This is a genomic window from Mesorhizobium sp. CA12 (assembly GCF_020165255.1).
In the GTDB taxonomy this organism is placed as follows: Bacteria; Pseudomonadota; Alphaproteobacteria; order Rhizobiales; family Rhizobiaceae; genus Mesorhizobium.
This window is the reverse complement of the sequence record NZ_JAIUHT010000009.1, coordinates 1-109411: the sequence shown is the minus strand read 5'-3', so window position 1 is coordinate 109411 and position 109411 is coordinate 1. Positions and strand designations below refer to the sequence as shown.

General features: G+C 64.7%; 116 protein-coding genes, 1 tRNA gene and 3 pseudogenes (1 of these 120 cut by a window edge). 72 read left to right on the top strand and 48 right to left on the bottom strand.

Annotated features, from left to right (window positions below; all coding sequences use genetic code 11):
* Positions 1–741, top strand: the 3' portion of a protein-coding gene (locus tag LB520_RS16645; protein WP_224638197.1) for a LacI family DNA-binding transcriptional regulator. It extends 258 nt beyond the left edge of the window; 741 of the gene's 999 nt are visible here — the last part of the coding sequence; its start codon lies off the left edge, out of view; its stop codon occupies positions 739–741.
* Between the two features lie 531 nt (positions 742–1272).
* Here the strand turns inward: LB520_RS16645 and LB520_RS16640 are convergent.
* Complete coding sequence (locus LB520_RS16640; protein ID WP_224638196.1) at positions 1273–2331, bottom strand: ornithine cyclodeaminase; 1059 nt, start codon at positions 2329–2331, stop codon at positions 1273–1275.
* Positions 2332–2333: 2 nt separating this feature from the next.
* Positions 2334–3266, bottom strand: coding sequence for an arginase (gene rocF / locus LB520_RS16635; RefSeq protein WP_224638195.1), 933 nt, complete (start codon positions 3264–3266; stop codon positions 2334–2336).
* A gap of 127 nt (positions 3267–3393) precedes the next feature.
* Here rocF and LB520_RS16630 point away from each other — a divergent pair, with 127 nt between their 5' ends.
* Positions 3394–3834, top strand: a complete 441-nt coding sequence (locus LB520_RS16630) for an Lrp/AsnC family transcriptional regulator (RefSeq protein WP_095769871.1) — start codon at positions 3394–3396, stop codon at positions 3832–3834.
* Between the two features lie 185 nt (positions 3835–4019).
* Here LB520_RS16630 and LB520_RS16625 read toward each other — a convergent pair whose 3' ends face one another.
* From LB520_RS16625 to LB520_RS16615, 3 genes are all read right to left on the bottom strand, one after another.
* Positions 4020–4403: a hypothetical protein gene (locus tag LB520_RS16625; RefSeq protein WP_224638194.1), complete on the bottom strand. Its 384-nt coding sequence runs from the start codon at positions 4401–4403 to the stop codon at positions 4020–4022.
* A 236-nt stretch (positions 4404–4639) separates the two neighbouring features.
* On the bottom strand, positions 4640–4837 hold the full coding sequence (locus LB520_RS16620) for a hypothetical protein (RefSeq protein WP_095769841.1): 198 nt from the start codon (positions 4835–4837) through the stop codon (positions 4640–4642).
* Between the two features lie 724 nt (positions 4838–5561).
* Positions 5562–5636, bottom strand: a tRNA-Gly gene (locus LB520_RS16615).
* Positions 5637–5899: 263 nt separating this feature from the next.
* Here LB520_RS16615 and LB520_RS16610 point away from each other — a divergent pair.
* From LB520_RS16610 to LB520_RS16595, 4 genes are all read left to right on the top strand, one after another.
* Positions 5900–6394 (top strand): prolyl-tRNA synthetase associated domain-containing protein, encoded by a 495-nt coding sequence (locus tag LB520_RS16610; protein ID WP_140845995.1) that lies wholly within the window; start codon positions 5900–5902, stop codon positions 6392–6394.
* 137 nt (positions 6395–6531) lie between these two features.
* Positions 6532–7524 (top strand): thioredoxin, encoded by a 993-nt coding sequence (gene trxA / locus LB520_RS16605; RefSeq protein ID WP_224638193.1) that lies wholly within the window; start codon positions 6532–6534, stop codon positions 7522–7524.
* A 270-nt stretch (positions 7525–7794) separates the two neighbouring features.
* Positions 7795–8466: an LON peptidase substrate-binding domain-containing protein gene (locus LB520_RS16600; RefSeq protein ID WP_095769837.1), complete on the top strand. Its 672-nt coding sequence runs from the start codon at positions 7795–7797 to the stop codon at positions 8464–8466.
* A 23-nt stretch (positions 8467–8489) separates the two neighbouring features.
* Positions 8490–8732 carry a Trm112 family protein gene (locus LB520_RS16595; RefSeq protein ID WP_095769836.1) on the top strand — a complete coding sequence of 81 codons (243 nt, stop codon included), beginning with the start codon at positions 8490–8492 and terminating at the stop codon, positions 8730–8732.
* 272 nt (positions 8733–9004) lie between these two features.
* Here LB520_RS16595 and LB520_RS16590 read toward each other — a convergent pair whose 3' ends face one another.
* The 3 genes from LB520_RS16590 to LB520_RS16580 are packed head-to-tail and all read right to left on the bottom strand — an operon-like array spanning position 9005 to position 14836.
* A complete protein-coding gene (locus LB520_RS16590; RefSeq protein WP_224638192.1) occupies positions 9005–12337 on the bottom strand; it encodes an error-prone DNA polymerase in 3333 nt (1110 codons plus the stop codon).
* Entirely contained in the window at positions 12334–13824 is a 1491-nt protein-coding gene (locus tag LB520_RS16585; RefSeq protein WP_224638191.1) for a DUF6504 family protein, read from the bottom strand. The genes LB520_RS16590 and LB520_RS16585 overlap by 4 nt, the downstream gene beginning before the upstream one ends.
* Positions 13766–14836 (bottom strand): ImuA family protein, encoded by a 1071-nt coding sequence (locus LB520_RS16580; RefSeq protein WP_224638279.1) that lies wholly within the window; start codon positions 14834–14836, stop codon positions 13766–13768. Before LB520_RS16580 ends, LB520_RS16585 begins: the two co-directional genes overlap by 59 nt.
* Positions 14837–15019: 183 nt before the next feature.
* On the opposite strand from LB520_RS16580, the gene LB520_RS16575 reads away from it, so the two are divergent.
* Positions 15020–15457: a metallopeptidase family protein gene (locus tag LB520_RS16575; protein WP_095769832.1), complete on the top strand. Its 438-nt coding sequence runs from the start codon at positions 15020–15022 to the stop codon at positions 15455–15457.
* A gap of 174 nt (positions 15458–15631) precedes the next feature.
* Here the strand turns inward: LB520_RS16575 and LB520_RS16570 are convergent, their stop codons facing one another.
* Both LB520_RS16570 and LB520_RS16565 read right to left on the bottom strand, forming a co-directional pair.
* Complete coding sequence (locus tag LB520_RS16570; protein ID WP_224638190.1) at positions 15632–15838, bottom strand: DUF1737 domain-containing protein; 207 nt, start codon at positions 15836–15838, stop codon at positions 15632–15634.
* Between the two features lie 29 nt (positions 15839–15867).
* Entirely contained in the window at positions 15868–16749 is an 882-nt protein-coding gene (locus tag LB520_RS16565; protein WP_224638189.1) for an HpcH/HpaI aldolase/citrate lyase family protein, read from the bottom strand.
* A 573-nt stretch (positions 16750–17322) separates the two neighbouring features.
* Here LB520_RS16565 and LB520_RS16560 point away from each other — a divergent pair.
* From LB520_RS16560 to LB520_RS16550, 3 genes are read left to right on the top strand one after another with little or no spacing between them, the layout of a single operon-like run.
* Positions 17323–18021, top strand: coding sequence for a response regulator transcription factor (locus tag LB520_RS16560; RefSeq protein WP_224638188.1), 699 nt, complete (start codon positions 17323–17325; stop codon positions 18019–18021).
* A 59-nt stretch (positions 18022–18080) separates the two neighbouring features.
* Positions 18081–19583, top strand: a complete 1503-nt coding sequence (locus LB520_RS16555) for an ATP-binding protein (protein WP_411969899.1) — start codon at positions 18081–18083, stop codon at positions 19581–19583.
* Between the two features lie 52 nt (positions 19584–19635).
* The gene (locus tag LB520_RS16550) at positions 19636–20802 is read left to right on the top strand and encodes an NAD(P)/FAD-dependent oxidoreductase (protein ID WP_224638186.1); all 1167 of its coding nucleotides are present in this window, start codon (positions 19636–19638) and stop codon (positions 20800–20802) included.
* A gap of 157 nt (positions 20803–20959) precedes the next feature.
* On the opposite strand, the gene LB520_RS16545 is transcribed toward LB520_RS16550, so the two are convergent.
* From LB520_RS16545 to LB520_RS16530, 4 genes are all read right to left on the bottom strand, one after another.
* Positions 20960–21448: an SRPBCC domain-containing protein gene (locus LB520_RS16545; protein WP_224638185.1), complete on the bottom strand. Its 489-nt coding sequence runs from the start codon at positions 21446–21448 to the stop codon at positions 20960–20962.
* Between the two features lie 44 nt (positions 21449–21492).
* Positions 21493–21942 (bottom strand): SRPBCC family protein, encoded by a 450-nt coding sequence (locus LB520_RS16540; RefSeq protein ID WP_140845959.1) that lies wholly within the window; start codon positions 21940–21942, stop codon positions 21493–21495.
* Positions 21939–22259 (bottom strand): ArsR/SmtB family transcription factor, encoded by a 321-nt coding sequence (locus LB520_RS16535; RefSeq protein WP_095770025.1) that lies wholly within the window; start codon positions 22257–22259, stop codon positions 21939–21941. Before LB520_RS16535 ends, LB520_RS16540 begins: the two co-directional genes overlap by 4 nt.
* A gap of 337 nt (positions 22260–22596) precedes the next feature.
* A complete protein-coding gene (locus tag LB520_RS16530; protein ID WP_224638184.1) occupies positions 22597–23022 on the bottom strand; it encodes a GNAT family N-acetyltransferase in 426 nt (141 codons plus the stop codon).
* Between the two features lie 189 nt (positions 23023–23211).
* Here LB520_RS16530 and leuD point away from each other — a divergent pair, with 189 nt between their 5' ends.
* From leuD to leuB, 5 genes and pseudogenes are all read left to right on the top strand, one after another.
* Positions 23212–23817: a 3-isopropylmalate dehydratase small subunit gene (gene leuD, locus LB520_RS16525; protein ID WP_224532490.1), complete on the top strand. Its 606-nt coding sequence runs from the start codon at positions 23212–23214 to the stop codon at positions 23815–23817.
* A 219-nt stretch (positions 23818–24036) separates the two neighbouring features.
* On the top strand, positions 24037–24951 hold the full coding sequence (locus tag LB520_RS16520; RefSeq protein ID WP_224638183.1) for a hypothetical protein: 915 nt from the start codon (positions 24037–24039) through the stop codon (positions 24949–24951).
* A gap of 326 nt (positions 24952–25277) precedes the next feature.
* Positions 25278–25661, top strand: coding sequence for a RidA family protein (locus LB520_RS16515; protein ID WP_095770033.1), 384 nt, complete (start codon positions 25278–25280; stop codon positions 25659–25661).
* A 43-nt stretch (positions 25662–25704) separates the two neighbouring features.
* Positions 25705–26054 (top strand): annotated as a pseudogene (locus LB520_RS16510) (VOC family protein).
* Positions 26055–26276: 222 nt separating this feature from the next.
* Positions 26277–27380, top strand: coding sequence for a 3-isopropylmalate dehydrogenase (leuB, locus tag LB520_RS16505; RefSeq protein ID WP_224638182.1), 1104 nt, complete (start codon positions 26277–26279; stop codon positions 27378–27380).
* Between the two features lie 339 nt (positions 27381–27719).
* Here the strand turns inward: leuB and LB520_RS16500 are convergent, their stop codons facing one another.
* Complete coding sequence (locus tag LB520_RS16500; RefSeq protein ID WP_224638181.1) at positions 27720–29606, bottom strand: DEAD/DEAH box helicase; 1887 nt, start codon at positions 29604–29606, stop codon at positions 27720–27722.
* Between the two features lie 584 nt (positions 29607–30190).
* On the opposite strand from LB520_RS16500, the gene LB520_RS16495 reads away from it, so the two are divergent.
* Positions 30191–31225: an aspartate-semialdehyde dehydrogenase gene (locus LB520_RS16495; RefSeq protein ID WP_095770019.1), complete on the top strand. Its 1035-nt coding sequence runs from the start codon at positions 30191–30193 to the stop codon at positions 31223–31225.
* Between the two features lie 283 nt (positions 31226–31508).
* Entirely contained in the window at positions 31509–31967 is a 459-nt protein-coding gene (locus tag LB520_RS16490; protein WP_224638180.1) for a GNAT family N-acetyltransferase, read from the top strand.
* Here the strand turns inward: LB520_RS16490 and LB520_RS16485 are convergent.
* A complete protein-coding gene (locus LB520_RS16485) occupies positions 31957–32376 on the bottom strand; it encodes an ACT domain-containing protein (RefSeq protein WP_224532664.1) in 420 nt (139 codons plus the stop codon). The genes LB520_RS16490 and LB520_RS16485 overlap by 11 nt on opposite strands.
* A 138-nt stretch (positions 32377–32514) precedes the next feature.
* On the opposite strand from LB520_RS16485, the gene LB520_RS16480 reads away from it, so the two are divergent.
* From LB520_RS16480 to LB520_RS16470, 3 genes are all read left to right on the top strand, one after another.
* Entirely contained in the window at positions 32515–32925 is a 411-nt protein-coding gene (locus LB520_RS16480) for a DoxX family protein (protein WP_224532665.1), read from the top strand.
* Positions 32926–32938: 13 nt separating this feature from the next.
* On the top strand, positions 32939–33466 hold the full coding sequence (locus tag LB520_RS16475) for an SRPBCC family protein (RefSeq protein ID WP_224638179.1): 528 nt from the start codon (positions 32939–32941) through the stop codon (positions 33464–33466).
* Positions 33467–33613: 147 nt separating this feature from the next.
* The gene (locus tag LB520_RS16470) at positions 33614–33877 is read left to right on the top strand and encodes a YMGG-like glycine zipper-containing protein (RefSeq protein ID WP_095770014.1); all 264 of its coding nucleotides are present in this window, start codon (positions 33614–33616) and stop codon (positions 33875–33877) included.
* Between the two features lie 76 nt (positions 33878–33953).
* Here the strand turns inward: LB520_RS16470 and rpsP are convergent, their stop codons facing one another.
* The 5 genes from rpsP to LB520_RS16445 form a co-directional block, all read right to left on the bottom strand.
* The gene (gene rpsP, locus LB520_RS16465; protein WP_140845973.1) at positions 33954–34355 is read right to left on the bottom strand and encodes a 30S ribosomal protein S16; all 402 of its coding nucleotides are present in this window, start codon (positions 34353–34355) and stop codon (positions 33954–33956) included.
* A 50-nt stretch (positions 34356–34405) separates the two neighbouring features.
* A complete protein-coding gene (locus LB520_RS16460; RefSeq protein WP_095770012.1) occupies positions 34406–34732 on the bottom strand; it encodes a chorismate mutase in 327 nt (108 codons plus the stop codon).
* A 7-nt stretch (positions 34733–34739) separates the two neighbouring features.
* Positions 34740–36320, bottom strand: coding sequence for a signal recognition particle protein (gene ffh, locus LB520_RS16455; RefSeq protein WP_140634947.1), 1581 nt, complete (start codon positions 36318–36320; stop codon positions 34740–34742).
* 340 nt (positions 36321–36660) lie between these two features.
* Complete coding sequence (locus LB520_RS16450) at positions 36661–37608, bottom strand: CPBP family intramembrane glutamic endopeptidase (protein WP_224638178.1); 948 nt, start codon at positions 37606–37608, stop codon at positions 36661–36663.
* 362 nt (positions 37609–37970) lie between these two features.
* Positions 37971–38576 (bottom strand): DUF1236 domain-containing protein, encoded by a 606-nt coding sequence (locus LB520_RS16445; protein ID WP_224638177.1) that lies wholly within the window; start codon positions 38574–38576, stop codon positions 37971–37973.
* Between the two features lie 362 nt (positions 38577–38938).
* On the opposite strand from LB520_RS16445, the gene LB520_RS16440 reads away from it, so the two are divergent.
* Positions 38939–39742: a lytic transglycosylase domain-containing protein gene (locus LB520_RS16440; RefSeq protein ID WP_095770031.1), complete on the top strand. Its 804-nt coding sequence runs from the start codon at positions 38939–38941 to the stop codon at positions 39740–39742.
* 259 nt (positions 39743–40001) lie between these two features.
* Positions 40002–40289, top strand: a complete 288-nt coding sequence (locus LB520_RS16435; RefSeq protein WP_224638176.1) for a GIY-YIG nuclease family protein — start codon at positions 40002–40004, stop codon at positions 40287–40289.
* Between the two features lie 163 nt (positions 40290–40452).
* On the opposite strand, the gene LB520_RS16430 is transcribed toward LB520_RS16435, so the two are convergent.
* Positions 40453–41673, bottom strand: coding sequence for an argininosuccinate synthase (locus LB520_RS16430; protein ID WP_224638175.1), 1221 nt, complete (start codon positions 41671–41673; stop codon positions 40453–40455).
* 161 nt (positions 41674–41834) lie between these two features.
* Between LB520_RS16430 and LB520_RS16425 the strand changes: the two genes are divergently transcribed.
* Positions 41835–42476 (top strand): LysE family translocator, encoded by a 642-nt coding sequence (locus LB520_RS16425; protein WP_224532687.1) that lies wholly within the window; start codon positions 41835–41837, stop codon positions 42474–42476.
* A 3-nt stretch (positions 42477–42479) separates the two neighbouring features.
* On the opposite strand, the gene LB520_RS16420 is transcribed toward LB520_RS16425, so the two are convergent.
* Genes LB520_RS16420 through LB520_RS16410 form a run of 3 tightly spaced genes read right to left on the bottom strand, consistent with a single transcriptional unit; the run spans position 42480 to position 44358 of the window.
* Positions 42480–42947, bottom strand: a complete 468-nt coding sequence (locus tag LB520_RS16420; protein ID WP_224638174.1) for a hypothetical protein — start codon at positions 42945–42947, stop codon at positions 42480–42482.
* Positions 42944–44176: a 23S rRNA (adenine(2503)-C(2))-methyltransferase RlmN gene (gene rlmN, locus LB520_RS16415; protein WP_224532681.1), complete on the bottom strand. Its 1233-nt coding sequence runs from the start codon at positions 44174–44176 to the stop codon at positions 42944–42946. Before rlmN ends, LB520_RS16420 begins: the two co-directional genes overlap by 4 nt.
* On the bottom strand, positions 44173–44358 hold the full coding sequence (locus LB520_RS16410) for a hypothetical protein (protein ID WP_224638173.1): 186 nt from the start codon (positions 44356–44358) through the stop codon (positions 44173–44175). Before LB520_RS16410 ends, rlmN begins: the two co-directional genes overlap by 4 nt.
* A gap of 182 nt (positions 44359–44540) precedes the next feature.
* Between LB520_RS16410 and LB520_RS16405 the strand changes: the two genes are divergently transcribed.
* Positions 44541–44840 (top strand): hypothetical protein, encoded by a 300-nt coding sequence (locus LB520_RS16405; protein WP_140546497.1) that lies wholly within the window; start codon positions 44541–44543, stop codon positions 44838–44840.
* Positions 44841–45019: 179 nt separating this feature from the next.
* Complete coding sequence (locus LB520_RS16400) at positions 45020–46369, top strand: chloride channel protein (RefSeq protein ID WP_224638172.1); 1350 nt, start codon at positions 45020–45022, stop codon at positions 46367–46369.
* Between the two features lie 67 nt (positions 46370–46436).
* Here LB520_RS16400 and LB520_RS16395 read toward each other — a convergent pair whose 3' ends face one another.
* The 3 genes from LB520_RS16395 to LB520_RS16385 form a co-directional block, all read right to left on the bottom strand.
* Positions 46437–46940 carry an invasion associated locus B family protein gene (locus LB520_RS16395; RefSeq protein WP_224638171.1) on the bottom strand — a complete coding sequence of 168 codons (504 nt, stop codon included), beginning with the start codon at positions 46938–46940 and terminating at the stop codon, positions 46437–46439.
* A gap of 257 nt (positions 46941–47197) precedes the next feature.
* Positions 47198–47560 carry a YkvA family protein gene (locus tag LB520_RS16390; protein WP_224638170.1) on the bottom strand — a complete coding sequence of 121 codons (363 nt, stop codon included), beginning with the start codon at positions 47558–47560 and terminating at the stop codon, positions 47198–47200.
* Between the two features lie 612 nt (positions 47561–48172).
* Positions 48173–48466, bottom strand: coding sequence for a 4a-hydroxytetrahydrobiopterin dehydratase (locus tag LB520_RS16385; protein WP_224638169.1), 294 nt, complete (start codon positions 48464–48466; stop codon positions 48173–48175).
* Positions 48467–48515: 49 nt separating this feature from the next.
* Between LB520_RS16385 and LB520_RS16380 the strand changes: the two genes are divergently transcribed.
* A complete protein-coding gene (locus LB520_RS16380) occupies positions 48516–49031 on the top strand; it encodes a low molecular weight protein-tyrosine-phosphatase (protein ID WP_224549610.1) in 516 nt (171 codons plus the stop codon).
* On the opposite strand, the gene thpR is transcribed toward LB520_RS16380, so the two are convergent.
* Positions 48938–49531 (bottom strand): RNA 2',3'-cyclic phosphodiesterase, encoded by a 594-nt coding sequence (thpR, locus tag LB520_RS16375; protein WP_095769997.1) that lies wholly within the window; start codon positions 49529–49531, stop codon positions 48938–48940. The two genes, LB520_RS16380 and thpR, sit on opposite strands and share 94 nt — an antisense overlap.
* 118 nt (positions 49532–49649) lie before the next feature.
* Positions 49650–50294 (bottom strand): arylesterase, encoded by a 645-nt coding sequence (locus LB520_RS16370; protein WP_224638168.1) that lies wholly within the window; start codon positions 50292–50294, stop codon positions 49650–49652.
* Positions 50295–50376: 82 nt separating this feature from the next.
* On the opposite strand from LB520_RS16370, the gene LB520_RS16365 reads away from it, so the two are divergent.
* From LB520_RS16365 to LB520_RS16350, 4 genes are all read left to right on the top strand, one after another.
* Positions 50377–51072 carry an ABC transporter ATP-binding protein gene (locus tag LB520_RS16365; protein ID WP_224638167.1) on the top strand — a complete coding sequence of 232 codons (696 nt, stop codon included), beginning with the start codon at positions 50377–50379 and terminating at the stop codon, positions 51070–51072.
* Positions 51073–51076: 4 nt separating this feature from the next.
* The gene (locus LB520_RS16360; protein WP_224638166.1) at positions 51077–53632 is read left to right on the top strand and encodes an ABC transporter permease; all 2556 of its coding nucleotides are present in this window, start codon (positions 51077–51079) and stop codon (positions 53630–53632) included.
* 246 nt (positions 53633–53878) lie between these two features.
* Positions 53879–54619 (top strand): Bax inhibitor-1/YccA family protein, encoded by a 741-nt coding sequence (locus LB520_RS16355; protein ID WP_095769993.1) that lies wholly within the window; start codon positions 53879–53881, stop codon positions 54617–54619.
* 116 nt (positions 54620–54735) lie between these two features.
* A complete protein-coding gene (locus LB520_RS16350) occupies positions 54736–55317 on the top strand; it encodes a GNAT family N-acetyltransferase (protein ID WP_224638165.1) in 582 nt (193 codons plus the stop codon).
* 99 nt (positions 55318–55416) lie between these two features.
* Here LB520_RS16350 and LB520_RS16345 read toward each other — a convergent pair whose 3' ends face one another.
* From LB520_RS16345 to acnA, 3 genes are all read right to left on the bottom strand, one after another.
* On the bottom strand, positions 55417–55803 hold the full coding sequence (locus LB520_RS16345) for a DUF2794 domain-containing protein (RefSeq protein WP_095770029.1): 387 nt from the start codon (positions 55801–55803) through the stop codon (positions 55417–55419).
* A gap of 591 nt (positions 55804–56394) precedes the next feature.
* Positions 56395–57183, bottom strand: coding sequence for a DUF1223 domain-containing protein (locus LB520_RS16340; protein WP_095770028.1), 789 nt, complete (start codon positions 57181–57183; stop codon positions 56395–56397).
* Positions 57184–57612: 429 nt separating this feature from the next.
* Positions 57613–60303 carry an aconitate hydratase AcnA gene (acnA, locus tag LB520_RS16335; RefSeq protein ID WP_224638164.1) on the bottom strand — a complete coding sequence of 897 codons (2691 nt, stop codon included), beginning with the start codon at positions 60301–60303 and terminating at the stop codon, positions 57613–57615.
* A 283-nt stretch (positions 60304–60586) separates the two neighbouring features.
* Here acnA and ccmA point away from each other — a divergent pair, with 283 nt between their 5' ends.
* From ccmA to LB520_RS16315, 4 genes are all read left to right on the top strand, one after another.
* Positions 60587–61195 carry a heme ABC exporter ATP-binding protein CcmA gene (ccmA, locus tag LB520_RS16330; protein WP_095769990.1) on the top strand — a complete coding sequence of 203 codons (609 nt, stop codon included), beginning with the start codon at positions 60587–60589 and terminating at the stop codon, positions 61193–61195.
* A gap of 196 nt (positions 61196–61391) precedes the next feature.
* Positions 61392–62057, top strand: a complete 666-nt coding sequence (gene ccmB, locus LB520_RS16325) for a heme exporter protein CcmB (RefSeq protein ID WP_224638163.1) — start codon at positions 61392–61394, stop codon at positions 62055–62057.
* Positions 62058–62174: 117 nt separating this feature from the next.
* Positions 62175–62342: a heme exporter protein CcmD gene (gene ccmD, locus LB520_RS16320; protein ID WP_140700683.1), complete on the top strand. Its 168-nt coding sequence runs from the start codon at positions 62175–62177 to the stop codon at positions 62340–62342.
* Entirely contained in the window at positions 62339–62911 is a 573-nt protein-coding gene (locus tag LB520_RS16315; RefSeq protein WP_224638162.1) for a DsbE family thiol:disulfide interchange protein, read from the top strand. Before ccmD ends, LB520_RS16315 begins: the two co-directional genes overlap by 4 nt.
* A gap of 207 nt (positions 62912–63118) precedes the next feature.
* Here the strand turns inward: LB520_RS16315 and LB520_RS16310 are convergent, their stop codons facing one another.
* Entirely contained in the window at positions 63119–63283 is a 165-nt protein-coding gene (locus LB520_RS16310) for a hypothetical protein (protein ID WP_224532113.1), read from the bottom strand.
* Positions 63284–63580: 297 nt separating this feature from the next.
* On the opposite strand from LB520_RS16310, the gene LB520_RS16305 reads away from it, so the two are divergent.
* Complete coding sequence (locus LB520_RS16305) at positions 63581–64501, top strand: SMP-30/gluconolactonase/LRE family protein (protein WP_224601841.1); 921 nt, start codon at positions 63581–63583, stop codon at positions 64499–64501.
* Positions 64502–64529: 28 nt separating this feature from the next.
* Positions 64530–64736: a tautomerase family protein gene (locus tag LB520_RS16300; protein WP_140684309.1), complete on the top strand. Its 207-nt coding sequence runs from the start codon at positions 64530–64532 to the stop codon at positions 64734–64736.
* Positions 64737–64936: 200 nt separating this feature from the next.
* Here LB520_RS16300 and LB520_RS16295 read toward each other — a convergent pair.
* From LB520_RS16295 to LB520_RS16260, 8 genes and pseudogenes are all read right to left on the bottom strand, one after another.
* Positions 64937–65449: pseudogene (locus LB520_RS16295) on the bottom strand (NADPH-dependent FMN reductase); the annotation flags it as partial.
* Positions 65450–65504: 55 nt separating this feature from the next.
* Positions 65505–66124, bottom strand: a pseudogene (locus LB520_RS16290) (pyridoxamine 5'-phosphate oxidase family protein).
* An 86-nt stretch (positions 66125–66210) separates the two neighbouring features.
* Complete coding sequence (locus tag LB520_RS16285; RefSeq protein ID WP_224638160.1) at positions 66211–66867, bottom strand: septation protein A; 657 nt, start codon at positions 66865–66867, stop codon at positions 66211–66213.
* Between the two features lie 62 nt (positions 66868–66929).
* The gene (gene ftsY, locus LB520_RS16280) at positions 66930–68555 is read right to left on the bottom strand and encodes a signal recognition particle-docking protein FtsY (protein WP_224638159.1); all 1626 of its coding nucleotides are present in this window, start codon (positions 68553–68555) and stop codon (positions 66930–66932) included.
* Between the two features lie 14 nt (positions 68556–68569).
* Positions 68570–69898, bottom strand: coding sequence for a tRNA (N(6)-L-threonylcarbamoyladenosine(37)-C(2))-methylthiotransferase MtaB (gene mtaB, locus LB520_RS16275; protein ID WP_224630554.1), 1329 nt, complete (start codon positions 69896–69898; stop codon positions 68570–68572).
* Positions 69898–70782, bottom strand: coding sequence for a diaminopimelate epimerase (dapF, locus tag LB520_RS16270; RefSeq protein ID WP_224638158.1), 885 nt, complete (start codon positions 70780–70782; stop codon positions 69898–69900). Before dapF ends, mtaB begins: the two co-directional genes overlap by 1 nt.
* Positions 70783–70976: 194 nt before the next feature.
* Complete coding sequence (locus LB520_RS16265; protein ID WP_031195454.1) at positions 70977–71138, bottom strand: DUF1328 family protein; 162 nt, start codon at positions 71136–71138, stop codon at positions 70977–70979.
* A 30-nt stretch (positions 71139–71168) separates the two neighbouring features.
* Positions 71169–72206, bottom strand: a complete 1038-nt coding sequence (locus LB520_RS16260) for an MBL fold metallo-hydrolase (protein ID WP_224638157.1) — start codon at positions 72204–72206, stop codon at positions 71169–71171.
* Positions 72207–72332: 126 nt separating this feature from the next.
* On the opposite strand from LB520_RS16260, the gene LB520_RS16255 reads away from it, so the two are divergent.
* From LB520_RS16255 to lpdA, 16 genes are all read left to right on the top strand, one after another.
* The gene (locus LB520_RS16255) at positions 72333–72770 is read left to right on the top strand and encodes a VOC family protein (protein WP_224638156.1); all 438 of its coding nucleotides are present in this window, start codon (positions 72333–72335) and stop codon (positions 72768–72770) included.
* A 197-nt stretch (positions 72771–72967) separates the two neighbouring features.
* The gene (locus LB520_RS16250) at positions 72968–73507 is read left to right on the top strand and encodes a protease inhibitor Inh/omp19 family protein (protein WP_095769531.1); all 540 of its coding nucleotides are present in this window, start codon (positions 72968–72970) and stop codon (positions 73505–73507) included.
* 73 nt (positions 73508–73580) lie between these two features.
* The gene (gene zapE, locus LB520_RS16245; RefSeq protein ID WP_224638155.1) at positions 73581–74783 is read left to right on the top strand and encodes a cell division protein ZapE; all 1203 of its coding nucleotides are present in this window, start codon (positions 73581–73583) and stop codon (positions 74781–74783) included.
* A 287-nt stretch (positions 74784–75070) separates the two neighbouring features.
* Positions 75071–76039 (top strand): malate dehydrogenase, encoded by a 969-nt coding sequence (mdh, locus tag LB520_RS16240; RefSeq protein ID WP_224638154.1) that lies wholly within the window; start codon positions 75071–75073, stop codon positions 76037–76039.
* 26 nt (positions 76040–76065) lie between these two features.
* The gene (gene sucC / locus LB520_RS16235) at positions 76066–77259 is read left to right on the top strand and encodes an ADP-forming succinate--CoA ligase subunit beta (protein WP_140846348.1); all 1194 of its coding nucleotides are present in this window, start codon (positions 76066–76068) and stop codon (positions 77257–77259) included.
* A 4-nt stretch (positions 77260–77263) separates the two neighbouring features.
* Complete coding sequence (locus tag LB520_RS16230; RefSeq protein ID WP_224532124.1) at positions 77264–77635, top strand: cupin domain-containing protein; 372 nt, start codon at positions 77264–77266, stop codon at positions 77633–77635.
* A 3-nt stretch (positions 77636–77638) separates the two neighbouring features.
* Complete coding sequence (locus LB520_RS16225) at positions 77639–78136, top strand: DUF1579 family protein (RefSeq protein ID WP_224638153.1); 498 nt, start codon at positions 77639–77641, stop codon at positions 78134–78136.
* Positions 78137–78213: 77 nt separating this feature from the next.
* Positions 78214–78510, top strand: coding sequence for a hypothetical protein (locus LB520_RS16220; RefSeq protein ID WP_224601866.1), 297 nt, complete (start codon positions 78214–78216; stop codon positions 78508–78510).
* Positions 78437–78853 (top strand): PIN domain-containing protein, encoded by a 417-nt coding sequence (locus LB520_RS16215; RefSeq protein WP_224601868.1) that lies wholly within the window; start codon positions 78437–78439, stop codon positions 78851–78853. Before LB520_RS16220 ends, LB520_RS16215 begins: the two co-directional genes overlap by 74 nt.
* Before the next feature lie 27 nt (positions 78854–78880).
* The gene (sucD, locus tag LB520_RS16210; RefSeq protein WP_126080453.1) at positions 78881–79783 is read left to right on the top strand and encodes a succinate--CoA ligase subunit alpha; all 903 of its coding nucleotides are present in this window, start codon (positions 78881–78883) and stop codon (positions 79781–79783) included.
* Positions 79784–79919: 136 nt separating this feature from the next.
* A complete protein-coding gene (locus tag LB520_RS16205; protein ID WP_224611372.1) occupies positions 79920–82907 on the top strand; it encodes a 2-oxoglutarate dehydrogenase E1 component in 2988 nt (995 codons plus the stop codon).
* Positions 82908–82966: 59 nt separating this feature from the next.
* The gene (gene odhB / locus LB520_RS16200; RefSeq protein WP_224638152.1) at positions 82967–84253 is read left to right on the top strand and encodes a 2-oxoglutarate dehydrogenase complex dihydrolipoyllysine-residue succinyltransferase; all 1287 of its coding nucleotides are present in this window, start codon (positions 82967–82969) and stop codon (positions 84251–84253) included.
* A gap of 16 nt (positions 84254–84269) precedes the next feature.
* On the top strand, positions 84270–84974 hold the full coding sequence (locus LB520_RS16195; protein WP_224638151.1) for a DUF4241 domain-containing protein: 705 nt from the start codon (positions 84270–84272) through the stop codon (positions 84972–84974).
* A 29-nt stretch (positions 84975–85003) separates the two neighbouring features.
* A complete protein-coding gene (locus LB520_RS16190; RefSeq protein WP_411969895.1) occupies positions 85004–85480 on the top strand; it encodes a hypothetical protein in 477 nt (158 codons plus the stop codon).
* Complete coding sequence (locus LB520_RS16185; protein ID WP_224638149.1) at positions 85477–86232, top strand: SDR family oxidoreductase; 756 nt, start codon at positions 85477–85479, stop codon at positions 86230–86232. The genes LB520_RS16190 and LB520_RS16185 overlap by 4 nt, the downstream gene beginning before the upstream one ends.
* A 23-nt stretch (positions 86233–86255) precedes the next feature.
* Positions 86256–87662, top strand: a complete 1407-nt coding sequence (gene lpdA / locus LB520_RS16180; protein ID WP_224638148.1) for a dihydrolipoyl dehydrogenase — start codon at positions 86256–86258, stop codon at positions 87660–87662.
* A gap of 622 nt (positions 87663–88284) precedes the next feature.
* Here the strand turns inward: lpdA and LB520_RS16175 are convergent.
* Both LB520_RS16175 and LB520_RS16170 read right to left on the bottom strand, forming a co-directional pair.
* Positions 88285–89349 (bottom strand): TraB/GumN family protein, encoded by a 1065-nt coding sequence (locus tag LB520_RS16175; RefSeq protein ID WP_224638147.1) that lies wholly within the window; start codon positions 89347–89349, stop codon positions 88285–88287.
* Positions 89350–89718: 369 nt separating this feature from the next.
* Positions 89719–90657 (bottom strand): tyrosine recombinase XerC, encoded by a 939-nt coding sequence (locus LB520_RS16170; RefSeq protein WP_224638146.1) that lies wholly within the window; start codon positions 90655–90657, stop codon positions 89719–89721.
* Positions 90658–90769: 112 nt separating this feature from the next.
* On the opposite strand from LB520_RS16170, the gene rimM reads away from it, so the two are divergent.
* Together rimM and trmD are read left to right on the top strand one after the other, a co-directional pair.
* Complete coding sequence (rimM, locus tag LB520_RS16165; RefSeq protein ID WP_224638145.1) at positions 90770–91369, top strand: ribosome maturation factor RimM; 600 nt, start codon at positions 90770–90772, stop codon at positions 91367–91369.
* Complete coding sequence (gene trmD, locus LB520_RS16160) at positions 91366–92064, top strand: tRNA (guanosine(37)-N1)-methyltransferase TrmD (protein ID WP_224532134.1); 699 nt, start codon at positions 91366–91368, stop codon at positions 92062–92064. The genes rimM and trmD overlap by 4 nt, the downstream gene beginning before the upstream one ends.
* Here the strand turns inward: trmD and LB520_RS16155 are convergent.
* Positions 92046–92798, bottom strand: a complete 753-nt coding sequence (locus LB520_RS16155) for a sulfite exporter TauE/SafE family protein (protein WP_224532135.1) — start codon at positions 92796–92798, stop codon at positions 92046–92048. The two genes, trmD and LB520_RS16155, sit on opposite strands and share 19 nt — an antisense overlap.
* 342 nt (positions 92799–93140) lie before the next feature.
* Between LB520_RS16155 and rplS the strand changes: the two genes are divergently transcribed.
* The 6 genes from rplS (at position 93141) to leuC (ending at position 98235) form a co-directional block, all read left to right on the top strand.
* On the top strand, positions 93141–93662 hold the full coding sequence (rplS, locus tag LB520_RS16150; protein ID WP_095769549.1) for a 50S ribosomal protein L19: 522 nt from the start codon (positions 93141–93143) through the stop codon (positions 93660–93662).
* A gap of 250 nt (positions 93663–93912) precedes the next feature.
* Entirely contained in the window at positions 93913–94710 is a 798-nt protein-coding gene (locus LB520_RS16145) for a basic amino acid ABC transporter substrate-binding protein (RefSeq protein ID WP_224549879.1), read from the top strand.
* A 261-nt stretch (positions 94711–94971) separates the two neighbouring features.
* On the top strand, positions 94972–95778 hold the full coding sequence (locus tag LB520_RS16140; protein ID WP_224638144.1) for an amino acid ABC transporter permease: 807 nt from the start codon (positions 94972–94974) through the stop codon (positions 95776–95778).
* Between the two features lie 121 nt (positions 95779–95899).
* Positions 95900–96550 carry a class I SAM-dependent DNA methyltransferase gene (locus LB520_RS16135; protein ID WP_224638143.1) on the top strand — a complete coding sequence of 217 codons (651 nt, stop codon included), beginning with the start codon at positions 95900–95902 and terminating at the stop codon, positions 96548–96550.
* 49 nt (positions 96551–96599) lie between these two features.
* On the top strand, positions 96600–96752 hold the full coding sequence (locus LB520_RS16130) for a hypothetical protein (RefSeq protein ID WP_181174941.1): 153 nt from the start codon (positions 96600–96602) through the stop codon (positions 96750–96752).
* A 73-nt stretch (positions 96753–96825) separates the two neighbouring features.
* Complete coding sequence (gene leuC, locus LB520_RS16125; RefSeq protein ID WP_224638142.1) at positions 96826–98235, top strand: 3-isopropylmalate dehydratase large subunit; 1410 nt, start codon at positions 96826–96828, stop codon at positions 98233–98235.
* 63 nt (positions 98236–98298) lie between these two features.
* Here leuC and LB520_RS16120 read toward each other — a convergent pair whose 3' ends face one another.
* Complete coding sequence (locus LB520_RS16120) at positions 98299–98604, bottom strand: hypothetical protein (protein WP_095769553.1); 306 nt, start codon at positions 98602–98604, stop codon at positions 98299–98301.
* A 160-nt stretch (positions 98605–98764) separates the two neighbouring features.
* Here LB520_RS16120 and LB520_RS16115 point away from each other — a divergent pair, with 160 nt between their 5' ends.
* Positions 98765–99961 carry a sensor domain-containing diguanylate cyclase gene (locus tag LB520_RS16115; protein ID WP_224638141.1) on the top strand — a complete coding sequence of 399 codons (1197 nt, stop codon included), beginning with the start codon at positions 98765–98767 and terminating at the stop codon, positions 99959–99961.
* Between the two features lie 162 nt (positions 99962–100123).
* Here the strand turns inward: LB520_RS16115 and LB520_RS16110 are convergent, their stop codons facing one another.
* Positions 100124–100471: a hypothetical protein gene (locus tag LB520_RS16110; RefSeq protein ID WP_095769555.1), complete on the bottom strand. Its 348-nt coding sequence runs from the start codon at positions 100469–100471 to the stop codon at positions 100124–100126.
* A gap of 344 nt (positions 100472–100815) precedes the next feature.
* On the opposite strand from LB520_RS16110, the gene LB520_RS16105 reads away from it, so the two are divergent.
* The 8 genes from LB520_RS16105 (at position 100816) to LB520_RS16070 (ending at position 106979) form a co-directional block, all read left to right on the top strand.
* Entirely contained in the window at positions 100816–101367 is a 552-nt protein-coding gene (locus LB520_RS16105; RefSeq protein ID WP_224638140.1) for a hypothetical protein, read from the top strand.
* Positions 101368–101659: 292 nt separating this feature from the next.
* Positions 101660–102082: a succinate dehydrogenase, cytochrome b556 subunit gene (gene sdhC / locus LB520_RS16100; RefSeq protein WP_224638139.1), complete on the top strand. Its 423-nt coding sequence runs from the start codon at positions 101660–101662 to the stop codon at positions 102080–102082.
* Positions 102082–102477 (top strand): succinate dehydrogenase, hydrophobic membrane anchor protein, encoded by a 396-nt coding sequence (sdhD, locus tag LB520_RS16095; protein ID WP_224638138.1) that lies wholly within the window; start codon positions 102082–102084, stop codon positions 102475–102477. The genes sdhC and sdhD overlap by 1 nt, the downstream gene beginning before the upstream one ends.
* 4 nt (positions 102478–102481) lie before the next feature.
* On the top strand, positions 102482–104317 hold the full coding sequence (gene sdhA / locus LB520_RS16090; RefSeq protein WP_224638137.1) for a succinate dehydrogenase flavoprotein subunit: 1836 nt from the start codon (positions 102482–102484) through the stop codon (positions 104315–104317).
* Between the two features lie 2 nt (positions 104318–104319).
* Entirely contained in the window at positions 104320–104754 is a 435-nt protein-coding gene (locus LB520_RS16085; protein WP_095769560.1) for a DUF3052 family protein, read from the top strand.
* Positions 104754–105533 carry a succinate dehydrogenase iron-sulfur subunit gene (locus LB520_RS16080; protein ID WP_095769561.1) on the top strand — a complete coding sequence of 260 codons (780 nt, stop codon included), beginning with the start codon at positions 104754–104756 and terminating at the stop codon, positions 105531–105533. Before LB520_RS16085 ends, LB520_RS16080 begins: the two co-directional genes overlap by 1 nt.
* Positions 105534–105540: 7 nt before the next feature.
* Positions 105541–106350, top strand: a complete 810-nt coding sequence (locus LB520_RS16075) for a DNA polymerase beta superfamily protein (protein WP_224547086.1) — start codon at positions 105541–105543, stop codon at positions 106348–106350.
* Positions 106347–106979, top strand: coding sequence for a YceH family protein (locus LB520_RS16070; RefSeq protein ID WP_224638136.1), 633 nt, complete (start codon positions 106347–106349; stop codon positions 106977–106979). The genes LB520_RS16075 and LB520_RS16070 overlap by 4 nt, the downstream gene beginning before the upstream one ends.
* A gap of 216 nt (positions 106980–107195) precedes the next feature.
* Here the strand turns inward: LB520_RS16070 and LB520_RS16065 are convergent, their stop codons facing one another.
* Positions 107196–107621 carry an OsmC family protein gene (locus LB520_RS16065; RefSeq protein WP_224638135.1) on the bottom strand — a complete coding sequence of 142 codons (426 nt, stop codon included), beginning with the start codon at positions 107619–107621 and terminating at the stop codon, positions 107196–107198.
* Positions 107622–107726: 105 nt separating this feature from the next.
* On the opposite strand from LB520_RS16065, the gene LB520_RS16060 reads away from it, so the two are divergent.
* The 3 genes from LB520_RS16060 (at position 107727) to LB520_RS16050 (ending at position 109081) form a co-directional block, all read left to right on the top strand.
* Positions 107727–108053, top strand: a complete 327-nt coding sequence (locus LB520_RS16060; protein ID WP_224638134.1) for a hypothetical protein — start codon at positions 107727–107729, stop codon at positions 108051–108053.
* Positions 108050–108406, top strand: coding sequence for a YciI family protein (locus LB520_RS16055; protein ID WP_095769565.1), 357 nt, complete (start codon positions 108050–108052; stop codon positions 108404–108406). The genes LB520_RS16060 and LB520_RS16055 overlap by 4 nt, the downstream gene beginning before the upstream one ends.
* A gap of 144 nt (positions 108407–108550) precedes the next feature.
* Positions 108551–109081, top strand: a complete 531-nt coding sequence (locus LB520_RS16050) for a hypothetical protein (protein ID WP_224638133.1) — start codon at positions 108551–108553, stop codon at positions 109079–109081.
* Positions 109082–109411: the final 330 nt, after the last annotated feature.

Below are 109411 nucleotides of genomic sequence, written 5' to 3'. Positions count from 1 at the left end.
GTTTCCGGCTACACGGTGATCCTGTGCAACTCCGACGGCAATGCCGAGAAGGAGGAGCGCTATCTCTCGGTGCTGATGGCCAAGCAGATCGACGGGCTGATCTTCGCCGGCTCGTCCGACCACGCGCGGGTGTTCGCCCGCCTCCTGCCCAGCGTGCCGGCGGTGCTGCTCGACCGCGAGATCCAGTCGGTCAATGTCGATTCGGTGCTGGTCGACCACGACCATGGCGGCTATCTCGCCGGCAAATACCTGGCCGGGCTCGGCCACAGGAAGATCGGCGTCATCGGCGGTCCGCGCGATTCGAGCTCCAGCCCGGCCCGCCTGCGCGGTTTTGTCCGCGCGCTTGGCGAAGCAGGCGTTGAGCTGCCGGCGTCGTCAATCGTCGATTCCGACTATCATTTCGCCGGCGGCCGCCTGGCGATGGATCAACTTATGGTACAGGCGCCCGGCATCACCGCAGTGTTCGCCTGCAACGACCTGATGGCGATGGGCGCGGTCACCGCGCTGCGCTCGCGGGGCATGCACGTTCCCGACGACATGTCGATGATCGGCTTCGACGACATCCCCTATGCCGTCACCACCTGGCCGCCGCTGACGACGATCGCGCAGCCGGTGGAAAAGATCGGCACGCTGGCGGTGAGCCTGCTGCTCGAGAGGCTGGGCGAGCCGGAAGCGCCGTCAAGGCGCGAGGTGCTGGCGCCGGTTCTGGTGGAGAGGGAAAGCTGCGCGGCGCGGCAGTAGTCTTGCAATCGTCGACGCGGGCGCTGCCCCCGCTCCGTCTCGGCGCTGCGCGCCGATCCACCTCTCCGCCATTTCATCTATGGCATGCACACCTTTCAAAGCGGCCGGCCTTTGGCGATAGCGTGCATGGCAGCGCGCTGGTCGACCCCACTCCGTCTCGGCTTCGCCGAGCCACCTCTCCCCCGATCGACGGGGTAGAGGAAAGGCGCCAAGCTTTTTGCCGTCAATGCTGGTCCAGCAACGCTCCCTTCCTTTCCCTCCGGAGGGGGAAAGGTGGCGCTGCGAAGCAGCGACGGATTGGGGGAACCACCTGGCAATCAAGCCTCGGCCTGATCAGGCGCGCCAGTCACAGAAGATGTGCATAGAGTAGCCCATTTCATGAGGCGCTAATCGCCGAGGGCGCGGCCTTTACAAGCTTGGGTTCCTCGCACCCGCCAGAGGCGGGGAGAGGTCGCTCGGCGAAGCCGAGACGGAGAGGGGGAGCGCCCTGTGCGATTATCCCGCCGTATGAAATCGCCTCAGCGAACCCCCTCAAGCCGCCGGCTGCATGGCGGCCCTGAGCAGCATGCCGAACAGGTCGCGCGGCTCGTCGGGGTCGGCGAGCAGGTCGAGCTCCTCATAGAGGCCGGTGGCCTGGAGCTGGTCGCGGACGTAGCGCAGCGCGGAAAAATCTTCCGTGGCGAAGCCGACGGAATCGAACAGCGTGATCTGCTCGGGCGACTTGCGGCCCTCGGCCTTCCCGGTCATCACCTGCCACAGCTCGGTCACCGGATGATCGGCGTCGAGCTGCTGGATCTCGCCCTCGATGCGGGTCTGCGGCGGGAACTCGACGAAGATGTCGGAGCGCAAGAGGATGTCGCGGTGCAGCTCGGTCTTGCCGGGGCAGTCGCCGCCGACCGCGTTGATGTGGACGCCGGCGCCGACCATGTTGTCGGTAAGGATCGTGGCATACTGCTTGTCGGCGGTAACCGTGGTGATGATGTCGACGCCTTCCACGGCATCCTGCCCGGTCGAGCAGATGGTGATATCGAACCCCTTGCCGGCGAGGTTGCGGGCGCATTTTTCCGAGGCCGAGCGGTCGATGTCGTAGAGCCGCAGCCGGTCGATGCCGACGAGCGCCTTGAAGGCGATGGCCTGGAATTCGGACTGGGCGCCATTGCCGATGATGGCCATGGCTTGGCTGTTCTTCGGCGCCAGGTATTTTGCCGCTACCGCCGAGGTGGCGGCGGTGCGCAGCGCCGTCAGGATGGTCATCTCGGTCAACAGCATCGGATAGCCGGAGCCGACATCGGCGAGCACGCCGAAAGCGGTGACGGTCTGGCGTCCTTCGCGCATGTTCTTCGGATGGCCGTTGACATATTTGAAGCCGTACATCTTGCCGTCGCTGGTCGGCATCAGCTCGATGACGCCGTCATGGCTGTGCGAGGCGATGCGCGGCGTCTTGTCGAACAGCTCCCAGCGGCGGAAATCCTCCTCGATATAGGCAGCGAGCTCGGTGAGGAAGCGCTCGACGCCGATGGCGAGCACCAGCTTCATCATGCGATCGACGCTGACAAAGGGAACGATGGCAAGGCGCGAAGGCTGGGTCATGATCAGAGGTTTCCGGAATGGCTGCGGGTCGGGCGATCCATGATGCGGCGGCCCATCAGGCTGGCAGTGAGGTCGACCATCAGGGTGGCGGTACGGCCGCGCTCGTCGAGGAAGGGGTTCAGTTCGACCAGGTCGAGGCTTGAGACGAGGCCTGAGTCGGACAGCATCTCCATCACCAGATGCGCCTCGCGGAAGGTGGCGCCGCCGGGCACGGTGGTGCCGACGGCCGGCGCGATCGAAGGGTCGAGGAAATCGACGTCGAGGCTGACATGCAAGAGCCCGTTCTCCTCCTCGACGCGGGCCAGGAAGGCGCGCAGCAGCGGGGCGATGCCGTGCTCGTCGATGGCGCGCATGTCGTGCACGGTGACGCCGGCTTCAGTAAGCGCGCGGCGCTCGGCCGGATCGACGCTGCGCAGGCCGATGGCGCAGATGCGGGCCGGGTCGACGGCTTGCGGCAGATCCGGGAAATAGCCCTGAAAACCGGCCTGGCCGCTGGCATAGGCGAGCGGCACGCCGTGCAGATTGCCGCTGGTGGTGGTGTCGAGCGTGTGGAAATCGGGATGCGCGTCGAGCCACAGCACGAAGAGCGGCCGTCCGCGCTCGGCCGCGCGGCGCGCCACGCCCGACATAGTGCCGGCGGAGATCGAATGGTCGCCGCCGAGGAAGATCGGCATGGCGTCCCGCGAAGCCGCGTAGGCGGTCTCGGCGATCGCCGCCGTCCAGGCGGAGATCTCCGGCAGCGCCTTCAGCGCGAGATTGCCGTGCGCCACGGGCCGCGCCGCGGCTTTCTCGACCGCGCCCCAGTCCTCGACCTGGTGGCCGAGCTCGGCCAGCACCGAGACCAGCCCTGCTGTGCGCAGCGCGCTCGGCCCCATCTCGCATCCCATCCTGCCCGCGCCGTCCTGCACCGGCGCGCCGACGATCCTGCAGCGCATCTTTTCTCACCTTGCGATTGATCGAAGGAGTGAACCATCAGCCGCTGGCGGCTTGAACAGTGAAAATTGGCATTTCGAGAAGACTAATCTATCATAATGGTCGGACGATTTGATCGAAATGGGAGCCATGGACGCGCTGGACGAGAAACTGGTGACGCTGCTGAGGCACGATGCGCGGCGCAGTGTATCCGACCTCGCCATCGATCTCGGCGTGTCGCGCGCCACGGTCAGGTCGCGCATGGAACGGCTGGAAAAGTCCGGCGAGATCATCGGCTACACGGTGGTGCTGCGCGCCGACGCGGTCGATCAGAAGATACGCGGCGTGATGACGATCGAGATCGAAGGCCATGCCGCCGACCGCGTCGTCAAGGCGCTCGGCGGCCTCGCCGAGGTCTCGACCATCCACACCACCAACGGCCGCTGGGACCTGGTGGTCGAGCTCGGCACCGCCACGCTGACGGACTTTGACGCGGTGCTGCGGCGCATCCGGCTGATCCCCGGCATTACGGGGAGCGAGACAAGCCTGCTGCTGGCGACGCCGAGGACGACACGGGCGCGGCTGGCGTAGCGGCAGGATCGGTGACGGCAGCGCCAAGGCGTGAAGCGGTTCGGCGATCTTGCGAAACGCCGGGCCGCTTCAGGTTCTTATTTCGTGCGCGGGCCGAAAGCGACGGCGCCGGGCCGGAGCGCGATCCGGCTTTCCCGGAATTGCTCCAGGACTGCCGCATCGCACCGCTCAGCTAATTCAGGGGGTCAGCCGTTCGGATAATAGCCGCCGTCCGAGCCGTCGCCCATATAGATTCCCTGGCCGGTAGCGTTTCGGAGCCGCTGATCCAGCTCATTGATCCGCCCGATCGCAGAACGGCCGCCGGCGGGCTGGATGCTATCGGCCTGCCGCATCAGGTCGCGAGCCTGTTCCTGCGTGATCTTGCCGGCCTGCCTGGCCGCACGGATGCCTTGCTTCACGCCAAGCAGCTGCTGCGTCACGGCTCTCGCTTCGGGCTCCGCCGGCGCTGACGCCGTGGTCATTGTGTCGACCTGCGCCCTATGGTGGCGGTGCACGGCATAGGCGCTCGAAAGCGGTATGGCCGCGAAGATCGAGGCGGCCGCGATGAGTTTTGGGGTGAAAGAACGCATGATGACATCTCCTCGTGATGGAGGAAGCGGCAAGACCGCTTTTTCCGAAAACGGGCCGTCCGGTCGCGTCGTGTCGCGGTGCTGGCCATTCGCCGCCGGCGGATCTCGGCCCAGGGAGGAGATATAGAAACCGCCGCGGCGTTGAAATGGAGCAGCACGCAAACGTTATCCGATGTGATCTGGGGTTGAATCGCCGATGCGCCGTCGGCGAGGCGGGTTCCCAAGGCCGGCCGTCTTCAGGCGACGCTGGCTAGCGGGATCGGCCAATCGATGGCTTGCTCGATTGGCCCGGCATTGGCCTGGTCGGCAAGTTGCTCGGCTTCGCGTTGCGTCAACCCGATCAGCAGCCTGCCTGCTATCTCCGCCGGGAGATCGGAAACCAGATCGCAGACAAGCCAGTCGTCGCAAGGATCCTGTATTGCTGCGAACCTCATAGGCGCTCCTTGTTTTAGCGCAAGCTAAAGTTCCGATGATGCCCAATCGTTCCATTGCGGGGCGATCAAATATCGAGAAAGAGGCACGGCCGAGCGCGGCACCGAGAGGAATTCATTTGCCTGGCCCGCGAGCTGCTCCGCCTCCTCACGAGTCGGGCCAAGCAGCAACATGTGCGGCATTCGCGCCGGGAAACCGGACCGCAAATCGAACACCATCCGTTGGCCGCACGGATCCTGTAAGGCTGTGAACCTCATGGCCGACGTTCTATGTTTGCTTTGACGCAACTCCGAACGGAAGACTACGGCGAAGTCGCCGAGGATAACCGCTCATACTTTCCTGGAATTGCTCCAGCTATGCCCCAACGTAACGACTTGCGGGAATGCCTCCCGCGAGACTGCCCGGCCGGATTATTCCAGCACTTTCACACAACATATAGTTGTCGGGCGCCCGGCAAAAGAGGCTCTACAGTCCCTTCGGCATGCGACTCAAGTCTGATGGGCAGCGGATACTTTCCGGATAGCGGACGTGGCTGTTTGAAGGAAAAATATCGCTTGAACCATCTGCGAGATATTTCACGGGAGATCCGTGGGGATGCGGCAATGCGCGTTGCCAACGGTCCAGACGTAACTCCGGCGCGGTGCCGGGCGGGTTTCCCCCAGGCCACAAACGCGAAAAAGCCGCGGAGACCGCGGCTTTTCGTTTGCTTGATCCCTTGAAGGAAACTGGAGCGGGTGAGGCGATTCGAACGCCCGACCCCAACCTTGGCAAGGTTGTGCTCTACCCCTGAGCTACACCCGCTCGCGCGGCCTTGGGCCGCAAGCCGCGCCTATATGGCCGAAGAGCGCGGCGATTGCAACAGGGAAATGACGGTCTTTTTTGGCGTGAATTCTCCCCACGGCGACGTTCGCTTCAAAAGCATCGAAGCGGCGGCGAAACCGGACTGCTCGCAAATCCGCAGGCAAGCCGCCGCCCGCTTTGCCCGCAATGGCTCCGGCGGCCTTGCCCCGATGGCACCGTTGGCCGTAAACGGCATGAGCCCTTTTTTGACCGCGCGAGGACCGATGCCGAAGACCGAAGCCGAGCTCAACGAATTTCTTGCCGATCTCGGCATTTCCGTCTCGACGGTCAGGCACCCGCCGCTGTTCACGGTCGCCGATTCGCAAGGCCTGCGCGGCGAGATTCCCGGCGGCCACACTAAGAACCTGTTCCTCAAGGACAAGAAGGACAATTATTTCCTCGTCACCGTCGGCGAGGACGCCGTGGTCGACCTGAAGCAGATCCACCACCTGATCGGCGCCGCCAGCCGGGTGTCATTCGGCAAGCCGGAAATGCTGATGGAGCTGCTCGGCGTCATCCCCGGCGCGGTCACCGTTTTCGGCCTGATCAACGACACGGAAGGCAAGGTCAAGGTCGTGCTCGACGAGGCGTTGATGAGCCACGACGTCATCAACGGCCATCCGCTGACCAATGAGGCGACGACCTCGATCGCCGCCGCCGACCTGATCAGATTCGTCGAGGCAACCGGCCATGATCCTGTTATCCTGAAAGTCTCATGACCTTGAAAGTGCCCTTGCCTTGAAGGCCTTATTGCCTTGAAACTCGGGGGCTGATCGCCACATGGAAGGCGGTTGCGAAATCCGACAATGACGCGCCGGGCGCCGACGCCTGAGAGCGTGACCGAAAGGGCGACAAGATGAGTGACAACAATCCGTATAGCGGCGCGTTTGGCGGCAATGGCGGCCAGTATGCCCAGACGGTGCAATATGGCGGCGGCGACCGCGCCAAGGTTTCGCTCGGCGACGGGCCGGCGGCGGCCGACCTGATCAAGGACACCACAACCGCGACTTTCGCCGCCGACGTCATCCAGGAATCGCGCCGCCAGCCGGTGCTGGTCGACTTCTGGGCGCCATGGTGCGGGCCTTGCAAGCAGCTGACGCCGCAGCTCGAAAAGGCGGTGAAGAACGCCGGCGGCAAGGTCAAGCTGGCCAAGATGAACATCGACGATCATCCCTCGATCGCCGGCCAGCTCGGCATCCAGTCGATTCCCGCGGTCATCGCCTTCAAGGACGGCCAGCCCGTCGACGGTTTCATGGGCGCGGTTCCGGAAAGCCAGGTCGCCCAATTCATCGAGAAGGTCGGCGGCAAGGGCGGCGGCGCGCCGCAGATCGCCGACGCGCTTGCGGCGGCGGCCGAGGCGCGCACGGCCGGCGACGTCCAGACCGCGGCCGATATCTACGACGCGGTCCTCGAGCAGGCGCCGGAGACGATCGAGGCGGTCGCAGGCCTGGGCGAGATCCTGTACGATGCCGGGGACGTGAAAGGCGCCGAGGCCGTGCTGGCGCGAGCGCCCGAGGACAAGAAGGACGCGCCCGCGCTGGCTGCGCTGCGCGCCAAGATGACGCTTGCCGCGGAAGCGGCCGCGCTCGGCAATCCGGACGAGCTCGAGCGCCGGCTCGCCGCCAACCCCGCCGACCATCAGGCGCGCTTCGATCTGGCGATGATCCAGAACGCGCGCGGCGAGCGCGACGCGGCCGCCGACAATCTGCTGGCGATCGTCAAGGCCGACCGGACCTGGAACGACGACGGCGCCAGGGCGCAGCTGTTGAAGCTATTCGAAGCCTGGGGAATGACCGACGAGGCGACGCTCGCGGCACGCCGCAAGCTCTCGTCGCTGCTGTTCTCGTAGGACGGTTTCGGCGATTCACAGAGCCGCCGAACCGCTTTAAGTTCGGTTTGCGCAATTCCAGACGGAAAGCTGCGGCGAATTTGCCGACCCCAACTGATACTTTCCCGGAATTGCCGTGAATTTTTTGCCGGCTGTCGCGGCCGGCAGGCTTGCGCAGTGGGACATCAGCGCCAGATAAGGGCGGGCCGGATGCCGATCGTGACGAATTTGCCGGTGCGAGAGGAGATTGCAGCTTGATACGCTTGCCGGCGTTGCTTTGGGAGGGTCGCGGTGCGCGTCGGTAACGCACTTTACAGGCTTGCCAAGGATCTGCCGGCGGCAATCCCGGTTTTCCCGCTCGCCGGCGCGCTGCTTCTGCCGGGCGGCCGCATGCCGCTCAACGTTTTCGAGCCGCGCTATCTGCAGATGATCGATCTGGCGATGGCCGGCTCGCGGCTGATCGGCATGATCCAGCCCAGCCTCGACGGCGCATTGCGGGACGACGGCGAGCCTGAACTGTGCAGCGTCGGCTGCGCCGGGCGCATCATCTCGCTCGCCGAGACGGGCGACGGGCGCTATTTGATCTCGCTGCAGGGCGTGTGCCGGTTTCGCATTGTGCAGGAGCTTACGGCAAAGGCGCCGTTCCGGCAGTGCAAGATCGCGCCGTTTCTCGCCGACCTCGAGGAAGACCCGGCCGGCGCCGACGTCGACCGGCCGGCGCTGCTCAAGGCTTTTCGTTCCTATCTGCAGGCCAACGACCTTGAGGCCGACTGGGAAAGCGTCAGCCGCGCCGAAAACGGCATGCTGGTCAACGCGCTGTCGATGATGGCGCCCTACGGGCCGGCCGAGAAGCAGGCGCTGCTGGAAGCGCCGGACCTGAAGACGCGCGCCGAAACGCTGATCGCCATCACCGAAATGACGCTGGCGCGCGAGGATGATGAGTTTGGCTCGAGTCTACAATAGCTTGCCGGCACGGGGATGAGTTCATGGCGGACGGACGGGACGGACGAAAAGCCACGGTCGACCCGAAGCTGCTGGAGCTGCTCGCCTGCCCGCTGACCAAAGGACCGCTAACCTGGGACCCCGAGCGCAACGAGCTGGTCTCGCGCGTGGCGAAGCTCGCCTATCCGGTGCGCGACGGCATCCCGATCATGCTGCCCTCGGAGGCGCGCACGATCTCGGCCGAGGACATGCTAACCCCACCGCCGCGGCTCGGCGGGGCTTCGTGAGTGGGCTGTGCTTGGTACAGTGACGTAGGTAGGCGATCCTTCGCGCCCCCCTCTGGCCTGCCGGCCATCTCCCCCTCTAGGGGGGAGATTGGCAGCTTGGGCCTCCCGTCCATTCTGCAGTGTAGGAGATTAGCGAAAAGCCGGCGTGACGTCTGATCTCCCCCCTTGAGGGGGAGATGTCCGGTAGGACAGAGGGGGGGCGCTGTCCCGCCGACATCAAAGTTGTGCATCGTGACGGCACACGCAGTCGGGCGTCAGCTTCCCGTATCGTTCTACTGAAAATTCCGCCCTTTCGGCATGACTTGTTGCGCGGCACCCGACAGGGCCTCGATCTCCTGATGGACAGGCCGGCCGCGGTTTGCGGCGGCTCCAACCGGCCGTTCGGCGGGATTATGCTCGATGACCGGTCGGTTGGCGGACTCCAGCAGCACGCCCAGCCAGGACGTCAAATCCTCCACCCGGTCGGCGACGATGTGGATGACGTCCGATTCATGCTGCAGCTTGCCGGTGACGCGGATGAAGCGCGCGCCCATGACCACCGGGCGGAAGCGGTCGAAGACGCGTGGCCAGATGATGACGTTGGCGATCGATTTTTCGTCTTCCAGCGTGAGGAAAATGGCATTGCCCTTGCCCGGACGCTGGCGCACCAGCACCAGCCCGGCGACGGAAACGCGGCGGCCGTCGCGCACAGACGGCAAACGGGCGTTGGGGGTGACGCCGGCGCGATCCAGCCGTTCGCGCAGGAAGGCGACGGGATGCTCCTTCAGCGACAGGCCGAGCGAGCGGTAGTCGTGCACGACATGCTCGCCGAGCGGCATTTTCGGCAGCTTCGTTTCCGGCTCCAGCTCGCGCAGGCCGAGCGACGGCCGATCGAACAGCGGCAGTTTCTCGGCGGCGCTCTTGCCGTCAAGGGCGCGGACTTCCCAGAGCGCGGCACGGCGGTCGAGGCCGATCGAGCGGAAGGCGTCCGCCTGCGCCAATCGTTCGATCTCGCCGACATCGAGGCCCGAGCGCAGCCAGACGTCCCTGACGGAACGATAGCCGTCGCCGCGGCGGGCGACGACTATATCCATGCGCTCTTCGGACAGGCCCTTGATCTGGCGGAAGCCGAGACGGACGGCGTGAGCCGTCTCGATGACGCCGCGCATCGAGGCGTGGCGCTCGAGGATGCGGGACGGATCGAAGGCGGCTTCCTCCAGCGTGCAGTCCCAGACGGAATGATTGATGTCGACCTCGCGCACCTCGACACCATGGTCGCACGCATCGCGCACGAGCTGGGCCGGCTGGTAAAAACCCATCGGCTGGGAATTCAGGATCGCGGCGCAGAACACGTCGGGATAAAAGGTCTTGAACCAGCAGGAGGCATAGACAAGCAGCGCGAAGGAGGCGGCGTGGCTTTCGGGAAAGCCATATTCGCCAAAACCTTCGATCTGCTTGAAGCAGCGCTCGGCGAACTCTCTGGGATAGCCCTTCTTGACCATCCCCTCGACCATTCGCGTTTCATAGTTTCCGATCGTGCCGGTGCGTTTGAAGGTCGCCATGGCGCGGCGCAACTCGTCTGCCTCACCCGGCTTGAAGCCGCCGGCGACAATGGCGATCTTCATCGCCTGCTCCTGGAACAAAGGCACTCCAAGGGTCTTGCCGAGAATCTCTTCCAACTCAGGCTTGGGGTATTCGGCCTTCTCTTTGCCTTGCCGCCGACGCAGATAGGGATGCACCATGTCGCCCTGGATCGGGCCGGGGCGCACGATCGCCACCTCGATGACAAGGTCGTAGAAATTTGCCGGCTTGAGGCGCGGCAGCATCGACATCTGCGCACGCGACTCGATCTGGAAGACGCCGAGCGTGTCGGCTCTTTGGATCATGGCGTAAACGCGCCTGTCCTCCTCGGGAAGGGTCGCGAGCACATAAGGCTGTCCAAACGGATCCCGCGCCCGCGGATAATGATCGGTGAGCAAGGTGAAGGCGCGCTTCAGGCAGGTCAGCATGCCGAGCGCCAGCACGTCCACCTTGAGGATCTTCACAGCATCGAGATCGTCCTTGTCCCACTCGACCATCTTGCGCTCCTCCATCGCCGTCTTGACGATGGGCACGACCTCGTCGAGCCGGTCGCGGGTGATGACGAAGCCGCCGACATGCTGGGAAAGATGGCGGGGAAAGCCCATGATCTCGTTGGCGCGCTCCAGCACCTGCCGCGACAGCGGATCGGTGCGGTCGAGGCCGCCGGCATTGGCTTCCCTTTCGCCGAGCTCGGAGGTCGACCAGCCCCAGATGGTGCTGGAGAGCGCGCTGCGGACATCCTCCGACAAGCCCATGGCCTTGGCCACCTCGCGCAGGGCCGAGCGGCCGCGATAGCTGATGACGGCGGCGGCCAAGGCGGTGCGCTTGGCGCTGTATTTCGTATAGATGTACTGAATGACCTCTTCGCGCCGCTCATGCTCGAAGTCGACGTCGATGTCGGGCGGCTCGTTGCGCTCCTCCGAGATGAAACGCTCGAACAAGGTGTCGATGCGCTCGGGTCCGACCTCGGTGATGCCGATGCAGAAGCAGATGATCGAATTGGCGGCCGAACCGCGGCCTTGGCAAAGGATGCCTTGGCTGCGGGCGAATTTGACGATGTCATGGACGGTGAGGAAATAGCGGGCATAGTTCAGGCGCTCGATCAAGACGAGCTCGCTGTCGATGCGTTTCAGCACATCCTCGGGAACGCCGGCCGGATAGCGAACGGCCGCGCCTTCCCGCGCCAACCGTTCGAGCTCGGCCTGCGGTCCAAGCCCGGATTCGGTCGGCTCGTCCGGATAATTGTATTCGAGGTCGCTGAGCGAGAAGGCGAGCTCGTCGGCGAAGCGCAGCGTCTCGGCCAACGCCTGCGGGTGACGGCGGAAAAGGCGCGCCATCTCCAGCGGCGGCTTCAGGTGGCGCTCGGCATTGGCCATCAGCTCCAGCCCGACCTCGGAAACCGGCGTGTTGAGGCGGATCGCGGTCAGCACGTCCTGCAGCGGACGGCGATCGGCGGCATGGTAGAGCACGTCGTTGGTCGCCATCAGCGGGACGCGGGCATGCTCGGCCATCGCGGAAGCCTGCTCGATGCGGAAACGGTCGTTGCCGGCATAATCCGGCGCCACGGCCAGCCGGAGCGCTGCGCCGAAGCGATCCTTAAACCGGCTAATGAATGCCAGGTTGTCTTGTGCGCCTGCCGACAGATCGGGCAGGATCGCCAGCGACATCCGATCGCCCCATTCGAGCAGGTCGCTCAACTGGAGCAGCGTCGCGCCCTTCTCGTTCTCGTCGCGCAGATTGGCTTGCGTGAGCATGCGGCAGAGATGCCCCCAGCCCTGGCGGTCGCGGGGATAGGCGAGGATGTCCGGCGTGCCGTCGCCAAACACCAGGCGGCAGCCGGGATGGTAGGCGAGCTTTTCCACCCTGGCCTGTTGCCAGGCGCGCACGACGCCGGCGACCGTGTTGCGGTCGGCAAGGCCGATCGAGGCAAAACCGTAGAACTTCGCCGTCACCACCAGCTCTTCGGGTTTCGAAGCGCCGCGCAGGAAGGAGAAATTCGAGCTTATGCCGAACTCGGCATAGGGGATGACGGTCAGCGCATTCATGCGAACACCCCATGCATGAACCAGCGCGGCGGCGCGGCCTGCGCGGCGCTGCTGTAGAGGCCCTGGCGGTAGAGCCAGTAGCGGCGTCCCTCGCTGTCCTCGATGCGGTAATAGTCGCGGGTCGGCGCCTCTTCCTCGCCGGGCAGCTGGCGCCACCATTCGGCGGCGATGCGCTCCGGCCCCTCGGCGCGGGCGACACGGTAGAGCGCGCGCCGCCAGCGGAAATTCATCGGCGGTCCCTCCGGGATCTCGGTCGCCGGCACCTCGATCGGCTCGGGCGAGCGGAACAGGCGCACCGGCCGCTCCGGCGGGTAAACGGTCATTGGTGGCGCTGTTCGGGGCGGCGGCGTCCGTCCGGCCGCCGGCGCGCGTCCTTGCGGCGCTTCGGCGAAAGGCACGGTTTTGACGGCGCGTTCCGGCAGATGGCTTTCGACGACCACCGGCTTCAGCACGGCGGCTTCGCCGAGACGTGCGCGGACGCGGTCGGCAAAGAGCGCGATGTCGGCGTCATCGTCGTCGGTCTCGCCGGTGAGGTCGCCCTGAACCAAGTCGAAGGCCGCGACCGACAGCACGGACAGCCGCACGAGATCGAAGCCGAAGCCGGCGTCGATGCTCTGCTCCAGCGCGGTGAGCCGCTCATGGAACAGTTTTTGGATCAGCCGCGGCTCGCGCATCGGGCGCGAGGTGCCGACGGCGATGCGGTTGACGGCGCCATCGACGCGGAAGAGAAGCAGCGCCAGCGTCCTTGCGCCCTCGCCGCGGCGTTCGAGGTCGGTCTTCAAGGCGATCGCCAGCCGGCTCACCAGCCGCTCGATGTCGTCGGTGAGCACGACCGGCTCGGCAAGATGGCGCTCGACCGAGAGCGGCGCGACGGGAAGGCGCGGCGACACGGCCTCGTCGAGGCGGCCGAGCGCCTGGTCGAGGCGCAGAAGCAAGGTGGCGCCGAAACGGCGGGCAAGCGGCGCGCGCGGTGCTGCCATCACCGCGCCGGCGGTGCGCAGGCCCACACTTTCCAGGCTGGCGCGGGTTTCCGGCGCGATGCGCAGCGCCGACAAGGGCAGCGGCGAAAGCAGCGCCTCCTCCTCGCCGCCGGCCACGATGCGATCGCCATGGAAGCGCGCCGCCGCCCAAGCGGCGCCCGGCGTCGAGGCCAGCCCGGCGCGGACATCGAAGCCCTGCTGGAAGAAGCGGGCGAGGATCTCGTCCTGCATGGCGCGCTCGCCGCCGAACAGATGCGTGCAGCCGGTGACGTCGAGGAACAGCCCGTCCTCGCCGTCGATCGCCACCAGCGGCGTGTAGCGGTCGCACCAGTCGGCAAGGCCTTCGAGCAGGCGGCGGTCGGCTTCCGGGTCTGCCTCGACCACATCGATCGAGGGATGCATGGCGCGCGCATCGGCGATGCCCATGCCGCGCTTCAATCTGAGCGCCTCAGCCCGCTCGTCGAGGGCTGCGATGCGCTGGGTGTTGTTGTCGCGATGGCTGATCACCAGCGGCGGCTGAGGCGACGGCAGGCGATGCGAGGGCCGGGAACGCCAGGACCGCCCCAGACGCTGGCGCAGGATCCGCTCCGCGGCCAGATGCGGGAACCACAGCGACAGAATTCTCTGTTCTTTCTGCAAAAGCGTGCTCATCGGGGTTCCACTCCAGTGTGAACTGTCCAGGCAGGGCCGTGCGGCTCTTGCCGATATCGACTTTGAAGGCGGGGCGGCCGATCGAGCCGGCGAGCGGCCCGGCGAGGGTCTCGCGGCTTGCCGCGGGCGCCGCCGAAACGATGAGGCGCACCGGAGCGGCGGTGGGATCGGCCTCGCCGGCCTGGCGCAGCAACAGCAGGGGGCGGCCGGCGCTCCGGGCCCGCGCATGCAGCCGGCGCGTGGCGGTGAGGTCGAGAAGCCGCTGACTGCCGCGGATCTCGAGGATGACCGCGGCAAAGGCCGTCATGCGGGCCGCCTCCTCGGCAATCCACAGCGCGTCGAGCAGCTTCGGCGCCTCGGAAAACAGCAATTGCCCAGGCTCGATGCCGAATAGGGCGTGAAGGCCCCTGGCATAGGGCATGCCGGCCTCGTGGAAGATTTCCGCCGTGCCGACCCAGAGGATCGGCAGACCCTGCTTCTCCCTGAGGACCAGGCTTACGAGCGAGAGCGCGAAGCCGGCAACGGCGCCGGCATCGCGGGTCTCCAGGCCATGGATTTCGCTGAGCGCCGCCTTGGGCAGGCCGCCGCCAAGCGCTGCATCGAGCCTATCGATGCCGGTGTGCAGGAAGGCATCCGCCGAAGCCACGGCAAGGCCGCGCCGGACAATCGTCATGTCCGGCCCGGCGGCATCGCTGGATGTTTGGTTTTGCGCCATTCCGGACGGAAAACTGCTTCGCACTTTTCCTGGAATTGCTTCGGGCGCGCACCCCGAGGGCGCCTGCAGGCGCTCGGGCAGCGTTCCCTCGATCTTCGCGATCTGGCGGCGCAGGGCAAAAACAGTGTCCCGCGCCACGGCGCTCATCGCCATGACGTTCACTTCCAGCAGCATTGTTCCCGTTATGTTCCTATAGATTCCAGAGGCGCCCGGAAGAGTCAAGCAGAGTCGCAAGGAATTTATTCCTTCGTCTTTTACCTTGAAAGCGAACACCCCAGCCGGTCCATTTGCCTCAATCGGCGTGAAAGCCTATATGCCGGGATTAAAGGACATTTCATGGCCCGCATCTACAAGACCCGCACCTGGCACGACCAGCTCTCGCCGTCGATGGACGAGATGGAGCTTCTGGCGCTGGAGGCCTATGCCCATCTGCCGGACGAGTTCCGCAAGCTCACCGGCGAGATCATCATCCAGATCGCCGAGTTCCCGACCGACGAGATCATGGACGATCTGTCGCTGGAGACGCCCTTCGACCTGCTCGGCCTGTTCGAGGGGCGCGGCATCGCCGAGCGCTGGAACCCGCAGACCGGCGAAGGTCCAAACCGCATCACGCTCTACCGCCGCGCCATCCTCGACTACTGGGCCGAGAATGAAGAGACGATGGGCGACATCGTCACCCATGTGCTGATCCATGAGATCGGCCACCATTTCGGCCTGTCGGACGACGACATGGAGCGGATCGAGGAGGCGGCGGAGCAGGCGGCGGCTGGGTGAGCACGCACTTCGTCATCCGCATCGTTCTTCGCAGCGACTCCCCCTCATCCGGCCGCTTCGCGGCCACCTTCTCCCCGCCGGGGAGAAGAGGTTGGCGCCGGCGCTGAAAGTCTCCTCTCCCCTCGGGGAGAGGTCAGCCGAGCGAAGCGGAGGCTGGGTGAGGGGGTGCCCTTCCTACCAGTCGCTGAGCTTGGTATCCGGCGTGTAGTCCTGGCCTTCGACGTCCTTCACCACGGCCTGGCCGCAGCGCATCGACTTCGTCTGCTGGTCAAAGGCATAGGTCGGCGAGCCGAACAGGTGCCAGCCCTTGTTCAGGGCTGCCGTCACCTTGTGGCAGAAAGTTGAATCGTCCGGACCGGACAGAAAGCGGTAGAGTTTCATTTATCGAGCCTATCTTGAAGACCGGCGCATCATGCGCCGATGATCGCGGCCTTCGCCAGAAGTTTCTCGGCTTCCGCCAGATGCAGCCGTTCGACCATGCGCCCGTCCATCGCAATCACGCCCTTGCCGGCATTCTCGGGCCGCGCGAACGCATCCTTGATCGCACGGGCCGCAGCCAGCCTCTCGGGCGACGGCGAAAAGGCGCGGTTCGCCGGCTCGATCTGGGCGGGATGGATCAGCGACTTGCCGTCGAAACCCATGGCGGCGGCTTCCGCGCATTCGCCGGCAAAAGCGTCGAGATCGCGAAAATCATTGGCAACGCCATCGATGACGTCGAGACCGCCGGCCCGCGCCGCAAGCACCAGCTGCATCAGCCACGGCATCAGATAGCGCCGGTCGGGCGTCGCCAGGATGCCGGTCGCCTTCACCAGGTCATTCGTTCCGGTCACGAAACAAGCCAGCCTCGAAGCCGGATCGCGGCCGAGTTCGGCGATGGCGCCGATGTTGAGCAGCGCCTTGGGCGTCTCGACCATCGCCCATAGTTTCACGCTGTCCGGCGCGAAATTGTCGTCGAGCAGGTCGCCGGCCTCGAGGATGTCGCGCGGCGTGGCGATCTTGGGCAGAAGAATGCCGTCGGGCTCGGCCTTGGCCACTGCCAAAAGGTCATGGGTGCCCCATTCGCTGGCCAAAGGATTGATGCGCACCACCATCTCGCAGCGCCGTTCGGGACGCGCAGCCAGGATGCCGGCAACCTTGTCGCGCGCGGCTTTCTTGTCGGCGGGCAGAACGGCATCCTCGAGATCGATGATGACCGCGTCGCAGGCCAAGGAGCCGATCTTGGCGAGCGCCTTGTCGTGCGAGGCGGGAATGTAGAGCACCGAGCGGCGCGGGCGGTAGGATTCTTGAGCCATCGCCGATCTATGCCGGGTGACGGCGGATGAGGCAAGGCGGAGGGGACAGGACAATCGCATATGGCGGCGCCAGCCCCCGCTCCGTCTCGGCGCTGCGCGCCGAGCCACCTCTCCCCCACTTTGTGGGGGCGAGGAAACGCTAATCGCCGAGGGCGCGCGACCTTCGCAGGCCTGGGTTCCTCGCCCCCGCCAGAGGCGGGGGAGAGGTGGCTCGGCGAAGCCGAGACGGAGAGGGGGAGCGCCCTACGCGATTATCCCGCCGAAAAGGCGACCTGCCTGCACTAAATCTGCAAATCCCTGCTGAAAAGCTCCAGGATTCCGCCGCGCACTTACCGCACCGGCCGGCGAAACCGGCATCATGCGAACACCTCACACATCCCGCTGGTCGCTGCCGCGCCGGCTCCGCAATGACGGCTGGTGGCTCGTCGAGCCGCAAAGACCATGCCATGGGACGGGTATCCTGCTTTTCGCCCCGAGGCCGCTCCACTCCGGACCGAAAACAATTTCGCACTTTTCCCTGGAATTGCTCTAATCCTGCCGTCATCCAAGCTTACGCGCCGGGCCGCTGATTTCATGCCGCACAACATCCTCGTCGCCGACGACGACCCGCATATCCGCGAGATCATCTGCTTCGCGCTGGAAAAGGCCGGCATGAAGACGGCCGCCGTCGCCGACGGCGCCGCCGCGCTCCAGGCGGTCGAGCGCCGCGCGCCCGATCTCATCGTGCTCGATATCGGCATGCCGGAGATGGACGGGCTGGAGGTCTGCCGCAGGCTGCGGCAAAAGTCCGACGTGCCGGTGCTGTTTTTGTCCGCGCGCGACGAGGAGATCGACCGGGTGCTCGGGCTGGAGATGGGCGGCGACGATTATGTGACGAAACCGTTCAGCCCGCGCGAGCTGGTCGCCCGTGTCAACGTCATCCTGCGGCGCGCGCGTCCGGCGCCGGTCGAAGAAGAAGCCGACGAGCGTCAATTCGCGCATGGCAAGCTCATGCTCGTCCCGGCAAGCCATGAGGCGAGCTTCGACGGCAAGCCGCTCATCTTGACGGCGATCGAGTTCGCGATCCTGAAGGGCTTCCTCGCCCGCCCGCAGCATGTGCTTGGCCGCGACGCGGTGATGGCCAATGCCTATGCCTCCAACATCCATGTCTCGGAGCGCACGGTCGACAGCCATATCCGCAATGTGCGGGCCAAGCTGGCGGCGGTCGGCTGTCTCGATGCGATCGCCACGGTGCATGGCGTTGGCTTCCGGCTCGGCCGATGCGGTGGTTGAGCAAGGAGAAGTGGCGGCCCAGGCTTGCCACCGTCGTCGTCGTCATCCTCATCCTGGTGATGGCGCTGCCGCTGGTCGGACTGTTCTTCTTCCGGCTCTACGAGAACCAGCTCATCCGCCAGACCGAAGGCGAGCTCATCGCGCAAGGCGCGGTCGCCGCCGCCGTCTATGCCCAGGAGGTGCGCGCTGCAGGCATTCCCCAGGAAAAACTCGGGTCGCCGATCTCGGCCGATCCGGCAAGGGACAACAACTATCCCTATGATCCGATCGAGCCGCGCCTCGACCTTGCCTCGGACGATGTCATGCCGACGCGCCCGGCGGCGCTTCCCGCCACCGCCGATCCGGCCTTCGCGGCAATAGGCGCGCGGCTCGACGGCATTCTCGACGAGACGCAGAAAACGACGCTTGCTGGCTTCCGCCTGCTCGACCCGCGCGGCGTGGTGATCGCCGGCGGCGACGAGGTCGGCCAGTCGCTTGGCGATGTCGAGGAGGTGCGGACCGCGCTTTCAGGCGCTTATGCCAGCGCGCTCAGGCTGCGCATTCCCGACCAGCCGCCGCCGCCGCTCTACTCGGTGAGCCGCGGCACCAGGGTGCGCGTCTTCGTCGCCCTGCCGGTCGAGCTCGACGGCCGGGTCGCGGGCGTGGTCTATCTGTCGCGAACGCCGAACAACATCGTCAAGCACCTCTATGGCGAGCGCGGCAAGGTGACGTTGGCGGCGATCGCCATCCTCGGCGGCACGCTGCTGATCGCGCTGGTGTTCATCCGTACTGTCAGCCGGCCGATCTACGCGCTGATCGAGCGGACGAAACGCATCGCCGCCGGCGACCGCGAGGCGATCAGGCCGCTCGCCCATCACGGCACGCGCGAGATGGCGGCGCTGTCGGCGGCGTTCCTCGACATGGCGCAAAAACTGCAGGCGCGCTCCGACAGCATCCAGACCTTCGCCACCCATGTCTCGCATGAGCTGAAATCGCCGCTGACGGCGATCCAGGGCGCGGCGGAGCTGCTGAGGGATTCCGGCGGCGCGATGGACGAGGCCGAGCGCCAGCGTTTCTCCAACAACATCGTCACCGACGCCGGGCGGCTCAATCTCCTGGTGCGCCGGCTGCTTGACCTGACGCGCGCTGAAAATCTGGAACCGAGCGGCGAAAGCACGACGCTTCATGCGGCGTTGGCATCCTTGCCGGTCGACACAAGGCTGGAAGCGCGGCTTGAAGGCGGCGGCGACATCAGGCTCGGCATCTCGGCCGAGAATCTCGGCATCGTGCTCGCCAATCTCATCGACAATTCGGCACGGCATGGCGCCCGGCAGGTGGCGATCCACGCTTCAGCCGATGGCGAGCGCGCGTCGGTCCGGATCGGCGACGACGGCGACGGCATCTCGGCCGCCAACCGCGCCAGGATCTTCGAGCCGTTCTTCACCACGCGGCGCGAGACCGGCGGCACCGGCATGGGGCTCGGCATCGTGCTGGCCCTCCTGAAAGCGCATGATGGCACGATCAGGCTGGTTGACTCCGAGCGCGGCACGCGCTTCGAGATCGATCTTCCTGCATTGATTTGAGCGTGCGAACCCGAGCGTCGGGATCATGCTCTGAAGTCGGAGAACCAAAAGCGTGCGCTACGACATCGTCATCATCGGCGGGGCCATCGTCGGGTCCTCGGTCGCCTATTATTTGCGCGAGGAGGGCTTTACTGGTTCCATCGCGCTGATCGAGCGCGATCCGCAATTCTCGCATGCGGCGACGACCTTGTCCTGCGCCTCGATCCGCCAGCAATTCTCGATCCCTGAAAACATCCGCCTGTCGCAGTTCACGCTGAAACTGTTCCGGCGGCTGAAGGAAACCTTCGGCGCCGATGCCGATATCGGCTTTCGCGAGGGCGGCTATCTCATCCTCGCCGGCGAGGCCGGGCTGCCGATCCTCAAGGCCAATCACGAGACGCAGGTCGCCGAGGGCGCCGACATTGTGCTGGAGGATGCCGGCCAGCTGACGCAGCGTTTCTCCTGGCTATCGGCCGAAGGCATTGCCGCCGGCGCCTATGGCCGCACCGGCGAAGGCTGGTTCGACGCGCATGCCATGCTGATGTTGTTCCGCAAGGCGCTGCGCGACAAGAAGATCGATCTCATCACCGCCTCCGTCACCGGCATCGCGCGGGACGGCAACCGCGTCACCAGCGTAAGCCTCGACAATGGCGAGACGCTGGAAGCCGGCATCGTCGTCAACGCGGCCGGGCCGAATGCCGGCAAGGTCGCCGCCTTGGCCGGGCTGGCGCTGCCGGTCGAGCCGCGCAAGCGCAACGTCTTCGTCTTTGAAGCGCGCGACAAATTCGCCGACATGCCGCTGCTGGTCGATCCGTCCGGCATCTATGTGCGGCCCGAAGGCTCGGTCTACATCACCGGCGGCGCCGAGCCGGAGGAAGGCGATCATGCGCCCGATCCAACGGATTTCGAGGTTAACTGGCCGCTGTTCGAAGAGGTGATCTGGCCGGTGCTCGCCACCCGCATCCCGGCCTTCGAGGCGATCAAGCCGACGCGCGCCTGGGTCGGGCATTACGACTACAACACGCTCGACCAGAATGCGGTGATAGGTCCGCATCCGGAGGTCGACAATTTCCTGTTCGCCAACGGCTTTTCCGGCCACGGCCTGCAACAGGCGCCGGCGGTGGGGAAGTCGATCGCCGAGCTCATCGTGCATGGCGGGTATCGGACGATCGACTGTACGGCATTTGGATATGAGCGTGTGGCAGAAGGACGGGCGTTCCGGGAGCTGAACGTGATTTGAGGGCTCCCCCTTCCCCCCTTGTGGGGGAAGGTGTCGCCGAAGGCGACGGATGAGGGGTGTTCCAGGGAAAGCCAACGTCTCACTCCGCTGGAACACCCCTCATCCGTCTCGGCGCTGCGCGCCGATCCACCTTCTCCCACAAGGGGAGAAGGTGGCGCTAAGCCGCCTGCCGTCCGTCACTAAAATATGTTTGCAGCCATCCAAGCACCCGCGCCCAGCCTTCGGCATGTTCCGCCGCGGCGTCCGGGAAACCTGCGAAGCCGCCATGGCAGATGGTGAGCCGCGTGCCGCCGGCGATCGGCTCCAGCAGATAGGCGAGGGTCGTTTCGCGCCGGCCGAGCGCCGGATGGTCCCAGTCGTAGCGCTGCGTCTGCACGATCCGGCGCGGCATTTCGATCTCGAGAAACTCTCCGCCGGCGGGCAGGCGCCTGCCGTCGGCGGTTCGCACCGTGACACGCCAGCTTCCGCCGACGCGCAGATCGGCGTTCCAGCCGGTCATGCGGTAAGTTTCGGGCGAACCCCACCAGCGCTCGACCTCGCTGGTTATCAGCGCCGCGCCAACTTCGTCCGGCGAGGCGGGAAGCTCGGCCGAGGCCATGACCGTGTCCGCATTCGCCATGGCTTGCGGCAAGGATAATTGAAGCATCGAATCCACCTCTGCCAACAATTGTCTCGCATCCGAAACGAACTTTACTCTTTTGACGGCGGGCGCTCGAAACCCTTGCCGGTCTCGAGCAGGCTCTTGAGGCTCGCCAGCACCAGCGGCCAGCCCTTGGCGACGTTCTGGATCAGCCTGTGCGGCCCGTCGGCCTCGTGGGTGACGGCGAGCTTCATCAATTCGCCGTCGGGCTCGATGGTGAAGGTGCAGCGGGTGTAGCCGTCCTCCTTCACCTCGGGCATCCATTCGTTGCGCCATTTGATCACCAGACGCCGCGGCGGGTCGATCTCGAGGATCTCGCCGGAATCGGCGATGCGGCCGTCGGGGAAGACCAGTTTCCAGCTCGAGCCGACCTTCCAGTCGCTCTCCTGGTAGGAGCTGAGGAAGAACCGCCGGTTGAATTCCGGGTCAGTCAGCGCCTGCCAGAGTTTTTCAGGCGTGGTGCGGATGTAGGTGACATAGACAAAACTGTTCTCGCTCACGGCTCTTCCCTTTCAAGGCGTTGCTTCAGGTCGCTGAGAGCGGCAAGCCGCCCCCGCTCGAACTTGCCGATCCAGCGCTCGGCGATCTCGTTGATCGGAACGGGGTTGAGGTAGTGCTCCTTCTCGCGGCCTCGGCGCATGGTGGTGACGAGGTTCGCCTCCTCGAGGATCGCCAAATGCTTGGTCACCGCCTGGCGCGTCATCTCCATATGCTCGCAGAGCGCGTTCAGCGTCTGCCCGTTCCGGGCATGGAGGCTATCCAGCAATTGCCGGCGGGTCGGGTCGGCCAAAGCGCGAAAGACTGCATCCATGCTCATGACTTTAATATGCAACCATTTGGTTGCATGTCAAGCGCTAGCGAAAATATTCTGCAGCCTGATTGCTGCTTGCCTGAGTTTTCTTGCTTGCCGGATTGTGCATGTCTTGAGGCGGCTTCGATTTTGAGCAGCGCCTTCCCCACTCCGTCGCTGCTTCGCAGCGCCACCTCTCCCCCCTCCGGAGGGAGAGGAAGGGAGCCAGGCTGAATGAAGTTCGCGTCCTTCCTCTCCCCCGTCGATCGGGGGAGAGGTGTCGAGCGAAGCTCGACGGAATGGGGGTCGATCTGGCTTGCCGGTTCCAGGCAGGAGTCAGCTTCGATATCGGTGGCGGTTCAGATCAGCGCTTGCGGGAGAACCAGAAGGCGTCGGTCATGCGCGTCATGCCGATGCGCTCGTAGAAGCCGACGGCATTGGGCATCGAGATCAGGCTGATGGCGACCGAAGGGCCAAGGTGGCGCTGTGCTTCGTCCATCAGGCCCTTGCCGACGCCGAGCCCTTGCGCCGAGGCGGATACGGCGAGCTCGGAGATGTAGCAGACCCACGAAAAATCAGTGACGCCGCGCGCGACGCCGATCAGCGGCTGGCCCTCGATGTCGAGCCGCGCCGTCAGCACCAGATTGGCGTTGCCGAGCATTGTCTCCAGGCGCGCTTCGTCGTCGACGGGCCGTGTTGCACCGAGGCCGGATTCCACCAGCACGCGGCGGAATTCGGCGACGTCGAGCGCGGGTTCGCTGGCGTAAAGGACTTTTGAAGGATCGGCCATGGCCGCAGATTGCACCAGCCGGCCAGGATTTCGAAGTCGTTTTTTGAGGTGTTCCAGCTCCGGCGCGCATGCCATGCTCGACATTGGCCCAAGGCCCGCGCACGAACAGTTGCCTTTCATTTGCCGCCGGCTTTGTGTAAACCGTCCGGCAAAATTCCCCGCAAGCCACGAAGAAGACGGGCAAGGACCATGGATAAATTCACCAAGCTCACCGGCGTCGCCGCGCCCATGCCGATCGTCAATGTCGACACCGACATGATCATCCCCAAGGATTATCTCAAGACGATCAAGCGCACCGGGCTCGGCACCGGGCTTTTCGCCGAGATGCGCTACAATGAGGACGGCTCGGAGAACCCGGATTTCGTGCTCAACAAGCCGGCCTACCGCAAGGCGCAGATCCTGGTCGCCGGCGACAATTTCGGCTGCGGCTCGAGCCGCGAGCATGCGCCCTGGGCGCTGCTCGATTTCGGCATACGCTGCGTGATCTCGACCTCGTTCGCCGACATCTTCTACAACAACTGCTTCAAGAACGGCATCCTGCCGATCACGGTCAGCCCGGAAGACCTCGACAAGCTGATGGACGACGCTTCGCGCGGCTCCAATGCGACGCTGTCGATCGACCTCGAGGCGAAGGAAATCCGCGGGCCAGATGGCGGCGTGGTCAAATTCGACCTCGACGACTTCAAGCGCCACTGCCTTTTGAACGGCCTTGACGACATCGGGCTGACCATGGAGAAGGCCGGCGCCATCGCGTCCTTCGAGAAGAAGAATGCCGAGCAGCGCCCCTGGGCCTGAGAGACCGTTTGGAAATTCTACTCCGACGGCCATCTGATGGCGGTTTCTGCGCTTCCGTTGCTCACGGACCAAAATGTCCGCTGCGCTACGGTTCTCGAAACCACCACCATATGACTCGCCAGAGCGAATTTCGAAACACTCTCTGGGCGATACGGCTTTAAATCGATAGGCTCCGGTCATCGCAGGCCGGGTTGGTGGCGGCTGAATGGAGGGACAGTCATGACACGCTTGCTTCTGGCCGGCGCTTGCGCATCGGCGGCAATCCTTCTCGCCACGGTCGGCGCCAATGCGCAGACCACCGTGCCCGCCACGCAGCCGGTGCCGGCCGCGTCCGACCAGGGATCGAGCAACGACCAGGCCGCGTCGGATGACGACAAGCAGGCGCCGATCCCCTTCGAGGGCGGGCAGCTCACCATCACGCAGCCGGAGCAGGACGGCGAGAAGGTGTTGTCCTATGACGGCAAGCAGTTGGCCAGCAATTACGACGTCTTCTTCGACAGGATCGTCAAGATCGGCGACGTCAACGTGGCGCTGGTCGATGTCGGCGACGGCGGCAACCAATGCGGGCCGGCCAAGGTCATCGTCTGGAAGCCGAAGGACGGCGAGATCCAGACCACCACTGTCGAGCAGGACGAATGCGGCGCGCCGCCGGCAGCAGTCTCCGACAGCGCCATCTATTTCGTGCCTTATCTGCTGCCGGGCGAGTCCAAGCCGGCGCTGCAATGGTCGCCCACGGAAGGGCTGACGACCTCCGGCACCCTGACCTACACGCCCGAACCCGGCACCGGCTGGAAGGATGTCGACCCGTCGAAATTGGACAACATCATCGATGCCTTCCACAATGAGGCCGTCTACAAGGCCGGACAGGCGTTGCTGGGCAACGACATGCCCGACATGGCGACCAGCCTTCTGGTCGGCGGCGGCACCGAAGAGACGGCGTCCGGCGCCTTCTACGCCACCGGCTGCGTGCCGCATGACTGCGGCGGCAATGACGGCTTCATGGCGCTCGACCCGGCCAAGCAGAAGGTCTATTTCGCCCGCCGCGGCGACAATGGCGAGCCGCAGGCCTGGCCGTCGATGAAGGATTGGCCGGACGACATCAAGAAGGCGTATGACGACGCGCAGGGGAACTAGGGATTCGGTTCAGCGCGGCTTCGTCATCCACGGGCGGAGCGACGCGAAGCGGAGCGCAGACCCGAGGATCCATGCCGTGACCGCTGCCGGAGAGCGCGAGGGTCCAGAATTCTGCACGGTTGCCAGCGCTTCGACGTCACGGCATGGATTCCAGGGTCTGCGCGCGTCGCTTCGCTCCTTGCTCCGCCCAGGAATGACGACCGGAGGGAGGCTTCGGCCAATCACCCATGTCGCGCTTACCTTTCCTGACAACGGTCCGCCCGGCTTGGCCCACGACCAGACCCGTCTTCCCCTGCTAGAGGGGGCGCAACCAACGCGAGGCTCCCATGCGCAAGCTCATCTCCACCGGTTCGCCCTTCGAGAAAACCGCCGGCTATTCGCGCGCGGTAGTGCAGGGCGACTGGTGCTTCGTCTCCGGCACGACGGGATACGATTATGCCACCATGACCATGCCCGACACGGTCGAGGCGCAGACGCGCAATTGCCTTGCCACCATCGCCAAGGCGCTCGCCGAGGGCGGGTTCGACATGGCCGACGTGGTGCGGGCGCATTACTACATCACCGACCAGACCTATGTTGACGTGGTCTTCCCGATCCTCGGCGAGGCATTCGGCGACATCCGCCCGGCGGCGACGATGATCGTGTGCCAGCTCAACAAGCCGGAGATGAAGATCGAGATCGAGGTGACGGCGCTGAGGCGCACGGCATAGGCTGCCGGCACTGGGAAGCGCGCAAAGCAGGGGTCAGCCTATGGTGAAAGTCGAGCGCATCGTCGCCAACATCGCCACATCCGACATTGCCGCGGCCAAGCGCGTTACCAGGACGTGCTCGGGCTTGATCTGCTCATGGATATGGGTTGGATCGCCACCTACGGGTCCGAGGAACGGATGCAGGTGCAGGTGAGCTTCATGGCGCAAGGCGGATCCGGCACGCCGGTGCCGGACCTGTCGATCGAGGTCGACGATGTGGACGCGGCGCTCGACGCAATGAAGGCCGCCGGCTTCGCCGTCGAATACGGCCCGGCCGACGAGCCCTGGGGCGTGCGGCGCTTCTATGTGCGCGATCCGTTCGGGCGGCTGGTGAATATTCTGTCGCATCGGTAGCTGGGGTTCCTCGCCCCACGAAGTGGGGAGAGGTGGCTCGGCGAAGCCGAGACGGAGAGGGGAGCGCCCTACGAAGGCCCCCTCTCCGTCCGCTTCGCGGACACCTCTCCCCCGCCTCTGGCGGGGGAGAGGACACCAAGCTTCGAGACATCCCCTTGCGCCGCAATCACTTGGCGTTTAGCAAGGCCGCGGTTTCACCAGATACTATTGGGACGGTTCTCCATGGCTTCGAAAAATCTCTTCCTGCTCGCCGGCGACGGCATCGGCCCCGAGGCCATGGCCGAGGTGAAGAAGCTGATCAAGGCCATGAACGACAGGCTGGGCAGCGGCTTTGTTACCGACGAAGGACTGGTCGGCGGCTGCGCCTACGATGCGCATGGCGCGGCGATCTCCGACGCCGACATGGCCAAGGCGATGGCGGCGGACGCCGTGCTGTTCGGCGCCGTCGGCGGGCCGAAATGGGATGCCGTGCCTTACGAGGTGCGCCCCGAGGCAGGGCTCTTGCGCCTGCGCAAGGACATGGAGCTGTTCGCCAATCTCAGACCGGCGATCTGCTACCCGGCTCTCGCCGCTTCCTCCTCGCTCAAGCAGGAGGTGGTCGAGGGCCTGGATATCCTTATCGTGCGCGAGTTGACCGGCGGCGTCTATTTCGGCGAGCCAAAGCAGATCATCGATCTCGGCAACGGCCAGAAGCGCGGCATCGACACCCAGGTCTACGACACGTTCGAGATCGAGCGCATTTCGGGCGTCGCCTTCGAGCTGGCGCGCACGCGCAAGAACCACGTCACCTCCATGGAAAAGCGCAACGTCATGAAGTCGGGCGTTTTGTGGAACGAGGTCGTCTCGCAGACCCACAAGGCGCGCTATTCCGACGTCAAGCTCGACCATATGCTGGCCGATGCCGGCGGCATGCAGCTGGTGCGTTGGCCAAAACAGTTCGACGTCATCGTCACCGACAATCTGTTCGGCGACATGCTCTCCGACATCGCCGCCATGCTCACCGGCTCGATCGGCATGCTGCCTTCGGCCTCGCTCGGCGCGCCGGATGCCAAGACCAAGAAGCGCAAGGCGCTCCACGAGCCGGTGCACGGCTCGGCGCCCGACATCGCCGGCAAAGGCATCGCCAACCCGATCGCGATGATCGCGTCCTTCGCCATGTGCCTGCGCTATTCCTTCGGCATGGTGGCCGAGGCCGACAAGCTCGAAGCGTCGATCGCCGCCGTGCTCGACGACGGCTTGCGCACCAAGGACATTCTTTCCCCAGGCATGAAGGAAGTCGGCACCACCGAGATGGGCGACGCCATCATCGCCAAGTTCCTGGGGTGATCGTATGACTGTCGACATTCGCTGGGCGAGGGTCGACATTGCGCACCCCACGCGTTCGTCATTCTATGGCGGAGCAAGGAGCGAAGCGACGCAGCGCAGACCATAGAATCCATTCCGTGACTTGTGAGCGTCGCAGCGGTTCAGAACGGCTCCCTGTTCTGCGTCGCCCCTATTCTTCGCGTGAGGTCACGGCATGGATCCTCGGGTCTGCGCGTCCGCTTCGCTCCCGCTCCGCCCGTGGATGACGAAGTTCGGACGCTTCGGCCAATCTCGAAGGTTGCGATTTGCCACCGAAAGAGAACGCCGGCGCTCGCCGTGGGTCGGCTTTCCGTCGCGATCCTACGCTGGCCGTTTCTTCTGCTTCTTTCGCTTTGCCGGCTGGTCGGATTTCGGCCCGTCGAACTTTGGCTTGTCGAATTTCGCCTTGCCGGGTTTCTTCGCCCAGGTGTCCGGTGCCCCAGCATGCTGTCGTTCGCCCGGCGCCCGCTTCTCGAATCCGGGCGCGCCCTGGTCGAAAGACCGCTTGCCGCGATGCGGCTTCTTCTCCGGCCTTGGCGGCTGGTAGCCGGCGCGTGACAGGTCCGGCGTGCCGTCGATCCGCCTGACCGCGATGTTGCCTTGCAGCTTGCGGTCGGGGCCGATCGCGGCGACGAACCGGTCGGCCCAGTCTGCGGCGATCTGCACGAAGGTTTCCTCCGGCTGCATCTTGATGGCGCCGATCTCGCGCTTGGACATGCCGGCGGTGCGGCACAGCATCGGGATCAGCCAGCGCGGCTCGGCATTCTGCCGGCGGCCAACCGAGAGCGAGAACCAGACGCTATCGCCGAAATCGTCGCGGCGGCCCGATGTTTCTTCCCCGCGGCCGGATGTCTCTTCCCGGCGTGCGAACTTCTCCTTTGATGGCGCGAAGGGCGCGACATCGATCAGGTCCTCAGGCGCCGAGCGGCTTGCACGGCAAAGCCGCACGAAGGCGGCGGCCACCAGCTCGGCGCCGTGCCGTTCCAGGAGCGCCGCGGCGAAGTCGCGCTCCTCGTCCTTCACCGGCTCGCCGAAGGAAGGATCGGCCAGGATGCGCTCGTCGTCGCGCCGCAGCACCTCGTCGGCTGAGGGAGGGCTCGCCCAGGCCGCGGTCAGGCCGGCATTGGCGAGCAGCCGCTCGGTGCGCCGGCGCGCATTGCCCGGCACGATCAGCGCGCTGACGCCCTTACGGCCGGCGCGTCCGGTGCGGCCGCTGCGATGCAGCAGCGTCTCCGGATTGCTCGGCAGGTCGGCGTGGATGACGAGATCGAGATTGGGCAGGTCGATGCCGCGCGCGGCGACGTCCGTGGCGATGCAGACCTTGGCGCGGCCGTCGCGCATTGCCTGCAGGGCGTGGCTGCGCTCGTTCTGGCTGAGCTCGCCGGAGAGCGCCACCACCGCAAAATTGCGGTTGTTGAAACGCGCTGTGAGATGGTTGACGGCGGCGCGGGTGTTGCAGAACACCATCGCATTGCCCGCCTCGTAATAGCGCAGCACGTTGATGATGGCGTTCTCGCGATCGGCGGGCGCGACCGAAAGCGCCCGGTACTCGATATCGAGATGCTGCTTTTCCCCGCCGCCGGCCGAGATGCGCACGGCGTCGCGCTGGTAACTCTTCGCCAGCGTGGCGATGGAGCGCGGCACGGTGGCGGAAAACATCAGCGTGCGGCGCCCGGCGGGCGCCGCATCGAGGATGAATTCGAGATCCTCGCGGAAGCCGAGGTCGAGCATCTCGTCGGCCTCGTCGAGCACCACCGCTTTCAGCGCCGACATGCCGAGCGCGCCGCGCGTGATGTGGTCGCGCAGCCGGCCCGGCGTGCCGACGACAATATGAGCGCCGCGTTCCAGCGCGCGGCGCTCGGTGCGCACGTCCATGCCGCCGACGCAGGAGGCGATCTCAGCGCCGGTCAGCTCGTAAAGCCATTCCAGCTCGCGCCGCACCTGCAGCGCCAGCTCGCGCGTCGGCGCCACGACCAGGCCGAGCGGCGCGCCGGCGTCGCCGAAGCGCTCGGCGCCACTGAGCAGGGTCGGCGCCACGGCAAGACCGAAGGCGACGGTCTTGCCGGAGCCGGTCTGCGCCGACACCAGCGCGTCGGCCTCGCCGAGCTCCGGCCCAAGCACCGCCTTCTGCACCGGCGTCAGCGCCGAATAACCGCGCTTTTCCAGCGCCTGAGCCAGCGCAGGAACAATCGTTTCGAAACTGGACATTTTCTTCTTTCGGAATTCGAGGTTCTGCGCTCGCCATTGGAGCACAAGGCCGGCACTGCGTCAGCCAAACGAAATTTAGGCCGTTCGTACTTGCTACAGCCGCCATTGTACAGAGCAGACGGCACCGCCTTTCCCTTCTCCCCTTGTGGGAGAAGGTGGCCGCGAAGCGGCCGGATGAGGGGTGTTCCAGGGAAAGCCAACGCCTCACTCCGCTGGAACACCCCTCATCCATCTCGGCGCTGCGCGCCGATCCACCTTCTCACAAAGGAGAAGGAGAGGCGCTACGCCAATTGACTCTTTTGCCAAACTGCGTAAAAGCCCGCGTCGAACGGGATGGTTTTCCGATGCGCGGCCTTTCGATGGCTCTTCTTGCATTCGACTCCCCCAGCCACAATGTAACGCATTGGGCTGGGCGCTTAGACGCGTCCATCCGTTCCAGCAAAACTACGGCCAAAACCACCACCAAAACGGTGTGATTCCCTTGGCCTAACCACCCTCTCCCGGGTCCGGCCCGGGGGGCGAAACCCGCATGAGGCCGGCGGGTTTTCTCCAACAACCAAGCGGAGAGGGACAGGAGATACCAGATGAGTTTCAAGGTTGCGGTAGTCGGCGCCACGGGCAATGTGGGCCGCGAAATGCTCAACATTCTGGACGAGCGCGGCTTCCCGGTGAGCGAGGTGGTGGCGCTGGCGTCGCGGCGCAGCCAGGGCACCGAAGTGTCCTTTGGCGACCGCACGCTGAAGGTCAAGGCGCTCGACCAGTATGATTTTTCCGACACCGACATCTGCGTCATGTCGGCGGGCGGCAATGTGTCGAAGGAATGGTCGCCGAAGATCGGCAAGCAGGGCTGCGTCGTTATCGATAATTCGTCGGCCTTCCGCTACGATCAGGACGTGCCGCTGATTGTGCCGGAAGTGAACCCGGACGCGATCTCGCTGTTCACGCGCAAGAACATCATCGCCAACCCGAACTGCTCGACGGCGCAGCTCGTCGTGGCGCTGAAGCCGCTGCATGACGTCGCCACCATCAAGCGCGTCGTCGTCGCCACCTACCAGTCGGTGTCCGGTGCCGGCAAGGAAGGCATGGACGAGCTCTTCACGCAGACCCGCGCGGTGTTCGTCGCCGATCAGGTCGACGTCAAGAAGTTCACCAAGCGCATCGCCTTCAACGTCATCCCGCATATCGACGTCTTCCTCGACGATGGTTTCACCAAGGAAGAGTGGAAGATGGTGGCCGAGACCAAGAAGATGCTCGACCCCAAGATCAAGCTGACGGCGACCTGTGTGCGCGTGCCGGTGTTCATCGGCCATTCGGAAGCGGTCAACATCGAGTTCGAGAAGCCGATCACGGCGGATGAGGCGCGCGAGATCCTGCGCGAGGCGCCCGGATGCCAAGTGCTGGATAAGCGCGAGAACGGCGGCTACATCACGCCGCTGGAATCGGCCGGCGAGGACGCCACCTTCATCTCGCGCATCCGCGAGGATTCGACCGTCGACAACGGCCTGTCGATGTGGGTGGTCTCTGACAATCTGCGCAAGGGTGCGGCGTTGAACGCCGTCCAGATCGCCGAGCTCCTGGTCGAGCGCGGCCTGATCCAGCCGAAGAAGAAGGCGGCCTGACGGCAGTTTGTTTTCGCTCACGGGCCGTATCGCCGCTGCCGCGGCTGGCCCTGCGCGGGCGCGCCGGACGACCGGCGGCCCGCAGTCGCAGGCTCGGCCTTCGGCCGCGGCGGTTCTTCCTTCTCCCCTTGTGGGAGAAGGTGTCGCCGAAGGCGACGGATGAGGGGTGTTCCAGGGAACGCTGACGTCTCACTCCGCTGGAACACCCCTCATCCGTCTCGGCGCTGTCGCGCCGATCCACCTTCTCCCACAAGGGGAGAAGGGGGAACCGCGCTAGGCCCTCATGATCGGTCCAGAGCCCTCAGATATCCTCCTGCGTCCGGCCTTCGCTTCCGACGCCCCCGCCATCGCGCAGCTGATGCGCGCGTCGCTCGATGCATTCGACTGGATGCCGGTGTTGCACACGCCGGAGGAGGACCTGTTCTTCATCCGCGATATCCTGCTGCCCAAGCAGCAAGTGACGGTCGCCGAGACCGCCGAATGCATCGTCGGCTTCATCGCCGCCAAGGGCGAATGGGTCGAGCAGCTCTATCTTGATCCGGCCTGGACTGGACAAGGCATCGGCAGCCGGCTGCTTGCTCAAGCCACCGCCGGCATACCTGTAGTCAAGCTTCATTGCTTCCAGGCCAATACCGGCGCGCGCCGCTTCTACGAACGCCACGGTTTTCGCGCCGAGGCCCTCGGCGACGGCTCGGCCAATGAGGAAAGCTTGCCGGATATTCTTTATGTCCTCAGGCGCTGAGCTCAGGCCCATTTTCGGCCGCCAGGCCGCGCAATATCGCCAGCGCTTCCTCCGCCCGCTCCGCCGGCACGAACAGATGGTCGTGATAGAAGGCCGACACCGGATTGACGCCCATGCCTGCCGCCGCGAGCCGCGTGGTGATGGCGGCGAGGAAGCCGACGGCTTCCAGCGAGGAGTGGATGTCGAGCGTGATCATCCGGCTGCGGAACGTGCCGGCAAGGCCGGCTGCTTTCGCTGCGTCTTCCGCGACGATCAGCGTCAAACCTTCGTGCTCGCGGAATTGCATGACGGGATCGAGCCCATCCGGCATGGCCGCGTCCGGCGCCAGCGTAGCGAAGACGTAGGTTCCGGCGAGCAGTTGCGGCGTCATCGAAGCCAACAGCCTGCCCAGGTCGGTCTCGCCGGTCATCGTGCCACCTTCCGTTCCACGCACTGAACCACGCTTTTGAAAAAAGCGCACCCCGACCCGTAGGATCGCCGCGTGGTTCTCCGTCCTTGGTTCGAAGCTGGCAGAAAGCCGGCCCTTGAACCATCAGGAGGAACACCCATGAGCATTTCCGAAGCCGTGCCTGTCTCGAACGGCGCCTTGTGGACCGGGCGCGTGCTAAGCGCCGTCGTCATCCTGTTCATGATTTTCGACGGCGTCATCAAGCTGCCGCCGCTGGATGTTGTCACCCGGACGATGACCGAACTCGGCTGGCCGGCCGACGCCAATGTCGCGCGCATGCTGGGTGTCATCGGGCTGATCTCGACTGCGCTCTACGCATGGCCACGTACATCGGTGCTCGGCGCCATCCTGCTCACCGCCTATATGGGCGGCGCGATTTCGACGCATGTGCGGATCGGCAACCCGCTGTTCTCGCATACCTTGTTCGGCGTCTATCTCGGCATAATCCTGTGGGGCGGGCTCTACCTGCGCGACCAAAGGGTGCGCGCGCTGATCCCGTTCTCGCGATAGAGGAGCAAAAGAAATGTTTGCCACCATCCTCATCATCCTGGTCGTCATCGTCGCCGCGGTGCTGATCTATGCCGCGACCCGGCCGAACGATTTCGTCGTCACGCGTTCGGCCAGCATCAAGGCGCCGGCCGAGACGATCTTCCCGCTGATCAACGATTTCCGGCGCTGGCCCGAATGGTCGCCCTTCGAAAAACTCGACCCCGGCATGAAGCGCACGCTGTCGGGCGCCGAAAGCGGCAAAGGCGCGGCCTATGCCTGGGAAGGCAACTCCAAGGCCGGCAAGGGCCGCATGGAGATCACAAATTCGGTGCCGTCATCGCTGGTGTCGCTCAAGCTCGACTTCGAAAAGCCGTTCAAGGCCAACAACAGCGTCGACTTCACGCTTTCGCCGTCCGGCGAGGGCACGACCGTCACCTGGGCGATGCGCGGGGCAAGGCCCTTCATCGCCAAGCTGATGAGCCTGTTCATGAATTTCGACACGCTCATCGGCAAGGATTTCGAGGCCGGGCTCGGCAATCTGAAGCGCCTTACGGAGCGCTGAAAAGCATGAAGTTTCAACGAGTTGGCGTTCAGTGCTGCAAATCCGGCCGGGGCCTAGCCGGCCAATCTTCATCATTGCCGGGATCAATTTAGCTGTTTGTGAGTTTAGGGCATGGCGGCGAGGACGGCGCTTGAGAGAGGAACAGCAATGAAGAAAGCAATTACCATCCTGGTGCTGACGGTGGCCCTTGGCGCCTGCTCGCAAACGGAAAAGGGTGCTGCGATCGGTGGCCTGGGCGGTGCGGCGGTCGGTGCCGCAGTGGCGGGCGACCCTGTGCAGGGCGCGGTCGTGGGCGGCGCGGTCGGCGCAGTGGCCGGCGCGCTGATCGGCCATGCCAGCGAAGCCGGCCAGTGCCGCTATCGCGACCGTTACGGGCGTGTCTATGTGGCGCGCTGCCCGTCCGGCTATTGAGATATCGGACCGAAATCGAACAAAGAAAAACGGCGGGCCGATACCCGCCGTTTTCATAAGCGACGAAGAACCGTGATTACTCGGCGCTGGCCGCCTCAGCCTCGGCCGGTGCGGCGCTCGCCGCGGCAGCCGCCGCAGCGGCGTCTTCCTGGGCCTTCTTCAGCAAGGCAGCGCGTTCCTGCGCCTTCTTGCCGGGCAGAGCCTTGTTCGGGTTCGAGCGGGCCTCGCGCTTGGCAATACCGGCCTCGTCGAGGAAGCGCAGCACGCGGTCGGTCGGCTGGGCGCCATGCGACAGCCAGTGCTTGACGCGGTCGGCGTCGACCTTGACGCGCTCGCCGTCCTTCGGCAGCAGCGGGTTCCACGAGCCGAGCGACTCGATGAAACGGCCGTCGCGCGGCGAACGGGCGTCGGCGACGACGACGTGGTAGTAAGGACGCTTCTTCGAGCCCGCACGGGCCAGTCTGATCTTCAGTGCCATTTCTTTGTCTCCTAAAAGCTCTGATTTCGTTGATGAGTTTTCGGCTGGGTTCAGCCGGTTTTCGTCACGCCGTTGGCAGCGGCGATCTGTTCGTGGTGCCGGATCACTTCGCGGACGACGAAGTTGAGGAATTTCTCCGCGAAATCCGGGTCGAGATGCGCATCCTTCGCCAGCTGGCGAAGGCGGGCGATCTGCTGCTGCTCGCGCGCGGGGTCGGCGGGCGGCAGGCCATGCTCGGCCTTCAGAACGCCGACCGCCTTGGTGCAGCGGAAGCGTTCGGCCAGCATATGGATTAGGGCGGCGTCGATGTTGTCGATCGAAGCGCGGTAGCCGGCCAGGATGGCGCGTGCATCGGCCATGTCTTTCTCCTCGTTCATCGCCCCTTCACTTCTTCTTGCCCAAACCGGGCAGCCCGCCGCCACCCAGGCCCGGCAGACCCGGAAGCTTCATGCCGCCGGGCAGGCCCGGCAGTCCGCCGCCACCGGGAAGCCCGCCCGGCAGGCCCTTGCCGAGGCCGGCGGCCTGCGCCTGCTTCTGCAGGGCCTCGAGCTGCTTGGGATCCATCTTAGACAGGTCGGGCATGCCGCCGCCGGGCATCATGCCGCCCAGGCCCATTTTCGAGGCGAGGCCGCCCATCATGCCGCGCATGAGGCCGCCGCCTTTGCCCTTGCCGCCCATCGCCTTCATCATGTCGGCCATGCCGCGATGCATCTTCAAGAGCTTGTTGATCTCGGCCGCGTCGGTGCCGGAGCCGGCGGCGATGCGCTTCTTGCGCGAGTGCTTGAGGATATCGGGATTGGCGCGCTCGGCCTTGGTCATCGAGGAGATGATGGCGAGCTGGCGGCCAAACATCTTGTCGTCGAGGCCGGCGGCGGCCAGCTGGTCCTTCATCTTGCCCATGCCGGGCATCATGCCCATGATGCCGCCCATGCCGCCCATCTTCGACATCTGCTGAAGCTGCTGGGCAAGGTCGTTCAGGTCGAACTTGCCCGACTGCATCTTTTTCGCCATCGCCGCCGCCTGCTCGGCGTCGATGGTTTCGGCGGCCTTCTCGACGAGCGAGACGATGTCGCCCATGCCGAGGATGCGGTCGGCGATGCGCTTGGGGTGGAATTCCTCCAGCCCGTCCATCTTTTCGCCGGTGCCGATGAGCTTGATCGGCTTGCCGGTGACGGCGCGCATCGACAGCGCCGCGCCGCCGCGGCCGTCGCCGTCCATGCGGGTCAGCACCAGGCCGGTGATGCCGACTCGCTCGTCGAAGCTTTTCGCCAGATTGACGGCGTCCTGGCCGGTGAGCGAGTCGGCGACCAGCAGGATCTCGTGCGGGCTCGACACCTTCTTGATGTCGGCCATCTCGACCATCAGCGGCTCGTCGATATGGGTGCGGCCGGCGGTGTCGAGGATGACGACATCATGGCCGCCGAGCCGGGCGGCCTGCACAGCGCGCTTGGCGATATCGACCGGGCTCTGGCCGGCGATGATCGGCAGCGTCGCGACCTTGGTCTGCTCGCCGAGTTGGCGCAGCTGCTCCTGCGCGGCGGGCCGCCGCGTGTCGAGCGAGGCCATCAGGACCTTCTTGTTCTGCCGCTCGGTCAGCCGCTTGGCGATCTTGGCCGAGGTCGTCGTCTTACCGGAACCCTGCAGGCCGACCATCATGACGACCACGGGCGCCGGCGCGTTGAGGTCGACGGCTACGCCCTCGGCGCCGAGCATCTCGACCAGCTCGTCATGGACGATCTTGACGACCATCTGTCCGGGCTTGATCGACTTCAGCACCGCGGCGCCGACCGCCTTCTCGCGCACCTTGTCGGTGAAGGAGCGAACCACTTCCAGCGCAACGTCGGCCTCGAGCAGCGCACGGCGCACCTCGCGCAAAGCCGCCGAGACATCCGCCTCGGACAGCGCGCCGCGGCCAGTCAGGCCGTTCAGGATGGAGCCAAGACGCTCCTGGAGGGATTCAAACATCTGCGGTCCTTGATCTCGGTGGGTTCGACCGAGAGGTAGTGCGTTCGCGCCGGGTCGCCAAGCAAAAGCGCAAAGCCAAAAAGCACCCGGGGGCGCATCGCGCTGCCGGGTGTTGGCCTCCAGGATCTCTTTACAGCACCCGCCTCAAAGAGGTTTCGGCGTCCTGGTCGGCTTTCGCGAAAGAAAACTCGTCGCGGAATTCAGCGGCTCTAGACAGGAAATCGGCCGCGGAGTCAAGGCCAACGCATGTCGCGCTAAAGTGCGCAGCGGTTTTGCGGCAACGACAAGTGTCAAGAAACTATGCAGGAATCTGGGCCCAAACGCCGCCATTTGGGGTGTCTCATAGCGGACTTTGCCGGGTCGCCCCGACTCTAAGCGGCGAGCGCCGGTGCAAAAGCAGCAGCATCGTCAGAAGCGTGCTGACGACGCCGATCGCGGCGATGAGAACGGCGTCCAGATTGGTCCAGCCGGGGCCTTCGAGAGGCTTGGCATTGAGCAGCGCAAAGGAATTGTAGGCCTCCTGGTGCGAGATCAGCAGGAAGCCGGTCAAGTTGTTGCCGAGATGGGCGCCGAAGCCGGCGCCGAGATTGCCGGTGACATAGACCAGGAGCGTGAGCAGCAGGGCGAATGTGCCGATCGAGATGAAGACACTGGCATTGATGGCCAGCGTCGAGGCCGTATTCCAGTGCAGCGACGTGAACAACAGGCCCGGCAGCACCGCCCAGACCAGAGGACTCCCGAAGCGACGAGCGAGGGCGCGCAGCAGATAGCCGCGAAACAGCATTTCCTCCGACGAGGTCTGCAGGAATGCGAGCAGCGCGATCGGCGCCAGGAAGAGCAGCCAGGACGAGAGGGTGATCGGTCCGCGCGCGATCTCCGGCTGCAGCCAATAGAGCAGCACCTCGGAGAACAGCGAGGTGATCAGCACCGCGACCAGGCCCTTGAGGAAATCGCCGCCAGCGATGCGGCGGGTGACGCCAAAGAGAGCCGACAGCGGCTCGCCATGCACCAAACGCATCGCCACCCACAGGCCGATCCAGATGCCGGCAAAGGAGCTTAGCGCGCTGAGGATGCCGACGGGCGATGCCAGGAAGTCCTGCATGTACTGCCCGGTCGAGGGGCCGGGCAGGCGCCAGACGATGTGACATAGGCCGGCAAACAGCACGACGGCCGTCGCCGCCATCCAGAAGGCAATGACGATCGCCGTGCCGAAGAACAGCCGCAGCAAATTGGTTTTTTCGTTCGGCGAGCGGCGATAGCGCTCGAAGGCGGCATTTTCGATCGTCACGCGGCTCCCCTGCCGAAGGCTTTCGGCTGTATTGTGTAGGAGGTCGGTGGTTACCGCGCGATTACCTTGCTTTGAGCCGGGACTGACTGGATCGCGTTGAGGGCACGAACATCGAATTCGTACCACGGAACACTAACGCGCGATCACGACGGTAGGAGATTAGCTGGAACGCCCATCTCGTCGTCATCCTCGGGTCTGCGCGTCCGCTTCGCTTCCGCTCCGCCCGTGGATGACGAAGTTCGGACGCTTCGGCCAATCCCAAACGTGTGCATTGAACGCAGGCAAGCCGGCTGAGCCGTCAGCACGGAAAAGAAACGGCCGCCATCGCCGGCGGCCGCTCGTTTGACGACGATCAAGCCCGATCAGCGCATCACATAGACGATGCGCCGCGTGCCGGGGTCGACCAGCGCCGGCTGGTTGTTCACATAGACATAGCGATACCGGTAATCGGGGATCTCGCGCAGCTCGACCGTGTCGGGCAGCGTGGCTCCGGTCACCACCTCGCCCTCGAGATAGACCGGATCGACCCGGTGCGTGGTGACATAGGTGCCGACCTCGGCCGGCGGTCTGCCGATCGATTCGATGGCATCGTCGCCGGGAACGATGGCGCCGGTGTAGCTGTCTGTGGTGTAGATGTTATCGGTCGGCGGCGACGCGACGGCGATGCCGGCATTGGCCGGCCGGCGTGTCAGCACGACGCGGCTGCCGCCGAAATCGCCCGTCACATAGTCGGAATAGACCCAGCCATTGCCGCCCGCTTCGGCGATCGTGCACCATTTGCTGTTCGCGATACAGCCGGTGAGCGTTGCCGACTGGCCGGCGGCCAGCACGCCAATCACGGGATATTGCGGGCCGGGGCCGGCGCGCACATTGAGATCGGCCACCGCCGAGACGGCGGTGTCGGCCAAGGCCGTGCCCGACATGGCGAACAGCGCGCCGGCAAGCGCCGGAAACAGTACGCGTTTCATGTTTTCACTCCGTTTTTCCACGCTCCCTCGCGGTCGGAAACGAAACCAAGGCTTATGCGTTCCGGCTAAAGCGCCTTTCGGCCGCTCACGAATTGTTCCATGATTTCTCGGGGTTGCGGTCAAAAGGGCGTGAGCGGGCGCAAGGCGCTTTTAGCGCGGCAAGTTCCGCCGGACCGACGCCAATGACCACGACGTCAATGTCTTTCATGAGGCAGGCCCGCCACACCTGATGGCCGATCGCAGGCAATTGCCCTTCTTTCGCCAGCGTCGGGTGTCATGTCCCCTGCGAGGACGGTGACAACCGGGCGTTTCGCTGGCAAATTCGCAGCCGGGACGTGATTCAAGGCAACCAGGAGAAGGACATGGCATTTTTTGCCAAAAGAAGGATTTTCGCGGTCGCCGCGGCGGTGGTGGCGATGCTGGGGTTGGCGACAGGCGCTGAAGCCGCGGCCAGCTGCGGCAAGAACGGCGCCGGATTCGACGCCTGGAAGCAGGACTTTGCCGCCGAGGCCAAGGCCAACGGCGTCGGCCAAAGGGGGCTTTCGGCGCTGGAGGGGGCGACCTACGCGACAAGGACGATTTCGGCCGATCGCGCCATCCACAAGGCTTTCAGCGGCTCGGTCGAGGCTTTCATGAAACGCCGCGGGGCGTCCGCGATCATCTCGAGAGGCCGCGCATTGAAGAAGGCCAACGCGGCGATGTTCGCCGATATCGAGCGGACCTATGGCGTGCCGCCGGGCGTGCTGCTCGCCATCTGGGGCATGGAAACCGGCTTCGGCGCCTCGATGGGCAATCAGAACACGGTGTCGGCCATTCTGACGCTCGCCTATGACTGCCGCCGCCCGGACTATTTCACCCCGCACGCCATCGCGGCGCTGAAGCTCGTCGATCGCGGCGCGCTGAGCGCTTCCTCGGTCGGCGCCATGCATGGCGAGATCGGCCACACCCAGTTCCTGCCCGGAAACGTGCTGAAATATGGCGTCGGCAGCGGCAACCTGCGCGACCGCAACACGGCGCTGGCTTCCACCGCCAACTATCTCAAGGCGCATGGCTGGCAGGCCGGCGCGAGCTACGAGGCCAATATGGGCGCGATCGCGGGCTGGAACTCGGCCAGCGTCTACCAGCAAGCCATCGCCCGTATCGCCGAGGCGATTGACGCGGATTAATCGAGGTCGTCATTCCACGGAAAAGCTCGGCCAAGAGCCGGGCTTTTTTGTTTGTGGAGATTGGCGAAAGCCGGGAAAATGGGGATCACTTCCCTCGGGGCGCCTTGGGGCCTCGCGGAGCGACCTGTGCTTCGTCATTCTAGGGCGGAGCAAGGAGCGGAGCGACGCGCGCAGACCCTAGAATCCATGCCATGGCATTGGCCGTAGAATGCTGCGGTCCAGAATAGGCGCCGATGGCTGCGCCAGCTAGGATCGCCAGATGACCGGCTATGTCTACATGACTGCTAGCCAGAAAGGGGGCACGATCTATATCGGTGTCACCAATGACCTTGCCCGCCGCATACCCGAGCACAAGAATGGCCAAGGTTCCAGCTTCGCCAGCCGTTACGGTGTGCAGCGTCTCGTCTGGTACGAGGAATATTTCGACATCGCTGATGCCATCCAGCGTGAGACGTCACTGAAACGCTGGCCACGGCGATGGAAGATTGAACTGATCGAAAAGAGCAATCCGGAATGGTTCGAGCTGTTTCGTGGAATTGGCTGGTGAGCGTTCTGCACCCTGGCGGCTCTCGACCGTCACGGCATGGATTCTAGGGTCTGCGCGCGTCGCTTCGCTCCTTGCTCCGCCCTAGAATGACGAAGGACAGGTCGGCGGGACAGCACCCCCTCTGCCCCACAGGACATCTCACCCGTAGGGGAGATCCGCAATTTCAGCGACGGTTCCTTGCCGCGAGCGTCCTGAGGCGCAGCCCGTTCAACCGGATGAAGCCCTCGGCGTCCTTCTGGTCGTAGGCGCCGCGGTCGTCCTCGAAGGTGACCAGCGCATCCGAGTAGAGCGTTTTCTTCGACTTGCGGCCGGTGACGATGACATTGCCCTTGTAGAGCTTCAGCCGCACCGTGCCTTCGACGTCTTCCTGGCTCTTGTCGATCATCGCCTGCAGCATCACGCGCTCGGGCGAGAACCAGAAGCCGTTATAGATGAGCTCGGCGTAGCGCGGCATGAACTCGTCCTTGAGGTGCGCGGCGCCGCGGTCGAGCGTGATCGATTCGATCGCGCGGTGGGCGGCGATCAGGATGGTGCCGCCGGGCGTCTCGTAGACGCCGCGCGACTTCATGCCGACGAAGCGGTTCTCGACCAGGTCGAGGCGGCCGATGCCGTTGTCGCGGCCGAGGTCGTTGAGCGCCGCCAGCATTGTGGCCGGCGACAGCTTCTTGCCGTTGAGCGCGACAGGATCGCCCTTGAGGAACTCGATCTCGATCTCGGTGACGACATCGGGCGCATCCATCGGCGAGACGGTGCGCTGATGCACGAATTCCGGCGGCTCGCTCCACGGATCCTCCAGCACCTTGCCCTCGGATGAGGAGTGCAGGAGGTTGGCGTCGACCGAGAACGGGGCGTCGCCGCGCTTGTCCTTCGGCACCGGGATTTGATGCTGCTCGGCGAAGTTGAGAAGGTCGGTGCGCGACTTGAACGACCAGTCGCGCCACGGCGCGATGACCTTGATGTCGGGGTTCAGAGCATAGGCCGAAAGCTCGAAGCGGACCTGGTCGTTGCCCTTGCCGGTGGCGCCATGGGCAATGGCGTCGGCGCCGGTTTCCTTGGCGATCTCGACCAGATGCTTGGAGATCAGCGGCCGGGCGATCGAGGTGCCGAGCAGGTAGGTGCCTTCATAGACGGCGTTGGCGCGGAACATCGGGAAGACGAAGTCGGCGACGAATTCCTCGCGCACGTCGACGATGCGGATGTCCTTGATGCCCATCATCTCGGCCTTGCGGCGCGCCGGCTCGAGCTCACCACCCTGGCCGAGATCGGCGGTGAAGGTGACGACTTCGGCGCCGAGCTCGGTCTGCAGCCATTTCAGGATGATGGAGGTGTCGAGGCCGCCGGAATAGGCGAGCACGACTTTCTTGACGTTCTTGGTCTTGGACATTTTTGGCGGTTCCGCGGGAAAATAGCTTCGCGGGCGAGGTATCACGGCCTTTCCGGGCGGCGCAAGAGACGAAGGTGAGCAGGAGAACCCCATCGCCGCGGCTGGCGCGACTGGGGCAGCCGCGTTATAAACTCGCAAACCATCACGACACCGGGCCTTCCATGTCCTTCATTCCCGACACTTCGACGCTCATCCAGTTCGCCATCGCCACCGTCATCCTGGCGATCACGCCTGGGCCGGACATGACGCTGTTCGTCTCGCGCACGCTGAGCCAGGGCCGCGCCACCGGCTTTGCCTCCATGGCCGGCGCGCTCTGCGGCACGCTGATCCACACCACGCTGGTGGTCGTCGGCATCTCGGCGCTGATCGTCGCCTCGCCGATGGCCTTCTTCGTCTTGAAGATTTTTGGCGCCGGCTATCTGGTGTTCCTGGCTTTTCAAGCGGTGACGAAAGGCTCGGCCTTTTCGCCGGAGAAGAGGACGGGACCGCAGGTTTCGCTGTTCCGCAGCTGGGCGGCCGGGCTCGGGGTCAACCTGCTCAACCCCAAGATCATCCTGTTCTTCATGACCTTCCTGCCGCAATTCGTCTCCGCGCACGATCCGAACGCGTCCGGAAAGCTGTTCTTCCTCGGCGTGATGTTCATCGTGCTGTCGATCCCGGTGACGGCGCCGATGGTGCTGGCGGCGGAGAAATTTTCGGCGGCGATGAAGGCAAGCCCGCGGGTGACGCGCGTTGTCGACTATCTGTTCGGCGGCGTGTTCTCGGCCTTCGCGCTCAAGATCCTGACCGCGCAGGCGAAGTAGGGCTCACGGCTCGGCATCAAGCAGCGCCTCGCGCCGCCAGCTTCGGGCCCAGCGGCCGGCGGAGAGCCAATAGAAGATGCCGCCGACCATGCCGGCGCCGATCACGGCCAGCCGGGCATTGGTTTCGGTGACATCGAAATTGGCGTCGCCCACATTATGCACGAAGCCGAGAAAGACGACGGCGATGATGGCGCCGCCCAGCGCGTAAAACAGCCAGTCGCGCCGGCCGAGCACTTCGGCGGTCAAAATGACGACCGCCGCCGGCATGAAGGCGAAATAGGCGACGAACAGCGCCACGAAAGGCACCGAGAAATAGAGCGAGGCGGTCGCCGCCGGCTCCGGATCGGCCGGGGTGTAGCCCAGATGCGCGAGGACCAGGATATTGAGAAAGGTGCTCGCCGCCAGCGAGCCGACGATATAGCCGACCAGAATGACGGCGAAGCGGACGAGATAGGCGATGATGCGCCTCACGCCTCGCCGTGCCCTGCGATCATCATGGCTTCGAGCGCCAGCCGGTCGACCTTGCGCATGCGCTCGGACTCCGACTTCAGCTGGCCGCAGGCGGCGAGGATATCGCGGCCGCGCGGGGTGCGGATCGGCGAAGCATAGCCGGCATTGTTTATATAGTCGGCAAACTTTTCGATCGTTTCCCAGTCCGAGCACTGGTAGTTGGTGCCCGGCCACGGGTTGAACGGGATCAGGTTGATCTTGGCCGGAATGCCCTTGAGCAGCTTGACCAGCGCCTTGGCGTCGTCGAGGGAATCGTTGACGTCCTTCAGCATCACATATTCGAAGGTGATGCGCTTGGCATTGGAGAGGCCGGGATAGGCCTTGCAGGCGGCAATCAGCTCCTTCAGCGGAAACTTCTTGTTGATCGGCACCAGCAGGTCGCGCAGGTCGTCATTGGTGGCGTGCAGCGAGATCGCCAGCATCACGCCGATCTCCTCGCCGGTGCGGAAGATTTCCGGCACCACGCCGGAGGTCGAAAGCGTGATGCGTCTTTTTGACAAGGAAAGCCCGTCGCCGTCGGAGGCGATCAGCAGCGCCTTCTTCACCGCCTCGAAATTATAGAGCGGCTCGCCCATGCCCATCATGACGATGTTGGATACCTTGCGGCCCTCGGCCGGCACGATGGCGCCGTCCGGCGTGTCGCGGTCGGGGAAGTCGCCGAGGCGGTCGCGCGCGGTGAGCAGCTGGGCAAGGATCTCCTCGGCTGTGAGGTTGCGCACCAGCTTCTGCGTGCCGGTGTGGCAGAAGGAGCAGGTCAGGGTGCAGCCGACCTGGGAGGAGATGCAGAGCGTGCCGCGGCCTTCCTCGGGAATGTAGACGGTCTCGATCTCAACGGGCCGGCCGGCGCCGCGCGGCGGAAAGCGGAACAGCCATTTGCGCGTGCCGTCGGCAGAGATCTGCTCCTCGACGATCTCGGGCCGGGCGACGGTGAAATGCTTGTCGAGCTCGGCGCGCAGGTCCTTGGAGATGTTGAACATATGCGCGAAGTCGGAAACGCCGCGCACATACATCCAGTGCCAGAGCTGCTGGGCGCGCATTTTTGCCTGGCGCTCGGGCACGATGCCGGCGCCGACAAGCGCCTCGCCGAGCTCGGCACGGGTCAGGCCGATCAGCGACGGCTTCTCGGCCGGTGCTGCGCGGCGCAAGGCATCACGTGCGCCTTCGGCGGTAAGATCAAGCGAAATGGTCATGGTGGCGCCAATATAAGCGATTTGCGGCCGATTTCAGCATCGGCCGCCAGGAAGCGCGGCGCATAGCACAGCTCGGCGCCGGAGTCATGGGTGGGCTTTCCTTCCCCCTTGCGGGAGAAGGTGGCCGAGCGAAGCTCGGTCGGATGAGGGGTGCTCCAGCGGAGTGAGGCGTTGGTGTTCACTGGAACACCCCTCATCCGTCTCGGCGCTGCGCGCCGATCCACCTTCTCCCACAGGGGGAGAAGGCCGCGACTGGCGATGGCCCTTGAAAACAGATCACATATTCGTGTTGGCGTAACCAATCGAAACGCATCCGCGAACCTGAAAGGGGCGACCATGCCCCTCAACAATGGGAGTTGTTCAAATGCACTCGATCAAGTTCGCACTCATTGCCGGCCTCGCCGGTCTTTGCGCCTCGCAGGCCCTTGCCGAGGACACGATGGGCGCCATGACGATGATGAAGGGCGGCCAGGTCACCGCTATCATGCCGGACGGCCACATGGGCACCATGATGCCGGACGCCAAGATGAGCGCCGAGATGATGAAGATGGCCAAGCCGATCAAGCATTGCATGATGATGATCACCGACGCCAAGGGCAAAGCCTACATGGTCGACACGTCGACCAAGAAGGCCCAGGCCGAATGTGAAAAAATGGCGATGTGACCTCGCCGATCCTGCGCGCCGACCTCCCCGCCGGCCGGTGCGCCGGCGGGTTATCCGCCATCCGGCAACGTCCCCTTGAGCACTGCTCCTCGACCTGACTGACATGGCGTCGGGCTCGCCCTCGCGGGTTGATCGACCCGGCGAGTGTGCTAGGGCGGGTAACCATCACGAGGACGGTCATGGCCGGCATATCCCGAAAATACCGCATGCTGCGGCGTTCCCACGCCATGTGGATGTCGCGGCGCGTCTGGCAGCCGCGCCTCGTCTTCTGGGCCGGCGCCATCTCGATCGGCCTGATCAGCATCCTGTTCGCCCTGCTCGCCGACCGGGCGCAGGCCCTGTTCCATCTCATGACGGGCAATGACGGCGGCTGGCGCTTCTATCTGCCGCTCGTCGTGACGCCGCTCGGTTCCGTCCTTTGCGCCTGGCTCGCGCATTCCTTCTTTCCGGGCTCGCAAGGCAGCGGCATTCCGCAGGCGATCGCGGCGCGGCATCTGCGCGACGAGGAAGACCGCAGCCGGATCCTGTCGCTGAGGCTGGTGGTGGGCAAGATCGCGCTGACCATCGTCGGCATCGCCTGCGGCGCCTCGATCGGGCGCGAAGGCCCGACAGTGCAGGTCGGCGCTTCGCTGATGCTGCAGGCGGCGCGCTGGGGCGGGATGGCGCAGGCGCGCGGCCTGATCCTGGCAGGCTCCGCCGCCGGCATCGCCGCTGCCTTCAACACGCCGCTTGCCGGCATCGTCTTCGCCATCGAGGAAATGGGCCGGGCCTACGAGGCGCGCACCAACGGGCTGGTGCTGACGGCGGTGATCCTGGCTGGCCTCGCCTCGCTCGGGCTGCTCGGCAACTACACCTATTTCGGCGTCGCCAGGGACACGGTCGCCTTCGCCACGGACTGGCCGCTGGTGCTCGCCTGCGGAATCATCGGCGGCGGTGTCGGCGCGCTGTTCTCGCTCTCGGCGCTGAAGGTCATGCGCCGCATCCGGCGCTGGAACACGCTGCAGCCGCTACCGCGCACGCTGGTCGTGGCGGCTGTCTGCGGCCTGGCCGTCGCCGCGATCGGCATCGCCTCCGGAGGATCGACCTTCGGGACCGGTTATGTGCAGGCGCGCGGCGCGATCGAAGGCACGCCGCTGCCGGCCTTCTTCTTCGTCGAGAAGTTCGCAGCCGGCCTCTTGTCGATGGTATCGGGCATTCCCGGCGGCCTCTTCGCGCCGTCGCTGGCGGTGGGCGCGGGGCTGGGCAGCACGCTCGGCCTGGTCTTCGGCACGGCCACCGGCACGGCGGCGCTGCTCGGCATGGCCGGCTATTTCGCCGGCGTCGTGCAGGCGCCGATGACGGCCTTCGTCATCATTCTCGAGATGACCGGCAACCACGACAATGTGATCGCGCTGATGTGCGCGTCGATGCTGGGCTACGGCACGGCGAGGCTGATCTCCAACGAACCGCTCTACCACGCGCTGTCGCGCGTCTTCATCGCCGAGGCGATCCGGCGGCGCAGGGCGCAGCCAGAGTCCGCGCAGGGGTGAGCGCCATCCCAAACAAAAGGCCGGGCATAATGTCCGGCCTTGCGTCAGGTTCGGATGCGGTTCCCGCCTATTTGCACTTGGCGATCGAGGCCAGCGCGGCCGAGATGCCTTTCAGCGAGAAGACGTAGGAGGTGGGATTGCCGCGGCCGGACTTGGCCTGAACCTTCATGTCGGAGCCGGTCTTCATGGCGGCGATCAGCACCGGCTCTTCCGCCGCGTTCTCGACCCAGGCCGACTTGCCGCGGGTGAACATCGAGAAGCTCTTCTTGTCGATGGTGACGGTGGCCTTCGAGCCTTCCTGGAAGTTGTAGCCCGCGATGAACTGCGGCTCGTAGGAGACTTGCTGTCCGGGACGCTGGCTGACGAAGAAGAACATGTCGCCATGGTCGAGCGACGGCGGCTGCTTGTCGGTGGGCACGGTCAGCACATAGCAGACCTTGCCGGCGGCCGACTGATAGCTGTAGGTGCCCCAGGCATTGTGCTGGCCGATCTTGGTCGCCTGCTGCGCCAACGCCGGCGCCGCCGAGGCCGCCAGGACCAGGCAGGAAACTATAGCAATCAATCCGCGCATCGTTCTTCCCGTATTCCAAATGGAGCGGAGGCGGGCCGCGTGGCGTCCTGCCGTCGCTTCATTTTGATTTAATCAGGGTTACCAAACGGTGAATTGTCCTTGAAGAAAAGGAACCCACCCCAGGAAACCGCCACCATCCGAGCCGCCATCGTGGATTGATGCCGGCGCGACGTCCCGGCGCGGAGTTGGATGCCACGAAAACGGCAAGAGTTTGTCTTTTCGTCCGCGCCGATTTGCGGGCCTGAAGCGAGCCGGGATCAGCTCTTGTCCGCCAGCGCGGCTTTGGCGGCCTGTCTGTGGGCAGGCGTGATATGCGCGCTGACGGCGGTGATCGCCGCGGTCAGCACGGCAAGGTCGTCGGTGAAGCCGAGGCCGACGACGAAATCGGGAATGAAATCGAACGGCAGGACGAAATAGCCGAGCGCGCCGAGCAGGGTGGCCTTGGCGCGCAACGGCGTGTCCCTGTCCATGGCGCAATAATAGGCGGCGACAACCTCGTCCATGAACGGAATCTGCCGCGCCGCCTTCTTGGCGGTGCGCCAGAATTTTTCGCGGACCTCGCCTTCGCCGGCGAGCTTGTCGCCGAAGCCGAAGAAATCGAAACCGGTACCTTGCGCCATCAATCGCTCCTTGGCGGTCGCGTGCATCGTTGCGGGCGGCTCGCCGCGGGAAAATGTGGTGAAAGCGGGAGGCGGCTACAAGAGTTTAGGAGGCGCGCCGACCTGAAAATCGAACTCGCAACAATAACCAGCGTGGCAATCGCCTCAGTGTGGTGGTTGGCCAAGGCATCCCTCCGATCGTCATCCACGGGCGGAGCAAGGAGCGAAGCGACGCGCGCAGACCCGAGGGTCCATTCCGTGACATACGAGCGCCGCTCACGGTGCAGAATTCTGCTCCGCTGCAATTCTCGGCAAAGGTCACGGAATGTCGCTTCGCTCCTTGCTCCGCCCTGGAATGACGAAGCCAGGCTGCTTACGGTGCAGAATCCTGCTTCGCTGCATTCCTCGGCCAAGATCACGGAATGGCCAAGGTCACGGAATGGATCCTCGGGTCTGCGCTCCGCTTCGCGTCGCTTCGCCCGTGGATGACGAGGTTGAGAGGCTTTGGCCAATCGCGAACGTTCGCCATGATCTGCACCGCCGCGACGCTCGTAGGTCACGGAATGGATTCCAGGGTCTACGCGCGTCGCTTCGCTCCTTGCTCCGCCCTGGAGTGACGAAGTCCGCTCGCTCTCAGCCGAAATACACGTTCATCCGCTTGGCGAGCTCGATATCGAGCGCCGTGACGCCGCCCGCGTCATGCGTGTTCAGCGTCACGTCGACGGTCTTGTAGACATTCGACCAGTCCGGGTGATGGTCCATCTTTTCGGCCGCCAGCGCCACGCGCGTCATGAAGGCAAAGGCCTCGGAGAAATTCTTGAAGACGAAGCTGCGCTTGATGGAGGCGCCGTCGGCGGCGAGCGACCAGCCCTTAAGCTCCGCAAGCGCGGCGACGATCGCTTCCTTATTGAGTTTTTCCCTGTTCATGTCCGGTCCCTGTGCTATTCGCAGATGATCCAACCATAGCGCCGGATCGATGAGCGCAAAGCCCATAAAATCCATTCTGTTCGTCTGCCTTGGCAACATCTGCCGCTCGCCGCTGGCCGAGGGCGTGTTCCGCGCCGTCCTGACCGAGCAAGGCAAAGACCAGGGTCTGGTGATCGATTCGGCCGGGACGGGCGGCTGGCATGCCGGCCAGGAGCCGGACCGGCGCTCGATCGCTGTGGCGGCAAGGCACGGCGTCGACATTTCAGGGCAGCGGGCGCGCAAGGTGCTGCCGGAGGATTTTTCGCGGTACGACCTGATTCTCGGCATGGACCGGGCGAATGTGCGCGACCTCAAGGCGCTGGCGCCGCAGGCCGCGCACGACCGCATCCATCTCTATCTGGATTTTGCCACGGGAAAGGCCGTGGACGTTCCCGATCCCTATTACGACGGCGCCGAGGCCTTCGCCTCGGTCTACCGCATGATCCGCGAGGCGTCGGATGCGCTGGCGAAGCGGCTTGGGGCCAGCGCTTCGCCGACCAGCGGCCAGGCTTCCTCGACGATGTAGGGGCCGCCGCCGACCGAATCGCGCGACGACATCAGGACGAAGCGGCCGACGCGGAAGGGCAATGCCGCGAAATTGCCGCGCGCCGAAAGATATTGCGCGACATCGAGCGGGCTCCCATTGCGCAGCCGCGCCAGCGTCACATGCGGCGAAAACTTGCGTGGGTCGGCCGGCAGGCCGAGCCGCTGGCAGATGCGGTCGATCTCGCCCTGCAGCGCCGTCAGGTCGGGCGAGGCCGACACGCCGGCCCACACCGCATGCGGCTTCTTGCCGCCGAAGGCGCCGACCCCGGAGAGCGTCATCTGGAAAGAGGGGCGGTCGACCCTGTCGAGGGCGTTGGCGATTTCGTCGGCGACATGGCCCTCGACATCACCGATGAAGCGCAGCGTCAGGTGGTAGTTTTCGACATCGATCCAGCGCGCTCCGGGCAGCCCGCCGCGGAGCAGGGACAAAGAGAGTGCGGCATCACGCGGAATTTCGAGGGCGGTGAAAAGACGTGGCATGTAAAGCCTCCTGTCCTCGAATCGAAACTCTCGTTCCTAGCGAATCATCGATATTGGCGCGGGGCAAGCGGTTTGTTGTCCACAAAGTTTCCCCAGCGGAAAGCGTGGCATTACGGACTCATGATGGCCCCCCATTGTCGGCGATCGCCTTTTCCACAACAGGCATGATGCGCTCAACCATGACATCGACCCCCTTGGGATTGGGGTGCAGGCCGTCTTCGAGCTGGCGGTCGGGATGGCCGGCGACGCCGTCGAGAAAGAACGGATAGAGCGGAACGCGGTATTTTTCGGCAAGCCGCGGATAGATGGCATCGAAGGCTTTCTGGTAATCGGCGCCGAGATTGGGCGCGGCGCGCATGCCGGCGAGAAGCGCCGGGATGTTGCGCTGCTTCAGCTTGCCCAGCATCGCGTCGAGGTTCTTTTCGGCGATCTCAGGCGAGACGCCGCGCAGCATGTCGTTGGCGCCGAGCTCGAGGATCACCAGCCTTGTGCCGTCCGGCACCGACCAGTCGAGCCGCGCCAGCCCGCCGCTCGATGTGTCGCCCGACACGCCGGCATTGGCGACGGCGACGTCGAGGCCCTTTGCCTTCAGAGCCGCTTGCAGCCTGTCGGTGAAACCCTGGCCGGGGCCAAGGCTAAAGCCAGCCATCAGGCTGTCGCCGAAGCCGACGATGGTGAAGGTGGCGGCGCGCGCCGGCGAAATGGCGCCGCAAAGGGCGAGGAAAAGGATGAGGGCTGCGGCAGAACGGTGTTTGAATGCCATGCGGCGAGCCCCATATGACCGAAACAACCCAACGAAGGAGACACAGACCGTCTCCTTTTTTCACATATAGGGCACTTTCATTGTGACAGAAGCCGTCATCGCGCTGAGGGACGTATCGCTGACGCTCGGCGAGGGCGCGTCCTCCGTCCATGTGCTGAAGGGTGTGAGCCTCGACGTGGCGGCCGGCGAAGCCACCGGCATTGTCGGTCCGTCGGGCTCCGGCAAGTCCACGCTGCTGATGGTCCTTGCCGGGCTGGAAAGAGTCGATTCGGGCACAGTCCGGATCGCCGGCGAGCTGATCAATGACAAAAGCGAGGACCGGATTGCTTCGTTTCGTGGGCGAAACATCGGTATCGTGTTCCAATCCTTCCATCTCATCCCCAACATGACGGCGCTGGAGAATGTCGCGGTGCCGCTCGAGCTTGCCGGCCATGCCGATCCGTTCGGGGTGGCCGCGCGGGAGCTCGCGGCGGTCGGCCTGAGCGACCGCGTGACGCATTATCCGGGAGAGCTTTCCGGCGGCGAGCAGCAGCGCGTGGCGATCGCGCGGGCGCTGGCGCCGTCGCCGCGCATCCTCATCGCCGACGAGCCGACCGGCAATCTCGACCAGGCGACGGGAAAGCAGATCGCCGACCTCCTGTTCGCCAAGGCGGCGGAACGCGGCATGACGCTGGTGCTGGTGACGCATGATCCGGCGCTGGCCGGGCGTTGTGCGCGCCAGGTCTCGATGCGTTCGGGGCGGATCGAGGATGCGCCTTTGCTCAAAGTGACGGCATAGAGGCATGGCGGCCGCCCGGCTTCGAACCCTGAAGCTCGCCATCCGCTTCTCGCTGCGCGAGATGCGCGGCGGCCTGTCCGGTTTCATGATCTTCCTAGCCTGCATCGCGCTGGGCGTCGCGGCAATTGGCGGCGTCAATTCGGTGGCGCAGGCGATCTCGGCCGGCGTCGCCAATCAGGGACAGACGCTGCTTGGCGGCGATTTGCGCTTCCAGGTCAACCAGCGCAGCGCTTCCGATGCGGAGCTCGGCTTCATCAAGGGCCTCGGCACGGTTTCGCTCAACTCCGGCATGCGCTCGATGGCGCGGCTGGAGGACGGCTCGGACCAGGCGCTGGTCGAGGCAAAGGCCGTCGACGACGCCTATCCGCTCTTCGGCGCTCTGGAAACTGATCCGGCGCTGCCGAAGGAGCAATTGTTCGGCGAAAGCTCCGGCGTGTTCGGCGCCGCCGCGCCCGACCTGTTGTTCGACCGGCTCAATCTTCACATCGGCGACAGGTTGAAACTCGGCAGCGCCATTTTCGAATTGCGGGTGAGGCTGGTCAGCGAGCCGGATGCGGTGTCGGACGGTTTCGGTTTCGCGCCGCGGCTGATGATTTCGCGCCAGGGCCTTGCCGCATCCGGCCTGGTGCAGCCCGGCAGCCTGGTCGAGAACGCCTATAAGGTGCGCCTGCCCGACGGCACGTCCGAGGCGCGGATCAAGGACATCCAGGCTCAAGCCGCGAAGGATTTCCCGCAGGCCGGCTGGTCGATCCGCACGCGCAGCAACGCCGCCCCCGCGCTCTCCGCCAATATCGAGCGCTTCTCGCAATTCCTGACGCTGGTCGGGCTGACGGCGCTGGTGGTCGGCGGCGTCGGCGTGGCGAACGCCGTGCGCGCCTATCTCGACGGCAAACGCGGCGTTATCGCCACCTTCAAGAGCCTCGGCGCCTCAGGCGGCTTCGTCTTCACCGTCTATCTGGTGCAGATCCTGTTGATTGCGGGCCTCGGCATCGTGCTCGGGCTTATCGTCGGCGCCGCGATGCCGTTCGTGGCGAGCGCGCTTCTGCAGTCGGTCATCCCCGTGCCGGCGCAAGGCGGCTTCTATCCCGGCGCGCTGGCTCTTGCCGCGCTGTTCGGCCTGCTGGTGACGCTGGCTTTCGCGCTTTTGCCGCTCGGCCGCGCCCGCGACGTGCCGGCAACCGCGCTGTTCCGCGAAATGGGCTTTGAAAGCCGGGGCCTGCCGCGCCTGCCCTATACGGGCGCGGCGCTCGCGATCGTGCTGGTGCTGGCGGCGTTGGCGATCCTTTCGGCCAACGACTACCGCATCGCCTCGATCTTCGTCGGCGCCACGGTCTTTGCCTTCCTGGTGCTGCGGCTGGTGGCGGCGCTGGTGCAGTGGGCGGCTAGGAAAAGTCCGCGCGTCCGTTTCGTGTCGCTTCGGCTGGCGCTCGGCAACATCCACCGTCCCGGCGCGCTGACGCCCTCGGTGGTGCTGTCGCTCGGCCTCGGGCTGACGCTTCTCGTCACCCTGGCGCTGATCGATGGGAATCTGCGGCGGCAGATCTCCGGCAGCCTGCCGGAGCGGGCACCGAACTTCTTCTTCGTCGACATCCAGAGCAGCGATGTCGACGCCTTCGCCGGCCTTGTCGGCAAGGAGTCGCCGCGGGGAACGCTGGTCAAGGTGCCGATGCTGCGCGGCCGCATCATGGCGCTCAACGGCGTCGACGTCGACAAGGTGAAGATCCCGGCCGACGGCGCCTGGGTGCTGCGCGGCGACCGCGGCCTGACCTATGATGCCAAGCAGCCGGAAAACGCAACGCTGACCGAAGGCGCATGGTGGCCGCAGGACTATTCCGGCGAGCCGCTGGTGTCGTTCTCGGCCGAGGAGGGCAAGGCGATCGGGCTGAAGCTCGGCGACACCGTCACTGTCAATGTGCTTGGACGCAACGTCACCGCGAGGATCGCCAATTTCCGCCAGGTCGAGTGGGAGACGATGGGCATCAACTTCGTCATGGTGTTTTCGCCCAACACCTTCGCCGGGGCGCCGCATGGCTGGCTGGCGACACTGACCGACAAACAAGCCACTGCGGCCGACGATGCAAGGCTACTCAACGCCGTCACCCGTGCCTTTCCGGCTGTGACGACGGTGCGCGTCAAGGACGCGCTCGACATTGTCAACCGGCTGGTGGCGCAATTGGGCGCCGCGATCCGCGCCGCCGCCGGCGTGGCGCTGATCGCCTCGGTGCTGGTGCTCTCCGGCGCTTTGGCCGCCGGCAACCGGGCGCGCATCCACGACGCTGTGGTGCTGAAGACGCTCGGCGCGACGCGACGAACGCTGATTACCGCCTTCTCGCTGGAATATGTGCTGATCGGCCTTGCGACCGCGCTGTTCGCGCTTGCCGCCGGCGGCATCGCCGCCTGGTTCGTGGTCGCGCATATCATGACGCTGCCGTCGCATTTTATGCCACAGGTCGCGGTGGCGACGATCCTGGTTTCGCTGGCGGTCACCGTCGGCATCGGCCTTGCCGGGACCTGGCGGGTGCTCGGCCACAAGGCGGCGCCGGTGCTGCGCAACCTCTGACGGAGGGGCCGAGAGCCGCCCGCTCGCTTAAACCTTTGTAAGCCCGGTTAAATTTTTGTAAGAAAGACGCCCGGAAGACCCGAAAACCGGCCTTTTGCTTTCTCACGAAGCGTTGCGCCTCGTTACCGTCTTGTTCTTGACGTCGAGAACGCTCATATTTTGCGCAGGCATGCTGGAGCCCCGCCAGCGGCGCCTGGTCTCGAATGACCTGTCACCGGACGGGGCAGAAGCAACAGAGGATTTCCAATGGCTGATCCCATTCGCAACTACCAGACGTCCGCCGCCCCCGGCGTGCGCGTCGATATCGATCAAGGCCTGCGCGCCTATATGATCAAAGTCTACAACCTCATGGGGCTTGGCCTTCTGATCACCGGCCTTGCCGCCTGGGGCGCCTTCCAACTCGCCATCACCGGCGACGGCCAGCTGACCGCTTTCGGCCAGCTCATCTATGCAAGCGCGTTCCGCTGGGTCGTCATCCTGGCGCCGCTCGCCGCCGTGATGTTCCTGTCGTTCCGCATCCAGTCGATGAGCGTGGGCGCGGCTCAGGCCACGTTCTGGGTCTATGCCGGCCTTGTCGGCCTGTCGCTGTCGACGATCTTTCTCGTCTACACCGGCACCAGCATCACCCAGACCTTCTTCGCCACGGCCGCGGCCTTTGGCGGCCTGTCGCTCTACGGCTACACGACCAGGCGCGACCTGTCGGCGTTCGGCTCGTTCCTGATCATGGGCGTGATCGGCTTGCTGATTGCGATGCTGATCAACATCTTCCTGCAGTCGTCGGCCCTCGCTTTCGCCATCTCGGCGATCGGCGTGCTGGTGTTCGCCGGCCTGACCGCCTACGACACGCAGAAGATCAAGGAGATGTATTTCGAAGGTGACGTCGCCGACGTCGCCGGCCGCAAGGCGATCATGGGCGCGCTGCGCCTCTATCTCGACTTCATCAACCTGTTCATGTTCCTGCTGCAGTTCATGGGCGACCGCCGCTAAGGCAGTTGCCCGGTCTCAGTGGACCATAGATTTTGCGAAGGGCGGCCCAACGGCCGCCCTTCCTTTTAATGCAGTCATCTGCTGTTATCGAGGCAGGAACGAGAACTGCACAAATTATGAGCAATACTGCGATCAGGGCCGCTACGGCGGCCGACCTCGACCGAATCACCGAAATCTATGCCGATGCGGTCGCGCACGGCACGGCGAGCTACGAGCTGGAGCCGCCGAGCCGCGCGGAAATGGGCAACCGATTCGACGCCCTAGCGGCGGGCGGCTTTCCTTATCTCGTGGCGGAGAAGGACGGCATCGTGCTCGGCTATGCCTATGCCGGGCCGTTCCGGCCGCGTCCCGCCTACCGATTCGTCATCGAGGATTCGGTCTATGTCGCGCCGGAGGCCAAGGGGCAGGGCGTGGGCTTGCTGCTGATGCGGGCGCTGATCGAGACGGCGCGCGCAGCGGGCTTCCGCCAGATCATCGCGGTGATCGGCGACGGCCATTCAGACAGCGCCTCGGTGCGGCTGCACGAGAAGCTCGGCTTCCGCCATTCCGGGCGACTGGAAGGATCCGGCTACAAGCACGGACGATGGCTGGACACGGTGTTCATGCAGCTTGCGCTGAATGGCGGCGCGGAATTGCCGCCGGATCCGGATTCGCTGCCCGAGCGAAGGTTCCGGATTCAAAAGGAATTGAAGAACTGAAGAATTGAGGAACTGAAGAAAAACGACTGCCGCACCGGCCGCCAAGCGCCCTTTTTCCTCAGTTCTTCAATTCTTCAGTTCATCAATTCCCCTTTCCCTTCACGCCTCGACGAGCTTCAGCTTGGCATCGAACACGCCGAGCACGCGGCCGAGCTCCTGGCCACGCTTGAGGATGCGGCCACCTGCGGCGATGACGGCGAAAGCGCCTTGCCGGCGCGCCAGCCTGGGGTCCTTGACGATCTGGAACAGCGGCACTTCGCTGGCCCGGCGGAAGACGGAAAAGACAGCGCGATCAGTGAGATGGTCGATCGCGTAGTCGCGCCATTCATTGGCCGCAACCATACGTCCGTAAAGCCTCAGGATCTGGTCGAGTTCGCGCCGGTCGAATCGCACCGGCTGGTCTAGGCGTGCGTTGCGCGCCTCGTGCAACGGGATCAATATTCCGGATGCTTCCCCATCCTCCGTCCCGCTGCTGTGATCGGTCATGCCTCGATCCTTCGATTGAATCATGCGCCGGCCAAGGTTCGCGCTTTCATAAGGGAATTGCAAGGGCACGATGGAAATGCGGGGCCGGCCGAACACGCGCGGGTCGCGCGGTTTCCCAAACGTCCAGTCACGTTTGCGAAACACATGTTGGAATTGGTGATGCTCCGCCACATTCTCGCCACAAATAATCCGCGCTCATGCCCCAATGTCCGACGAATTTACGGTCGTTGCCTGAGACGGTTCGGTCCGGCACCGGCTCGTAAACCCCAAGCCCCCCGCCCACGGGTCAGCGTCGGATCGAACCAACCTCGGTTTTTCCTTGGAAAAATCAGGTGCGACGATCCCAAAACCTGAATGACCGGCGTCAGAAGCAAGCTGACGCCGGTTTTTTATTTCCCAGCTCTCCTTCTCGCCTTGTCGGAGAAGGTGGCCGCGAAGCGGCCGGATGAGGGGTGCTGGAACGGAATGCGGCACTGATGATATGGCACGGTGCCGCGCCGGTCGCGAACGTCGTCGCCAAGCTGGAACACCCCTCATCCGTCTCGGCGCTATGCGCCGATCCACCTTCTCCCACAAGGGGAGAAGGGGAAGCTAAAGCCGGTCCGGTTTGCGAATAAATGCAGCGCCGAGGATCGGTCCCGGCATGCCGTCCTTGCCGACCGACTGCAGCAGCACCGCGCAGCCGCCCTTCTTGGCGATCTCGGTCATCGGCAGTTCGTAACGCTGCGCCTTGCCGTGCCACATGCCGGCGGTCTGGATGTCGGAAACGGCGTTCCAGTAGGTCAGGCTGCGGCCGCTGTTCTCGCCCTGGCCGATCTTCACCGTCTGCGGCGGATCGAAATAGACGATCACAACATGGGCGTCGCTCGGGCCGTTGCCGGCGTCGCCCGCGTCGATCATGACGCGGTCGCTGGTTCGGCTCACCTTGATGCCGACCCGCATGCCCTCGCCGGTCCGGTCCATCCGGGCCAAGGCGCCGTCGACATCCTTGCGGCTGGCGCCGTTGACGTGGCTGCGGCCGTTGATGACGGCTTGCGGCGTGTAGACCGAGCGGCTGCCGAAGGCGCGCATATAGTCATATTGGCGCTCGGTATTTTCCTTGGTGCTCAGCGTGTCCTGCCAGCCGAGATAGTCCCAGTAATTGACGTGGTAGGCGAGCGCGATGATGTCGTCCTTGCTGGCGAGCTCAGCAAAGAACTCGTCGGCCGGCGGACAGGAACTGCAGCCCTGGCTGGTGAACAATTCGATCACGCCCAAGGGCTTGTCGGTCTGAGGCTTGCTGGTCACGGCCTTGGCGGGCTCGGCTGCAAGGGCCGCGCCGCCCAACGCGGTGAGGGCCAGCGCCAGTGCCGCAAGCCGCAATCGTCCTTGAATTGCCATGACTTTCCAATTCCCGCCGGTGACGCCGGCCTTGTTCTGATTGCCAAAATATGTGGCAGAAGCGCCAGTCAACGGGAAGTCACGTTGCGGTGAAATTTTGATGTTGCAGCAGCAGGTAAGGGCGCAATAGCCGGGGTGATTGCATTTCACGGCGCGGTTCGATTCGGGAGCAGCGTCCTCGCCATGGGGCAAACTCTCCTGACCCCAGTCGATCTCTATTGCGAACGGTCGGGGCCTGGACTTTGGGCAGAGCCGGCCAATGCTTCGACCAACCTGACTTTCATTGCCGCGGGACTGCTGGCGGCGACGGCGAGGTTGGGAAGGCGAAGGCAGTAGGCAGTAGGCAGTAGGCAGTAGGCAGTAGGCAGTAGGCAGTAGGTGTCCTGTTTCCCTACTGCCTACTGCCTAAGCCCTACTCCCTTGCTGCTGTTAAGCAGCGAGATCCCGCAGCACGTACTGCAAGATGCCGCCATTCTTGAAGTAGTCGAGCTCGTCCAGCGTATCGATGCGGCAGACGATCGGCACGTTCTTCACCGTGCCGTCGCCGAAGGTCACCTTGGCGACCATCTTCTGGCGCGGCTTGATCGTGTCCAGGCCGTCGATCTCGACCAGCTCGTCGCCCTTCAAATTGAGCGAGGCCCATGAGGTGCCGTCCTCGAAGACAAAGGGGATGACGCCCATGCCGACCAGATTGGAGCGGTGGATGCGCTCGAAGGACTGGGCGATGACGGCGCGGACACCAAGGAGATTCGTTCCCTTGGCCGCCCAGTCGCGCGAGGAGCCGTTGCCGTATTCGACGCCGGCGAAGATCACCAGCGGCACGCCTTCCTGCTTGTATTTCATGGCGGCGTCGTAGATCGACATCTCCTCCTTCGAAGGATAGTGGATCGTGTAGCCGCCTTCGCGGCCGTTCTCGCCCAGCATGTGGTTGCGGATGCGGATGTTGGCGAAGGTGCCGCGCATCATCACCTCATGATTGCCGCGCCGCGTGCCGTACTGGTTGAAGTCGGCGACGCCGACGCCATGCTCGGTGAGATACTTGCCGGCCGGCGAAGCGGCCTTGATCGAACCGGCCGGCGAGATGTGGTCGGTGGTGATCTTGTCACCGAAGAGACCGAGCACCCGCGCGCCCTTGATGTCGCCGACCTTGCCGAAGGCGCGGCCCATGCCGGCGAAATAGGGCGGGTTCTGCACATAGGTCGAGTGATCGTCCCAAGCATAGGTCTGGCCTTCCGGCGCCTTGACCTTCTGCCAGTAGGCGTCGCCCTTGAAGACGTCGGCATATTTGCGGGCGAACAGCTCGCGGGTGACGTTCTTCTCGATGAACTCCTGGATCTCGGCCGAGGTCGGCCAGATGTCCTTGAGATAGACCGGCTTGCCGTCGCTGCCTTCGCCGAGCGGCTCGGTAGTGAGGTCCCTGGTCACCGTTCCGGCCAGCGCATGCGCCACCACCAGCGGCGGCGAGGCGAGGTAGTTCGCCTGCACGTCCGGAGAGACGCGGCCTTCGAAGTTGCGGTTGCCGGAAAGCACGGCCGCGGCGATCAGGCCCTTGTCGTTGATGGTCTTCGAGATCGGCGCCGGCAGCGGGCCGGAATTGCCGATGCAGGTGGTGCAGCCGAAGCCGACCAGGTTGAAGCCGATCTGGTCGAGCTCCCTCTGCAGGCCGGACTTTTCGAGATATTCGGCCACCACCTGGCTGCCGGGAGCGAGCGAGGTTTTCACCCACGGCTTCTGCTTCAGGCCGCGGCGGTTGGCGTTGCGGGCCAGCAGGCCGGCGCCGATCAGCACGCTCGGGTTCGAGGTGTTGGTGCAGGAGGTGATGGCGGCGATGACGACGTCGCCATGGCCAAGATCGTAGTCGGTGCCTTCGACGACGTAGCGCTTGGAAATCTCGGCGGCCTTCTTGTATTCGGTCTCCATCGCCTTGGCGAAGCCGGCGGGGATGTCCTGCAGGGCGACGCGGCCCTCCGGGCGTTTCGGGCCGGCCATCGACGGCACGACGTCGCCGAGATCGAGCTCGAGCAGGTCGGTGAAGACCGGATCGGCCGAGCCTGCATCGCGCCACATGCCTTGCGCCTTGGAATAGGCTTCGACCAGCGCGATGCGGTTCTCCTCGCGGCCGGACATGGTCAGATAGCGGATGGTTTCCGAATCGACCGGGAAGAAGCCGCAGGTGGCGCCATATTCCGGCGCCATGTTGCCGATGGTTGCCCGATCTGCCAGCGTCATGTTGGAAAGGCCGGGGCCGAAGAACTCGACGAACTTGCCGACGACACCCTTCTTGCGCAGCATCTGGGTGACGGTGAGCACCAGGTCGGTGGCGGTGACGCCTTCCTTGAGCCTGCCGGTGAGGCGGAAGCCGATGACCTCGGGCAAAAGCATGGAGACAGGCTGGCCGAGCATCGCGGCCTCGGCCTCGATGCCGCCGACGCCCCAGCCCAAAACGCCGAGGCCGTTGATCATGGTGGTGTGCGAATCGGTGCCGACGCAAGTGTCCGGATAGGCGGTTGTCTCGCCGTCTTCCGAATTGGTCCACACGACCTGGCCGAGATATTCGAGATTGACCTGGTGGCAGATGCCGGTGCCGGGCGGCACGACGCGGAAGTTGCGGAAGGCCTGCTGGCCCCATTTCAGGAACTTGTAGCGCTCTTCGTTGCGCTCATATTCAAGCTCGACATTGCGGGCGAAGGCCATCGGCGTGCCGAACTCGTCGACGATGACGGAGTGGTCGATGACGAGGTCGACCGGCACCAGCGGATTGATCTTTTCCGGGTCGCCGCCGAGCGCCTTGATGCCGTCGCGCATGGCGGCGAGGTCGACGACCGCCGGAACGCCGGTGAAATCCTGCATCAGCACGCGGGCCGGGCGATAGGCGATCTCGACGCCGGCGGTGCCCTTATCGGTCAGCCAGGCGGCGACCGCCTGGATCGATTCCCTGGTAACCGAGCGGCCATCCTCGTTGCGCAGCAGGTTCTCCAGCAGCACCTTCATCGAATAAGGCAGCCGGGCGATGCCGGTGAGGCCGTTCTTCTCGGCCTCAACGAGGTCGAAATAAACATAGTCCGCGCCACCTGCGGTCAGGGTGCGGCGGCAATTGAAACTGTCGAGGGATTTCGTCACGGCGATCCGTCCTTGTCTGTTCAGCCTGAAAGGGAACGGACGCCGTTGGCATGCAATCACGCGCAAAGGTGCGGGTACGGCCATTTCCGCTGTCCGCTCCCAAGCAACCCGAGCCGTTCAAGGCGGCGCGTGCGCTGGTTCGGCGCTAATTCTGATCCCGCGCCGACCGCTGGCACGGATGAACCGCATATAGAGAATTTCCCGGAATAGTTCTAGACAGTCGAAAGACGATTTTGCGTGAGCCGGGAACGGCCGCGGAACGGTGCTTTCGGGACGGGCAAAAATGCGGCTGATCGCCGAAAATCTGGGCGGTGAGCGCGGCGGTGAGACGGTCTTTTCCAACATCGGCTTCGCGCTGGAAAAGGGCGAGGCGCTTATCGTCACCGGGCCGAACGGCGCGGGCAAATCGACGCTGCTGAGAATCGTCGCCGGGCTGCTGCCGGCCGCCGGAGGCAAGGTGCTTGTCGAGGGCGGCGGCGAGGCTTTCCCGACAGTCGCCTCGGCTTCGCATTATCTCGGCCATCTCAACGCAATGAAGACGGCGCTCAGCGTCGAGGAGAATCTCGGCTTCTGGTGCGCCTTCCAGGGCGAGCCGGGGCTGGACGTCGAAGAGGCGCTGGAGACGGTGGCGCTCGGCGGTCTCGGGCATCTGCCCTTCGGCTATCTGTCGACGGGGCAAAGACGACGCGCGTCGATCGCCAAGCTTTTGGTCAGCCGCCGGCCGGTCTGGCTGCTCGACGAGCCGACGGCGGGGTTGGACAAGGCCTCGGAGGAGCGGTTCGCGGGGCTGATGCGGGGGCATCTCGACGATGGGGGGATCGTGGTTGCGGCGACGCATCTGCCGCTGGGGTTGGAGGGGGCGAAGGAATTGCAAATGAGGGTAGGTCATTGATGTCGGTGCTCTACGGCCCCCCCCTCTGCCCTGCCGGGCATCTCCCCCTCAAGGGGGGAGATCAGCAGCTCAGGCGCCCCATTTGCCTTGCTACGCTGGAGATTGGCGAAAGCCGAGGCGACATCCAATCTCCCCCCTTGAGGGGGAGATGGCCGGCAGGCCAGAGAGGGGGGCCTGGGCGCGGGCATCTCAAATCATGCTAGCCCTCTTCCTCCGCGACCTGCGCCTTTCCATCCGCGTCGGCGGCGGGGCGCTGATCGGCGTGATTTTTTTCCTCGCCGTGATCGTCACCATCCCGTTCGGCGTCGGTCCCGATCTCAACCTCCTGTCGCGCATCGGGCCGGCCATCCTGTGGATCGCTGCGCTGCTTGCCTGCCTGCTCGGGCTCGACCGGCTGTTCCAGGCCGACCGCGAGGACGGCTCGCTGGATCTTCTCGTGCTGAACAACGACCGCCACATGCTGGCGCTGACGGTGCTGACGAAATGCCTGGCGCACTGGACGGGCAGCGTGCTGCCGCTGGTGGTCGCGGCACCTCTGCTCGGCCTGTTCATGAATATGGCGCCGCTGGGCATCGGCGCCACGGCGCTCACGCTTCTCGTCGGTACGCCGGCCATCACCTTCATCGGCGCGGCAGGCGCCGCGGTGGCGGTGGCGCTGCCGCGCGGCGGATTGCTTATTTCGGTGCTGGTGCTGCCTTTGACCATTCCGGTGCTGATCTTCGGCGTTTCGGCAAGCTATGGCGCGGTGGCCGATCCGGCGCCGTTCCTGCAGCCTTTCCTCATTCTTGCCGCGCTGACGCTGTTTCTTGCGGTGCTCGGTCCACTGGCGGCAGCGCTGGCGTTGCGGCACGGGACGGATTGAGGCGACGAAGACGTTGCCTCACTGCGGCACCGCGGCAAATTGCGGACCGGCCGACGCGGGGTTATGGAAAGACATGATCGGAACGGTTGACATGGCTACGAGCAGGGAGCGGTCGCTATGAGCGCGCACGCCCTGTTCGTCACTGCCGCCTATGCCATCACCGCCGTTGTGCTGGCCGGACTGATCGGCTGGATCCTGCTCGACCAGCGGGCGCGCAGGCGTGAGCTTGCGGCGCTCGAAGCGGCCGGGGTGCGGCGGCGTTCCGACAAGGCCGTCAAGCCATGAGCCTCGAAACCGAAGCGCCGCGCCGCCGCCTGTTCGTGCTTCTGCCGCTCTTGGTGTTCCTGGGGTTGGCGGGGCTGTTCCTGTCGCAGCTTCTCTCGGGCCGCGACACCTCGGAAATCCCCTCGGCGCTGATCGGCCTGCCGGCGCCGCAGACCGACTTGCCGCCGCTCGAAGGGACGAGCCTGCCGGGGCTCGCGTCAAAAGACTTTACCGGCAAGGTGACGCTGGTCAACGTGTTCGCGTCCTGGTGCGCGCCGTGCCGCGAGGAGCATCCGGTGCTGCTCGGCCTGTCGCAGGACAAGCGCTTCACGCTTGCGGCGCTGAACTACAAGGATCAGCCGGAAAACGCCCGCCGCTTCCTTGGCGAGCTCGGCAATCCGTACCAAGCGATCGGCGTGGATCCGGCCGGACGCGCGGCGATCGACTGGGGCGTCTACGGCGTGCCGGAGACCTTCGTCATCGGCAAGGACGGCAAGATCGCCTACAAGCATGTCGGGCCACTGACGCCGGAGTCGGCGCGCGACCTGCTGCTGCCGCAGATCGAGAAAGCGCTGTCGGCGCCGGGCTGAGGCGCCTCCCGTCCGTCGTCATTCTAGGGCGAAGCAAGGAGCGAAGCGACGCAGCGCAGACCCTAGAATCCATTCCGTTACGTTGATCGTAGAACCCCGCGGTCAAGAACTGGCGCTTGTGGGCGCGCGTGCCTGCACCGCTGCGGCGCTCGAAGGTCACGGCATGGATCCTCGGGTCAAGCCCGAGGATGACGAAAGCGTCGAAGCTCAGCCGTAGATCTGCTTGTGGATCTGGTAGAGCATTTCCGAACGGTCGGCGCGCAGATCGGCGAGATCGCGGCTGGACAGGTTCTCGATTTCGGCGACGAGGCGGTTGTAGTGACGGCGCTTGGCGATGCTGGCGCGGGCGCGGGAGACAAGATTGTCGAACATGACAGGGTTCCTTTCATGCCGCATTGGCGCGGCCGGTTGTTCCTCCCTGACGATTGCCAGCATGACATAGGAATGGTGCGTTGCAAAAGAAAGATGTTGCAATGCACCATTGCAGCCAGCGCATAGCCGGTTAATTGTGCACTAACAGGCCCTGCGTTTGGCGCGCGGCCATGGAGGGTCGTGCGGCTTTACGCAGTTCTCATCCGTTTTTGTCATACAAATTGCTGGCGTGCCGTCTTGCCAGAACGGCTGCGGGCTGGCTTGATCCGCGCGTCACCTGATGCCGGGAGGAAATTGATGGCGGCCGCAGACTATTACGAAGTTCTCGATCCGCGCTTCGCGCGCCTGTTCAACGGCAACGCACAGGTGGAGAAGCTGTTCACCGGCTGCCGCTGGGCGGAAGGACCGGCCTGGTTCGCCGCCGGCCGCTATGTCGTCTGGTCCGACATCCCGAACAACCGCATGTTGCGCTATGACGAAACCGACGGCAGCGTCAGCGTGTTCCGCCAGCCGTCCGGCAATTCCAACGGCAACACGGTCGACCGGCAGGGCCGGCTGGTGACCTGCGAGCATTCCGGCCGCCGCGTCAGCCGGACGGAGTTCGACGGCTCGGTCACCACCATCGCCGACAAATGGAAAGGCAAGCGGCTGAACTCGCCCAACGACGTGGTGGTGCGCTCCGACGGCTCGATCTGGTTCACCGATCCGAGCTACGGCATCGACACCGACTATGAGGGCGATAAGGCCGAAAGCGAGATCGGCGCCTGCAATGTCTATCGCGTCGATCCCGAGACCGGCGATGTCGAGGCGGTCATCACCGACATGGTGCGGCCCAACGGGCTCGCCTTCTCGCTCGACGAAAGCCTGCTTTATGTCGTCGACACCGGCCGCACGCATGGCGAGAAGAATCCGGCGCATATGCGCGTCTTCAATGTCGGCAAGCACGGCAAGAAGGTTTCCGGCGGCAAGGTGTTCGCCGACTGCACCGCCGGCCTGTTCGACGGGTTCCGGCTCGATGCGGACGGCCGCATCTGGACAAGTGCCGCCGACGGCATCCATTGCTATGACCCCGACGGCACGCTGATCGGCAAGGTGAAGGTGCCGGAGGTGACCGCCAACTGCGTGTTCGGCGGCAACAAACTCAACTGCCTCTACATCGCCGGCACCACCTCGCTCTACATGGTGCGGCTCATGGTGAACGGGGCCAAGACGTACTGACAGCGAGGCATATCAGCGGGAGAGAAAAATGCCGTTCGTCAACATCCGCATCGTCAAGGAAGTGATCGCCGCCGATCCGGCCGGCAAGAAGGCTGACATCGCCAAGAAGGTGACTGCGGCCATCATGGATGCCACCGGGCTCGGCAACGACGACGTCTGGGTGGTGTTCGAGGAGGTCAACGCCCGTGACTGGTATGTCGGCAAGACCGATGTCGAGACGCGGAGGAAGGGGTAGGGCTCTCCCTTCTCCCCTTGTGGGAGAAGGTGGCCTCGCGAAGCGAGGTCGGATGAGGGGTGTTCCAGCTTGGCGACGCCGTTTGTCCAGCGATGAGGTCGCCGTCGTCTCACTCCGCTGGAACACCCCTCATCCGTCTCGGCGCTGCGCGCCGATCCACATTCTCCCACAAGGGGGAGAAGGTGAAGACGCGCCACTCATCATCCGCCAATAAACCCTACGAAAGCCTCGATCGCTCCACGCATCGCCCTTCGGTTCGCCGGGTCTGCCAAAATAGCCTCCACCTCGGCCGGCTTCTTGCCCAGCAGCGCGATCTCCAGCGTCCCCTCCTCGTACATCGCGAAGGACATCGTCCGCATGACCTCGGCAAGCGCTGCCCGCGCATAGAGCGAGCGGGGCGAGGCGTGGACCAGCATCGCCGGCTTGCCGACCGCGGCGTCGCGCGAGACCAGCCAGTCAAGCGCGTTCTTCATGCCGCCGGGCACGCCATGCGCGTATTCCGGACAGGAGACGATAACGCCGTCGGCGCGGGTGATCATCTCGATCAACTTAGCCGCTTCGGGCGGCGTGCGCTCGCCCTCGTCGTCGGGGTTGAAGATCGGCAGCCGGCCGAGGCCTTCATAGACCTGGACACGGCAGCCCGCGGGCGCGTTGGCGGCCAGCGCCGTGACCAGGGTCGAGTTGGTCGAGGCGGCGCGCAGGCTGCCCGATATGGCGATGATCTCGATCAAGGGAGAGCCGGACGAAGGGTTGAGTCGTCCGGCAAGCCTACCACATGGTCTGGCGGTAATCGTGGTCCAGCTCGCGGTCGATCTCGCCGGCGCTTTCGCTGAGCGCCAACTGGTCGCGGATGATCTGGCCGAGGGTTGGCAGGGTCGCGCGGTCGTACCAGGTCTCCGGCTTCCACAAATCGGAGCGCATGAAGGCCTTGGCGCAGTGCATATAGGCGCCTTGACCGTCACCAGGATCACGCTCTGCGGCTCCTTGCCGTCGACGGCCAGCCGTTCGCGCAAGGTCGGGTCGACAGTGATGCGGGCGTCGCCATTGACGCGTAGCGTCTCGTTCATGCCGGGAATGAGGAAGAGCAGTCCGACCGATGGGTTGCGGATGATGTTTTCCAGCGTGTCCAGCCGGTTGTTGCCTGGACGGTCGGGAATGGCGATGGTGGCGTTGTCGAGGATGGCGGTGAAGCCGGGCTTGTCGCCTTTCGGCGTCACGTCGGCATTGCCGGCGCCGTCGGAGGAGCCGATCAGCACGAAGGGGCTCTTGCCGATGAAGGATCGGCAATGGCCGTCGAGGACTTTGAGCTCCTTGCGGATAGAGCCGTCGGTCGGCCGGGGCGTCTTGTAGATCGTCCTCAGCTCGTCATGCGTGGTGAGGAATTCCATGCTGCCCCTCATTCTGGCGCAATTCCGGACGGAGACTACGGCGAAGTCGCCGAACCCGACCGGCAGCCGCTTTTCCTGGAATTGCTTTAATTCCCGGCCTTCTCTTCCTTGGCTTTTTCCTCCAGCGAGTGGCGCATGATCAGCGGCATCTGGCTGAAGGTGAACAGCAAAGTGATCGGGATCGTGCCCCAGACCTTAAAATAAAGCCAGGTCGCCTCGGAAAAGTTGCGCCACACAACCTCGTTGAGCACAGCGAGGAACAGGAAGAACAGCCCCCAGCGGAAGGTCAGCTTGCGCCAGCCCTCGGCATCGAGCTGGAAGGCGGAATCGAAGACGTAGCCGAGCAGCGAGCGGCCGAACAGCAGCCCGCCGAGCAGCGTGACGCCAAACAGCAAATTGATGATCGTCGGCTTCATGAAGGCGAAGGTCTTGTCCTGCAGGTAAAGCGCCAGCGCGCCGAAGACGAACACGACGATCGCCGAGACCAGGGGCATCAGCGGCAGGCTGCGCGTGAGCAGCCAGGAGACGCCGAGCGAGAGCGCCGTCGCGACCATGAAGAAGGCGGTGGCGATCAGGATCGGCTCGCCGAGATGGGCGAGCACCGGGAATTTCTCGGCCAGCCACTCGCCGCGAATGGTGGTGAAGAAGAACACCAGGCCAGGGCCAAGCTCGAGCAGGAACTTCAAGCCGGGGTTGACCGGCTTGCGGCGTGGATCGGACGGGTCGCGCTCGATGATGTTCATAAAAGTCCTTCTTACGCACGATCTGGCCGAAAAGCAGGCGGCCTTGCAGGATCGCGCCTTGTTCAAGCCACGCCGGCGATGGCTCTCGCGAACTCGCTGGCGGAAAACGGTTCAAGGTCGTCGACCTGCTCGCCGACGCCGATGAAATAGACCGGCAGCCGGTGCTTGGCGGCGATCGCCACCAGAATACCGCCGCGCGCCGTGCCGTCCAGCTTGGTCATCACCAGGCCGTTGACGCCGGCGACGTTGCGGAAGATCTCAACCTGGTTCAGCGCGTTCTGGCCGGTGGTGGCATCGACCGTCTGCAGCACCGTGTGCGGCGCTTCGGGATCGAGCTTGCCCAGCACGCGAACGATCTTCTCCAGCTCGGCCATCAGCTCGGTCTTGTTCTGCAGGCGCCCGGCCGTGTCGATGATCAGCACGTCGGAGCCGGCCTCCTTCGCCTTCTCGAAGGCGTCATAGGCGAGGCCCGCCGCATCGGCGCCGAGCTTGGAGGCGATGACCGGCGATTTCGTGCGCTCGCCCCAGATCTTGAGCTGCTCGATCGCGGCGGCGCGGAACGTGTCGCCGGCGGCCAGCATCACCTTGAGGCCGCCATCGGTGAGCTTGGCGGCCAGCTTGCCGATGGTGGTGGTCTTGCCGGTGCCGTTGACGCCGACGACCAGGACGACATGCGGCTTGTGGCTGAGGTCGAGCTCGAGCGGCCTGGCGACCGGCGCCAGCACCTTCTCCACCTCCGCCGCCATCACGGCGCGGACTTCGACGTCGGAGACGTCGCGGCCGTAGCGGCTGGAGGCAAGCGAATCGGTGACGCGCAGCGCGGTTTCCAAGCCAAGATCGGCGCGGATCAGCACGTCCTCCAGGTCCTGCAGCGTGTCCTCGTCCAATTTGCGCTTGGTGAAGACGCCGGCGATGTTGCCGGTGAGCTCGCGCGATGAGCGGGCAAGCCCTTCGCGCATGCGCTGGAACCAGGAGCGCCGCGGCGCCGGCTCGGGCGCCTTCACCGGCTCGGCCTTCTGCTCGACCTTTTTTGAGACCGTTACCTTGCCGGCAGAGGGCGCGGGTGTCGGCGGCGCCGGCAAAGCCTCCGGCTCCGGTGCGATCTCGGCATGGATCGGCTGCAGCTCGACGGGCGCGGGCTGTCGAATAGGAGGCGCGATTTCCGCTACGGCTTCGGCGGATGGTTCCACAGAGGGCGGCGCCGCTGGTGGCACCTCGATGGGCACTGGCGTTTCGACCGGGACTTCGGCAGGCGGCGTCGGCACTTCGACCGGTGGCTGCTCAGGCAGCGGTTCCGGACGCGAAGGCTCGATGTCAGGTTGCGTCGGCGCAGGTGCGGGCACTTCCTGCGGAGCAGGTTCGGGCGTGGGCGCAGGTAGAGGCTCGGGTTGTGCCGGCGGCACTTCCTCGGGAGCCGGCGGCTCCGGCTTCTCGGGCGCCGGCTGCGGCTCTTCTTCAGGCTCAGGCTGCGGCAGCGGTTCCGGCTCGGCGGGAATGGTGGGCTCTGGCACCGGCGGGATGGATGGAGCAGGCTCGGGCTTCGGCTCTTCGGGAACCGGTTGAGGCTCAGTCTCCGGCTTCAGCGCGTCCAGCGCGTCCCACTTGATCGGCGGCAGCGCTTCGTCGACGCGCTCCTCGACGACCTCTTTCCTGCCGAACGAAAATATCTTCTTGAAGAAACCAGCCATACGTCTCGCAGTTCTCAGGCGGCTTGCGCGGCAAGCGGGGCCGCAATCAGCCGGGCGCCGTCATGGCCGGCGACCATGGCATCGACGATCTCGCCGGGCGCGCCGGCGTCGATCGCGGCCAGCGTAAAACCTTCGGTGCGGCCGAGCCCGTCGCGCTCGACCAGGATCGATTGCCGTGTGCCGGAGAGCGACGACAAATGATGGCGATAGGCGGCCTCGCCGGCGGCGCGCAGCCTGGCGGCGCGCGCCTTCACCACCTCACGGCGGACCTGCGGCATGCGCGCGGCCGGCGTGCCTTCGCGTGGCGAGAACGGAAAGACGTGGAGATGCGTCAGCCCGCATTCCTCGACGATTTTCTCCGAATTCTCGAACATCGCCTCGGTCTCGGTCGGGAAGCCGGCGATGATGTCGGCGCCGAAGACAATGCCGGGACGCAGCTTGCGCACGTCCTCGCAGAAGCGGATCGACTGATCGCGCAAATGCCGGCGCTTCATGCGCTTCAGGATCATGTCGTCGCCCGATTGCAGCGACAGATGCAGATGCGGCATCAGCCTTTGCTCAGTGGCGATGGCATCCAGCAGGTCGTCGTCGGCCTCGATGGAATCGATGGAGGACAATCTCAGCCGCTTCACGTCGGGCACCTGGCGCAGGATCGTCTTCACCAGCTTTCCCAGCTTTGGCGCGCCCGGCAGGTCGGCGCCGAAGCTGGTCATGTCGACGCCGGTCAGCACGATCTCGGCATAGCCGTTGCCGGCGAGGCGCTTGACCTGCTCGACCACCGCGCCCATCGGCACGGAGCGCGAGTTGCCGCGGCCGTAAGGGATGATGCAGAAGGTGCAGCGATGGTCGCAGCCATTCTGCACCTGCACGAAGGCGCGCGCGCGGCCCTCGATGGCGTCGACCATGTGGCTTGCCGTCTCGCGCACCGAAAAAATGTCGTTGACACGCGCCTTCTCGGTGTCGTTGACGCCGAAATCGGGCAGCGCGCGGTAGGAGTTGGCCTTGAGCTTCTCCTCATTGCCGAGCACCAGGTCGACCTCGTCCATTGCCGCGAAATTCTGCGGCTCGGTCTGGGCCGCGCAGCCGGTGACGATGATGCGGGCTGAGGGGTTCTCGCGGCGGGCCTTGCGGATCGCCTGCTTGGCCTGGCGCACCGCTTCGGCGGTGACGGCGCAGGTGTTGAAGATGAAGGCGCCGCCATTGAGCTCGCCCAGACCGGCGCTTTCGGCCTCGCGGCGCATCACTTCCGATTCATAGGTGTTGAGGCGGCAGCCGAAGGTGACGACGTCGATACCTGTCGTGGTGGAGGCTTGGGATACCACGCCTTTTTGAAGGGCGGACATCAGGCGGCGCTTTCGGTGTCGCGGGCCCAGGCGCCGGTCGAGGGATCGAAGCTGCCAGAAAATTCCCATTCGGCGGCACCTGTCAGGATGACGTGATCGTCGTCGCGCCATTCGACATTGAGCTCGCCGCCGCCGGGCGCGAGCAGCGAGACGCTGCGGCCGGTGCGCCTGGTGCGGGCCGCCGCGACCGCGGCGGCGCAAGCCGCCGAGCCGCAGGCCTTGGTGAGGCCGGCGCCGCGCTCCCAGGTACGGATGATCATGGTTTCGGGCGAAGTCACCTGGGCAATGGTGATGTTGGCGCGCTCGGGGAAGATCGGATGATTCTCAAGCAGCGGGCCGAAGCGGTCCAGCTCATAAGACCAGACGTCGTTGTCGACCCAGAAGATCGCGTGCGGGTTGCCCATCGACACCGCCGAGGGCGAATGCAGCACCGGGGCGTCGATCGGCCCGATCTGCAGCTCGATCATGCGGGTGTCGCGGAATTCTTCCGCCAGCGGGATCTCCTGCCAGCCGAAACGCGGCTTGCCCATGTCGACCGAAATAAGACCGTCCGCATGCTCCTGCGCCTTCAAGACGCCGGCGCGGGTCTCGAAGGTGAAGCTCTTGTTGCCCGTCTCGGCGGCCAAAGCCTGCACGACGCAGCGCATGCCGTTGCCGCAGGCCTGCGCGCTGGTACCGTCGGAGTTCAGGATGTCGATATAATAGGCCGTGCCCGGCGTCTTCGCGTCGTGGATCGCCATGATCTGGTCGAACTTCGTCGCCGCGTCGCCATTGAGGGCGATCGCGGCCGCCGCCGTCACCTTGTCGGCGCGGCCGCGCATATCGGCAACGATGATCTCGTTGCCGATGCCGTTCATCTTGGCGAAGGGGGCGCTGCCTGCCATCTAACCGGTCGTTCCAATCCGTTGGCCAATCCGTTTGGGCGCTATATGGCGGAAACGGGCCGGAATTACCAGTCCGGCGTGGCTCTGGCGACGACGAAGAATAGGCCGCGCAGCGACCGGTCGTGCAGCGACGACCAAGTGGTCGCGCCAGCGACGACCTGGCGGTCGCGCCAGCGACGACCAAGTGGTCGCGCTTATGTTACCGCGAAGACGCCGAGCACGATCAGCAGGAAGATGATCAGCACGATGCCGATGAGGATGCGCGCGCCGGTAGCGGCCGCGCCTGCCAAAGCCGGCATGCCGAGCAGGCTCGCGGCGGCGGCGATGATGAGAAGGATGATGATCCACCTGATCATGGGGAAGCTCCAGCGGTTTGCGTCGTCCGATCAACGCGTTTGGTCGGTTTGGGTTCCTTTGTAGATGGCCGGCACGTCCCATAGCTCTCCCGGTCGCATGGCACGGAAACGCTCTGGCGGCAGGTCTTCGGCGGCCAAAGCCTCGGCCAGTTTCCGGGCCGGCTCATCGACCGGCTCGTCGGTGAGGTGGAAGGTGCCCCAGTGGCAGCCGGCGGCGAAGGCGGCGTTGCACAGCTTCATGCCCTGAACGGCCTCCTGCGGATTCTGGTGCTGCGGCGCCATGAACCAGCGCGGCTCATAGGCTCCGATCGGCAGGATGGCGAGGCGGAAGCCGCCATGCTTTTGCGCCATCAGCCGGTAGTTGATGCCGTCATGGAAGCCGGTGTCGCCGGCGAAATAGATATTGCCGGCCATCGTCTCGATGACGAAGCCCGCCCACAGCGCCATGCGGCGGTCGCGCCCGCCGCGCGCCGACCAGTGATGCGCCGGTTCGACATGGATGGCGGCCGTGCCGGCATCGAGCCTGTCGCCCCAATCATGCACGCTGAGCCGCATGCCGGGCGCCGCGCGGCCGATGATGGCGTCATTGCCGAGCGGCGCGATCACCAGCGGATCGTGTCTCTCCCTCAGCCGCTTCAGCGTGGCGAGGTCGAGATGGTCGTAGTGATTGTGGCTGATCAGGACCAGGTCGATCGGCGGCAGGTCGGCAAAGGCAATCCCCGGCGCATTGACCCTCTTCGGCCCGGCGAAGGCGAAAGGCGAGGCGCGCTCCGACCAGACCGGATCGGTCAGGATATTCAACCCCGCCGTCTGGATGAGAAGCGAAGCATGGCCGACCATGGTGAGTCTCAGCGCGCTGCCTTCCACCCGTATGTCCGGCTTCGCCGGGGGATACGGGCTCGGAACCGAAGCCGGCCATTTCGCCCGCCCGCCGCCGAATTGCCATTTGAGGAGATCGGTGAAGCTCCCGGGCGGCCTGCCGCCGGGATTGAAGAACAGGGCGCCGTCGAAATGATCGCTGGGCGGCCCGCTGTAGTAGCGGTTGGCGGTTCCTTTCCTCGCGGCCATTCTGTCTCCCGCCAGCTTGCGTCGTTTGCTGAGATAAGGACGCGCCGGCCTGGCGCAAGCATTTTGCCGCCGAATGCCAATGGCCGAAGCCGGGCTGGTCTAGGATCGGCAGACAGGGTGATCGTCATGGTAATGAAGCGAACCAAGAAACCGTGGATGAAGGCGGAGGATTTCGGCCGCTCACTGCCGCTTGGGGTCGGCATCAACCTGCTGGTTACCAACCTGACGGCGATGGAGGCTTTCTGCCGCGACGTGCTTGGCGCCCGGATCATCTATGGCGACGAGGATTTCGCGGCGATCGAGCTGCTGGGCTCGATCTTCATGCTGCACGCCGATCATTCCTATCTGGACAATCCGATCACCGGCGTCACCGCAGGCGCCGAGACTCGCGGGGCCGGTATCGAACTGCGCCTTTACGGCGCCGATCCGGACTCGGTCGAGAAAAAGGCGGCCGCGCTCGGCCACATCGTGCTGGCCGGCTCGATCGACAAGCCGCATGGCTTGCGCGAATGCTACATCGTCGGCCCGGATGGTTACGTCTTCGTGCCGAGCGCCAGGATTTAATATTGTTACTTCAATAGATTATAAGTTTTTCAGTGGCAGCTTCCCGACTGTGGCCCTCCGCTGCGATAAATTTGCAACAGCCATTTCGAAAACCCTATTTTAACCATATCGGGTTGAAATTCTGCCACCTTCGCCGTCTTGGTGAAGCGGAGATTACGCGGATGGCTCCCCCCGGCCAGATCCGACGGAGGTGGTAAATGCATTTTTCAAGGACTGGCCTTGTGGCCGTATCGCTGGCCGCGCTCGTTGCGAGCGGCTGCTCGACCTCGCGCTTCTCGTCGATGGACGACCAGCAGCCGGCACCGCTGACCCCGGCACCCTCCGGCACGGTGACGCAGAATCAGCTGCCGCCGCCGGCTTCCCCCGGCGCCGCCGATCCGTCGCAATTTCCGACCGCTCCGAAGAACACTCAGGTCGCGTCGCTGCCGCCGGACGGCACGGCGCCCGCCGGCGCCACCGATCTCACCGCGGCCAGCGTCGCCGGCGTCTGGAACGTCAATGTCTCCGGGCAGAGCTGCAAGGTGGCGACGCCGCAGACCAAGTTCGGCGCCGGCTACCGCGCCGGTCCGCTGCACTGCCCGGCGCCAATCGACGGCATCAAGTCGTGGAATGTCGCCGGCAAGCAGCTGACGCTTTACGACGAAAACGGTGGCACGCTGGCCAGGCTCTATTCCTCCGGCGGCGAAAAGTTCGACGGCCAGACTTCCAACGGGCAACCGATCTCGCTTACAAGATAACGCGAAACCGCCCCTGTTTACGCAATTCCGGATGGGAACCGTTTCCCCCGGATTGCTCTGGAATGACTTACCCATGCATCTGCGCGACGGTATCCAGACCCACGCGACCGTCAGGCAGCGCTACGAGCATCTCGTCCAAAGCGGGGCGGCCGAGCGCGACCCGGCGCAGGAGCGGATCGTCGCTGCGCTCGATCGGTTGATAGACGAGATCTCGGCCAAAAGGCTGGCGCATAAATCGAGCGCGCTGGGCTGGCTGTTCGCGGCCAAGCAGCAGCCGCGCGAGCCGGTCAAGGGCCTCTATATCCATGGTGGAGTCGGTCGCGGCAAGACCATGCTGATGGACATGTTCTTCGAGCTGTTGCCGGTCCGGCGCAAGCGCCGCGTGCATTTCAACGACTTCATGGCCGATGTGCAGGATCGTATCCAGAAGCACCGGCAGGCGCGCAAGAATGGCGACGTCAAGGAAGACGACCCGATCCCGCCGGTGGCGCGGGCGCTCGCCGATGAAGCCTGGGTGCTGTGCTTCGACGAATTCTCGGTCACCGACATCGCCGACGCGATGATCCTGTCGCGCCTGTTCTCGGCGCTGTTCGCCAACGGCGTGGTGCTGGTCGCCACCTCCAATGTAGCGCCGGAGAACCTTTATCGCGACGGGCTGAACCGCCAGCTCTTCCTGCCGTTCATCTCGCTGCTCGAGCGCAATGCACATGTGATGACGCTGAATGCCGAGAAGGATTACCGCCAGGAAAAGCTCAACCGCCAGCCGGTCTATGTCACGCCGGACGACACCGCAGCCGAGCGCGCGCTCGACGAGGCCTGGAAGGCGATGACGCATGGCCAGCCGATCGGCGAGGTGACGCTGACGCTGAAAGGCCGCCAGCTCGTCGTGCCGCGCGCCGCCGGCGACGCGGCGCGCTTTTCCTTTGCCGACCTCTGCGAAAACCCGCTCGGCGCGCGCGACTATCTGGCGATCGCCGGCCGCTTCTCGACCGTTTTCATCGACCATGTGCCGGTGCTGGGCGAAGGCAAGCGCAACGAGGCCAAGCGCTTCATCCTTTTGATCGACACGCTCTACGACCACCGCATGCGGCTGGTGATGAGCGCGGCGGCGCCGCCCGAACGGCTTTATACGGCCAAGCGCGGCACGGAAGTGTTCGAATTCGAGCGTACAGCCTCGCGCCTGGTCGAGATGCAGAGCCGCGACTGGCTGGACGGCTGGGCGGAAAGGCGAAAAAAGGAGGTGGCGGCTGCAGAGGTGAGGCAGGCGCAAGCCTGAATTTCGTTCAGCGGTGCCCTGCTTAAGTCACAACCGCGTCATCGCCCGGATGAAGCCTTCTGATTTCGACGTTCATTGTGTAAATTCTCCTCAGTCGGCTCATAAACTTTGACGTTTACGTAATTCCCAGTGCATCTAACCGATTGAAAACGTTAGGCTCAAAATAATCGTTTGAATTTCTTGCGCGCCGGAGTTATTCGGTGCGGCCAAATCTCGCGGTTTCCCGCATCCTTTCGGCCCCTCCGGCCCGTCACGACTTCGTCACAGACAAAGGAAAACATCCTCACATGGCACGCAACAAGATAGCGCTCATCGGCTCGGGCATGATCGGCGGCACGCTCGCCCATATGATCGGCCTCAAGGATCTCGGCGACGTGGTGCTGTTCGATATCGCCGAGGGCATTCCGCAGGGCAAGGGTCTCGACATCGCGCAGTCTTCGCCGGTCGACGGCTTCGATTCCCGGCTGACCGGCGTCAACGACTATGCCGGCATCGAGGGCGCGGATGTCTGCATCGTCACCGCCGGCGTGCCGCGCAAGCCCGGCATGAGCCGCGACGACCTTCTTGGCATCAACCTGAAGGTGATGGAACAGGTTGGCGCCGGCCTCAAGAAATATGCGCCGAAGGCCTTCGTCATCTGCATCACCAACCCGCTCGACGCCATGGTGTGGGCGCTGCAGAAGTTCTCCGGCCTGCCGACCAGCCATGTCGTCGGCATGGCCGGTGTGCTCGACAGCGCGCGTTTCCGCTATTTCCTGGCCGAAGAGTTCAAGGTCTCGGTCGAGGACGTCACCGCCTTTGTGCTCGGCGGCCACGGCGATTCCATGGTGCCGATGATCCGCTATTCGACCGTCTCGGGCATCCCGCTGCCCGACCTCGTCAAGATGGGCTGGACCTCAAAGGAGAAGCTCGACCAGATCGTGCAGCGCACCCGCGATGGCGGCGCCGAAATCGTCGGCCTGTTGAAGACCGGCTCGGCCTATTACGCGCCGGCGGCTTCCGCGATCGCGATGGCCAAATCCTATCTCAAGGACAAGAAGCGCGTGCTGCCCTGCGCCGCGCATCTCTCGGGCCAGTATGGCGTGAAGAATACCTATGTCGGCGTCCCGGTGGTGATCGGCGCCGGCGGCGTCGAGCGCGTCATCGAGATCGATCTCTCCAAGGCCGAGCAGAAGATGTTCGACAATTCGGTGGCGGCCGTGCAGGGCCTCACCGAGGCCTGCACCAAGATCGCCCCGCACCTCGCCGGCAAATAAAACGTCCTTCCCCGGAGACCACGCGCATGAACATCCATGAGTATCAGGCCAAGGCGCTGCTGAAGACGTTTGGCGCGCCGGTCGCAAGCGGCGTTCCGGTGTTCAAAGCCAGCGAGGCGGAAGCCGCGGCAGAAGCGCTGCCCGGCCCGCTCTATGTCGTGAAGAGCCAGATCCACGCCGGCGGCCGCGGCAAGGGCAAGTTCAAGGAGCTCGGCCCCGATGCCAAGGGCGGCGTGCGCCTGGCGAAGTCGGCGGCGGAAGTCGTCGCCAATGCCAACGAGATGCTCGGCCACACGCTGGTCACCAAGCAGACGGGACCTGCCGGCAAGCAGGTCAACCGCCTCTATATCGAGGACGGCGCCGACATCGAGCGCGAGCTCTATCTGTCGATCCTGGTCGACCGCTCGGTCGGCCGCATCGCCTTCGTCGTCTCGACCGAGGGCGGCATGGACATCGAGACGGTCGCGCACGACACGCCGGAAAAGATCGTCACCGTTGCCATCGATCCGGAAAAGGGCGTGAGCGCCGACGACGTGAAGAAGCTCAACGCCGCGCTGAAGCTCGACGGCGATGCGGCGAAGGATGGCGGCACGCTGTTCCCGATCCTCTACAAAGCCTTCGTCGAGAAGGACATGAGCCTGCTCGAGGTCAATCCGCTGATCGTCATGAAGGACGGCCATCTGCGCGTCTTGGACGCCAAAGTGTCGTTCGACAACAATGCGCTGTTCCGCCACCCGGACGTGATGGAATTGCGCGACACCTCCGAGGAGGACGAGAAGGAGATCGAGGCGTCGAAATACGACCTCGCCTATGTCGCGCTCGACGGCAATATCGGCTGCATGGTCAACGGCGCCGGCCTTGCAATGGCGACGATGGACATCATCAAGCTGTATGGTGCTGAGCCGGCTAACTTCCTCGACGTCGGCGGCGGCGCTTCCAAGGAAAAGGTCACGGCGGCGTTCAAGATCATCACCAAGGATCCGGCCGTCGAGGGTATCCTGATCAACATCTTCGGCGGCATCATGAAGTGCGACGTCATCGCCGAGGGCGTGATCGCCGCGGTCAAGGAGGTGGGCCTCAAGGTGCCGCTGGTGGTGCGGCTGGAAGGCACCAATGCCGAGCTCGGCAAGAAGATCATCAACGACAGCGGCCTCAATGTCGTGTCGGCCGACGATCTCGACGACGCAGCCAAGAAGATCGTGGCGGCGGTGAAGGGCTAAGCGGATGCCTCCGCGCAAGATAAACCTGGTCGAGGCGGCGGACGCGAAGATCGCCAAGGTCTTCGACCCGCATATCGCCGGCGACGTCAACGATGCCCAGGCCAAGGTCGCCAAGTTCGGCGAGGTTTTCGACTGGCACGCGCATGACAATGAGGACGAGGCCTTCCTGGTGCTGCGCGGCAGGATCGCCATCGATTTCCGCGACGGGCCGGTCGAGCTTGGCGAGGGCGATTTCATCGTCGTGCCGCGCGGCGTCGAGCACCGGCCGCGTTCGCTGACGAAGGAGCCGGTGGTGTTGATGTTCGAGCCGGCGACGACCTTGAACACCGGCAACGCCCGGAGTGACCTCACCGTCACCGACCTGAAGCGGCTCTGAGCCATGAACGCGTCACCCTTCTCTTCCCTCTCTGACGGTCACCAACGCCTGCAGGCGCTGGTCGGCGCGTGGCGCGGCGAGGAAGAGGTCGCGGCCACGCAATGGACCGATGCCGGCACGGCAACGTCAGAACTGCAGGCCGAGGCTGAGTTCGGCGGCTTGTTCGTGGTGCAGCGCTATCGCCAGCGCCGCGACGGCACCGTCTCGTTCGGCGCGCATAATGTGTTCGGCTTCGACCAGCAGAGCGGCCTCGTCACCATGCATCAGTTCGACTCGATGGGGTTCGTGCCGATGTCGCCGGCTACCGGCAGGTGGAACGGCAACGAGCTGATGCTGGAACGGTCGTCGCCGCGCGGCGCCGCGCGCATGGCGTACAGCTTTGACGGCGCTGACGCCTACCGCATGAAACTTCAGTTCAAGCCCGCCGGCAGCGATGCATCGCAAGACATGGTGAGCGGCCTCTACCGGCGCGTTCCGCCTTCCGAGATGAAGGAAGGCTGAGCGATGGAGATCAGGACGGTTGAAGGGCCACACATAATCACACATATTGTACCTGTGTATTTATGTGGAGACGGACAATGAAGAACGTCACCTTGGCCATTGACGAGGCCCTCCTTGAAAAGGCGCGCGGCCTCGCTGGGCGTCGCCAGACGACGCTCAATGCCCTTATTCGCACGCTGCTCGCGCATGAGGTCGAGCAAGAAGACCGGATCGCCTGGGCGCGGGAAGGCATGCGCAGGTTGATAAAAGAATCGCCGCTCGATCTAGGCCCTGCATACAAATGGAACCGGGACGAGATCTATGCCGAACGAGAGGATAGAATGCTTTCTCGACTCGAACGTCCTCCTGTACGCGGCTTCGGAGAGGACGAGTGATCCTCGCCGCCACGATATCGCGCAAGGCCTTGTCCTCGGGACCGTGTTCGGCGTCTCTGGCCAGACCTTGGCAGAGTTCGCCAACGTGGCAAGGCGGAAGTCGGTCTCGGCCGATGCTGTGGTCGACCAATGGCTGGTCTTTCTCGGCACGCTTCCTTTTGTCCCGGTCGATCAGGCCTATGTCATCGCGGGGCTTCATCTCGCGCGTCGCTATCAGCTCAAATATTACGACGCGGCGTTGCTTGCAGCCGCGGAACGGCTCGGCGCGCCGATTTTCTACACCGAAGATCTCAACCACAACCAGGTCTATGGCTCGGTCCGGGCCGTCAATCCTTTCTTGTAATCGCTGAATTCAGAGGCGTTCCCACCCATGTCCATTCTCGTCGACAAGAACACCAAGGTGCTGGTTCAGGGTCTGACCGGCAAGACCGGCACGTTCCACACCGAGCAGGCGCTGGCCTATCACGGCACCAAGATGGTGGGCGGCATCCACCCGAAGAAGGGCGGCGAAACCTGGACCGGTTCGAAAGGCGAAAGCCTGCCGATCTTTGCCACCGTCGCCGAGGGCAAGGCAAGGACCGGCGCCAACGCCTCCGTCATCTACGTGCCGCCTGCGGGAGCCGGTGAAGCCATCATCGAGGCGATCGAGGCCGAGATCCCGCTCATCGTCTGCATCACCGAAGGCATCCCTGTGATGGACATGGTCAAGGTCAAGGCGCGGCTCGACCGCTCCACCTCGCGGCTGATCGGCCCGAACTGCCCGGGCGTGCTGACGCCCGACGAATGCAAGATCGGCATCATGCCCGGCAACATCTTCCGCAAGGGCTCGGTCGGCGTTGTTTCGCGCTCGGGAACGCTTACCTATGAGGCAGTCTTCCAGACCACCAATGTCGGCCTCGGCCAGACCACAGCGGTGGGCATCGGCGGCGACCCGGTCAAGGGCACCGAATTCATCGACGTGCTGGAGATGTTCCTCGCCGACGACGAGACCAAGTCGATCATCATGATCGGCGAGATCGGCGGCTCGGCCGAGGAAGACGCCGCGCAGTTCCTCAAGGACGAAGCCAAGCGCGGCCGCAAGAAACCGATGGCGGGCTTCATCGCCGGGCGCACGGCGCCGGCCGGCCGCACCATGGGCCATGCGGGCGCGGTGATCTCCGGCGGCAAGGGCGGCGCGGAAGACAAGATCGCGGCGATGGAATCGGCCGGCATCAAGGTGTCACCGTCGCCGGCGCGGCTCGGCACGACGCTGGTCGAGGCGATCAAGGGTTAAGTGAGTAGCGAATAGTGAGTAGCGAATAGCGAATAGGAAAAACAGAGTAGCAGCGCGATCCGGGCAGTCCCTACTCGCTATTCGCTACTCACTATTCGCTCCAAAAAGGAGACGGAGCCAGGCTCCGCAGACGAAAATGGCAAGACAAGATCAGGCCAACGACCAATTCTCGCTCACCTCATTCCTCTATGGCGGCAATGCCGATTACATCGACGCGCTCTATGCGGCCTATGAGGACAATCCCGCCTCCGTCGATCCGGAGTGGCAGGATTTCTTCGCGGCGCTGAAGGATGACGCGGGCGATGTCCGCAAGAACGCCAAGGGCGCGTCCTGGGCGAAGCCTTCCTGGCCGCTGCAGGCCAATGGCGAGCTGGTCTCGGCGCTCGACGGCAATTGGGGTCTGGTCGAAAAGGCGATCGAAAAGAAGGTCAAGGAAAAAGCCGTCGTCAACGGCGCGGTGCTTTCCGACGCCGACGTGCACCAGGCGACGCGCGATTCCGTGCGCGCCATCATGATGATCCGCGCCTACCGCATGCGCGGCCACCTGCACGCCAATCTCGACCCGCTCGGCATCGCCAAGCCGCTCGAGGACTATAACGAGCTGTCGCCGGAGAATTACGGTTTCACCGAAGCCGATTACGACCGACCGATCTTCCTCGACAATGTGCTTGGGCTCGAATTCGGCACCATCCGGCAGATGCTGGACATCCTGACCCGCACCTATTGCTCTACGCTCGGCGTCGAGTTCATGCACATCTCCGACCCGGAAGAGAAGGCCTGGATACAGGCGCGCATCGAAGGCGCCGACAAGGAGATCACCTTCACCGCCACCGGCAAGAAGGCGATCCTGTCGAAGCTGGTCGAGGCCGAGGGCTTCGAGCAATATATCGACGTCAAGTACAAGGGCACCAAGCGTTTCGGCCTCGATGGCAGCGAGTCGCTGATCCCGGCGCTGGAACAGATCGTCAAGCGCGGCGGTCAGCTCGGCCTGAAGGAAATCGTGCTCGGCATGGCGCATCGCGGCCGCCTCAACGTGCTCTCCCAGGTAATGGCCAAGCCGCACCGCGCCATCTTCCACGAATTCAAGGGCGGCTCGGCGGCTCCCGACGAAGTCGAAGGCTCGGGCGACGTCAAGTATCACCTCGGCGCCTCGTCAGACCGCGAGTTCGACGGCAACAAGGTGCACCTGTCGCTGACGGCCAATCCCTCGCATCTGGAAATCGTCGACCCTGTCGTGATGGGCAAGGCGCGCGCCAAGCAGGATCAGTTGTCCGGCCGTGAGCGCGGCGAGATCGTGCCGCTGTCTGAGCGCGCCAAGGTCATGCCGCTGCTGCTGCACGGCGACGCCGCCTTTGCCGGCCAGGGCGTGATCGCGGAAATCCTCGGCCTGTCGGGCCTGCGCGGGCATCGCGTCGCCGGCACGTTGCATTTCATCATCAACAACCAGATCGGTTTCACCACCAATCCGCGCTTCTCGCGCTCCTCGCCCTATCCGTCGGATGTGGCCAAGATGATCGAGGCGCCGATCTTCCACGTCAACGGCGACGATCCGGAAGCGGTGGTGCATGCCGCGAAGGTTGCGACCGAATTCCGCATGAAGTTCCACAAGCCGGTGGTGGTGGACATGTTCTGCTACCGCCGCTTCGGCCACAATGAGGGCGACGAACCGTCCTTCACCCAGCCGATCATGTACCGCAACATCCGCAGCCATAAGACGGTGGTGCAGATCTATGCCGACCGGCTGATCGCCGAAGGCCACGTCACTCAGGCCGAAGTCGACAAGATGCGGGCCGACTGGCGCGCACATCTGGAAGCCGAATGGGAAGTCGGCCAGCACTACAAGCCCAACAAGGCCGACTGGCTGGACGGCGCGTGGTCGGGCCTTCGCACCGCCGACAACCAGGACGAACAGCGGCGCGGCAAGACCGCCGTGCCGGTGCGCACGCTGAAGGAGATCGGCAAGAAGCTGACCGAGGTGCCGAAGGATTTCGAGGCGCACAAGACCATCCTGCGCTTCCTCGAAAACCGCCGCCAGGCGATCGAGTCGGGCGAAGGCATCGACTGGTCGACGGCCGAGGCGCTGGCCTTCGGCGCCATCCTGCTCGACGGCAATCCGATCCGGCTTTCCGGCCAGGATTCGGAACGCGGCACCTTCTCGCAGCGCCATTCGGTGCTTTACGACCAGCGCGACGAGACCCGCTACATTCCGCTCAACAATCTCTCGGCGGCGCAGGCCGGCTACGAGGTCATCAACTCGATGCTTTCGGAAGAGGCGGTGCTCGGCTTCGAATACGGCTACAGCCTGGCCGAGCCCAAGGCGCTGACGCTCTGGGAAGCGCAGTTCGGCGACTTCGCCAACGGCGCCCAGGTCGTGTTCGACCAGTTCATCTCGTCGGGCGAGCGCAAGTGGCTCCGCATGTCGGGTCTCGTCTGCCTGCTGCCGCATGGCTATGAGGGCCAGGGGCCGGAGCACTCGTCGGCGCGGCTGGAGCGCTTCCTGCAGCTCTGCGCGGAAGACAATATGCAGGTCGCCAACGTCACCACGCCGGCCAACTATTTCCATATCTTGCGCCGACAGCTGAAGCGCGACTTCCGCAAGCCGCTGATCCTGATGACGCCTAAATCGCTGCTGCGCCACAAGCGCGCGGTGTCGACGCTGTCGGAGATGGCGGGCGAAAGCTCGTTCCACCGACTGCTTTGGGACGATGCGCAGCTCTTGGCCGACCAGCCTATCAAGCTGGTGAAGGACTCCAAGATACGCCGCGTCGTGCTGTGCTCGGGCAAGGTCTATTACGACCTCTATGAGGAGCGCGAGAAGCGCGGCATCAACGACATCTACCTGCTGCGCGTCGAACAGCTCTATCCGTTCCCGGCCAAGGCGCTGATCACCGAGCTGTCACGCTTCCGCAACGCCGAGATGGTGTGGTGCCAGGAAGAGCCCAAGAACATGGGCGCCTGGTCGTTCATCGATCCCTATCTCGAATGGGTGCTGGCGCATATCGACGCCAAGCATCAGCGGGTGCGCTACACTGGACGGCCGGCCTCGGCCTCGCCGGCGACAGGGTTGATGTCGAAGCATCTCAGCCAGCTTGCGGCGCTGCTCGACGACGCGCTCGGCGAATAGGGCCGGGCGCGTAAGCAGACCGGACGAAACAGACCTCAAGAAGACAACGGACAGGCACAATGGCTACCGAAATCCGCGTCCCCACTCTCGGCGAATCCGTCACCGAGGCGACTGTCGGCAAGTGGTTCAAGAAGGTCGGCGACGCGATCGCCGCCGACGAGCCCCTGGTCGAGCTCGAAACCGACAAGGTGACGGTGGAAGTGCCCGCCGCGGGCGCCGGAACGCTGGCCGAGATCGCGGTCAAGGAAGGCGAGACGGTCAATGTCGGGGCGCTGCTCGGCTCGATTTCGGCCGGCGGCGCGGCTGCAGCGCCCGCCACCAAGCCGCAGGCGGTGGCGCAGGCTTCCAGCCCGGACGCCGCGTCCACCACCAAGCAGGCGGCGGCCGAAACCGCCAAGATGGCCGGCGACGCCGGTCCGGTCGAGCCGCGCACCATGCCGCCGGCGCCGGCCGCGGCCAAACTGATCGCGGAACACAATCTCTCGGTCGACCAGCTGTCCGGTTCGGGTAAGCGCGGCCAAGTGCTGAAGGGCGATGTGCTCGACGCCATCGCCAAGGGCGCGCCGTCGCAGCCGGCCGAGACGCCGAAGGCAGCTCCGGCTCCGGCGCCCGTCGCGGCCCGCGCGCCGTCCACGGCCGAGGATGCGCCGCGCGAGGAGCGCGTGCGCATGACCAAGCTGCGCCAGACCATCGCGCGCCGCTTGAAGGAAGCGCAGTCCACCGCCGCCATGCTCACCACCTTCAACGAGGTGGATATGAGCGCGGTGATGGCGCTGAGGGCCAAATACAAGGACGTGTTCGAAAAGAAGCATGGCGTGAAGCTCGGCTTCATGGGCTTCTTCACCAAGGCGGTGACGCATGCGCTGAAGGAGATCCCGGCGGTCAATGCCGAGATCGACGGCACGGACATCATCTACAAGAACTTCGCCCATGTCGGCGTCGCCGTCGGCACCGACAAGGGCCTGGTGGTGCCGGTGGTGCGCGATGCCGACCAGATGTCCATCGCCGAGATCGAGAAGGAGATCGGCCGGCTGGGCCTCGCCGCGCGCGACGGCAAGCTGTCGGTGGCGGATATGCAGGGAGGCACCTTCACCATCTCCAATGGCGGCGTCTATGGCTCGCTGATGTCGACGCCGATCCTGAACGCGCCGCAGTCGGGCATTCTCGGCATGCACAAGATCCAGGAGCGGCCGGTGGTCGTCGGCGGGCAGATCGTCATCCGGCCGATGATGTATCTGGCGCTCAGCTACGATCACCGCATCGTCGACGGCAAGGAAGCGGTGACCTTCCTCGTGCGGGTCAAGGAAAGCCTGGAGGATCCCGAGCGGCTGGTGCTCGATCTGTGATCGGAGCCGATCCGCAATGAGTGGTTGGTCAGATGCCTTACGCCGATTCCTTCGGCGTGGACGCGTCTGGCTTTTCTCCGACTTGCCCGTGGTCGCTTCGCCCGCCGATTGGGAGGCCTCCGAGATCAGCAGCAACCTCGGCGTCTTCGCTCTCAGCTCTGCCGAGATGGCGGAACGGAAGATCACCGTCACCACGATCGGTGAGCTTGAATTGCCCACCGGCGAAATCGTTGCCTGCGACCCGCTCATCACCGGACTGGAACGGCCGCCATTTAGCCGCAAGGTAAAGCCGGGGCGCTACCCGGTCATATTGCTTCAGGTTCGGACCAAGATTGCCGTGGCGGCATTGCGTTTCGGCTCTGGCTTGCCGGTGCGCTGGGAATTGGCCACCTTTGCTCGAGACCGCCCATCGGGCTATGAGTTTGAATTTATCGTTGATGACGCGGTTGCGTCGTTTATGGACAAGTCGTTCCTGACGCTAATGTCTGACCAAGAGGAACTTGACGACTATCTCGCCGACGTCGCGTGCACTATCGACAGGTTTTGTATCGACAGTCCGATTGAAGGCAACCCGATCAATGTAGCCATGTTCGACACTGGCTATGGCGACGGCGCGTATCGGTCTTTCTGGGGGTTGGACGCATCCGGCGAACCACTGCTCCTGATGACCGACTTCGAAGTGCTCGAAAACGCCGATGGCCGTAACGAGGCCGATCGATGAGGATACTTGCCTCACCCATAATCCGGTGGATGGCTAGATCGGCGGTTTTATTGTCGGCTTCCAGCGCCCATGCCGCCTGCCCGATCCAGCTTGCCGTCTATGGCGAGGCGCAGAGCGGCGCCGAGATCGACTTCACGCCGGCCGGCAGTTCGGCGACGATCACCAACGCCTTCCGCATGATCCTCGACAACAATGTCGTGCTCGACGGCATTGCCATGTGGACCGAAGGCAGCGCCGCGCGGCCGCACGGCTCGCTGATGTACAAATGCCCGACGGGCGACGTCACCGGCGAGGAGCTTGCCGCCTGCACGGTCTGGGAAGGCGTCGTCTACAGCGCAGACGACAAGGGCACGATCGGCCTGCTGCCGGCCGAAGGCGCCGACGCACCGAAAAGCCTGATCTTTCCCGATCTCGGAGCGTCGCTGGAGATGTCGGCCGCCTATGGCCCGGCCGGCTTCTCCAAGGTGCCATGGGACATTTTCGTGCTGAAAGGCTGCCAGGAATGAGCGCGCACAGAAAGACGCTGCTGGTCACTGGCGGCAGCCGCGGCATCGGCGCCGCCATCTGCCGACAGGCGAGCCAGGCCGGCTACCGGGTGGCAATCAACTATGTCTCCAACCAGGCGGCGGCGGACACGCTGGTCGCCGAGCTGAAAGCCGGTGGCGGCGATGTTTTCGCGGTCAGAGGCGATGTCGGCAACGAGGCCGATGTCCTGGCGATGTTCGAAGCCGTCGACCGGGCCTTTGGCCAGCTCGACGCCTTCGTCAACAATGCCGGGATCGTCGATGTCAAAGCGCGGGTCGACGAGATGAGCATGGCGCGGCTGGAGCGCATGATGCGCATCAATGTCGTCGGCTCCTTTCTTTGCGCCCGCGAGGCGGTGAAGCGCATGTCGACGCGGCATGGCGGCAGGGGCGGCGCTATCGTCAACTTGTCCTCGGCGGCGGCCAGGCTGGGATCACCCGGCGAATATGTCGACTATGCTGCCTCCAAGGGCGCGATCGACACCATGACCATCGGGCTCGCGCGCGAAGTCGTGCTGGAGGGCATTCGCGTCAACGCGGTCAGCCCCGGCATCACCGAGACCGAAATCCACGCCTCGGGCGGCCAGCCCGACCGGGTGGCGCGGATGCAAGACGCGCTGCCGATGAAACGCGCGGGAACGGCCGACGAAGTCGCCAGCGCGGTTCTCTATCTAATGTCGGATGCGGCCTCCTATATAACGGGCGCGATCCTGAATGTGAGCGGCGGCCGCTAAGGGCCAGACCAGAAGGAACCATCATGGCTTATGACGTCGTAATCATCGGATCGGGACCGGGCGGCTATGTCTGCGCCATCAAGGCGGCGCAGCTCGGGCTGAAGACGGCGGTGGTCGAGAAGAACGCCACCTTCGGCGGCACCTGCCTCAATATCGGCTGCATTCCCTCGAAGGCATTGCTCTATGCTTCCGAGATGTTCGCCGAGGCCGGCCATGCTTTCGATACGCTCGGCATCGAGCTGCCGTCGCCGAAGCTCAATCTGAAGAAGATGATGGCGCATAAGGACGCGACGGTCGCGTCCAACGTCAACGGCGTTGCCTTTCTGTTCAAGAAGAACAAGATCGATTCCTTTCGCGGCACCGGCAAGGTGGTTTCCGCCGGCAAGGTTTCGGTGACCGGCGAGGACGGCAAGGTCGAGGAAATCGAGACCAAGAACATCGTCATCGCCACCGGTTCCGATGTCGCCGGCATTCCCGGCGTCAAGGTCGATTTCGACGAGAAGGTGATCGTCTCCTCCACCGGCGCGTTGTCGCTGGCCAAGGTGCCCGCCAGCCTCGTCGTCGTCGGCGGCGGCGTCATCGGGCTGGAGCTCGGCTCGGTGTGGGCCCGGCTCGGCGCCAAGGTCACGGTCATCGAGTTCCTCGACACTATCCTGGGCGGCATGGACGGCGAGGTGTCGAAGCAGTTCCAGCGGCTGCTCTCCAAGCAGGGTTTCGAGTTCAAGCTCGGCGCCAAGGTCACCGGCGTCTCCAAGGTCAAGAAGGGCGCCAGCGTCACCTTCGAGCCGGTCAAGGGCGGCGCGGCCGAAACTATCGAGGCGGACGTCGTGCTGGTTTCCACCGGGCGGCGGCCCTATGCCGACAGCCTGGGGCTGAAGGAAGCCGGCGTCGAGGTCGACGAGCGCGGCCGTGTCAAGACGGATGGGCATTTGAGGACCAATGTGTCCGGCATCTATGCCATCGGCGACGTCATCGCCGGGCCGATGCTGGCGCACAAGGCCGAGGACGAAGGCGTGGCGGTGGCCGAGACGATCGCCGGCCAAGCCGGCCATGTGAACTACGACGTCATCCCGAGCGTCGTCTACACCAGCCCGGAAATCGCTTCGGTCGGCAAGACCGAGGAAGAGCTGAAGAAGGCCGGCATCGACTACAAGGCCGGGAAATTCCCGTTCAGCGCCAATGGCCGCGCGCGCGCCATGCTGCACACCGACGGCTTCGTGAAGATCCTGGCCGACAAAGCGAGCGACCGCGTGCTCGGCGTCCATATCGTCGGCTTCGGCGCCGGCGAGATGATCCACGAGGCGGCGGTGCTGATGGAATTCGGCGGTTCGTCCGAAGACCTGGCGCGGACCTGCCACGCGCATCCGACGATGTCGGAGGCGGTCAAGGAAGCGGCGCTGGCGACGTTCTTCAAGCCGATTCATATCTGAAAGGTTCCGGTGCTCACGGACCTGAATGTCCACTGCGCTCCGGTTCTCGAAAGCCGCGCCAGCTGACTCACCGGAGCGAGTTTCTTAAGGGCCTTTCTCGCGCCTATCCTAACCAAAACGGCCCGCCTTTGGCGGGCCGTTTGTCGTCAAGCTGTAGCCGGATTACTGGGCCGGCGCAGGTGCCGGAGCCGGAGCCGGGGTCGGCGTAGGCGTAGGCGTAGGCGCCGGAGCTGGCGTGGGAGCCGGGGTGGGCGCCGGAGTTGGCTCAGGCGCCGGAGCGGGCGTTGCAGGCGCCGGGGCAGGCGTGCTGGCCGCCGGCGGCTCAGACGGGGCGGGCGCATGCTCGCCGCCGCTTCTGCCAAAGACATAATACGCAACAATGGCCAGGATAATGACAACAAGGGCGATCAGCCACCCGCTGCCGCCACCACCGCCACGCGTTGGGGGAGGCGTGCTCGAAGGGGTGTAGGGATCGTTAGGGTTCGCCATGAAACGTGTCCTCCTTGGATGAAAGTCATCAAAATAACAGCCATCAACGCGCTGAGCCCGCATCGGGTTTCACGCGAACGGACGGAAAGCGCTGAAAAACCGGCGTTTTCAGGCCCGCCAGCCGCCAGACGACTCAGTTGACGGCGGTAACACTATACCCTGCCTTGCGAAAATCCTCGACCAGTCCTTCCGGGCCGGGCAGATGCATGGCGCCGACGGCCATAAAGACGTTGCCCTTGGCCAGAATCGGCCCGGCATGCGCCGCCATCACCTTGTTGCGGCTGGTGATCATGGTCTGCTCGAAGGCGGCATAGCCGGCCTTGTCGTCCGCCGTCTCCGGCAGCACGGCGCGGAACAGCGGCCAGAACATGCCGACCTCGCCACGCTGGTAGAGCACGATCATCGTCTCGTTGACGTCGTTCACCTTGTCGCCGAGCTTCATCGTCTCGACCAGGCTCTTCATGTGGAATTCGATCGGCAGCGAAGCCATGGCGCGCAATTGATCGACGGCGGTTTCGAGCCCTTCGACATCCTTTCCCGAGGCCTTGGCGTCCGAGGCAAGCTTGACGTCCAGCACGGGTTCGCCGGCGCTCTGGCGCGCCACCTCGCAGGCCGGCAACGCCATCATCGCCGACAGGATCCACGGCTTCATCTTGGCGACCGTCGCCGGCGGGATGCCGCGCGCGTCGAGCCCCTTGTCCAGCGCCGCCGCATCGTCCCGCGACAAGAGCGACGACAGGGTGGTGTTGTCGGTGAACATCATCAGGCCGGGTTCGCTGGCCATCGCGGCCATCATCTTGGCCTTGTCCATTGCGTCGGTGGTTTCAATGACGATTGTGCCGGCGCCGTCATAGGCTTTCTGCGCGGCGGCCGGCAGCGTCGTGACGCGCGTATCGGTCATATGCATGGTGCCGAACAGATAGGACGGTTTTTCGCCGGGCTTCTCCAGCTTCCACAGCAGGCCCTTGCCGTTGGGTACGGCCGCGGCCTCGGTCTCGACCTTCTTGAAGGCGGCGGGATCGTTCTTCTCCAGCGCCGTCAACAGATCGGCGCCGGCGCAATTGGGCGCTGCGGCAAGCGCCCGGCCGGCAAGCAGCAGGACGGCCAGGAAAGACAAGAAGAACAGCAGGTTGAGCGCTGCAAGCAGCTTCAACGAGACCAGGGCCGCGCGGTCGGCGATGGCGATGACGCGTTTCATGAAGAAGCATCTTAGCGCCGAAAAGCGGCAAAACGGTTAATCGGATCGGGGAAATTGTCTTCGGTCGGTTCTGGTTTGCGGCGTAGACGTTCTGCGGGTTGGCGACGCGTATGGACATGGCGCGCCTTGGTGGTTAGCGGAAACGCCCATCACGTCGTCATCCACGGGCGAAGCAAGGAGCGAAGCGACGCGCGCAGACCCGAGGATCCATGCCGTGCCTTCAAAGCGCCGCTGCGGCCCAGAATTCTGCACCGTTGCACCCCACGGCCGAGTGCACGGCATGGATTCCAGGGTCTGCGCGCGTCGCTCCGCTCCTTGCTTCGCCCTAGAATGACGAGTTCGGAGGGCTCCGAATGGCCTCAGAAGCGATCACGCCCTTGGGTGCGCCTTCTCGTAGATGTCGAGCAGCCTCGCGGTGTCGACGCCGGTATAGATCTGGGTGGTCGACAGGCTGGCGTGGCCGAGCAGTTCCTGGATGGTGCGCAGGTCGCCGCCGCGGCCGAGCAGGTGGGTGGCGAAGGAATGCCGCAAGGTGTGCGGCGTCGCGGTGTCGGGCAGGTTGAGCGCCGAGCGCAGTTTCGCCATCTCGCGCTGGACGATGGCCGGGTTGAGGGGGCCCCCACGGGCGCCACGGAACAGCGGGCCGTCGGGACCAATGTGGAAAGGGCAGAGCCGGCGGTATTCGGCAACCGCCTTACGGGCCACCGGCAGCACCGGCACCAGCCGCGTCTTGCCGCCCTTGCCGGTGACGCGCAGCACACTGTCGGCTTCCGCTGCGAGATCGGCGCCGGTCAGGCCCAGCGCCTCGGAGATGCGCAGGCCGGAGCCGTAGAGCAGCGTCAGCACAGCGGCGTTGCGTGCGGCGATCCACGGCTCTTCCGCCAGTTGGCCCTCCATCGCCACGACCTGCCTGGCGTCGCTTGCCGTCAGCGGCTTGGGCAACGATTTCGGCTGGCGCGGCGCGCGCAGGGCTGCGGCGCCTGCCGCGTTGACCATCCCGCGTTTTTCGAGAAAGCGCAGCAGCGAGCGGATGCCGGCAAGGCCGCGCCCCAGCGTGCGGGCGCCGGCGCCTTCATTGCGCCGCGCAGCGAGGAAGCCGCGCAGATCGGCCGGCCGCAGCTCGGCAATGTCGGAGATGCCCGGCGCGCCGCCGCAATGGCCGGTCAAGAAATGCAGGAACTGGCGGGTGTCGCGCTCATAGGCCTCGACCGTCTCCGGCGACAGGCGGCGCTCATGCGCCAGCGTTTTCAGCCAGGTCTCGCGGGCCGCCTGAAGGTCGGGTTTTGCCGGGATGAGGAATTCCTGCATGGGCTTTTTCCGTTTTTGGCAGTTTCGGACGTGCGGGTTAGGAAGCGGTGAAGAGGCCGTCATTGAAATGACGGCTTGAGGGGATTAGAGCAGGGCAAAGGAAGCGCCGCCGATGCCGAAGCTCGAAAACCCCGTACAGATGGCCGTGATCGGTGCCGCGCACGGCATCAAGGGCGAATTGCGGGTGAAAACCTTCACCGGAGACCCGCTGGCGCTGGCCGATTACGGCCCGCTTTATGCCAGGGACGGCCGCGTCTTCCAGATCACCGATATCAGGCCGGCCGGGACTGTGGTGGTCGTGCGTTTCAAAGGCGTCGGTGACCGCAACGCCGCCGAGGCGCTGGCCGGCACCGAGCTTTTCGTCGACCGCTCGGTGTTGCCCGACGACGGCGAGGAGGACGAATTCTATCACGCCGATCTCATCGGCCTCGATGTCAGGGACGATACGGGCGTCATCGGCAGGGTCGTCGCCGTGCATAATTTCGGTGGCGGCGACATACTCGACGTCACGCTTGCCGGTCGCAAGGGCGTGCTGATACCGTTCACGCAGGCCGCGGTGCCGCATGTCTCGATCGCCGACGGATTCGTTGAGGTCAACCCTCAGGCGGCGGGGCTGGTCGAAGACGAAGAAGGCGACGAAGCGCCCAGGAATGCCGGCTTCGACCCGAAGGGTCGGCCGCGCGGACCGAAGGATGCCGGGGGCAACCGGTGAGCTTTGCCGCCTCGGTGCTGACGCTCTATCCGGAGATGTTTCCGGGCGCGCTCGGCCTGTCGCTGGCCGGCCGCGCGCTGGAGGCCGGAACTTGGTCGCTCGAAGCGATCCAGATCCGCGATTTCGCCACCGACAGGCATCGCACCGTCGACGACACGCCGGCCGGCGGCGGCGCCGGCATGGTGATGCGCGCCGATGTGCTGGCGAAGGCCATCGACCACGCCGCGCCTCCGGGTGATAAGCGCCCAAGGCTGCTGATGAGTCCGCGCGGCAAACCGCTGACGCAAGCGCGCGTGCGCGAGCTCGCCGCCGGCCCGGGCGCGGTCATCCTGTGCGGCCGCTTCGAAGGCGTCGACCAGCGGCTGATTGAGGCGCGGGGACTGGAGGAGGTCTCGGTCGGCGATTTCATCCTGTCGGGCGGCGAGCCGGCAGCACTTGTGCTGCTCGATGCCGTGGTGCGGCTGCTGCCGGGCGTCATGGGCAATGCCGTCTCGGGCGAGGAAGAAAGTTTCGAGAACGGGCTGCTCGAGCATCCGCATTACACGCGGCCGCAGGAATTCGAAGGCAGGCCGATACCCGACGTGCTGATTTCCGGCAACCACAAGAAGATTGCAGAATGGCGTCGCGCGGAGGCCGAGAAGCTGACGCGGGAACGGCGGCCTGACTTGCTGCGCGCTCAGCCCTTGGTGAAATAATAAAAGGCCAGGAACAGGCCAACGGCGACGACGAAGCCGCGCACGACGCCCTGCGGCACGCGCTTGGCGATCCAGACGCCGGCATAGCCGCCGAGCGCGCCGCCCGGGATCATGACGATCGCCTGCGGCCAGGCGACAACGCCGCCCGAAACGAAGACCAGGATGGCGATGGCTGCGATCACCACGGCCAGCATGTTCTTCAGCGCGTTGAGCCGGTGGTAGTCGCCGGCCTGCGTCAGGCCGAGCGTCGCCAGCATCATCACGCCCATGCCGGCGCCGAAAAAGCCGCCATAGACGGAGGTCGCGAACTGGGCGAGCGATCCGGCGAATGAGCCGACCTTGGCTTCGGCCCCAGGCTTGGGCGCCGGTTTCAGCCACGGCCCGGCGGCGAACAGCGCGGTGGCGGCGATCAGCAGCCAAGGCACCAGCGCGCGGAAGGACGGGTTGGAGAGCGCAAGCAGGATCAGCGAGCCGGCCAGCGCGCCGAGGGCGGAGATGACGCAGAGCAGCAGCGCCTGGCGCCAGAAATGCCTGATGTCGTCGAGATAGGCGAGCGTCGAGGTGATGTAGCCGGGAAATTGCGTCACCGAGGAGGTGGCATTGGCGACGATCGGCGGCAGGCCGACCAAGCTCATGGCCCCGAAGGTGACGAAGGTGCCGCCACCGGCGACGGCATTGACCGCGCCGGAGACAAAACCCGAGAGAAAGAGCAAGGCGGCATCGAAAAAAGTCATTTCCCCGCTTAGGAAGCTTGCAAGCCGCGCGCAACCCGGCACGACCGCAGCAAACATGGGGCCATGGACGCAAAATAGCCCCAAAGCGCTCGTTTCGGTGCATGTCGTCGTCCCGGAACCGCGCCCAGTTCCGGGTGACATGCATTAGGGCGTGACAAAGCGGCAAAATGGCTGTATGTGCCCGCCCGAACCGGAAGAACGATCTTCTGGACCCGTCAACAAGTGCGGTGTAGCCGTCCCTGCCCGATGTTTCGACAAAGGGCATAGCCGAGCGGTCATTGGAACTGCAAGGCGAGCGCAGGACGCTCTGACTGTCGGAAGAACAAGAAGTGGATATTTGAGATGGATCTCATCCGTCAGCTCGAGGCCGAACAGGCCGCCAAGATCGAAGCCAAGCGCAAGCTGCCCGAATTCCAGCCGGGCGACACCGTGCGCGTCCAGGTGCGCGTCACCGAAGGCACCCGCACCCGCGTCCAGGCCTATGAGGGCGTCGTCATCGCCCGCGCCGGCTCGGGCTTCCAGGAGAATTTCACCGTACGCAAGATTTCCTACGGCGAAGGCGTGGAGCGCGTTTTCCCGGTCTACTCGCCGATGGTCGAGGGCGTCGAGATCGTGCGCCGCGGCAAGGTTCGCCGCGCCAAGCTCTATTACCTGCGCGACCGTCGCGGCAAGTCGGCCCGCATTTCGGAAAACACCGGCGTACGCGCCCGCAAGCTGAACGACGAAGAGCGCGATGCGCTGAACGCCGAACGCGCCCGCATCGAGGCCGAAAAGGTCGCCGCCGCCCAGGCGCTGGCCGCCGAGACGGCCGCCAAGGAAGCCGCCGAGAAGAAGGCTGCCGCCGAGGCCGCTTCGGCCGAATAAGGTTTTGCGAGACAGGTTTCGGAAAGGCGGCTTCGGCCGCCTTTTTTCGTTGTGCAGCTCTCGCAAGCGTGCGGAATTTGATCGAAGCCTTCGCGTTTCGAAACCATCCTTGAAGAGCACTGGATTGCGCATTCACGCGCCGCGGCAGTGCGGAGCGGCTTGCAAGGCGCTTGCGGCAAGCTAAAGTCGGCGCCGGATTTTCTCTTGGCGCGTGAACATCGCGCGGCCAATCATCTTCGGGGAGTTTGTCATGACCAAGTCGAAACTGCTGCTGGCCGCCATGGTGGCCTGGCTTCTCGCGCCTGTCGCGGCGCTCGCCGACAATTTGCCGGACCTCGGCGGCAGGAAGGTCGTGGTGGTGACGGAAAACGCCTATCCGCCGCTGCAGTTCATCGACAAGAAGACCGGCAAGCAGATCGGCTGGGAATATGACGCGATGGACGAGATCGCCAAGCGGCTGAACTTCAAGGTCGAGTACCAGAACACCTCCTGGGACGCGATGATCCAGGCGGTTTCCGACAACCAGTACAACATCGGCATGACCGGCATCACCATCAAGGACGACCGCAAGGAGAAGGTCGACTTCTCCGATCCCTATATGCGCTCGGAGCAGTTCATGCTGGTGCGCGGCGACGAAAGCCGCTTCACCGACGCCAAGAGCTTCGGTGCCTTCAAGGACGGGCTGATCGGCGCCCAGCCGGGCACCACGCCCTTCTACACCGCCGTCTACAGCGTGCTCGACGGCAATGAGCAGAACCCGCGCATAAAGCTGTTCGAGACGTTCGGCGCGACCGTGCAGGCGCTGAAATCGGGCGACGTCGACGTTGTGCTCACTGACGGCACCGCCGGCCAGGGCTATGTCGATGCCTCCGAAGGCAAGCTCAAGCTGATTGGCGGACCGCTCGGCACCGAGGATTTTGGGTTCATCTTCCCGAAGGGCTCGGACCTGGTGAAGCCGGTCAATGCCGCCATCGCTTCGCTGAAGGCCGACGGCACGTTCGACAAGCTCAACAAGAAGTGGTTCCTCGATTACAAGATGGGGCAGTGAACTCGTCTTGTTGCGCGCAGTGAGTTTGCAGGAAATTGCGCTGACATTGCGCCCAGGCCCCCCTCTCTGCCCTGCCGGGCATCTCCCCCTCAAGGGGGGAGATTGGCAGCTCCGACCACGGCGCTCTTCATTCAACGTCGGTGATTGGCGAAAGCCCACGCAACGTTCGATCTCCCCCCTTGAGGGGGAGATGGCCGGCAGGCCAGAGAGGGGGGCCTGGGCGCTATCTTCTCGAGACGTCCGCTCCATCGGCACCGCCTGATGCCGACACCCACATCCAAGCCCGAATTCCCCTGGTGGCTGGCGGCTGCGGCCATCCTTGCCTTGGCCGCCGCTGTCGCCATCGCCTCCAGCGACCTCTATGCGCAAGTCTTCGCCACCGTCGCCAAGGGCATCGGCATCACCATCTTCGTCACTGCGGTCGCTTTCGCTTTAGCCTCCGCCTTCGGGCTCGGCATCGCGCTGATGGCGCTGTCGGGATCGCAGTGGCTGCGCCAGACCGCGCGCTTCTATGTCGAGATCATCCGCGGCGTGCCGATCCTGGTGCTGTTGTTCTGGATCGCCTTTGCCGGCGCGCCGGCCTTCGTCGCCGCCTGGAATGCGCTGACCGCGCCGCTGCAGGGCGCCGGCCTGATCGGCGAGCTGCTGGTGCGCGACGTCTCGCTGCTCTGGCGCGCCATCATGGCTTTGACCATCGGCTACTCGGCCTTCATCTCGGAAGTGTTCCGCGCCGGCATCCAGTCGGTCGAGAAGGGCCAGATCGAGGCGGCCAAGGCGCTCGGGCTCAGCCGAGTCCAGCGCTTCCGGCTGATCGTCTTCCCGCAGGCGATCCGCACCATCCTGCCGCCGCTCGGCAACGACTTCGTCGCCATGGTCAAGGACTCCTCGCTGGTCTCGGTGCTCGGCGTCGCCGACATCACCCAGATGGGCAAGGTCTATGCCGCGGGCTCCTTCCGCTTCTTCGAGACCTATTCGATCGTCGCCTATATCTACCTGATCCTCACCGTCGGCCTGTCGCTGGCGCTAAGGGCGCTGGAACAGCGGCTACGTCGCCAGCATCAGGAATAGCCGGCAGCAAAAGTCCGCGCTGCCTCTTTGTTTTTGACGCAATTCCGGACGGAAATCCGGTTCCCACTTTTCCTGGAATTGCTCTAGCTTGGGTCATGTGCATCCGGCGGAGGAGATACCCATGAATTTCGACAAGGCCAATGCGGCGCTGGACTCCGTCTATTCGGCCGACTCGCCGGAAGGCCTCGCCAAGGCCTATGCCGAATGGGCCGCAACCTATGACAGCGAGACCGCCTCGCTGGGCTACCTTCTGCCTTTCCTCATCACCGCCTGGGTGGCGCGGCACGTGCCGGCGAGCGAAGGTCCGCTGCTCGACGCCGGCTGCGGCACGGGCCTGTCGGGGCCGTCGCTGAAGGCTCTGGGCTATGGCGACATCGCCGGGCTCGACCTCTCCGACGACATGCTGAAGATCGCCGGCAGCCGCCAGGCTGATGGCAAGCCGGCCTATAGCGAGCTGAAGAAAGCGATGCTCGGCGGCCCGCTGCCCTGGCCCAACCGGCATTTCCGCGCCTTCTTCTCGACCGGCGTCTTCACCATCGGCCACGCGCCGGCTTCGGGATTGCATGAACTGGTGCGCATCACCAAAAGCGGCGGCCACGCCATCTTCACCGTGCGCGACCAGGTCTTCGAGAGCGGCGGTTTTCAGGCAGTGTTCGACCAGCTGGCGCAGGCGGGGAAATGGCGGCTGGTCGAGGAAAGTCCGTGGTTCCGCTGCTATGCCATCGGCGACCCGGAGGCGCTGGTGAAGACGTTTGTGTTCGAGGTGGTGTGAGCGCAGCCTTCCCCTTCTCCCACAGGGGGAGAAGGGGAAGTCGCGCTAATTGCCGAAAAGCCAAAACATTGCTATCTACCGCGCCATGGAAAAGCTTTTCAGCGATCCGGCCTATAAGGGTTTCGTGCTGCAGGACAGAAAGCGCCTGCCGTCGCGTTTCTCCGCGCGCGTCTGCGGCGCGCTCACCAGCCGACTTCGCTGAACCGACCGATCGCAGTCGTCGCGCCGGATTGCCGGCGTCCTTTTCCCATTCTCATATCGACGGATTTACGCACATGAGCGCACCGCGCACCCTCTACGACAAGATCTTCGACGACCACACGGTCGACCGCCAGGACGACGGCACCTGCCTGCTCTATATCGACCGCCACCTCGTGCACGAGGTCACCAGCCCGCAGGCCTTCGAAGGCCTGCGCATGAGCGGCAGAAAAGTCCGGCATCCGGAAAAGACGCTGGCCGTGGTCGACCACAACGTGCCGACCTCGCCCGAGCGCAAGTTCGGCATCAAGAACGAGGAAAGCCGCATCCAGGTCGAGGCGCTCGCCAGGAATGCCAAGGATTTCGGCATCGATTATTATTCCGAGAACGATATCCGCCAGGGCATCGTCCACATCATCGGGCCCGAGCAAGGCTTCACGCTGCCCGGCATGACCATCGTCTGCGGCGACAGCCATACCTCCACGCATGGCGCGTTCGGCGCGCTTGCGCATGGCATCGGCACGTCCGAGGTCGAGCATGTGCTGGCGACGCAAACGCTGATCCAGCGCAAAGCCAAGAACATGCTGGTGCGCGTCGACGGCCAACTGCCGGAAGGCGTCACCGCCAAGGACATCATCCTCGCCATCATCGGCGAGATCGGCACCGCCGGCGGCACCGGCTACGTCATCGAATATGCCGGCGAAGCGATCCGCTCGCTGTCGATGGAAGGCCGCATGACGATCTGCAACATGTCGATCGAAGGCGGCGCCCGCGCCGGCCTGATCGCGCCGGACGAGACGACCTTCGCCTATGTCAAGGACAAGCCGCGCGCCCCGAAGGGCGCCGCCTGGGATGCGGCGCTCGCCTATTGGAAGACCCTGCAGTCCGACGAAGACGCGCATTTCGACAAGGTCGTGGTGCTCGACGCGCAGAAACTGCCGCCGATCGTCTCCTGGGGTTCTTCGCCCGAGGACGTCGTCTCGGTGCAGGGTACCGTGCCCGATCCGCAAGAGATCGCGGACGAGAACAAGCGCAGCTCGAAGATCCGCGCGCTCGACTATATGGGGCTGACGCCCGGAACCAAGATCACCGACATCGAGCTCGACCGCGTCTTCATTGGTTCCTGCACCAATGGCCGCATCGAGGACTTGCGCGCCGCAGCCAAAGTGGTCGAGGGCAAGAAGGTCAATCCGCGCGTCAATGCCATGATCGTGCCGGGTTCGGGCCTGGTCAAGGAACAGGCGGAGGCCGAGGGCCTCGACAAGATCTTCGTCGCCGCCGGCTTCGACTGGCGCGAGCCGGGCTGCTCGATGTGCCTGGCCATGAACGACGACCGGCTGAAGCCGCATGAACGCTGCGCCTCGACCTCGAACCGTAATTTCGAGGGCCGGCAGGGCTTCAAGGGCCGCACCCATCTGGTGTCGCCGGCCATGGCGGCGGCCGCGGCGATCGCCGGCCACTTCGTCGACATCCGCGACTGGAAGTAACAGCCGGCCGCGTCTCTCAACAAGGGCCCGGACACGACGTCCGGGCCTTTTGCTTTCAGCGATCTATCTGCGAATGATCTCGTGAAACTCCTCGCGCCGGCCGGGCTCGTCGGCGGCGACGACCAAGGCCAGCTGCCGCTCGTCGAAAATCCTGAACCACTCGTCCCACTCCACGAGTTCGTAGCCGCCGCTGTTGATCGGACGCTCCGGGCGGTCGGTGTCTTCATAGGCCTGCTGCCCAAAAACCAGCCGCAGCATGGGCTGCGTTCCGGCTTCGGGCGAGACGTCGACGATGGCCGGGAAGCCGGCGCGCGCCGCCGCCCAGGAGCGGATTTCATCGTGGTTCGTCAAAGTGATCGTGCCCGCCATCTCGATCGTCTCCCGTCTGGCGTCTCCTGTCTGGCCGGACAACGCCGCTCCGGCAGGCCGGTTCCGCGTGGCATGCGATGTATCTATCGAGACTTAACCGCTTGTTTGGGCTTGCGTCCTAGTATCTCCCGTTGGGTAAGTTGGGAAAAGTCGCAGTCTTTTGGACACCGGTCTGCTCATAGCGCTGCTCAATCCGACGATAGCGCTGGCGCTCGGCGCTGCGTTCCTCGTGCTGTGGTCCTATCAGCGCCATCGACCGTATCTGGCTGTGCTCGGCGCGAGCTACTGCCTGTCGGCGCCGGGTTTCCTGCTGCAATATTTCACGCTTCCGATCGGCGTGGCGCTGACCAAGCTCGTTTCCAACATCTGCTTCACGATCGCGGCCTGCTGCCTCTCCAGCGCGATCATCGCGCGCTACGGGCGGCGCGTGCCCTATGTCGGGATCGGCATCGTGACCGGCGGCGGGCTCGCCGCCTTCATCTGGTTCATGTTCGTCCAGCCGGACCTCACCTGGCGCGTGCTTGCGATGAATTTCGGCTTCGGCGCGCTCAGCCTGCTGGTCGGCGCCGAGCTGAGAACGGTGCGCCACAACGGCCCAACCGAGAAAATCCTGCTCGTGCTGTCGCTGCTTTCGGGGCTGAACTTCATCGCCCGCACGCTGATCGTCGTTATCGCGCACGGGCCGTTCCACGGCTATGACGGGTTCTACGGATCGTCCTACTGGACGACCGCGCTGCTTTCGCACGCGCTGTTGTCGCTGCTGACCGCGCTTTGCCTGTTCACGGCGGCGGCGCTCGATGTGATGAGGGCGCTGAAGGACGAGACCCATACCGACCCGCTCTCGGGCATCCTCAATCGCCGCGGCTTCGAGGAGCGGGCGAACCTGTTGCTCGACCAGTGCGGCAAGGCCGGATTTCCCGTCGCGCTGGTGCTTGCCGATCTCGATCACTTCAAGGCGCTGAACGACCGGCACGGCCATGAGGCAGGCGACCGGGTGATTGCCGACTTCGCCGCCAAGCTGCGTTCCGCCACCGGCGCGCGCGGGGCCGCCGGCCGCATCGGCGGCGAAGAGTTCGCCGTGCTTCTGCCGCTCAGCGACCTGGGGGCGGCAAGGCTCTTTGCCGAAGCGATCCGCGCCTTCTATTCGGCCGGCGCGATCGAGGGCCTGCCGCCCGGCGTCAGGGTGACCGCCAGCTTCGGCGTCGCCGCCCGCTCCGGCAGGGAAGGGCTGATGCCGTTGATGCGGCGCGCCGACGAGGCGCTCTACAAGGCCAAGAAGAACGGCCGCGACAGCGTGTGCCTGTCCTATGAGAGACCTGAAACCGCCTTCGCTGCCGAGCCGCTCGCCGTCGGCTGATCGCAGGCTAACGCGGACCGTCCAATGAAGGGGGATGTGGGCAGCGCGGACTTCAGCCTGATGATCAACCTGCTTGTCGCGAGGCTGTTGGGGCGCCGCGCGGTTGCCGTCCATGACACCAGGCGCGTGTCAGGCTGTGGCGGAGCCGAACGCCGACGGCCTTCAGCGGCAAGGATTGAGATTGGGCATCTCGCCGTCGGAAAGCCCGTACATATAGGAACGGCCCTTGACCAGCACCGGCGGCTGGTAGCAGCCGGGCGCGCCAGTCTCGTCCGCATCGTCATAGATCACATCCGGCTGGCCGCCGGTGTATTGGGAAAGTTCTTTCGCGAGCTTGCCTTCGCCGACGATGATGCGCTTGTAGCCGGCGGCGCTGTCGATGACGAGATTGCCGAAGGAATCGGCATAGACGCGGTCGTGATGGCGCAAGCCGGCCTCGGCCGGCGCGGCGATCGCCAGCGCCGCCAGCGTTGCGGCCGCGAGGCTTATCCGCACTGAATTCGAACGCATGTCGCTCTCCCTGGTCGGCGCGCGGATCGCGCGCCTGGAATCCGGTTCGAATCGGAAGTTAACTCTTTCTTAACCTTTGTTAAGAGGCGGGAGGCTTTCGGCGCCGGTTCTTAAGGAACATGGTTAATTTTCGAGGATCGAGCTCCATCAGGCGACGGGCGCGGTTCTGGATAACCGGCTGACCCAGGGTCAACTTGATCTTGCGGCGCCGCATGGCTACAGCGGTCCACCGTCTCACCGAAAGGGCAACCGCCTATCTCGTTGTTTCGATGCAATTCCGGACGGAAGGCCATGGCGAAGGCGCCGAACCCAACCGTTCACACTTTTCCTGGAATTGCTGTAGCGTGCCGCGCACGAAAGGGCAGCGCATGAGCTTTGGCCGCACGGTTCGAGTGTCGATCGCCATCCCGCTGCTTCTCGCGGCCGCGGCCTGCGTGCCGCAGGACGGCGCGCCAAAGGTGGCGAATGCCGCGGCGCCCGCCGCCACGCCTGCTCCTCCCCCGCAATCCGCCGCACCCGCGACGACGCCGGCAGCTGCAACGCCCGCCATACCTGCAACGGCCCCGGCAGCTACAACGGCGCCAGTACCTGCGAGGGCGAAGGCGCCTGCAACGCCTGCGCCCGCAACCAGGATCGTCACCGACCTTACCGTGCCGCGTTCCGGCGTCGGCACGGCCACCTACAGATGCGGCAATGGCGGCATGATCACCATCCAGAATCTGGGCAACGCATTGCGCGTCATGCGGCCCGATGGCACGGCCGAAGAGTTCGCGGCCTCGCCCGCCAACCAGAGCAGCCGCTACCAGGAAGCAGCGACCCATGACGCAATCGTGATCGACGGACGCGAGGCGCTGGTGATGAAGAGGGGATCCACCCCGCAGACTTGCAGGCGCTGAGGTGCGACGATATTCGGGTGAGGCCGGCCCGCGGGATTCCGACGCGGCCGGCCGCCGCGTCGGTCATCTGATTGCTGCGCTGCAGCGAACGCTGCGCCGGCTTCGAAACAGCCGCTAATCGATTGAAGCGCGCGGCCCTCAATTTGTCAGACTAAATGATGTTTCCAAAACGATTTTCCGGCTTTGACGCGGTGCAAAAAGAGCATTAGAAACCGGCTGTCCGAGGCCATAAATGGGGGCGGCAAACGCCGTATTCCCATCGCGGCATTCGGGATGCCGAACTGGGGGAGCCATGAGCAAATCACCAGCCACCCGCGCAGTTGCCAGACGTGAACGGCCGCTCTCGCCGCATCTGACGATCTACCGGCCGCCGATCACGATGACGATGTCGATCATCCATCGCATCACCGGCGGGGCGCTCTATTTCGGAACGCTGCTGGTGGCGGCGTGGCTGATCGCCGCTGCGAGCTCGCAGGCCGCCTTCGACTGGGTCAACTGGGCCTTCGGCTCCTGGCTCGGCCGGCTGGTCCTGTTCGGCTACACCTGGGCGCTGATGCACCACATGCTGGGCGGGCTGCGCCACCTCATCTGGGACGCCGGCGCGGGACTGGAAAAACACACAGCGTCCAGGATCGCCTGGGCGACGCTCGCCGGCTCGATCGTGCTGACGCTGCTGATCTGGATCGCCGGCTACATGGCGCGGGGAGCTTTGTGATGAGCGCGAACAATTTGGACATGCGCACGCCGTTGGCGAAAGTGCGGGGCCTGGGCTCGGCGCGCGAGGGCACGCAGCATTTCTGGCGCCAGCGGCTGACGGCGATCGCCAACATACCGCTCATCCTGTTCTTCGTCGGCTTCCTGATCGCGGTCAACGGCCATGACTACACGGAAGTGCGGGCGGCGCTTGCGAATCCGTTCGTGGTGGTCGTGCTCGGGCTGGTGCTGATCTCGCCGCTCTACCACATGCGCATCGGCATGCAGGTGATCATCGAGGATTACGTGCATGGCGAAGGTATGAGGCTGGCGCTGATCGCTCTCAACACCTTCTTCTGCGTGGCAGTCGGTGTCGCTTCGCTGTTCGCCCTGCTCAAACTCGCATTCGGAGGCTGACGTCTTGGCCAACGCAAATACAGCCAGCACGGCTGCCGCCTATACTTTTGTCGACCATAAATTCGACGTTGTGATCGTCGGTGCCGGCGGCGCCGGCCTGCGCGCCACGCTCGGCATGGCCGAGCAGGGATTGCGCACCGCCTGCATCACCAAGGTGTTCCCGACGCGCTCGCACACCGTCGCCGCGCAGGGCGGCATCGCCGCCTCGCTGTCGAACATGGGGCCGGACTCCTGGCAGTGGCACATGTACGACACCGTCAAGGGCTCGGACTGGCTGGGCGATGTCGACGCCATGGAATACATGGTGCGCGAGGCGCCGGCCGCCGTCTACGAGCTCGAGCATTACGGCGTGCCGTTCTCGCGCACCGAAGAGGGCAAGATCTACCAGCGGCCGTTCGGCGGCCATATGATGAACTATGGCGACGGTCCGCCGGTGCAGCGCACCTGCGCGGCCGCCGACCGCACCGGCCACGCCATCCTGCACACGCTCTACGGCCAGTCGCTGAAGAACAACGCGCAGTTCTTCATCGAATATTTCGCGCTCGACCTGATCATGGAACCGGACGGCACCTGCACCGGCGTCGTGGCCTGGAACCTCGACGACGGCACAATCCATCGCTTCTCGGCCAAGATGGTGGTGCTGGCGACCGGCGGGTATGGGCGAACCTATTTCTCCGCCACCTCGGCGCATACTTGCACCGGCGACGGCGGCGGCATGGCGGCCAGAGCCGGGCTGCCGCTGCAGGACATGGAGTTCGTGCAGTTCCATCCGACCGGCATCTACGGCGCCGGCTGCCTGATCACCGAGGGCGCGCGCGGCGAAGGCGGCTATCTCGTCAATTCCGAGGGCGAGCGCTTCATGGAGCGCTACGCGCCGTCGGCCAAGGACCTCGCCTCGCGCGACGTCGTCTCGCGCTGCATGACGCTGGAGATCCGCGAGGGCCGCGGCGTCGGCAAGAACAAGGATCACATCTTCCTGCATCTCGACCATCTTGACCCGGCCGTGCTGCACGAGCGGCTGCCGGGTATTTCCGAGTCGGCCAAGATCTTCGCCGGCGTCGACCTCACCAAGGAGCCGATCCCGGTGCTGCCGACGGTGCACTACAATATGGGCGGCGTGCCGACCAATTACTGGGGCGAGGCGCTCAATCCGACCTTCGACAATCCGGACCGCGTGTCGCCCGGCCTGATGGCGGTAGGCGAGGCCGGCTGCGCCTCGGTGCATGGCGCCAATCGGCTCGGCTCCAACTCGCTGATCGACCTCGTCGTGTTCGGCCGCGCGGCGGCGATCCGCGCCGGCCATGTGATCGACCGCAAGTCGGCGATCCCGTCGCCCAACGCGGCCTCGGTCGAGAAGATCATGGAGCGCTTCGACAGGCTGCGCCATGCCAACGGCTCGACGCCGACGGCCGTGCTGCGCGAAAAGATGCAGCGCGCCATGCAGGAAGACGCCGCCGTATTCCGCACGCAGGAATCGCTGGAGAACGGCTGCAGGCGCATTTCGGAACTCTGGGGCGAGCTCAAGGACATCAAGGTCACCGACCGCTCGATCATCTGGAATTCCGACCTCGTCGAGACGCTGGAGCTGGAAAACCTGATGGCCAACGCCATCACCACGGTTTACGGCGCCGAGGCGCGCAAGGAGAGCCGCGGCGCGCATGCGCGCGAGGATTTCTCGGCGCGCGACGACGCCAACTGGCGCAAGCATACGCTGGCCCATCTGAGCGAGGACGGCAAGGTGACGCTGACCTACAGGCCGGTGCATACCGAGCCGCTGCTGGCCGAAAAGGACGGCGGCATCAGCCTGGCCAAGATCGCGCCGAAGGCGCGGGTGTATTGACCATGGCGCAGGCGACCACGGGATATTCCGGCACGCCGCTCCCGGCCAAGCTTGGCCTCAGGGACGGCATGGTCGCCGCCTTTATCGCGCTGCCGCCAGAGCTCGATGCGCTGACCGAGGCGGTGTCCTTTGCCGGCGTCGACAGGCTCGCCGAGTGGTCGGCGATCTCGGGCAGCCGGAAATACGATGCCGTGCACGCCTTCACCCGGCAGCGCGCCGAGGTCGAGGACGGCCTGGCCGGCATCGAGACGGCGATCAAGCGCGACGGCATGGTCTGGGTCTCTTGGCCGAAGAAGGCATCGAAAGTGCCGACCGACGTCACCGAGGACGTCATCCGGTCGGAGGCGCTGAAGCGCGACCTGGTCGACGTCAAGGTCGCCGCCGTGAACGAAATCTGGTCCGGGCTGAAGCTCGTCATCCGAAAGGACCGCAGGTAATGGTCGAACTCACGCTTCCCAGGAACTCGAAGGTCCAGCAAGGCAAGACCTGGCCGAAGCCGGAAGGCGCGACCAACCTGCGCGAATACCGCATCTACCGCTGGTCGCCGGACGATGACGCGAATCCGCGCATGGACACCTATTTCGTCGACATGGACGATTGCGGGCCGATGGTTCTCGACGCGCTGTTGTGGATCAAGAACAAGATCGATCCGACGCTGACGCTGCGCCGTTCCTGCCGCGAAGGCATTTGCGGCTCCTGCGCCATGAACATCGACGGCTCCAACACGCTGGCCTGCACCAAGGGCGTCGAGGACATTTCCGGCGCGGTGAAGATCTATCCGCTGCCGCATATGCCGGTGATCAAGGACCTGGTGCCGGACCTCACCAATTTCTATGCCCAGCACGCCTCGATCGAGCCGTGGCTGAAGACGGTCTCGCCGACGCCCGCCAAGGAATGGCTGCAGAGCCACGAGGACCGCGAGAAGCTCGACGGGCTCTACGAATGCATCCTGTGCGCGTGCTGCTCGACCTCCTGCCCGAGCTATTGGTGGAACGGCGACCGCTATCTGGGCCCGGCCACGCTGCTGCAGGCCTATCGCTGGCTGATCGACAGCCGCGACGAGGCGACGGGCGAGCGGCTCGACAATCTCGAAGACCCGTTCCGGCTCTATCGCTGCCACACCATCATGAACTGCGCGCAGACCTGCCCGAAGGGGCTCAATCCCGCCAAGGCGATCGCCGAGATCAAGAAGATGATGGTGGAGCGGCGCGTTTAGGCTGGGAATGTCGCTGCCTGCCGATTTCGCACCGGATGCGGTCGCGGCGATCCGCGCGCGGCTGGACACGGCCCGTGCGCAGGGTGCGCGAATTCTTTTCGCCATCGAAAGCGGCAGCCGGGCCTGGGGTTTTCCGTCGCCGGACAGCGATTATGATTGCCGTTTTGTCTATATACGTTCCGTGGCCGAACACCTCGCGCTGGAGCAGCCGCGCGACGTGATCGAGTTTCCGCTTGAAGGAGAAATCGACGCTGGCGGTTGGGATCTTCGCAAGGCCTTACTTCTGGCTCTTGGCGGCAATGCGGTGATCGTGGAATGGGCCAAGTCGCCGATTGTATATGAGGAAGCGAAGGGTTTTCGGGACCGCCTTCTCGACCTACTTGCCGAGATCGTCGATCCAGCTAGGGTCTCGCGCCACTATCTGGGCCTCGCGCGATCACATGTGGCAAAGATCGGCAGCTTTGCCGGAGAGGTGAAGCTCAAGAAGCTCTTCTACCTGATCCGCCCGATCGTAGCCCTGGACTGGATGGAGCAGCGCGACTTTGTCAGGCTGCCGCCGATGAATATGGTCGACTGCCTAGCCGAGACCGAGATTCCAGCAAAGGCAACCAGCGAAATCCGGCGGCTTATCGAGAAAAAACGCGTGACGCGCGAGCTGGGTACTGGCTCTATTCCGACCGAGATCGCGCGTTATCTCGAAGCGCGTTATGGTCACCACGAGATGAACTTGGCCGGTTCAGTCCGCGACGAGGCGCGGCAGGCGCGCAACCGCGCCCTGGCGACGGATTTCTATCGCAGGGAGGCAGAAAGCCCATGACCGATCTTCCCATCCTGTCCGCCGTCGAAGCGCGTGTGCTGGGCTCGCTGATCGAGAAGAAGGAACTGACGCCGGACGTCTATCCGCTGACGCTCAACGGCGCGCACCAGGCCGCCAACCAAAAGACGGCGCGCGAGCCTGTCATGGCGCTGGAGCTGACCGAGATCCGGCGGGCGCTGAGCACGCTCGAGCAGAAGGGGCTGGTGCGCCAGGTCTTCGCCTCGCGGGTTGAGCGCTACGAGCATCTGATGGCGCAGCGCTTTTCGCTGACCACGCCGCAGATCGCGGTGATCGGCCTCTTGCTGCTGCGCGGGGCGCAGACGGCGCATGAATTGCTGGCCCGTTCGGAGCGGATGGCGCGCTTTGCTTCGATTGAGGAGCTGCGCGGCAATCTCGACCTGATGATCGGCCGCCGGCCGCCGCTGATCCAGCTGCTCGAACGCGCGCCCGGCCAGCGCGAGGAGCGCTATGTGCATCTGCTGAGTGGTCCGGTGGAAGCGGCAGCGGCGGCGGCGGCGTCCTGGCAGCCGGCGGCGACATCTTCGGACACCGACCTCGAGGCGCGGGTCAAGGCGCTGGAGGAAGAGGTCGCTGGGTTGCGCGCCAAGATTGAGGCGCTGGGCGGTTAGCTCACTGGAAAGGCTGGCGCGAGGCGCCCCCCTCTGTCCTGCCGGACATCTCCCCCTCAAGGGGGGAGATTAGCAGTTCCGGCGCCGGCGCCCTTCTTTCACCGTCGGCGATTGGCGAAAGCCGACGCGACATCTGATCTCCCACCTTGAGGGGGAGATGCCTGGCAGGGGAGAGAGGGGGGCGAAGGAATGCCTGCCGGCGGCTAGAAAGCGCCGTTACGCCAGCCTGGCATCCAACGACACATTGATCGCTCCCAGCGCCTTCGACACCGGGCATTCGGCCTTGGCCTTCTCGGCCAGCTCCTTGAACTTCGCCGCGTCGATGCCCGGCACCTTGCCGACCAGGGTGAGGGCGCTGCCGGTGATGCCGGTGCCGGGCACCAGCGTCACCACGGCCTTGGCGTCGAGCTCGGCGGCCGGCGTGCCGTTTTCGGCCAGGAAGTGCGACAGCTGCATGGCGTAGCAGCCGGCATGCGCGGCGGCGACCAGCTCTTCCGGATTGGTGCCGGATTTGCCGCTCTCGTCCTCGAAACGCGCCTTGAACGAATAGGGCGTGCCCTTCAAGGTGCCGCTCTGGGTGTCCAGCGTGCCGTTGCCTTCCTTCAGATTGCCTTTCCAGACGGCGTTTGCGGTGCGGTCCATGGAATCCTCCTGCCTTGTCGGGGTTTGCGCCGGCGGGCGCCGACGTTCCCAGGAACTATAGCGCGGGCGCGGCGGAAGACCATCCATGGCCCGGCATGATTGTGCTTGCGCGAGGCGCTTCGAAAATTCTCAAAAAAAGAGCATGTAAAAATGTCGACTTCCCGTCTGCCCGACCGTCCTGCGGGCGGCCACTCCCGGCCGATGGAGGTTAAGATGGACAATCTGTTTCTTGCGGTCTGGGGAAAGCCCGAGCGAAAAGGGAGGCGACTTGAAGAGTTCTGGCTCGATCCGCCGGCGCTTGGCTTCGGCCGGCTGGCGGCGGCCATCGCCATCATCGGCGTCGCGACATGCCTGCTCGACCATGCGGCGACGGCAGGCAAAACCGACGCCGTTGCCTCCTATAATTTATCGACGAAAGGAAGCTCGAAATGAAATATGTGCTGCTGGTCTATGGCGAGGAAAAGGACCTCTACGCGCTGACCCCCGAGCGCATGGCCAAGCTCGATGCCGACTCGCTCGGCTATGATCGGGAGCTCGACCGGCAAGGCAAGCTGGTCATCGCGCAGGCGCTGCAGTCGGTGAAGACGTCGAAATCGCTCCGGCGGCGCAAGGGCAAGGTGCTGGTGACCGACGGCCCCTTCGCCGAGACCAAGGAGCAATTGCTCGGCTTCGTCATGGTCGAGGCGGCGGATCTTGCCGAGGCGCTCGACATCGCGGCCAAGATCCCGCTGGCGGAGCTCGGCACGGTCGAAATCAGGGCGATCTACAACGTGCCGGGCTCATAGCCGCCGGTCAGCATGGGCGCGGCATCGGTTGAAGCTGTCTCTTGCTGGAAACATCTTCAGGGTTTCTTCACCGGCCGCAACCGTTGCGTGTTGAAGCGATGCCGCGCTTCTTTTATCGTCGCCGCGATTTCGGGGGAATTCGGCATGCCTTTCCTGATCGCTATTCTCGGCCTGCTCGGAGCGGCCGCCATCTGGTGGTACCGGCTGAAATATATGAGCGACGCCGCGCGCGAGGTCGCCGATGTCGTCGGGCGCGTCCGAGGCAACATCCGTCGCAAGAAATTGCGCAATCAGGCCGCGCTCTCACCGCTGACCGCGATCGACGATCCGGTGGTGGCGGCGGCGACGCTGATCACCGCTATCGTCGCGGAGCACGGTCCGGTCCTGTCGCAGCGCGAGGCGGTCATTCGCGAGGTGATCGCGCAGATCGCGGACAGCCAGAAGAAGACCGACGAGGCGGTCGTCTACGCCAAATGGGCCGCCGCGCAGATCGACGACACCACGATCGTCATCGACAAGCTGGCGCCGTTCCTGCGCGAGCGCCTCGATCCGCATGAGCGGGACGACCTGCTCAGGATGTTGAACCGCGTCGCGCAAGGCGGCGGGCAGAGCCTTAGGATCGCCGACCAGCGGATGCTGAAGCTGCGGCAGAAGCTGGGATTCGAGGTGAACTAGAATTCAGGTGAGGCCGGCCTGCAAATGGTGGCTTCCTGCGCTTCCGGTGCTCACGTACGGAAAGTACGCTCCGCTCCGGTTCTCGGAAGCCACCATTTTCGACTCGGCCTGACCTGAATTTGCCACGGCGCCCCAAGGCGATCAGATCGCCTGCCTTCGTGATTGGCCGAAACGCCTCTCGTCTCGTCATTCTATGGCGGAGCAAGGAGCGAAGCGACGCGGCGCAGACCATAGAATCCTGTGTGTTGGTTCCGGTGTATGGTTGAAGTGGGAAGGAGACCGAATGAATCCTGGTCGTCCTTTCGGACAGGCCGTGGCATGGCTCGGTCC

What these genes read in the sequence shown, in the direction of transcription:
- ftsY (WP_224638159.1), bottom strand. Translation starts at nt 68,555, where the DNA reads ATGGCTGGTTTCTTCAAGAAGATATTTTCGTTCGGCAGGAAAGAGGTC.
- mtaB (WP_224630554.1), bottom strand. Translation starts at nt 69,898, where the DNA reads ATGTCCGCCCTTCAAAAAGGCGTGGTATCCCAAGCCTCCACCACGACA.
- LB520_RS16050 (WP_224638133.1), top strand. Translation starts at nt 108,551, where the DNA reads ATGCCTTTCCTGATCGCTATTCTCGGCCTGCTCGGAGCGGCCGCCATC.
- LB520_RS16230 (WP_224532124.1), top strand. Translation starts at nt 77,264, where the DNA reads ATGCCTCCGCGCAAGATAAACCTGGTCGAGGCGGCGGACGCGAAGATC.
- odhB (WP_224638152.1), top strand. Translation starts at nt 82,967, where the DNA reads ATGGCTACCGAAATCCGCGTCCCCACTCTCGGCGAATCCGTCACCGAG.
- LB520_RS16195 (WP_224638151.1), top strand. Translation starts at nt 84,270, where the DNA reads ATGAGTGGTTGGTCAGATGCCTTACGCCGATTCCTTCGGCGTGGACGC.
- LB520_RS16385 (WP_224638169.1), bottom strand. Translation starts at nt 48,466, where the DNA reads ATGAACAGGGAAAAACTCAATAAGGAAGCGATCGTCGCCGCGCTTGCG.
- LB520_RS16360 (WP_224638166.1), top strand. Translation starts at nt 51,077, where the DNA reads ATGGCGGCCGCCCGGCTTCGAACCCTGAAGCTCGCCATCCGCTTCTCG.
- sdhD (WP_224638138.1), top strand. Translation starts at nt 102,082, where the DNA reads ATGAGCGCGAACAATTTGGACATGCGCACGCCGTTGGCGAAAGTGCGG.
- LB520_RS16425 (WP_224532687.1), top strand. Translation starts at nt 41,835, where the DNA reads ATGTCCTTCATTCCCGACACTTCGACGCTCATCCAGTTCGCCATCGCC.
- LB520_RS16640 (WP_224638196.1), bottom strand. Translation starts at nt 2,331, where the DNA reads ATGACCCAGCCTTCGCGCCTTGCCATCGTTCCCTTTGTCAGCGTCGAT.
- LB520_RS16620 (WP_095769841.1), bottom strand. Translation starts at nt 4,837, where the DNA reads ATGAGGTTCGCAGCAATACAGGATCCTTGCGACGACTGGCTTGTCTGC.
- LB520_RS16085 (WP_095769560.1), top strand. Translation starts at nt 104,320, where the DNA reads ATGGCGCAGGCGACCACGGGATATTCCGGCACGCCGCTCCCGGCCAAG.
- LB520_RS16560 (WP_224638188.1), top strand. Translation starts at nt 17,323, where the DNA reads ATGCCGCACAACATCCTCGTCGCCGACGACGACCCGCATATCCGCGAG.
- ffh (WP_140634947.1), bottom strand. Translation starts at nt 36,320, where the DNA reads ATGTTTGAATCCCTCCAGGAGCGTCTTGGCTCCATCCTGAACGGCCTG.
- LB520_RS16400 (WP_224638172.1), top strand. Translation starts at nt 45,020, where the DNA reads ATGGCCGGCATATCCCGAAAATACCGCATGCTGCGGCGTTCCCACGCC.
- LB520_RS16255 (WP_224638156.1), top strand. Translation starts at nt 72,333, where the DNA reads ATGGTAATGAAGCGAACCAAGAAACCGTGGATGAAGGCGGAGGATTTC.
- mdh (WP_224638154.1), top strand. Translation starts at nt 75,071, where the DNA reads ATGGCACGCAACAAGATAGCGCTCATCGGCTCGGGCATGATCGGCGGC.
- LB520_RS16080 (WP_095769561.1), top strand. Translation starts at nt 104,754, where the DNA reads ATGGTCGAACTCACGCTTCCCAGGAACTCGAAGGTCCAGCAAGGCAAG.
- LB520_RS16310 (WP_224532113.1), bottom strand. Translation starts at nt 63,283, where the DNA reads ATGTTCGACAATCTTGTCTCCCGCGCCCGCGCCAGCATCGCCAAGCGC.
- LB520_RS16590 (WP_224638192.1), bottom strand. Translation starts at nt 12,337, where the DNA reads ATGAATGCGCTGACCGTCATCCCCTATGCCGAGTTCGGCATAAGCTCG.
- LB520_RS16065 (WP_224638135.1), bottom strand. Translation starts at nt 107,621, where the DNA reads ATGGACCGCACCGCAAACGCCGTCTGGAAAGGCAATCTGAAGGAAGGC.
- LB520_RS16285 (WP_224638160.1), bottom strand. Translation starts at nt 66,867, where the DNA reads ATGAACATCATCGAGCGCGACCCGTCCGATCCACGCCGCAAGCCGGTC.
- LB520_RS16205 (WP_224611372.1), top strand. Translation starts at nt 79,920, where the DNA reads ATGGCAAGACAAGATCAGGCCAACGACCAATTCTCGCTCACCTCATTC.
- LB520_RS16315 (WP_224638162.1), top strand. Translation starts at nt 62,339, where the DNA reads ATGAGCCTCGAAACCGAAGCGCCGCGCCGCCGCCTGTTCGTGCTTCTG.
- LB520_RS16575 (WP_095769832.1), top strand. Translation starts at nt 15,020, where the DNA reads ATGGCCCGCATCTACAAGACCCGCACCTGGCACGACCAGCTCTCGCCG.
- LB520_RS16470 (WP_095770014.1), top strand. Translation starts at nt 33,614, where the DNA reads ATGAAGAAAGCAATTACCATCCTGGTGCTGACGGTGGCCCTTGGCGCC.
- LB520_RS16265 (WP_031195454.1), bottom strand. Translation starts at nt 71,138, where the DNA reads ATGATCAGGTGGATCATCATCCTTCTCATCATCGCCGCCGCCGCGAGC.
- leuD (WP_224532490.1), top strand. Translation starts at nt 23,212, where the DNA reads ATGGATAAATTCACCAAGCTCACCGGCGTCGCCGCGCCCATGCCGATC.
- LB520_RS16355 (WP_095769993.1), top strand. Translation starts at nt 53,879, where the DNA reads ATGGCTGATCCCATTCGCAACTACCAGACGTCCGCCGCCCCCGGCGTG.
- LB520_RS16250 (WP_095769531.1), top strand. Translation starts at nt 72,968, where the DNA reads ATGCATTTTTCAAGGACTGGCCTTGTGGCCGTATCGCTGGCCGCGCTC.
- LB520_RS16140 (WP_224638144.1), top strand. Translation starts at nt 94,972, where the DNA reads ATGCCGACACCCACATCCAAGCCCGAATTCCCCTGGTGGCTGGCGGCT.
- LB520_RS16555 (WP_411969899.1), top strand. Translation starts at nt 18,081, where the DNA reads ATGGCGCTGCCGCTGGTCGGACTGTTCTTCTTCCGGCTCTACGAGAAC.
- LB520_RS16220 (WP_224601866.1), top strand. Translation starts at nt 78,214, where the DNA reads ATGAAGAACGTCACCTTGGCCATTGACGAGGCCCTCCTTGAAAAGGCG.
- LB520_RS16535 (WP_095770025.1), bottom strand. Translation starts at nt 22,259, where the DNA reads ATGAGCATGGATGCAGTCTTTCGCGCTTTGGCCGACCCGACCCGCCGG.
- LB520_RS16630 (WP_095769871.1), top strand. Translation starts at nt 3,394, where the DNA reads ATGGACGCGCTGGACGAGAAACTGGTGACGCTGCTGAGGCACGATGCG.
- LB520_RS16475 (WP_224638179.1), top strand. Translation starts at nt 32,939, where the DNA reads ATGTTTGCCACCATCCTCATCATCCTGGTCGTCATCGTCGCCGCGGTG.
- lpdA (WP_224638148.1), top strand. Translation starts at nt 86,256, where the DNA reads ATGGCTTATGACGTCGTAATCATCGGATCGGGACCGGGCGGCTATGTC.
- LB520_RS16120 (WP_095769553.1), bottom strand. Translation starts at nt 98,604, where the DNA reads ATGGCGGGCACGATCACTTTGACGAACCACGATGAAATCCGCTCCTGG.
- LB520_RS16395 (WP_224638171.1), bottom strand. Translation starts at nt 46,940, where the DNA reads ATGCGCGGATTGATTGCTATAGTTTCCTGCCTGGTCCTGGCGGCCTCG.
- LB520_RS16110 (WP_095769555.1), bottom strand. Translation starts at nt 100,471, where the DNA reads ATGCGTTCGAATTCAGTGCGGATAAGCCTCGCGGCCGCAACGCTGGCG.
- LB520_RS16185 (WP_224638149.1), top strand. Translation starts at nt 85,477, where the DNA reads ATGAGCGCGCACAGAAAGACGCTGCTGGTCACTGGCGGCAGCCGCGGC.
- ccmD (WP_140700683.1), top strand. Translation starts at nt 62,175, where the DNA reads ATGAGCGCGCACGCCCTGTTCGTCACTGCCGCCTATGCCATCACCGCC.
- LB520_RS16495 (WP_095770019.1), top strand. Translation starts at nt 30,191, where the DNA reads ATGAGTTTCAAGGTTGCGGTAGTCGGCGCCACGGGCAATGTGGGCCGC.
- LB520_RS16055 (WP_095769565.1), top strand. Translation starts at nt 108,050, where the DNA reads ATGAAATATGTGCTGCTGGTCTATGGCGAGGAAAAGGACCTCTACGCG.
- LB520_RS16595 (WP_095769836.1), top strand. Translation starts at nt 8,490, where the DNA reads ATGGCGGACGGACGGGACGGACGAAAAGCCACGGTCGACCCGAAGCTG.
- LB520_RS16190 (WP_411969895.1), top strand. Translation starts at nt 85,004, where the DNA reads ATGGCTAGATCGGCGGTTTTATTGTCGGCTTCCAGCGCCCATGCCGCC.
- sdhC (WP_224638139.1), top strand. Translation starts at nt 101,660, where the DNA reads ATGAGCAAATCACCAGCCACCCGCGCAGTTGCCAGACGTGAACGGCCG.
- LB520_RS16565 (WP_224638189.1), bottom strand. Translation starts at nt 16,749, where the DNA reads ATGGCTCAAGAATCCTACCGCCCGCGCCGCTCGGTGCTCTACATTCCC.
- LB520_RS16340 (WP_095770028.1), bottom strand. Translation starts at nt 57,183, where the DNA reads ATGGCAATTCAAGGACGATTGCGGCTTGCGGCACTGGCGCTGGCCCTC.
- LB520_RS16405 (WP_140546497.1), top strand. Translation starts at nt 44,541, where the DNA reads ATGCACTCGATCAAGTTCGCACTCATTGCCGGCCTCGCCGGTCTTTGC.
- rpsP (WP_140845973.1), bottom strand. Translation starts at nt 34,355, where the DNA reads ATGGCACTGAAGATCAGACTGGCCCGTGCGGGCTCGAAGAAGCGTCCT.
- thpR (WP_095769997.1), bottom strand. Translation starts at nt 49,531, where the DNA reads ATGCCACGTCTTTTCACCGCCCTCGAAATTCCGCGTGATGCCGCACTC.
- LB520_RS16305 (WP_224601841.1), top strand. Translation starts at nt 63,581, where the DNA reads ATGGCGGCCGCAGACTATTACGAAGTTCTCGATCCGCGCTTCGCGCGC.
- LB520_RS16480 (WP_224532665.1), top strand. Translation starts at nt 32,515, where the DNA reads ATGAGCATTTCCGAAGCCGTGCCTGTCTCGAACGGCGCCTTGTGGACC.
- LB520_RS16625 (WP_224638194.1), bottom strand. Translation starts at nt 4,403, where the DNA reads ATGCGTTCTTTCACCCCAAAACTCATCGCGGCCGCCTCGATCTTCGCG.
- LB520_RS16135 (WP_224638143.1), top strand. Translation starts at nt 95,900, where the DNA reads ATGAATTTCGACAAGGCCAATGCGGCGCTGGACTCCGTCTATTCGGCC.
- LB520_RS16070 (WP_224638136.1), top strand. Translation starts at nt 106,347, where the DNA reads ATGACCGATCTTCCCATCCTGTCCGCCGTCGAAGCGCGTGTGCTGGGC.
- LB520_RS16345 (WP_095770029.1), bottom strand. Translation starts at nt 55,803, where the DNA reads ATGACCGATCACAGCAGCGGGACGGAGGATGGGGAAGCATCCGGAATA.
- sucC (WP_140846348.1), top strand. Translation starts at nt 76,066, where the DNA reads ATGAACATCCATGAGTATCAGGCCAAGGCGCTGCTGAAGACGTTTGGC.
- LB520_RS16445 (WP_224638177.1), bottom strand. Translation starts at nt 38,576, where the DNA reads ATGAAACGCGTACTGTTTCCGGCGCTTGCCGGCGCGCTGTTCGCCATG.
- LB520_RS16520 (WP_224638183.1), top strand. Translation starts at nt 24,037, where the DNA reads ATGACACGCTTGCTTCTGGCCGGCGCTTGCGCATCGGCGGCAATCCTT.
- zapE (WP_224638155.1), top strand. Translation starts at nt 73,581, where the DNA reads ATGCATCTGCGCGACGGTATCCAGACCCACGCGACCGTCAGGCAGCGC.
- LB520_RS16515 (WP_095770033.1), top strand. Translation starts at nt 25,278, where the DNA reads ATGCGCAAGCTCATCTCCACCGGTTCGCCCTTCGAGAAAACCGCCGGC.
- ccmA (WP_095769990.1), top strand. Translation starts at nt 60,587, where the DNA reads ATGCGGCTGATCGCCGAAAATCTGGGCGGTGAGCGCGGCGGTGAGACG.
- LB520_RS16435 (WP_224638176.1), top strand. Translation starts at nt 40,002, where the DNA reads ATGACCGGCTATGTCTACATGACTGCTAGCCAGAAAGGGGGCACGATC.
- LB520_RS16155 (WP_224532135.1), bottom strand. Translation starts at nt 92,798, where the DNA reads ATGACTTTTTTCGATGCCGCCTTGCTCTTTCTCTCGGGTTTTGTCTCC.
- ccmB (WP_224638163.1), top strand. Translation starts at nt 61,392, where the DNA reads ATGCTAGCCCTCTTCCTCCGCGACCTGCGCCTTTCCATCCGCGTCGGC.
- sucD (WP_126080453.1), top strand. Translation starts at nt 78,881, where the DNA reads ATGTCCATTCTCGTCGACAAGAACACCAAGGTGCTGGTTCAGGGTCTG.
- LB520_RS16170 (WP_224638146.1), bottom strand. Translation starts at nt 90,657, where the DNA reads ATGCAGGAATTCCTCATCCCGGCAAAACCCGACCTTCAGGCGGCCCGC.
- LB520_RS16610 (WP_140845995.1), top strand. Translation starts at nt 5,900, where the DNA reads ATGCCGAAGACCGAAGCCGAGCTCAACGAATTTCTTGCCGATCTCGGC.
- LB520_RS16490 (WP_224638180.1), top strand. Translation starts at nt 31,509, where the DNA reads ATGATCGGTCCAGAGCCCTCAGATATCCTCCTGCGTCCGGCCTTCGCT.
- LB520_RS16260 (WP_224638157.1), bottom strand. Translation starts at nt 72,206, where the DNA reads ATGGCCGCGAGGAAAGGAACCGCCAACCGCTACTACAGCGGGCCGCCC.
- LB520_RS16300 (WP_140684309.1), top strand. Translation starts at nt 64,530, where the DNA reads ATGCCGTTCGTCAACATCCGCATCGTCAAGGAAGTGATCGCCGCCGAT.
- LB520_RS16350 (WP_224638165.1), top strand. Translation starts at nt 54,736, where the DNA reads ATGAGCAATACTGCGATCAGGGCCGCTACGGCGGCCGACCTCGACCGA.
- LB520_RS16440 (WP_095770031.1), top strand. Translation starts at nt 38,939, where the DNA reads ATGGCATTTTTTGCCAAAAGAAGGATTTTCGCGGTCGCCGCGGCGGTG.
- rocF (WP_224638195.1), bottom strand. Translation starts at nt 3,266, where the DNA reads ATGCGCTGCAGGATCGTCGGCGCGCCGGTGCAGGACGGCGCGGGCAGG.
- LB520_RS16545 (WP_224638185.1), bottom strand. Translation starts at nt 21,448, where the DNA reads ATGCTTCAATTATCCTTGCCGCAAGCCATGGCGAATGCGGACACGGTC.
- LB520_RS16430 (WP_224638175.1), bottom strand. Translation starts at nt 41,673, where the DNA reads ATGTCCAAGACCAAGAACGTCAAGAAAGTCGTGCTCGCCTATTCCGGC.
- trxA (WP_224638193.1), top strand. Translation starts at nt 6,532, where the DNA reads ATGAGTGACAACAATCCGTATAGCGGCGCGTTTGGCGGCAATGGCGGC.
- LB520_RS16460 (WP_095770012.1), bottom strand. Translation starts at nt 34,732, where the DNA reads ATGAACGAGGAGAAAGACATGGCCGATGCACGCGCCATCCTGGCCGGC.
- LB520_RS16530 (WP_224638184.1), bottom strand. Translation starts at nt 23,022, where the DNA reads ATGGCCGATCCTTCAAAAGTCCTTTACGCCAGCGAACCCGCGCTCGAC.
- rimM (WP_224638145.1), top strand. Translation starts at nt 90,770, where the DNA reads ATGCCGAAGCTCGAAAACCCCGTACAGATGGCCGTGATCGGTGCCGCG.
- LB520_RS16175 (WP_224638147.1), bottom strand. Translation starts at nt 89,349, where the DNA reads ATGAAACGCGTCATCGCCATCGCCGACCGCGCGGCCCTGGTCTCGTTG.
- LB520_RS16390 (WP_224638170.1), bottom strand. Translation starts at nt 47,560, where the DNA reads ATGGCGCAAGGTACCGGTTTCGATTTCTTCGGCTTCGGCGACAAGCTC.
- leuC (WP_224638142.1), top strand. Translation starts at nt 96,826, where the DNA reads ATGAGCGCACCGCGCACCCTCTACGACAAGATCTTCGACGACCACACG.
- LB520_RS16485 (WP_224532664.1), bottom strand. Translation starts at nt 32,376, where the DNA reads ATGACCGGCGAGACCGACCTGGGCAGGCTGTTGGCTTCGATGACGCCG.
- rlmN (WP_224532681.1), bottom strand. Translation starts at nt 44,176, where the DNA reads ATGACCATTTCGCTTGATCTTACCGCCGAAGGCGCACGTGATGCCTTG.
- LB520_RS16370 (WP_224638168.1), bottom strand. Translation starts at nt 50,294, where the DNA reads ATGGCATTCAAACACCGTTCTGCCGCAGCCCTCATCCTTTTCCTCGCC.
- LB520_RS16380 (WP_224549610.1), top strand. Translation starts at nt 48,516, where the DNA reads ATGAGCGCAAAGCCCATAAAATCCATTCTGTTCGTCTGCCTTGGCAAC.
- LB520_RS16500 (WP_224638181.1), bottom strand. Translation starts at nt 29,606, where the DNA reads ATGTCCAGTTTCGAAACGATTGTTCCTGCGCTGGCTCAGGCGCTGGAA.
- LB520_RS16225 (WP_224638153.1), top strand. Translation starts at nt 77,639, where the DNA reads ATGAACGCGTCACCCTTCTCTTCCCTCTCTGACGGTCACCAACGCCTG.
- LB520_RS16145 (WP_224549879.1), top strand. Translation starts at nt 93,913, where the DNA reads ATGACCAAGTCGAAACTGCTGCTGGCCGCCATGGTGGCCTGGCTTCTC.
- LB520_RS16580 (WP_224638279.1), bottom strand. Translation starts at nt 14,836, where the DNA reads ATGGCGATGAGCGCCGTGGCGCGGGACACTGTTTTTGCCCTGCGCCGC.
- LB520_RS16075 (WP_224547086.1), top strand. Translation starts at nt 105,541, where the DNA reads ATGTCGCTGCCTGCCGATTTCGCACCGGATGCGGTCGCGGCGATCCGC.
- LB520_RS16215 (WP_224601868.1), top strand. Translation starts at nt 78,437, where the DNA reads ATGCCGAACGAGAGGATAGAATGCTTTCTCGACTCGAACGTCCTCCTG.
- leuB (WP_224638182.1), top strand. Translation starts at nt 26,277, where the DNA reads ATGGCTTCGAAAAATCTCTTCCTGCTCGCCGGCGACGGCATCGGCCCC.
- LB520_RS16570 (WP_224638190.1), bottom strand. Translation starts at nt 15,838, where the DNA reads ATGAAACTCTACCGCTTTCTGTCCGGTCCGGACGATTCAACTTTCTGC.
- rplS (WP_095769549.1), top strand. Translation starts at nt 93,141, where the DNA reads ATGGATCTCATCCGTCAGCTCGAGGCCGAACAGGCCGCCAAGATCGAA.
- dapF (WP_224638158.1), bottom strand. Translation starts at nt 70,782, where the DNA reads ATGGCAGGCAGCGCCCCCTTCGCCAAGATGAACGGCATCGGCAACGAG.